Raw genomic sequence first — 111,175 nt, 5'->3', positions numbered from 1 at the left:
CACTGGGGGCGGTGGGGTTCTACCTCTACAGGGTGGCGGTGGATCAATACGCCTCCACCACCGGATTCACGGTTCGGCAGAACGAATCCGGTGCCGCGACGGACATGCTCGGCGGGCTCGCGGCTTTCACCACCGGCGGCGGCGGGCAGGCGGATGCAGACATCCTGTATGAATATATCGTCAGCCAGGAGCTGGTGCAGCGGCTCGACGAGAGGCTCGATCTCGTGAGGCATTATGGGGCGCGCTACCGCGACGACCCGGTCTTTTCGCTCGACCCGAGGGCCACGATCGAGGGGTTGCTCGACTATTGGCAGCAGGTCGTGCGGATCAGTTACAGCCAATCTTCGGGCCTGCTGGAACTGCGCGTTCTGGCATTTGATCCGGAGATGTCCCAAGCCATCGGGCGGGCGATCATCGAGGAAAGCCAGAACCTTGTGAACGCGCTCAACAGCACCGCGCGAGAGGATGCCATGCGGTTCGCCGAGCAGGATCTGCAGGACGCCCTGACACGGCTGCGGACGGCGCGGGAGGCCCTGACGCGTTTTCGAACCCGCACCCAGATCGTCGACCCCGAAAGCGACCTGCAAGGCCGGATGGGGGTGCTCAACACCCTGCAACAGCAACTTGCGGAAGCCTTGGTCGAGAATGACCTTCTGTCCGAGAATACCGGCAACCCGAACGATCCGCGCCTGCGCCAATCCACGCAGCGCATCGACGTGATCCGCGCGCGCATCGCGACGGAGCGGCAGAATTTCACCGAGGCGGACGCGCAGGTGGGGGGAGAGGATTATCCAACCCTGATCGCGGAATACGAGGGGCTCGTCGTCGACCGGGAATTCGCGGAAGAAAGCTATCGCGCGGCGCTCACCGCACTTGATCTGGCCCGCGTCAACGCCACCCGCCAGAGCCGATACCTGGCGGTTTTCATACAACCGACCTACCCGGAAATGGCGGAGTTTCCGAGGCGAGAGGTCATCCTGAGCCTCGCGACGCTGTTCCTCCTGCTCGGATGGGCGATCCTCGCGCTGATCTATTATTCGATCCGCGACCGGCAGTAGGCGGCCCATGATACGGTTCGAGAACCTGACAAAGAGCTTTCGCGTCGCGGGTCAAAGGCGTGTCGTGATCGACAATTTGAACCTGACGCTCCCGACGGGTCGGTCCCTCGCGCTGCTCGGCCGCAATGGCGCCGGGAAGTCGACGCTGATGCAGATCATCGCCGGCAACATGAAGCCTGACCACGGCCGGGTGGTGTCGGACGGCACGATCTCCTGGCCGGTGGGCTTTGCGGGCTCGTTTCACCCGGAGCTGACCGGCGCGCAGAACACCCGCTTCATCGCGCGGGTCTACGGCGTCGACACCCGAGAGCTAACGGATTTCGTGCGCGGCTTCGCGGAATTGGGGGCGCATTTCAACATGCCGGTGCGCACCTATTCGTCGGGCATGCGGTCGCGTCTGACCTTTGGCCTGTCGATGGGGATCGAGTTTGACACCTACCTCGTCGATGAAGTCACCGCCGCCGGTGACGCGGGATTCCGCGAGAAGTCGAAAGCTATGTTCGCGGCCCGGATGGAGCGGTCCGGCGCGATCATGGTGAATCACAACCTCGGTGAACTGCGCGAGTATTGCGATGCCGCGCTGGTGCTGGAGCGGGGCCGAATGCGCTATTTCGATGATCTGGATGAGGCGATCGCCCTGCACAAGGCAAGCATGAGCGCCTGAATTGGGCCACACTGAACCTTAATCGAACCCCTCAAAAGTCTCTCTATTTGCCACTGCCGCGCCATAAAACGGCGCCAGCTTGGCGCGCCTTCCCCGCCATATGAGCACCCCAACCACACGGAAAAGGCGGGTGCGTCATGGCGCAGATGGTCATCAACGGGCAGTTTCAAACGGGCGTCTCCGCGCTGGACATCGGCATCGCCGACCTGATGGTGGTCGAGCAGAACGGCCTGTCCGTGCTCTATGCAAGCTCGGGTCGGAATGGCGGCGTATCGGCCTTTGCCTTGGACGGGGCTGGCTCTGTCAGCCTTCGGGATACGGCGCTTTATGACCCGGCATGGGCGGAGGCGGCGCTGGCCGAGTTGTCGTTGATGGAGGTCAACGGCGCGCTGTGCATCGCGGTGGCGGGCTCGGGCGCGGAGCAATTGCACCTCTACGACGTGAACGCGGACGGCAGCTTGGGGAGCGCGCTGCAGATGTCGGGCGTGAACTCTTCAATGACGCAGTTGCTGGAGGTCACGCAGACCGACCAGCAGACCCTCTACATGGCGGACGCGGGCGGCGGCTCGATCCACGCTTACACCATCGGCGGCAACGGCGCGCTGTCACAAGCGATGCAGGTGAGCGACACCAGCACATCCTACGCCGCCGAGGTGACGGCCATTGGCTCGGCCAATGTCATGGGCAACGACTACGTCATCAGCGTCAGCCAGTCCGAGAGGGGGGTATCCGCCTACAGGCTCGACGGGAACAGCTTGGTCAACACCGGCAACGCCGGGGTGAACGAGGGTCTGGGCGTGATGACGCCAACGGACATGGAGATGGTCGAGACGGGCGGGCGCAGCTTCGTTGTTCTGGCCTCGGCGCCCTCCGACGGGCAGGGGCAATCCGGCGCAATCACCGTGATGGAAGTGGCGCAAGACGGCAGCCTTGTGGCCACGGACCACGTGATCGACACGGCGGATACGCATTTTGGCAATGTGCAGACCCTCGAGGTCGTGGAGACCGGCGGCCGCCACTACGTCATCGCGGGCGGTGGCGATGATGGCGTGACGCTTTTCGTGATGCTGCCGCACGGTCGGTTGCAGCTTCTGGGCACGCTGTCGGGGGATGCGGGGTTGCAGAACATCTCGTCCATCGCCGCCGCCGTCGAGAGCGACAGCCTGCATATCTTCGTGGCCTCCGAGATGCAGGGCGGGGTGACCGAGATCACGCTGGACGTTGCGGATCAGGGGATGATGGTCGCGGTGAGCCATGGTGGCGGCAGCCTCGCGGGCGGCGCGCTCGACGATGTGCTGATCGGCGGCGCGGGGGCGGACAGCCTGACCGGCGGTGCCGGCGATGACGTGCTGGAGGATGGCCTCGGCGTCGATACGCTGCACGGGGGCAATGGTGCGGATATCTTCGTGATGCGGTCTGATTTCACCCACGACGTGATCGAGGATTTTCAGGCCGGTGTGGACCGGATCGACCTCTCAGCCTGGCCGATGCTCTACGATGCGGCGCAGATCGGCTATACGGCGACGGCGCAGGGCGCGGTTCTCGATTGGCGCGGCGAGACGTTGGAGGTGTTCTCGCGCAGTGGTCAGACGCTGAGCTTCACGCAGGTTCACGCCGCGATCCTGAAGACAGCCGACCGGGTGCCGGATTTCTCGCTCTATGGCGGCAACAGCGGTGACGATGCCATCGCAGGCACAGCGATCAACGACGCGGTGGATGCCGGCGACGGGGCGGATACGGTCACCGGCCTGTCCGGCGACGATTACGTCAACGCCGGGCGTGGCAACGATGTGGTCAGCGGTGACGGGGGCCGCGATACGCTGTCGCTCGGGGACGGCAGCGACTACGTCGAGGGCGGTGACGGCGACGATCTGATCTACGGCGGCAGCGGTCGCGACGAGATCTGGGGCGGCAATCAGGCGGACACGATCCACGGCGGCGCGGGCGTCGATACGATCCGGGGGCAGCAGGGCGAAGACCTGATCTACGGCGGCAACGAACGCGACATCATCCTGGGCGATAACAGCGATGACACCCTTTATGGAGAGCACGGCAACGACGTGGTACGCGGCGGCAATGGCGACGATTTGGTCGTGGGGGGCGACGGGAGCGATCGCCTGTTCGGGGCCAACCACGAGGACACGATTTACGGCGGCGCGGGCGATGATCTGGTGCGCGCCGGATACCAGGCGGATTTTGTCGATGGCGGTGCGGGCAATGACTCGCTCGTGGGTGGCGGCGGGTTTGATACGCTTATCGGCGGCGCGGGGAACGACACGATGGAGGGCAACTTCAACGCCGACAGGTTCCATTTCGACGATGGCCACGGCGACGATGTGATCCTCGACTTCGATGCCGGGAATGATGCCGAGAAGCTGGTGTTCACGGAGCTTGCGACGATGAACAGCTATGCTGATGTGCTGACGGCGTCCGTTCAGAAGGGGGCGGATGTTCTGATCGACACCGGGGGAGGAAGCTCGATCCTGTTGCAGGACGTCTCCCTGCTCGACCTCGACGTGCAGGATTTCCTGTTCTAGGCACGGCGCGACAGGATGTCCTTGTAAAGGGCCACCAGCTCTTCACCCTGATCGGCGGCGCTGCGCAGGCGTGCACGGACGCCAGGCGGCGCGGTGTAGCGGGAGGGGTCAGCGTCGATCCGGCACAGCACTTCGGCCAGGGCGCGGTGGTCATCGACCGGAACGATGTGGCCGTTGCGCCCCTCGGTGATCTCGCTGCCGATGGCGCCGCGATCCGAGGCCATGACCCAAAGGCCGAGCGCCAGCGCTTCGCGGGTGACCAACCCGAAGCTTTCGGGCCAGATCGACGGCGCGAGAAGCACATCGAACCGGCCATAGAGCGCGCCGACCTTGTCCTGAGGCTGACGCGGGATGCGCACAACGGGGGTCGTGTTCCAGACCTCGCGGGCTTCCGCGCCGGGCGGAAGCGCGTGGTCCGCGACGATCAGGTCGAGGTTGGCGAAGGGCCGGGAGGTGAGAGCCGCGCGCAGGATATCGTAGCCCTTGTGCCGGGATGCGCCGCCGATCAGGCCAAGCCGCACGCGCCCCTTGGGGGGGCTCTGACGCCGCCGCTCCGGCAGGGTCGAGACGCCATTGGGCATGGCTACGACATTGGTCAAACCGGCCTTCCGATGAAGCTCGGCGAAAGGCTCAGACACCGCGAGGGCGGCGCTTGCGTCCTCTATGCACCGGCGCGCGCTCCGGGCGCGTTGTGGCAGGGTCGGGGCGGTGAAATCATATAGCTCCGGCGCGCCGTCAGGCCCGGTGATGAACTGGTGCGGCGACACCCACCAGCCGTCATGGAGCGTCAGCACATAGGGAATGCCGCGTTTGCGGCAGGCGTCGATGATCCCGACGCCGAGGCGCTGCACGCAGTGTATGTGGACGATATCGGGCGCGATGCGATCCAGCAGTTCGTCGATGCGGGCGTCCATCACGGGATCCCGCATGTTCTGTTCGGACAGGTCTGGGTCGTTGGCAATCGACCAGATACGCGCGCCGGAATGGCTCGTGGTGTGAACCTCGTGGGGCGTGTCTGCGCCGTCCAAGGTGGTGAGGACATCAACTTCGAACGCGTCCGAGTGATGCGTCAGCAGATGGGTCACGTTGTCGGCGACGACCCTCGTGGCGCCCCCGATGGATTGGGGCGGATAGAAAACGTTGACAATCAACAGCTTCGGTTTTTGCGCAGAGCGTGCGGCTTGCATGTTCGCGAGCAATCGTGCGCCCATCGTGGGCAGGGCATAGTCGCGCAACACCTTCGCCCTTGCCGCCTGACCGATGGCGAGGCGCGCGCCGGCATCCTCGATCAGGTGGCGCAGGGCCGCGACAAAGGCATCGCTGTCGGGCGCGGTGATCCCTGTCACGCCGTTGTCGATCACGCTGTCCATAACCGGAGAGGCGCTGACCACCGCCGGGATGCCGAACATCGCGGGTTCCAGCCACTTGATCTCGGACTTGGTGTCCGCCGCGACCGAGCGGGCGAGGACGGAGAGCGCGATGTCAGCCTGCGCCAATTCTTCGGCGTAGGATTCGAAATCCCAGATCGGAGGCAACAGCGTCACCTCATCCGGGGAGAGATGTGTCAGTTCCGGAAAATCGCCCATCAGCCGCACCTCCACACGGTCGCGGTACGCGGCGATGATCTGAGCGAGAGCGGGCTCCAGCACGTCGCGAAACTCAGTCTTGTGCGCCTTGGTGCCGGAGCTTGCGAAAATCACCAGCCGGCCGCTCCTGCGACGGGTGGCACGGGCAATGGCGCATTCGTGGGCCGCGCCGAGTGCGTTGCGATGGGTGAAGGCGGTGCCCGAGATCGTGAGGGGCGCCAGCAAGGCGCGGAGCGGGTCCGTCGAGGCAATGCCGTAGCCGCAGAGCCGCGCGCTGGCGGCGAACAGGGGCACGCCGCAGGCCATGATCCGGTGCGCCCGATCCGTGACCTTGCCCGCATAGGTCGCGAGGGGCAGCGGGAAGTGCGAGGCGTCGAAGATGAGGTCATCAACGTCGAAAAAGGTGGCGAGGCCTTGCTTGGCGGCCTCGATCATGAGGTCGGCGATCTCGGGCAAGGCGGGGGTGCGCTGGAAGATGACCGCGTCGAACTGCGCGAGTTGATGGTGAAGCCGCACGACGTCGGCGCTTTGCAGGAAGGTCGTGACCTGCACCCCTTGAGTGCGCAGCTGCTCGGCCTTCTGGTCGGCCCGGTAGAGTTTGCATTGGTAGAGGTCATCATTTGCGAGGATCGCGACGCGCTCGATCTGCCCGGCACGGGGTACGATTTCCGGCGTGGGCGCGTAGAGCTCAAGCGCGCGGGTGAGGAGATCTTGCACCTCGTCCACGGCGTAGCGCTCGAGATGCCGGTTCAGGTTCCTGAAGAGATCGTCGAAGACCTTGCGCGCGAGGGTGCGTCGGCGCTTGCAGAGCGCGACATTGCCGTGCGCCTCGGTCGGCAAGGCGCTGGCGTGGCAAAGGGCGGCGTCGTGGTCACCCTTCTCGGCGCAGAGCTCGGCAAGGGTCAGACGGTTCTCGCCGCCGTCGAAATCGGCCGGGATGACTAGGCGCAGGGCAATCTCGCGCGGGGTCTGACGGGTGCCCCGGATAAGCGCCGCAAGCGCCAGACGGGCGCGCGGATCATCGGGGCTGTGGTGGAGCACGCGCATCAGCAGCTTCTCGGCACTCGCCAAAGCGCCGCGCCGCCGTTGCAGACGAGCCAGATCGATTGCGAAGCTGCGGTTTGCTGTACGGGTCAGGTCCAACTCGCGGATCGCCCTCATCGGGTCTTCCACGAGGCGGGACACCTCTCCCGCCGAGGCTGCGGTGATCCCGGCGGGCAGGCGCAGCCCATAGCTGGCAAGAGCCTGAGCCCGGGCGTTGGCGTGGATCTTCTTGTGCAACCCGAAACGCGCCCAGTGGCGAGGGCAGGCCGCCTCGCTGATCCCGCGCTCGGCAAGAGAGGAGGCGTAGAAGTCCGCGTCGAAACGGTGATCCGGATGCGCGGGCAGGCCAGAGTCGAGCCCATTGCGGGCGTAGTGATGGATGCAGGAAAGGCGGTCCGGAGGGGGAAGGTCCATTCCCGCGGCTTCGACGGCGGCGAAATACGTCTCGTGATGGAAGATGTTCGCCAAGGCGGGGCCGTGCAGGCCGAGGATCAGCCAGTGATCCTGCTCGCGCAGGGCGAGTTTCAACGGCGACACGCCCCGCGCGATCAATTCGGCGGCAGCTTGAGGCGGGGCGAGATGCTCCGGCAGACGGTGGCCCGTGGCCTGCGCAACGAAACTCCGGTCCCACGCGACGGGCATTCCGTTCCGCCCTTCCGGGATGCCGAATTCGAGGTAGTGGAAAAGCGCCTCTACCGGGTCATAGACCGCGCCGGCCACATCGAGGTTTTGCGCCAGATAAGCGCCGAGGGCGAAGCCTTCCCGAAGCGCAGCGGCGCGGGGATGGCGCAGGAGGAATAGCAGGCCATCCTCGTCACCCTCCTCGGTCTCTGCGCGGGCCTGTCTCAGCCAGTTGCGCCAGTTGTTCCGCTGGGCTTGCGTGGTCAGCAGGCCGCTTTCCCGCCGATCGAAGGGCACCGGGCTGGCTCCCGTCATCTCCCTTTTCGCCGTTACAATTCTGGTCATACCGCGCGTGTCCCTGCCTGCGACGGCGCGGCCGCGCCGGGGACGCTTGCAGCACCGATGCCGCCTCCGTAGAACAATTTGGTAAAGGAGTTCTCAACCCATGGCCGAAACACCCCGCCCCGTCGTTCTGTGCATTCTCGATGGATGGGGCATCGGACAGACCGAAACCGATAACGCGCCCTTGTTGGCGAAGACGCCGGTGATGGACGGGCTGATGGCGCGCTACCCCCATGCGACGCTGTTGACCCACGGGCGGGATGTCGGCCTGCCGGAAGGGCAGATGGGGAATTCCGAGGTCGGCCATACCAACATCGGCGCGGGTCGTGTGGTGAAGATGGACCTGGTGGAGATCAACGATTCCATCGACGCGGGCGAGTTTGCGCAGCGCGAGGCGCTGGTGGCCTTCGCCGAGGTCCTGAAGGACTCAGGCGGCGTCGCACACCTGATGGGCTTGGTGAGCGACGGTGGCGTGCATTCGCAACTGGCGCATCTGGAGGCGGCGGTGGCCGTTCTGACGGACGCGGGCGTCCCTGTCGCCGTGCACGCGATCACCGACGGGCGCGACGTGGCGCCGAAATCTGCCGAGCGTTACCTGCAGGGGCTCGCCCTGCCTGACGGCGCCGCAATCGCGACAGTCAGTGGGCGCTACTTCGCGCTCGACCGTGACAATCGCTGGGACCGGGTGGAGCGCGCCTATGCCGCCATGGTGCGTGGCGAGGGCGACGAGGCACCGGACGCGCTTTCCGTGGTCAGCACGGCTTACGCCGCTGACAAGACCGATGAATTCATCCCTCCGACGGTGATCGGCGATTACGCCGGGATGGCCGATGGCGACGGCATCTTCATGCTGAATTACCGCGCGGACCGGGCGCGGGAAATCCTCGCGGCCCTGGGCGACCCCGCGTTCGACGGCTTCGACGTGAGTGGACGCCCGGACTTCGCCGCGAAACTGGGGATGGTGGATTACTCGAAGGCCCATGACGCCTACATGACGACGGTGTTTCCGAAGCAGGAGATCAAGAATACCCTAGGCGAATGGGTCGCCAAGGCGGGGCTGAAGCAGTTCCGCGTCGCGGAGACCGAGAAATATCCTCACGTGACATTCTTCCTGAACGGCGGCGTCGAGGTGCCGGAGAAGGGTGAGGATCGGCAGATGCCGAAATCGCCCAATGTCGCGACTTATGATTTGCAGCCAGAGATGAGCGCCGGCGAGGTGACGGAGCTGCTCGTCGACGCGATCCGCGCGCAATATGACCTGATTGTCGTGAACTACGCCAACCCCGACATGGTGGGGCATACCGGCGATCTGAAAGCGGCGATGGCGGCCTGCGAAGCGGTAGACACGGGCCTCGGCAAAGCGCTGGAGGCGCTGGACGAAGTGGGTGGGGCAATGATCATCTGTGCCGATCACGGCAACTGCGAAACCATGATCGACCCCGAAACGGGCGGGCCGCATACCGCGCATACGACCAACCCGGTGCCGGTGATCCTTGTCGGTGGTCCTGACGGCGCGCGCCTGCGCGACGGGCGGTTGGCGGATCTGGCTCCTTCGCTGCTGCAGTTGATGGGGCTGGAACAGCCTGCCGAAATGACGGGCGAAAGCCTGATCTCTTGAGGCTGCGCCACCGACATAAGGTGGGGCGGTTCTTGGGCCCTTTGCTCGGCCTCGCCGTGGCGATGGCGGCCCATGGGCAGAGCGATCCGGCGGCGACGGCGCGAGAGGCCTCTGCCATGTTGGAGCGTGCGGCGACTGCGCTGCGCGACGCCGATGGCGCACGGGACCGCGTCGAGGCGCTGACCGAGACGGTGCGCGCCTATGAGCACGGGCTCGACGCCCTGCGCGCAGGTGTCCGCGACGCGGCGCTGCGCGAGCGCACGATCCTGTTGGTGTTCGATGCCGAACGAGAGCGGCTGGCGCAGCTGACAGGCGTGTTGCAGCGGATCGAGGAAGCGCCGGCCCCTGCCACGCTGCTCCATCCCGAGGGGCCCTTGGGCACCGCGCGGCTCGGGATGATCGTGGCCGATGTCACCCCCGCCGTGGCCCGGCAGGCCCGCGCGCTGCGGGAGCAATTGGAGGAACTGGCGGTGTTGCGCGCGTTGCAGGATAGCGCCGTGGGAGAGCTCGAGTCCGCGCTGAACGGCGTGCAATCGGCCCGCTCGGCCCTGAGCCAGGCGATTGCCGACCGGGTCGATCTGCCGGAACGATTCGCGCATGATCCCGACGCGATGGCGCAAATCCTCGCCAGCGTCGACGGGCTTGGCAGCTTTGCGGACATGCTGGCTGAGACGCCGGTGGCCACCGGCGCGCCGGCGCAGGATTTCACCCAGGCGCGCGGCGCCATGCCCCTGCCGGCCCTCGGCACGCTGGTGCGCGGCTTCAACGAGACCGACGCGGCAGGCATCACGCGCCCCGGCACCCTGCTGGCCGTGCCACAGAACGCGCTTTTGACCGCGCCATGGCCTGCGTCGGTCCGCTATGCCGGGCCGCTTCTGGATTACGGAAATGTCATTATCCTCGAGCCCCACGCCGACTATCTTCTTATCTTGGCGGGCGCGGGAGACCTCTTCGTGACGGCGGGTGAATTGGTGCCCGAGGGCGCGCCTCTCGGGCTGATGCCGGACGGAGAAAGCGAAAGTGAAGCGGAATTGATCGTTTCTGACGCGCTTGGCGGTGGCGCCGGGCTGTCGGAAACGCTTTATATGGAACTGAGACAGGGCGGCAGCCCGGTGGACCCCATGGCGTGGTTCGCCGTGCAATAGGCCCCTTCGACGTGGACGTTGGAGGCAGGGTCAGGCCCAACACGGCAAATAGAGGACGACGATCCATGAAGAAACTGATGATGGCCGCAGTCGGTGGCATTGCAGGCGGGGTGCTGATGAGCACCCAGGTCGCGGGCCCCCTGCTGGCGCAGGAAGCAGAGCGCAACAGCACGGTTTACGAGCAGTTGGATCTGTTTGGAGATATCTTCGAGCGCATTCGCCAGAACTACGTGGAAGAGGTCGACGAGGCCGAGCTGATCGAGGCGGCAATCAACGGGATGCTGATCTCGCTCGATCCGCATTCGAGCTACATCTCGGCCAGCGACTTCGAAGACATGCAGGTGCAGACCCGTGGTGAATTCGGCGGGCTTGGCATCGAGGTGACGCAGGAAGACGGCTTCGTTCGGGTCATCACGCCGATGGATGACACCCCGGCGATGGAAGCCGGCGTCGAGGCCGGCGATTTCATCACCGCCGTGGATGGCGAGGCGCTTCTTGGCCTGACTCTGGAAGAAGCAGTGGACATGATGCGCGGGCCGGTCGGCAGCGACATCGTGATCACCGTGGTGCGCGAGGGCGAGGACGAGCCTTTCGATCTGACGATCACCCGTGACCGCATCCAGCTGACCGCCGTGCGTGCGCGGCTTGAAGGAAACACCGCCGTGCTGCGGGTCTCGACCTTCAGCGACCAGACCTTCCCGAACCTGCGTGACGGGTTGATGGAACTGATCGAAGAGGTCGGCGGGCTGGAGAACATGAACGGCGTCGTTCTGGACCTGCGCAACAACCCCGGCGGCCTGCTGAACCAGGCGATCCGGGTCAGCGATGCCTTCCTCGACCAAGGCGAGATCGTCTCGACCCGTGGCCGCGAGCCGCAGGACGGTGAGCGCTACAACGCCACCCCCGGCGACATGATCGAAGGACTGCCGATGGTGGTGCTGATCAACGGCGGCTCCGCCTCGGCGTCCGAGATCGTCGCCGGCGCGCTGCAGGATCACCGGCGCGCGGTGATCGTCGGCACCAACAGCTTCGGCAAGGGCTCGGTCCAGTCGGTGATGCCGCTGGCGGGCGACGGCGCGATGCGCCTGACGACCTCGCTCTACTACACGCCCTCGGGACGCTCGATCCAGGCGCTTGGCGTGGCCCCCGACATCATCGTGGAACAGCGTGATCCGGTGGAAGAGGACGAGGAGGACAACGGTCGTCCGGCACGCACGGAAGCGGGCCTGCGCGGCGCGATCGAGAATTCTTCGCTGACCGAGGATGAATTGAACCAGTTGCAGGAAGAGCGGGACGCAGCAGAGGCCACGGCCGCGCTTCGGAACGAGGATTATCAACTGGCCTATGCCATCGATATCCTGACCGGTCTCGGCGCTTTGGGTCCGAACTGAATTGGCTTCGGACCTTCCCTATCGTCCGTGCGCGGGGGTCGTTCTGACCAACGCGGACGGCCGCATTTTCGCGGGCCAGCGCGCCGGGATGGATACGCCGGCGTGGCAGATGCCGCAGGGTGGGCTCGACGTGGGAGAAGACCCGGTCGAGGCCGCCTACCGCGAGTTGGAAGAGGAAACCGGGGTTGCCCGCGATCACGTGAGCTTCGTGGCGAAGACCTCGGACTGGCTGACCTACGATTTTCCGCCGGAGATGGCGCCGGGACGGTGGAAGGACAAATATCGCGGGCAGGCACAGATGTGGGTGCATCTGCGGCTGGAGGCGCCCGACAGCGTCATCAACCTGAACCACAAGGATGTGGAGTTCAGCGATTGGCGCTGGATGACCAAGCGCGAGATCCTGACGGTGATCGTGCCGTTCAAGAGACCGATCTACAAAGCAATCCTGAAGGAGTTTGCCCTGTGATCCGCCAACTCGCTTTTACGCTCGCTCTTGCCGCCGCCGGTCCGGCCTCGGCCCTGTCGTGCTTGGCCCCGAGTGTCGAGGGCACCTACAGGCAAGCCGCCGAAAGCGCCGAGGATTTCGTCATCGGCGTAGGCTCCCTGTCGCTTGCAGGCCCCAGTGACCCGCCTGAAGGGGCGGTCGCCCAAGGCGGTGATATCAATGCGATGGTTGGCTACACGCAGCCTGCCACCTTCGAGGGCACGTTTTTCACCGGCTCGGATTTCTCCAATTCGCGGACCGTGCCGGTGACTGTCGATGTGACCTGCGTCGCCGCTTGGTGCGGCGCGGCGTCGGACGTGGAATACGGGCTGTTCTTCTTCCGTCTGGACGACGGCGCCTACACCCTGACCGAGAACGCCTGCCCCGGCTTCAGTTTCTCCGATGCCCATCCCGGCATGTTGGAAGAGGTGATTTCCTGCCATCAGGGAAGCTGCAACGGCGCGTGGTAGGCGCGCGTGGAAGGCCGGGAGCGAACCGGCCTTCATGACACGTGTTTTCCTGCTCCCTTTCAGAGCGTCGCGCTCGGGTTAGAACACGCGCATCAAACCTTCTCTCACGAAGCGTTTGGCGAGGACCAATTTGCCGTCGTCATCCAGATCGCCGCCCATGTCGCCAAGGCGGAAATCAGTGTTGGTGACACAGAATTCCATCGCGTCGCGGGCGTGGGCGGGAAGGATGATCTCGGCTCCTTGGGCGACAAGGCAGACCTGCTCGTTGTCGGGGATGTCGTGGATACCGAAGACGATGTGAGGATGCGCGCCGACGCGGCTGTCGAGGGTGAGGTTCCGGGACTTTTCCAACTGCGCCATCTGGCCTTCGACCCGTGGGACACGGGCGGTCAGGAATTCTTCGCGGAACCCGGAGAGCAGCTTGCCTACGTGGGCGTCACCGACCAGCGCCACAAGCTCTGCGAAAGTGTCGTCATAGGCGTCGAGGTCCGCGCCGTAGCTGGCGAAGCCGGGGGGCAGGGCGCGGCGCATGGCAGGTTCGCGGTGGGCCTTGGCGATGACCGCCTCGGCCAGCGCGTCCGCCCAGGTGCGGAACATCAGGCCGGTCGTGATGTGCAAAGAGGTCTCATCGGTGGCGACGGCATCATGGGCCATGCCGCGAGGGATGTAGACGGCGTCGCCGGGCTCCAGCACGAAGCGTTGCACCTCTTCGCCCACATCCATCCCGCGCTCGAAGGCCTGATCGGCGAGGGGCAGCTCCACCGGCGTGCCGTAGATACGCCATTCCTTCGTGCCTGCCACCTGCAGGACCAGCACGTCGTGGCCGTCGTAGTGGGGGTTGAAGCCCTGCTTGCCCGGCGGCGTCATGTAGATGTTGGTCTGCACCCGCGCGGACATGGCGGCTTCCATGGCGCGGCAGTACCGCGCGAGCGCGGGCAGGCGTTCGTGGAGACCGGACAGAATCACCGTGGCGCCATCCGCGTGGAGTTGCGTCACCCGGACCGGATCGATCTGGCCGGTCTCATAGGCGAAGTCGGCGGGCGTGATCTCTCCATCCGCGCGGGTGACGTTGATCTCGGGCACATGCAGGCCCATCGTCGAGATGACGCGATCGATATCGTCGTAGTTGAGGAGATCTGAAAAGTATCCCGGCTGCCCGCGTTTGATCAGCATCGGTTTCTTCTCGAAATACTCGGCGAAGAAGGTCTCGGGGGTTTCGGGCGAAATCGCCCAATCGAAGCTGAAGGTCTCGGTCATCTGGCGCCCATGTGCTGGAAAACTATGTGGAAACAGTCTGAGCACGGAGCGGCGCGGGGATCAATCGTCCTGCGTCCTGTCAGTTCAAATCCATTGACTGGTTGTCGAGGATCGGGCAGATTTTCCGAGCATGTAGCCAGAGCACTTTTAAGGAATTATCCTGATGTCCAGCGACGAGACGAAAAAGAAGACCCTCACTGACGCCGAGATCACGACTGATCACCCCACGAGCCGCCGCACGGTTCTGGGTGTGATGGGCGCCGCCGGCGTCGGCGCGGCCCTGATCCCATCGGGCGCCAAGGCGCAGACGACGGACAGCGACAACGGGTCCTGGACGGACCTTGCAGGTTGTGGCCGGGGCAGCGGTGGATATTCCACCGGGATCACCGATGCCGACAACGGGTCGCTTGGAACGGACGCGGTTGGCGCGGGTCGCGGTGCGCCTTACTGCTGATCTCCGCGCAGGCTGAGGCCTGAGCGTTTCCGTATTTGTGAAAAGATGAAGATGCGGGAGGGTCGAGAGGCCTTTCCGCTTTTTCTATGGGTGATCCATGGCGCGGGCGAGCGCTTGCGTGGCGCGGGCGAAGGCGCTTGCGGCGGCGGGCGCTTGGGTGCGCCAGCGGATGAAACCGTGGATCAGGCCCTCTGCGGCCTCGTACCAGTGCAGCTTGGACTGTTTGCGGAGAGCGGCGGCGAGACGCTCTCCATCACCGAGCAGCGGGTCGAGGGCGGCGGTCAGGATGACGGCGGGCGGCAGGGGCGTGAGGTCGGCGGAGGCGGGAGCCGCGAAGGCATCAGGGGGATGACCGCCGAGGTAGTCACGCCAGCACCGGTGCATCATGGCACGGGTCAGGTAGGGTGCCTCGCCGTGGGTGGTGTAGCTGGCGCTGGCGCATCTGGGGTCGGTCGCGGGGTAGATGAGGAAGAGGCCAACTGCCTCAGGGCATTTCAGCGCGGTGCCGAGGGCCAGGTTGCCGCCCGCACTGTCACCGCCGAGCCAGATGGCGGGCGCCTCTTTCATAGGTGATTGGCCGGATGCGAGATGCGCGAAGGCGGCGACGCATTCGTCAAGCGCTGCGGGGTAGGGATGCTCGGGGGCAAGGGCGTAGTCGATGCTGACGACCCGCATCCCGGTGTCGCGGGCGATATCGGCGCAGACCTCGTCATGGCCGCGCAGGGTGCCGAGGCTCCACCCGCCGCCGTGCATGTAGAGCATCACCTCGGCGCGGGGAGTGGCGGTTTCATAGCTGCGCAGGGGCACGTCGCGACCGTGACACGGCAGGTGCCAGTCATGGGTCTTGATGTCGGTGGCGAGCGACGGCAGGCCTGCTTCCATACGCGCCACGGCGGCGCGGAGATCCTCGATCGGGCGCTGGTGGTCCGGCACGGGGTTCGGATCGGCGGCCATCTGTCGGACCAGGGGCCAGAGGTCCGGGTGCAGACCGGGGTAGGGCGCCGGGTCAGTCATCTACATCATCTTGATGACGTCTTTGTCGATCGCCAGAATGTAGCCGCGTCGGGCGATGTTCTTGACCAGCAGCTCCGAGACCATCTGGTTGCCGAGCGTGTCGCGCAGGCGCTTGATCCGGGTCGCGCCGGCGGCTTCGTCTACGTCGGATTCCAGTTTGCCGGATACCATCGCCTCGATCTGCGCGCCGGTGAGCACGTCATCGTCGAGCCGTGCTTCGGCAAGGACCGAGAGGGTCTCCATCGCGGCGTCTGTCAGCTTGAACTCGAGGTTGTTGATCAGCACGACCCGCTCTTCCCGCGACAGGATCAGGGACGAGACCTGAATGCCCTGACGCTCGATCTCGCCCATGCGGCGGTTCAGGGTGATGATGGTGATGAGGAAGACGAGACAGGCCACCAGAAGCGCGGTGGCGAAGATCATCAGGACGAAAATGACGGCCCGGTAGCTTGCCAGAACCTTGGAGAACGTCGTGCCGGACTGGGCCAGAACCTCCAACATCGCGATCGCGTCGGGATCGCGGACGTCATTGACCTCGAACACCTGCACCACCGCCTCGTTGAAGGCATCGGCGTTGGGGAGGTTCATGAACAGCAAGATGGCGGAGGTCACGAGAACCGCGACGACCGCCAGAATGCCAAGTTTTACGACGCGTGTGGACGCGATTCGTGTGTCAGAAACGGAGGAAATATTGTCCTGCATCCGATCTCCTTGACGCGAGTCCCGCGTCATCGAAGACCGAGCTCACGTTCACCAACGTCCAGCCTTCGGCAGCAATCCGAGTGGCCACGATGCTGGAGGCGTCGGACACGGAGCATGCGCTGTCAGGCACTTGGATCACACCGTAATGCAGTCTCAGCGGGTTATCCATCCTTGCGCGATAGTCTGCGTAACAGGCGGCATGGAGCGGCGCGGCGACCACCGAGAAGGCGAGCGCCGTGAGGAGAGGTTTCAGGAATCGTTTTATCGTGCGGTTCATAATGGAGTGCTCATATGTTTGTGCTGAAAGGGGGCAGCTTCAGGGCCGATATGCCGTGCCGCGCGCCTGTCATTCAATATCGCACCGCGCAGCGCGCATGTTATCGGATAGCCAGCCCGGATTTTCGTGGTTTTGCGGTAGTTTGCGGGGATGGCTGCCTCGAATTTGGTTAAAAGTTGATGCTTTCGCGTAGGGTGTGCGGATGTGCCAGTGTCCGGGCATTCTGCGACCGCCGTGACCGACGTTGCGGATTTTGAAGCGGCGCCCGTCGCGCAACTCTCCGGTCCCTGCCTGACCTCCGAAGCGCGCCCTTACATCGCCGATCCTGCGATAACTACCTGAATTCGGGCACGTTATCCGATAGCAGAAGTGGCTTCATCCAATAGCGCGGCCCCGTCATTGCATGGCCGAGAACGGCAAGAGGAAGGTTGTTCCCACAAGCGCCGAATGAGTGCGCCCCCCGGGACCGGCGGAATACTCCCCGGCCCACCACGACCCAAGACCCAAGCTGATCACGTAAGCAATTGAAGGGAACAACAAGATGCTACGTCACCTCTCACGAACCATGACCGCCGGTCTGCTGGCGGTAACGCTCGCCCTGACAGGGATTGCGGCCTCGACCTCTCCTGCAGCGGCGACCGGTCGCAACAATGGCGCCGATGCCGCGGCTGTCCTTGGGGGCCTGCTGCTTCTTTATGGGCTGAGCCAGGCGGGCCGGAACCACGGCAGCCGGAACTATACCAGCCGCGGCAATCCGCCCGTCATCTATCAGCCGCCCCGGCCGCAGCCGGCTCAGCGCGTCGCGCCGGCGCGGTGCTTTATCCAGGGCCAGGACGGCAATGGCCGGTACCGCGGCTATCGCCAGCGCTGCATGCAGAACCACGCCCGTAACGCGCATCTCCTGCCGCAGAACTGCCTGCGCCGCGTCTGGACGAACAACGGCCATCGCACGATCTATCGCGCGCGGTGCCTGCGCAACAACGGCTGGACCCAAGGCTAAGTCAGAGAGAATATGAGCAGCGAGAGCGAAGGCGGCGCATCCCCGGGGTTGCGCCGCCTTTTTCTTTGTCGCAATGCAGTCATATGGGACCGGATTTCAGCATGGAAATAGGCCTTGGCGGCATCGTGGCGGGCGTCGACGAAGTGGGGCGCGGGCCTTGGGCGGGTCCGGTCACGGCCTGCGCCGTCGTCCTAGACCCCGATTGCATTCCTGAAGGTCTCAACGATTCCAAGAAGTTGACCCAGGCGCGGCGCGATGCGCTGGCGCAGATGCTTCTGGATTGCGCAGAGGTCTCGGTCGGGTGGGCCTCGGTCGAAGAAATCGATGCACTGAACATCCGCCAAGCCACCTTCCTCGCCATGAGCCGCGCGATTTCCGGCCTGAAGACCACGCCGTCCCACGCCTTGATCGATGGCAATGCGACGCCCTCGGGTCTGTCTTGCGCCTCGTCCTGTGTCGTGAAGGGCGACGCGCTGTCGGTCTCGATCGCGGCGGCGTCAATTGTGGCCAAAGTGCGGCGAGACAGCTTGATGAAAGAGCTTGCGGTGATGCATCCGGGTTACGGTTGGGACACAAATATGGGGTATGGCACCGCGAAACACAGCGACGGCCTACATCATCTAGGGGTCACGCCTCATCACCGACGTAGTTTTGCGCCCATCCGCAAGATGTTGTGTGGATAAAATCGTACCGGTTGGATTCGATGCAAATTGACCGGGAATCCCTCTTCGTGGATTCTAGCCTCAATAAGAAATGAGCGCCCAAAAGAGGCGCCTTTGCGAGGCGGAACATGACAATAAAAACAAAAGAGAAGGCAGTGGCGACACTGCCCCTGAACGAGATTCTTGCGGGTGATTGCATCGACGTGATGAACGCCCTTCCGGAGGCATCGGTTGATCTGATCTTTGCCGACCCCCCCTATAATCTGCAGTTGAAGGGCGACCTCCACCGCCCCAACAACTCCAAGGTCGATGCTGTCGATAATGCCTGGGACCAGTTCGACAGCTTCAAGGCCTATGACGCTTTCACCAAGGCCTGGTTGGCCGCGGCCAAACGACTCCTGAAGCCCGGCGGCGCGATCTGGGTGATCGGCAGCTACCACAACATCTTCCGCGTCGGCGCCGAGTTGCAGACCCAGGGCTACTGGATCCTTAACGACGTGGTCTGGCGCAAGTCGAACCCGATGCCGAATTTCCGCGGCAAGCGCTTCACCAATGCGCATGAGACGATGATCTGGGCCTCCAAGGACGAAGGGTCGAAATACACCTTCAACTACGAGGCGTTGAAGGAGCTGAACGAGGGCATCCAGATGCGCTCGGACTGGGTCCTGCCGATCTGCAACGGTGGCGAACGCCTGAAGGACGACAAGGGCGACAAGGCGCATCCGACGCAGAAGCCCGAATCGCTGCTGCACCGGGTTCTGGTGGGCTCCACCAACGCCGGCGACGTGGTCCTCGACCCGTTTTTCGGCACCGGCACCACCGGCGCGGTTGCCAAGGCCCTTGGGCGCGAGTTCATCGGCATCGAGCGTGAGGAGGCCTACCGCAAGGTCGCCGCCAAGCGCATCTCCCGCGTGCGCAAGTTCGACAAGACGGCGATCGCAGTGACCACGCCCAAGCGCGCCGAGCCCCGCGTGCCCTTCGGCCAGCTGGTCGAACGCGGCCTTCTCCGCCCCGGCGAAATGCTGACCAGCCCCCGCGGCCACCTGGCGAAAGTGCGCGCCGACGGCACGTTGATCGCCGATGACGTGAAGGGCTCGATCCACAAGGTCGGCGCCGAGCTTGAGGGCGCGCCCTCGTGCAACGGCTGGACGTATTGGAACTTCAAGCGCGACGGCAAGAACGTCTCGATTGATGTCCTGCGCCAGCAAATTCGGGCGGAAATGTCCGAGTAACCTCCCCTTCAAGGAACACCATACGTGGGGCGCATCATGCGCGCGCCTTGCGTCTGGCACGAAACCTTGCCGCCCGCGCGTGTGACCAGGTGATGGCCGCGCGGGCCAACTCTGCCCGTCGGTCTGGTACCGGCGGGTCTTTTCGCGTTCAGCACCCGCGCGACGCGCGCCCTCCGCGATTTCCCGTTGGCGGAGCCCCGCGCGACCCTATCTAAGGGAACAGGAGGTGACGCCCATGAAACTGTCCGTAATCGGTGCAAGCCGCGGTATTGGCCGCAAGGTGGTCGAAGAATCGCTGGAGCGAGGCCACACGGTCACCGCCATGTCGCGCTCCGCCAGCCAGACCTTCACAGACGCGCCCGAAGCGCTCACCGTTCTCGATGGCGACGCCACGGACCCCGCCGACGTGGCCCGCGCGACCGAAGGGGTCGAGGCCGTCATCCTCACCCTCGGCGTGCCCAAGGACATGCGCGTCCTGAAGCCTACGACCCTCTTCTCAGACGCCACGCGGGTCCTGATCGCAGCGATGGAGGCGGCCGACATCAAGCGCCTGCTCACGGTCACGGGCTTCGGCGCAGGCGATAGCGCCGAGAAACTCTCCACCCCCGAAAGGCTCACCCAGAAAGCACTCCTCGGACGCGCCTACGCGGACAAGGACCTGCAGGAGAAACTCATCCGCGACAGCACCCTGGACTGGACCATCGCCCGCCCCGGCATCCTGTCCGACAACCGCAAATCCAACGCCTACAAGGTGCTGGTCGAGAAGGAGACATGGCGCAACGGTCTCATCAACCGCGCCGATGTGGCGGATTTCCTCGTTACGGCGGCGGAAGAGGGCAGCCACATCCACCAAACCCCGGCCCTGCAAAGATAACGCCGCGCTGGCCTCACGCACCGGCTCCCCTTCATCTTGGCCATACAACTCTCAGGGGGTCCGGGGGATGACATCCCCCGCTGCGCGACCGGCCTCGCCGGGCGCCCCGGTGCCCGTGCTAGCGCGGCGCCGGATGGGTCAGCTTGTTGTAGGGCTGCCACTCGGTGATTTCCGGGTAATACATCGCCCGCCACCGCTTCACCCGCGGGTTCATCACCCGCTTCCACAGCGGAGGCACCATCGCGCAGGCGGTCATCACCGGGTAGCCATAGGGAAACTGCGGTGCATCGGCCTCGGTATAATTCTGCAACAGCGGAAACCGACGGTCCGGCTTGTAGTGATGATCCGAATGCCGCTGCAGGTTGATCAGCAACCAGTTCGAGGCCTTATGCGCCGCGTTCCAGGAGTGCCGCGGGCGCACATGCTCGTATTTTCCACCGCCCAAATGCTTTCGGGTCAGCCCGTAATGCTCGATGTAATTGGTCAGTTCCAACTGCCAGATGGCCGTGAAGGCCTGCCCCAGGAACATCGCCAGCCCGACCCACCCGCCAAGCAAAAACGCAACCAGCAAGAACCCCGCCTGCAACGCCAAATAGCGCCAGAACGGGTTTCCCCCATCCAGTGGCGAGAGCCCTTTTCGCGCCAGCATCGCCACCTCGGCCCGCCAGGACGAGCCGTAGGATTGCCGGAGCACGCGCGGAAAGAACCGGTGGAAACCTTCGTTGTACCGCGCCGTCACCGGATCGCGCCCGGTGCCGACATAGCGGTGATGAACCAGCAGATGCTCGGACCGGAAGTGGGAATACAACACGCTGGCGAGCAGCAGATCCGCCAACCAGCGCTCCAACTTGGAGGATTGGTGCATCAGTTCATGCGCATAATTGATCCCGATCGTGCCGCTCAACACACCCATGCCGAAGGTCAGCCCGGCAATCTCGATGCCGCTCAGATGCTCGGCGCGCACGGCGTAAAAGATCACGCCGAAGAGCGTCGCAAATTGCAGCGGCGGCCAGAGCAGGGTGATCGCCCGGTACCAGAACAGCTGCGCATCCGGCGTGTCGGGATCGGCGTTCTCCAACTCCAGCCCGGTCACCTGGTCCAGAACCGCGAACAGCCACCATGTCGCCAAGGGGATGCCAAGCAACCACCAGCCGCCCAAGGTTGCCAGAACCGCGATCAGCGGGATCAACGCGAGGCTGGCCCAGAACGGAAGCGCCCGTTGGAAGCTCGAGACGGTGTCAGGCGGGATCATGATCTGTCTCACTCAGGTCATAGGCTTTGCGCATCAGCGTAGGCAAAGAGGATGGCTTGAATAGGGCCTCGGGCACAAATTCACCCCGTTCCGGTGCCAAGTCCATGGGGGCCTCTGTCTGCCGTAGCGTCAGACGCAGGTGGAAATGCGTGAACGTATGGCGCACCTCCACTCCCGTATCGCGCCAATCGGCCTCGAAGGGAGGCGCCTCTTCCGGAGCGTCCGACCACTCCGACGTCGGAAAGGCCAGCATGCCGCCCAAGAGCCCCTTCTCGGGCCGCGTTTCCAGCAGCAGGGCGCCATCCGCGCGCCGCGCCACGTAGACATAGCCCAACCGCGTCGGTTTGACCTTCTTCGGCGCCTTCCGGGGGAGGTCTGCCGCGATCCCCTGCGCGCGTGCGAAGCAGGCCGCCATCAGCGGACAAATCCCACAGGCCGGAGACCGGGGCGTGCAGATCGTGGCGCCAAGATCCATCAAGGCCTGCGCGTGATCCCCGGGACGCTCTGCAGGCGTCAGCCGGGTTGCATGGGCCTTCAAGACCGGTTTGCTCCCCGGCAGGGGCGCCTCAACGGCGAAGAGCCGCGCCATCACGCGCTCGATATTGCCATCCATCACCGGCGCCGGCTGGTCGAACGCGATCGAGGCGACAGCGGCAGCCGTGTAAGGCCCGATCCCCGGCAACGTCAGCAACTCGGCCTCCGTATTCGGGAAGCTGCCGCCGTGATCCGCCACCACGACGCGGGCGCATTTCAGTAGGTTGCGGGCGCGCGCGTAATAGCCCAGTCCCGCCCATTCCCCCATCACCTCGGCATCTTCCGCGGCGGCCAGATCGGCCACCGTCGGCCAGCGCGCCGTGAAACGCTCGAAATAGGCCTTCACGGTGACCACGGTGGTTTGTTGCAGCATGATCTCACTCATCCAGATCCGGTAGGGATCGGCCGCTTCTCCCGACCCGGGGGGAACCCGCCATGGCAAAACCCGCGCATGGGCGTCATACCACTCCAACAACGCGCGCCCTATCTGATCTTCACGCACCCGTTATCCAATCTTCGCCGCATGATATTGGTTAGCATCCCGTGAAGGCATAGAGTGCGTGCAACGAAAGGTTCAACCCATGGCCGCCCGCCCGACCAAGACGCCACAGCCCAACCCGCGCCGCAAGCGCGGCTTCGAGCGTGCCGTGACGCTGGTGGGCTCCGAGCTGCGCACCCCGGCCGAAAAGCGGGGCTTTGCCGAGACCAAGCTGCTGACCCACTGGGCAGAAATCGTGGGGCCCGAGATCGCCGAGATGGCCGTGCCGGTGAAGGTCAAATTCGGCCGCGGCTTCGGCGGGACGCTGGTTCTTCTGACAACCGGGGCCAAGGCGCCGATGCTGGAAATGAGCCGCGAGGTCATCATCACGCGCGTCAACGCCTGCTACGGTTATTCCGCGATCAAGGACGTTCAGGTCACCCAGACCGCCCCAACCGGTTTCGCGGAAGGGCAGGTCGCTTTCGTCGCCACCAAGCCGAAAGCCAAACCCGCACCCGACCCGGCGCGCCTTGCACAGGCCACCCGCGGCCTCGATCACATCACCGATCCCGAGCTGCGCGACGCCTTGCGAAAGCTGGCCGGGAACATAGTTACACAGACAAATCGTTAAGGAGAATTAAATGGATCGCAGAGCCATGATCTTGGGCGGCGCCACCGGTGTCCTCGGCGCAGGCGCCTATCTGGTATGGAACGGCCGCGGCGGCCAACGCTTCCAGACGGAAGCCCCGCTGACGCCCTTCTCGGCCGCCAACGCGCAGGAAGTCACGGAGCTTCCCGAGGTGACCGAGATGTCGAAAGGCAATCCCGACAGCCCGGTGACACTGATCGAATACGCCAGCTTCACCTGCCCCCATTGCCGCAGCTTCCACAGCAACGTCTTCCCCGAGCTGAACCGCGACTACATCGAACCCGGCCTGATCAACTTCATCTACCGCGAAGTCTACTTCGACCGCTATGGCCTCTGGGCCGGCATGGTCGCGCGCTGCGGCGGCCCGCTGCGCTACTTCGGCATCGTCGACCTGCTCTACCAGCAGCAGGGCGAGTGGACGCAAGGCTCCCCCGCCGAGATCGCCGAGAACCTGCGCCGCATCGGCCGCACCGCCGGCCTCTCGAACGAGGAACTCGACGCCTGCATGACTGACGCCGCCATGGCCGAGGCGATGATCGCGACCTACGAGGCGAACATGGAAGTGCATGAAATCCCCGGCACGCCGGCCTTCATCCTCAACGATGAGCTGCACGGCAACATGAACTACACCGACATGAGCGCGCTTCTCGATACCGCCATCGAAGCCGCAGGTTGACCCTCCGGATCCGCGCCCCCCGCAACCGGGCGCGGATCACCCCTGTGAGGGCGGTCACACGCCGCACCCCCTCCTTCATCTTTTCAAAAATACGGCTCTTCCGGAGCAACAGCCGCCGTCAGTGCAACGGCAGCTAGAGGCGCGCCATGATCCGATCCAACTCGCGCTCCAAGGGCGTCCAATCCTCCGCCTCCAGCCGGACCGGCACGGTCATCACCTGCTGCCGAAACTCCGGCGCGAGCCGCACGGCGTCCTTCTCGGTCGTCACCACCTGCGCGCCGCGCTGGCCGGCCTCCCGCAGGAGCCGGGTCATCAGAGCATCGCTCAAGGGCTGGTGGTCGGCCAAGGCGTGGGTCGCGAGGAGGTTCGCCCCCATGTCGCGCAGGGTCTGAAAGAATTTCTCCGGATGGCCGATACCCGCGAAGGCAAGAACCGGAAGCCCGTCGAGGGGCAAGCCGGTCGGCAATGGCGCCAGCGCGCCTCTCATGTGCGGCACGGCCAGTCGGTCCCCCCAAGCCTTCTCGAAGCGCGTCTGCGCAGGGGCGGGTCCGATGCTCAAAAGCAGGTCGGCGCGCGAAAGCCCCACGTCCACCGGTTCCCGCAAGGGTCCCGCGGGGATCACCCGGCCATTGCCGAAGCCGCGCCAGGCGTCGACCACCACGACCGACAGGTCATGGGCGAGGCCGGGGTTCTGGAATCCGTCATCGAGGATCAGGCACTGTGCGCCGGCGGCCACGGCAGCTTTCGCCCCGGCAACGCGGTCTTTCGCGACCCATGTCGGCAGGAAGGCGGCCAGCAGGAGCGCTTCGTCGCCCACCTCCCGCGCGCTGTGCCCGCGCTCGTCGACACGGACCGGTCCCTCCAGCGCGCCGCCATAGCCGCGGGTGACGGCATGGACGACGACACCGCGCGCCGCCACCTTCTGAGCCACCGCGATCGCCGTTGGCGTCTTGCCGGTGCCGCCTGCGTTGATGTTGCCGATGCAGATCACCGGCACGCCCACGCTTTCCCGCGCGCCGGAGGCGAGACGCCGCGCCGTGCCAGCCGCGTAGAGCGCCCCAAGTGGGGACAGGATCGAGGACAAGAGCCCCGCCGGTTCGTGCCAGAACCCCGGCGCGCGCATCAGGGGGTCTCCGCCTCTTCCAGCGTATCGATGATCAGCGCCAGCGCCCGGTCGGTCACATCCGCCCCGTCCGAGATCACCTGCCATGCCGCCGCAGCCATGGTTGCCGCCTCGTCAGGATTGAGCAATTCGGCCACCTGGCCCGCCAGCTTCTCAGGCGAAGAGACAAGCCGCGCCGCGCCGCCCTCGCGCAGGCGATCGTAGATGTCGACGAAGTTCGTCACGTAGGGCCCATGCAGGATCGCAGAGCCCAGGGCGGCCGGCTCGAACGGGTTATGGCCGCCGATGGCCACGAGGCTGCCGCCCACGAAGCTGATTGGCGAGAGCCGGTACCAGAGGCCCAGTTCACCCATGGTGTCGGCGAGGAAGACCGGAGCCACATCCGTCGGCTCTTCGCCTGCGCTGCGACGGGCAAAGCGCCAGCCTTCGGCCTGCAGATGCTCGGCGATCTCGTCGGCGCGTTCGGGATGACGCGGCACGAGGATCAAGAGCAGCCGGGGCGAGGATCGCATCGCCATCCGGTGCGCCTGCAGAACCAGCTTCTCCTCCCCCTCATGGGTGGACGCCGCGAGCCAGACCGGACGCCCTGCCAGAACCTTCGCCATCTCGGCGCGGTCATCCTCGTTGCAGGGCAGGGCGGCGGCGCCTTCCTTCAGGGTGCCCATCACCTTCATCCGGTCCACGGGCATCCCCAAGCGGCGCAGGTAGACCATCGTCAGATTGTCCTGCACCAAGGCTGCCTGAAACCGCCCCAGAAGGCTGCGCACCATCCCGCGGGCAAAACGCCACTTGTCGTGGCTGGCCTTCGACATGCGCGCGTTGAGCAGCAGCATCGGGATGTCGCGGGCGTGGGTTTCCACGACCAGCGTGGGCCACAGCTCGCTCTCCGTCCAGATCGCCACGTCGGGCTTCCAGTGATCTAGGAAGGCGGTGACAAAACGCTTGGCATCCAGCGGCGCGAACTGGTGGATGGCGCGCTCGGGCAGCCGGTCGGCCATCACGGCGGCAGAGGTCACGGTCCCCGTGGTCACCAGAACGGTCAGATCCTCACGCTCTTCCAGGGCGCGCCGGATCAGTTCCAGCAAGGCCAGCGACTCGCCGACAGATGCCGCGTGGAACCAGACCAGCGGCCCGTCGGGCCGCGGCAGGCTGGCGATCCCGCGCCGCTCATCCAGCCGCGCGGCATCCTCTTTGCCATCGGCAAGCCGCTCGCGCAGCTTTCGCTCCGCAAAGGTGCGCGCGCCGCGCGCGGACCATGCAAGATAGAGGCCGAGGGTGAGGGATCGCGCCATGAAGGCTCAGCCGCCGAGTTCTTCGGTGGAGGAGCCTTCGGTCGCCTCGTCGCGCAGGCGGTGAATATGAGCGATGAAATAGCGCATGTGGGCGTTGTCCACGGTGCGCTGCGCTTCCGATTTCCACGCGTCGTAGGCCGAGGCGTAATCGGGGAACATGCCGACGATGTGGATATCGTTGGGGTTTTCGAATTCCGTCTTCTGAGGGTCTTTCAGCTCTCCGCCGAAAACAAGGTGCAGGCGTTGGGGCATGGGGATCTCCGACAGGTTGAATATCACTCGCACCCTTACAGCATGTGGCTTGACCGGGGGAACCGGTTTTGTGTGGCACGGCGCGACGCTTGAAAGGGGGTAACGCGCCGCGGCGGGGTCAGGTTTCCCTCCATGGCGCGGAGGCCGTGCGAGGCGCATATTGGTGTCATCGCAACGGAGGTATTTTCCAATGATCATCCATTTTTTCTACCTCGTCACAGCCATGGCGCTTTTCGCCTCTCTCCTCGCTATGACCCCCTCCGTTGTCGCCCGCACCGTCGCTGGAGGTTCCTCCCCTGATCTCCAGCGACGCGACCGGGCCCGCCGGGTTGAACCAGCATATCGCCCGCGCTGAGATCAGCTTCGCCGGCAAGATTGTCGCCCTTCGCAAGGCCCGCTCACGCTCTCTCCCTCCCCGCCGCGTCAGCCGCCTCGCGTCAGCCCCCGCCCGTGTCTCCCCACGGCGGGGGTTTTCGCGTGAGAGGTAAGGAGAGCCTTACTCGCGGAACTTTGCCTGATTTCGTAGGTTGTTAAGGCAAGCACAGAGACATCAGAGAGATTTCGCCACCCCTTTTTCCAGAGACGCCATAGCTGCCATGCCCTTCTCATCCTCCCTTTCAAAACTGGCCCCGCTCTTGATCGTCACCGTGCTTGCGACCCTCCCTCAGGCTGCAATTGCCCATACCGATGCTCCCGCGGATGCCGAGGTTTTCTCGGCCAGCCGGATCATGGCGACGGGGCCATTGAACATTGTGGTGTTCCGGGTCAGCGGCCCCTAGAGAACCGCTCTAGCCGGTGAAGGCCGGCCGCAGGTCCAGCAAGGCGCGATGCACCGCCGCGCTTCCGGTCAAGACACCGTTCACCTGCGCGGCGGGACCATTGAACTGCAGTGCCTGGCCATAGCCGTCAGTCACCACGCCCCCTGCCTCCGATATGATCAACGCCCCTGCCGCGATGTCCCACTCCCACGTGGGCCGGAAGGTCATCATCGCATCGAAACGCCCCTCGCCGACCAGCGACATGCGGTAGGCGAGCGACGGGCGGTAGGCCTTGCGCACGCTCGGGATGTCGGCTTTCCAGTGGTGGGCCAACAGGTTGGCCTTGGTGGTCAGCACCGTGGCCTCGGCCAAATTCACCGTCTCGGTCACCTTGAGGGGCTTCTGGTTGAGCGTGCTGCCCGCCCCAAGCGCCGCCGTGTAGAGCTTGTCCCGCATGGGCACAAAGACCGCCGCTGCGGTGATCTTGCCATTCCGCGCGACGGCCAGCGAGTGAGAGAAGCTCGTGCCACCCTCGATGAACGCGCGGGTGCCGTCGATGGGATCGCAGATGAACACATGCTCTGCGTCGAGCCGGTCAGGGCCGTCCTCTGTCTCCTCCGACAACCAGCCGTAATCAGGCCGCGCGGTCAGCAGCGTCTCGCGCAGCATCACGTCGATCGCCAGATCGGCCTCGGTCACCGGGCCTTCTGCGCCCTTGTCGTAGACGGCAGGGTCCTGACCGAAGTACTGCTTGGCGATCTCGCCCGCCCGCAAGGCGGCGTCGCGCAGCAGCTTGAGGTCGTCTTCAGGCCCCGGCAATCGTCAATCCTTCGACCAAAAGGGAGGGCACCACGCGGCTCAGATGGGGCCGCGCGTCATTGGCTGGCACGAGGCTCAGCAACATGTCGCGCAGGTTGCCCGCGACGGTGCATTCGTTCACCGAATGGCTGATTTCGCCGTTCTCGACCCAGAACCCCGATGCCCCGCGAGAGTAGTCGCCCGTGGTCGCATTGATCGAGGATCCGATCAGCGAGGTGATCAGCAACCCGGTTCCCATTTCCGCCAGAAGCTGCTCATGCGTGTACGAGCCTGCGGTCAGCCGCGCGTTGCCCACGGAGGGGGAGGGCGGCGCGCCGGTGCCGCGGGTGGCCGAAGCGGTGGAGGTCAGCCCCAGTTTGCGGGCCGTGGAAAGGTCCAGCGTCCAGCCGTTCAGGATACCGTCCTCGACGATAAGCCGATCGGCGGTGGGCAGGCCTTCCGCGTCGAAGGGGCGGCTTGCCGAGGTGCGGGGGCGGTGCGGCTCTTCGATGATGGAGAGCCCCTTGGGGAGCACCTGCTCCCCCAAGAGATCGCGGGCCCACGACGCGCCACGGGTAATGGCGGTGCCATTGGTGGCCGCCAGAAGGTGGCCGATCAGCCCCGAAGAGATACGCTCGTCGAAGATCACCGGAAACGCGCCGGTCGGCGGCTTCGAGGCCCCGGCACGCGCGACGGTGCGCTCGCCGGCCAGACGGCCGACGTCTTCCGGCGCCATCAGATCGCGTGCGTGATTGCGCGCGTCACCGAAGTAGTCGCGCTCCATCTTCACGCCCTCGCCGGTGATCGCCACGCAATGCACACCGTGATCGGTGCGCGCGTAACCCCCGGCAAACCCGTTGGTCGCGGCCAGATGCACCTGCCGCCGGGAGAAACCTGCCCCGGCATTCGACACCTGCGCGACGCCATTGACGGCCAAGGCGGCAGCCTCGGCCTCCAGCGCCATCGCCTCGAGCGCGGCGGGGTCCGGGTCAGCGCCGGTGTCGTTCATATCTAGGGCAGCGCCATCGCGCAGGGTGCTGAGCTGTGCGGGGTCGGCAAGGCCCGCATAGGGATCTTCCGGGGCCAGACGGGCCATGGTGACGGCGCGTTCAGCCATCTCCCGCAGGGTCTCGGGCGAGGTATCCGAGGCCGAGACGCAAGCCTGCCGGTTACCGACCAGAACCCTCAGCCCGACCTCGATCCCCTCGGACCGCTCAGCCTGTTCCAGCGCGCCGTTCAGAACGCCAATGCTGACCGAGGTGCCGTCAACGGCCAAGGCGTCTGCCGCATCGGCCCCGGCACGGGTGGCGGCCTCAAGCAAAGCAGCGGCGAGGGGAGCAAGCGCGGTATCGGTCATGGGAGTCCTCAAGGCATGGGTTGCAACCGAGGTAGAGCCGGGGCGGCAGGCTTGCAAGCGCAACGGCCCGAGGAATGATCCCCGGGCCGTGCAAAATTGTCTCGAACAAGAGGCTTATTGCAGCGGAATGCCGTTCGCCGTGATCGAGCCGTCGGCGCCGAATTCCACCGTGGTCTCCAATGTGTCCGGACCTGCACCGGGCCGCGCAAAGACGTTGGCGGCCCCGCGAATGAAGGCACCCTGTTCGTTCGGCACAAGGCCGCCGTCGATCAGCGCGTCCAGAAGGGCGTTGCCCCCGGCAAGCTCCAGATCAGCCGAGCCGACCGGCATCGGGACGATCTGACCCGGCGTGAAGTTGAAATCCGCCGTGCCCGTCAATGCCGCGCCACCGACCGAGAGGTTCATCTCGTTCACGCTCAGCGTGCGCAGCTCACCCGGGGGACCGGTCATCTCGTCCGGGTCGATGTTCGCAAGGTCCATGAACAGTTGCACCTGGCCGGATGCGTCGAACAGGAGGCTCATCGGATCACGCGGCAAGGCGCGGCCGGGATCGACCATGCTCAGCAGCGCGTCACCCACGACAAGCTCCTGCACCCCGACCCGTAGACCCATGTCCTGCGGCGCGTCCGAGGCCATCAGCGGCAGGGACAGGGCCACTTCGCTGGAGCCGACAGAAAACTCGACCGGCACGGGGATGTCGGTCCCCGTGATCATCGCCCGCGCGCCGCTGGCCGCGATGTTGTAGCTCATCTCATCGGGCGCAATCGCGGCTCCGATGCTGCCCCCGTCGTTGCGATAATTGACGGCAAAGCCTTCTTGCGGCGCTTCGAACAGCATCTCGAACGCCATTGACGCGTAGGTCGTATTGCCGGTGAGCTCGAAGCCCTCGGGCAGCGCGTCGTCCGCCTGGTTGAGGTTTGCCAGCGAGAGCAGCGTCCCGGCGCTGGTCGCCTCCATCGGGCCGATCATCAGCCCGGACTTGAAGGAGCCGGGCTCATCCGGCGAGGCAAGCTCTACCCGCAGGGTCAAGCCACCAAGGCTGCCGTCGGAGCTGAACCGCATCGTGGCAGGGTCCGTACCGGTGATGGTGTAGGTGGAATCGAGGTCCGTCAGCACCATGTCGACGTCGATGGTCGGCGGCTCGCTGCCACCGCCCCACAGCCGCCCCTCGGTGATCGACAGCTGATCGGCGGCGTAGGCATAGACCCGCGCGCCCGCCTCGCCGGACACCTCCATGCCGAGGTTCTCGTGCCGCACCAGCATCTCGATGTTCGCCGGCGGCGCGTCATCATCGACCGAGAAGGTAAAGGTCATCGTGTAGAGATCGGAGTAGCTGACGCTGATGGTACCGTCCGCGTTCTCGGTCATCTGGATCTCGTCGATCACGCCGCGGGTCGTGACGGCCTCATCCTCGAAAAGCACGGTGAGGTTGGAGAGCGTCAGGCCGGTGTCGGTTTCGGTCACGTCAGCGGTCACGTTCTGGCCGGTGGCCTCGGCTTGAGCCAGCCACTCGGCCCACAGCTCCGGTGCAGAGGTCTGGGCGACCGCGGGGGACGCCGCGGCAAGCGCCAGCGTGGAAAGGATATAACTAAGTCGTTTCATCGGAGGGGTTTCTCCAGCAAACAGGATGTAAAGCTTGGATGATCAAGGCCGGATCGCAGTGCGTCAAGTAAGGATCCCCTGATATGGCTGGTCGCCGCCGATCGGGGGCGCTACGCTCTGCCCGATTAGTTGTGAAGCAAAAAGGACTTACGCCATGGCACATGCGGTTGCGGGCAAGACAGTGGTCATCACGGGAGCCAGCCGGGGCATCGGCGCCGCCGCCGCGCGCGAGTTCGCGAGCCTGGGCGCCAAGGTCGTGCTCTTGGCGCGATCCCATGACGCCATCGCCAAGCTGGCCGGCGAGATTGGCGAGAATGCCCTCGCCGTGACCTGCGACGTGGCCCGCTATTGGGAGGTCGAGGCTGCCTGCAATGCTGCCGTCGACACCTTCGGCTCGCTCGATGTGCTGATCAACAACGCCGGCGTGATCGAGCCGGTCGCCCGGATCGAGGACAGTGACCCCGAGGCCTGGGGGCAGGTCATCGACATCAACCTCAAGGGCACGTTCAACGGCATGCATGCGGCCCTGACCCACATGGGCAAGGGCGGCACGATCATCGGCATCTCCTCGGGTGCGGCGACCAATCCGCTGGAAGGCTGGTCGCATTATTGTGCCTCGAAAGCGGCCGCCCTGATGCTGACCCGCTCGCTGCACAAGGAAATGGGCGATCGCGGCATCCGCGCGCTTGGTCTCTCGCCGGGTACGGTGGCCACGCAGATGCAGGTCGAGATCAAGGCGACCGGCATGAACCCCGTCGCCGCGCTGGATTGGTCCGATCACATCCCGCCGGAGTGGCCGGCGAAGACCCTCGCCTGGATGTGCACCGAGGCCGCGGACCCCTACCTCGGCGGCGACATCTCCCTGCGGGACGAGAGCATCCGCGCGGCGGTCGGCCTCGCGTGATCGAGGTCCGGGACGAGAACGGCCTGCGGATCGTCACGATCAACCGGCCCGAGAAGGCCAACTCCCTGACCGCGGCGATGTTGGAGGACCTGCTGGAGACCTTTACCGACTGCCAATCGGTGCGCGCCCTGATCCTCACAGGCACGGGCGCCTCTGTCTTCTCCGCCGGCGCCGACCTTGCCGAGGCCCATGCTGGCCTTGCCACATCCGATCTGTGGGAACAGGTCTCCGGCGCGCTATCCGCGCTGCCCTGCCTGACCATCGCCGCCTTGAACGGCACGCTGGCCGGGGGCGCCTTCGGCATGGCGCTGGCCTGTGACATCCGCCTCTGCGTCCCGGCGGCGAAATTCTTCTACCCGGTCGCCAAACTGGGCTTCCTGCCGCAACCTTCCGATCCGCCGCGCCTCGTGAACCTCGTGGGCCCCGCGCGCGCCAAGCTGATCCTTCTGGCCGGGCAGAAGCTCTCCGCTGAGGAAGCACTCTCCTTCGGCCTCGTCGATCGGATCTGCGCGCCGGATGATCTTCTCCTCTCGGCCCGCGCCCTGTGCGCCACGGCCCTTGCAGCCGATCAGGCAAACCTTCATGCCATCAAGACGATGATACCCTAGGCACCCCGCTCCCTCCTTCATCTTGGCCAGTACAACTCCGGGGGGTTGGGGGCTGGCCCCCAAAAGGACCTCAACACCATGCAGGACATCACGGTTGATGCGCTCGTCATCGGGTCGGGCCCCGCAGGGCTCATGGCGGCCGAGACGCTTGTGAAAGAGGGCCGCAAGGTGACCATCGCCGAGGCCAAGCCCTCGGCCGGGCGCAAGTTCCTGATGGCAGGGAAGTCGGGCCTCAACCTGACCAAGGACGAAAAGCTCGAGGCCTTCGCGCGGGCCTATGGCGCGGCCAGCGATTGGCTCTACCCGATGATCGCGCAGTTGGATCCCGTCGAGGTCATGGCCTTCGCCGAGAATCTGGGCCAGCCGATCTTTACCGGCACGACCGGGCGGGTGTTCCCCAAGGCGATGAAAGCCTCCCCCCTCCTGCGCGCCTGGCTGCAAAGGTTGGACGCAGAGATGCGCTTGCGCTGGCGCTGGACCGGGTTCGACGGCGACGCGCTGACCTTCGACACGCCCGAGGGGCCGCAGACGATCACCCCTGCCGTCACCGTTCTGGCCCTTGGCGGGGCAAGCTGGTCGCGGCTTGGCTCCGATGGTGCATGGGCGGAGATCCTCAGCGCCAAGGGCGTGACCCTCGCCCCCTTCAAGCCCGCGAACATGGGCCTCAAGGTTGCATGGTCCGAGCATATGGAGCCGCATCTCGGCGCGCCGCTCAAGAACATCGCGCTGCAGGCAGGCGACACGCGACAGAGGGGCGAGGCCGTGATCTCGCACCGGGGGCTGGAGGGGGGCGGCATCTACGCGGTCTCCTCTGCCGTCCGGGAAGGGGCAGAATTGACCTTCGATTTGCTGCCGGACCGTCCGGTGGAGGGTCTGGCGTCACGTCTCCGGAAGCGCCCGAGAAAGCAGACGTTGACCAAGGCGCTCACGGGGCTGGGCCTCGACGCGCTCAAACGCGCGCTGCTGCAGGAATTTGCCCGGCCGCTGCCGGAAGACCCGATGGCCTTGGCGCAGCTGATCAAGGCGCTCCCGGTCAAGCACGACAGCCCGCGCCCGATGGACGAGGCGATCTCGACCGCCGGAGGCGTGCCGCGCGCGGCCGTGACCAAGGGGCTGATGCTGGAGGCCATTCCCGGCGTTTTCGTCGCCGGGGAGATGCTGGATTGGGAAGCGCCGACGGGCGGATACCTGATCAACGGCTGCCTTGCGACAGGACGTTGGGCGGGCTTGCACGCCGCGAGGTATCACGCGGATCGTTAGAAAGCCTGCAAGGTTCGGTCAGACTCCCGCCTTGAGGGCACGCTTGAACGCAGGACGGTCCCGCATCATCGCGTTGTGCGTCAGAAGCCGCTCGTTCGTGACCTCGAACTTCGCGTTCTGTGCCCAACCGATGCAGTGCGACAGCAGGATATCGGCGATGGTCATCTCCGCCCCCTTCACGAAGGGACCATCCGGCGCCATCCGATCTGCAATGGCGTCCTGATTCCGCGAAAATTCCCACCGCAACGAGGGCTTCACGTCGGGCACGCGATGTTCCTCCGGCAGGACAAAGCTGTGACGCGCCGCCGCCCAGAGAACGGCGTCGAGTTCGTCATTCACGGCGTTGACGAAAGCATCCTGCAAGGCCCGCTCCACGGTGCCCGCGTCTGCGGTCAGCTTGCCGTGCCTGTCTGCGAGATAGGTCATGATCGCCACGGAATCCGGGATCGCCACGCCCTGCGTCAGCAGGACCGGGATCTTGCCCGTCGGGTTCACCGACCGCACCTCCTCGGAGCGCGGCGAGGCGGTCACGACGGAATATGTCAGCTCCAGCTCTTCCATCACCCACAGGACCCGCATCGCGCGCGATTTTGCACTGCCGAATACAAGGTAATCATCCATTCATCGTCTCCCCCGTCCGGGCAACATCGCCAGGCGGATCAACGTCCGCTCCATTACCGCCATCTGCGGTGCCGTGCTCGCAGAGCGCAGGATCAAATCCGTTTCGATCAGCATCGACAGGGCCGTCTCCAATCCGTCGCGACCCCATTTTCCAGCCTGTCGCGCCATGCGGTCGCGGCGCGGCCCGAAGACCGGGGGACGCATGGCCTGCAGCCCTGCCGCGGGGCCGTTCGGATGCGCCGCCGCCATGTGCAGCGCCCGGAAATGACGCAGGGCGGCGATGCAGAGCGACACCGGCGTCGTTCCCTGCTGTTTGAGACGCGTAAGAAGCGGGCCGATGACCCCGGCATCGGCCTCCGCCGTGGCGTGGAGGATGTCGTCCAGCTCCGCTTCGCGGGTCAGGGGGGCCACGGCCTCGATATCGGCGGGGGTGACCGGCGTGGCATCGCCGCTTTTGTAGAGCCCCAACTTCTCGATCATCTGGCGGAAGTCGCCGGGGCCGATGGCGCGGGCCAGCGCCTCGAGATCGGCCGAGGCTTCGCGATCGGCCTCGGTGATGCCCGCCGCCTTCAGCATGTCGTCGATCTCGGCGCGTCCCGGAGGATCGTCGTAGATCGCGGCGGCATAGGCGCGTTTGTTGCCCTCGAACACCTTGCGCAACGCCGATTTCGCCGTGAGCCTGCCGGCGGTGGCAATGATCTGGGCGTCCCCTTCCTGCCATTCCTCGAAAGCGGCGCTGAAGACCTTGGACAAGCCGTCGGTGGCGCCTTCGATCAGCACGGCGCGGCGGCCGGGGAAGAAGCCAACGGCCTTCACCGCATCCAGCAGGCCTGCGTTGTCCGAGCGCAGGTCGGCCCCGGTCATTCGCGTCAGGCGCATCTCTTCCTCGGCGTTTTCGCCCAGAAGTGCTGACAGAAGATCCTGCCGCTTCAGCGCCACCCGCATGGCGTCATCGCCAAAGATCAGGCAACCGGCTGCAGAGGTGTCGGGACGTTTGAAATAGACGTTGGCGTCGCGGGTGGAGAGCTTCATGGCGCGCCGGTCACCACGAGGGCGCGCCCGCGATCAGCCGGGTCACAAGCTGGTCGGCCAAGGCCACCGCAAGGCGGTCTTCCGCATCCCGTCTGGCCGATTCGGTAGCAACGGGCGAAGCGGTGGTCGCGTAGGCGGTAAATGTCGCGACCTCGCCCGTCTGAAGGCTGCGCCCGGTGGCCGCGTCGCGCAGGGTGAACGCCAAGGTGCCAACGAGGTTGATGCGGTTGATGACTTCGTCCGCGTCGATGGCGAGATCACGGCTCGACCGGGTGATCTCGTAATCCAGCAGGTAGCGCGAGCCGGTCCCGATCCGATCTTCCAGCCGTGCGACCAGTTCGAATTCCAGACGTGTGTCCGGCTCGGCCACCCTGATCTGGTTGCGAATAATCTCACCCGAGCCGCCGGGCCCGTAGACCGGCTGGAAATTGCACGCCGCCAAGGGCAGCGTGGCAAGGGTGAGCATCAGGCTTCGGCGATCAAACAACGACATTCACGATCCGTCCGGGGACAACGATCAGCTTTTTCGGCGCGGCCCCATCCAGCGCCCTGACCACAGCGTCGTCTGCGAGCGCGATCTTTTCAACCTCTTCCTTGCTGGCATCCTTGGCGACCGTGATCTCGGACTTGCGCTTGCCGTTGATCTGGATCGGCAGAGTGATCGAGGATTCCACCAGCATCGCCTCGTCCGCTTCGGGCCAGGCAGCATCGGCGATCAGGCCTTCGCCCCCTTGGTGTGCCCAGATATCTTCGGCCAGATGCGGGGTCATCGGCGCCATGAGTTGCGCCAGAACCATCACCGCCTCGCGCTGTGCCTTATGGCTCGCCTTGGATTTGGAAAGTGTGTTCGTGAAGGCATAGAGCTTCGCGATTGCCGCGTTGAAGCCGAAGCTTTCAACCCCGTTGGAGACGTCGCGAATGGTCTTGTGCATCTCGCGGAGGAGGTCGTCATCCCCCTCACCACCAGCGCGGTCCATCTCGGCAATGCGATCGCAGAGCGACCAGACGCGGCCCAGGTGCTTGTAGGCAGCCTCGGCGCCCGAGGCCGTCCATTCCACGTCGCGCTCGGGGGGCGAATCGGAGAGCACGAACCAGCGCGCAGTATCGGCGCCGTATTGCTTGATGATCTCCACCGGGTCGACGACGTTGTTCTTCGACTTCGACATCTTGGCGGACGGGATGACGTCGACCTGCGTGCCATCCTCGAGAAAGGCCCCGCCGTCGCGCAGCTCCACCGTTTCCGGATAGTGATAGACGGGGCGGCCTTCGGGACTGGTCGTCTTGTAGATCGCATGGGTCACCATGCCCTGAGTGAACAAGGCATTGAACGGCTCGATCGCCTTGCGCGGCAGGTGGCCGGTGATGTGCATCGCGCGGGCGAAGAAACGGGAATAGAGCAGGTGCAGGATCGCATGCTCGATGCCGCCGATATATTGGTCGACGTTCATCCAGTATTCCGCCTCGGCCTTCGAGGTCGGCGTTTCCGCGCGCGGGGCGGTGAAGCGGGCGAAATACCACGATGAATCGACGAAGGTATCCATCGTGTCGGTTTCACGCTTGGCGGGCTTGCCGCAGGCGGGGCAGGGCGTGTCGCGCCAGGTGGGGTGGCGGTCCAGCGGGTTGCCCGGCACGTCGAAGGAGACGTCGTAGGGCAATTCGACCGGCAGGTTCTCTTTCTTCTCGGGTACCACGCCACAGGCGTCGCAGTGAACCACAGGGATCGGGCAGCCCCAGTAGCGCTGCCGTGACAGGCCCCAATCCCGCAGGCGGAACTTGGTGACGCCTTGGCCCACGGCCTTGTCCTCGCAGAAGGCGATGGCGGCATCGATGGCCTCGTTGCCGGTTTGCACTTCCTCGCCGGCGAAGCCCGCGATGTAGCGCACCGGGTCAGTCTTGGGCGGCACGTAGGCCGCGCCGCCGTCCTCGGGGCGGGTGTGACCCTCGTCATCGACGGGCACGAAGGTGGAGACGACCGGCAGCTCGTACTTGCGGGCGAACTCGAGGTCGCGCTCATCATGGGCGGGGCAGCCAAAGATCGCGCCGGTGCCGTAGTCCATAAGGATGAAGTTGGCGATATAGACGGGCAGCTCGGCCGCCGTGTCGAAGGGATGACGCACCTTCAGGCCGGTGTCGAAGCCGCGCTTCTCGGCGGTCTCGACCTCGGCGGCGGTGGTGCCGCCCTTGCGGCATTCCTCGTTGAAAGCGCGGACCTCGGCGTTATCCGCCTCCAGCTGCTTGGCGATCGGGTGATCGGGCGAGATGCCGACGAAGCTCGCCCCCAGAAGCGTGTCGGGGCGCGTCGTGTAGACCTCCACCCGGTCGTGGCCGCCAACCGGCTCCACCAACCCGAAGGCAAACTGCAGGCCGCGCGACTTGCCGATCCAGTTGGCCTGCATCAGCTTCACCTTGGCTGGCCAGTCGTCCAGCCCGTCCAGCGCGCTCAGCAGCTCGTCGGAATAATCAGAGATCTTGAAGAACCACTGGGTGAGCTCCTTGCGCTCCACCTCGGCGCCCGAGCGCCAGCCCTTGCCGTCCTCCACCTGCTCGTTGGCGAGCACGGTCATGTCGACCGGGTCCCAGTTCACCACGGCGTTCTTGCGCTCGATCAGCCCGGCGTCGAGAAAGTCGAGGAACAGCGCCTGCTGCTGGCCATAATATTCCGGGTCGCAGGTGGCGAACATCCGGGTCCAGTCGATCCCGAAGCCAAGCGGCTTCATCTGTTCGACCATCGTGTCGATGTTCTCGTAGGTCCAGTCCGAGGGGTGGCCGCCGTTGGCCATGGCGGCGTTCTCGGCGGGCATGCCGAAGGCGTCGAAGCCCATCGGATGCAGCACGTTGTGGCCCGTCGCTTTCTTGTAGCGCGCGATCACGTCGCCCATCGTGTAGTTGCGCACGTGGCCGATGTGGATGCGCCCCGAGGGATAGGGGAACATCTCGAGCACGTAATACTTCGGGCGATCCCTCTCCATCGTCGCGAGGAAGGTCCCGGCGTCATTCCAGGCCTTCTGCCACTTCGGCTCGATCTTGGAGGGGTCGTAACGGGACATCTTGGTATTCCTTGCGGGTCTTTTGACATGAAAACGCCGGGCCTCCCGGTTGGAGGAGCCCGGCGTGTTGTTAAGCCGACGCTTGCGTCCCGTCTAGAGATTGCCGTCGGCAACCCGAAGTTGACGCGCGCGGGTGAGAATCGCGTCTTCCACCTGTCGCGCGGTCTCGCGGCTGACGGCGCTGCCGCCGCGACCTTGGAGGGCGACACGCAGGGAACGCGCCTCCAGCGCTGGATCGCTGACGTAGACGGTGGCGCGGTAGGCCTGACGGCCGCCGGGCGGGGTGGCGTAATCGAAAACGAGGATACCGGTGAAAGGATCGGCAGCTTCCAGCGGCATGAAGTCGAGGATCTCCAGCGAGGCACGCCAGAGATAGCGGTTCACTTCCACGGTAACGGAAGGATCATCGCTGTTGCCGAAGAGATCCCAGATCGTCTCGCGGTCCGAATCCACCAGCAGGCCCTCCTGCCGGAGCTGCGCATCCGCCACCTCTCGGTTGTTGCCCAAGCCGTTACAAGCCGTGAGCGCCCCGATGATCAAGGCTGTGCCCAGATAGTTTGCAAGTCGTTTCAACATCTTCACTGGTCCCGCCCTATTACAGGGGCAACTTTTATAGAAGCGCACCTCACGCGGCAAGGGGGCGCCTCGGATCGGCGGGGACTTCAATGGCTCGTTTCGACGGTGGAAAGGGACACTACTATATACACCAAGAAAATCCACCGAATTTCGCGAGTCGAATTTCGGCCCGCGCGAATCGAAGGAGATACGCTTGGCTGGCGCGGCTTCCGTGCGCCACAAGCACGGCCGCGATAAGGGCAACATTGCCCCGGATCACCCACTTAACCCCTGTTACCCTTTGATTTAATAGGCTTCAGGTGGTTTTGCCGCCATAAGGGACTGTGACATGTCTGCACCACGCTGTCTCGAACCTGCCGGACGCCCCTGAGCCGTTATTGCAATCAAAGGGGTGAAAGGCGAAACACCATGCATACTCAATTCGGGCGTTCCGCTTTGGGGTTAAGTTTTTCAAGTGAACACAAGGGAAAAACCATGAAAAAGGTTCTCTTCGCATCCACGGCGCTTGTTGCGACCGCTGGTGTTGCCGCAGCAGACGTTGCTCTGTCCGGCTCCGCAGAAATGGGCGTCTTCGGCGGCGACATGTACAACACCACCACAGACATGTTCGAAAGCATGGAAACTCAGTTCCACACCGACATCGACGTGACCTTCACGCTTTCCGGTGAATCCGACGGCGGCATCACCTTCGGTGCAGCAGTTGACCTCGACGAAAACGCTGCTTTCACGCCCGAAAATAACGGTGGCATCGCCATCTTTATTTCCGGTGACTTCGGCACCCTGACCATGGGCGACACGGACGGTGCACTGGACTGGGCACTGACTGAAGCCGCAGTTGGCAATGCCGGCTCCATCCAGGACAACGAAACCGGCCACGTCGGCTACGTTGGTTCCTACCTCGACGGTGCCTATGACGGCCAGATCCTGCGCTACGACTATTCCTTCGGCGACTTCGCATTCGCAGCGTCCGTTGAGATGGATGACGACGGCGACCGTGACAACGGTTACGCAATCGGCGCCATGTACAACGGCTCCTTCGCTGGCGGTTCCTACGGCGTTGGTATCGGCTATCAGGTCGCGACTCCGCGTGACGATTGGATGCTCGGCAACATCAACGGCACGATGTTCTCTGACCTCACCGGTGGTGCTGCGGACGGCTTCGGTGACGCAATCGATGACGTAACTGCTCTGGGCGTCAGCGCAAACGTCGCACTGGACTCTGGTTTCTCCTTCGGCGTCACCTACACCCAGTACGAAGCTGAAGGCGACAGCGCTCCTCTTGGCGTTGTTGGCACCAGCTTTGACACCACCCACGTCGGTGTTGGCGCAGGCTACACCTTTGATGCGATCACGGTTTCTGCCAACTACGGCATGATCGAAATCGACAACCTGGGTGAGTTCACCGGCTACGGTGTGGCAGCAGCCTACGACCTCGGTGGCGGTCTCTCCGCTCACCTCGGCTACGGCTCCTCCGACTACGACTACGACGGTGTCGCCGGTTCGGCCGATGCCACGGTCAACACCTGGTCCTTCGGCCTGGCAATGTCCTTCTAATCCAACCGGATTAGTTTGATTTGGGAAGAGCGGGCCTTGTGCCCGCTCTTTTCTTTTGGTGGTACTGCATCATGGCTTTGTCAGAGATCACCACCCGCCTCACCGCCGCCGCGCAGGCCCATGGCCGCGATGCGAGCGGCATCACCTTGATCGCCGTCTCCAAGGTTCAGCCCGCTGAGCGGGTCGAGGCGGTTTTGACCGAAGGTCACCGCGTCTTTGGGGAGAACCGGGTGCAGGAGGCGCAGGGCAGGTGGCCCGCGTTTCAAGAGCAATTCGGCGGGATCGACCTGCATCTGATCGGGCCGCTGCAAAGCAACAAGGTGCGGCAGGCGGTGGAGATGTTCAGCGCCATTCACACCGTGGACCGCCCCAAGCTGGCAAAGAAGCTCGCCGATCTGGCGCAGGAACGCGGCACATGTCCGGACTTGTTCATTCAGGTGAACACCGGGGAAGAACCTCAGAAGGCCGGCTGCCTCCCGTCCGAGGCGGACGGCTTCATCTCCGACGCGCTGGCGATGGACCTTCCGATAAAGGGCCTGATGTGCATTCCGCCGATTGAAGAAGAACCCACGTTGCATTTCGCTTTGCTGGCCAAGATCGCCAGGCGGAACGGGCTCGAAGGGCTGTCGATGGGCATGTCATCGGATTTCGAGAAAGCGATCGCCCAGGGGGCGACGCATATCCGCGTGGGCTCCGCCATCTTCGGAGAGCGTGTGCCGGGCTAAAGGCGACGCTTCTGCGTCACGCGGCAAGCCCGTCGGGGACGATGAGCCGAGTTCCGAGGCTGATCCGAGGCAGCATCCACCGTAGATGTTCGCGGCTGACCGCAACGCAGCCCTCGGTCGTCCGCCCCGGCCCGCGCCATTGATGCATGAAAATGGCCGAGCCCTTGCCCGCCTGTGCATCCGGCCAGTTCCAATCCGTGACGAGCACGATGTCATACAGGCTGTCGCCCCGCGCCAGACGCTCGGCGGAGCCGTCAAACGGCCGGCGGGTCTGAAGATTGTAGCCCGGACGGGTGTCGTCATCGGACCAGAGATCGTTGGGGCCAATCGGCTCCGCCCACTCGCAGGGTCTTGGCCCCCGGTCGGCCCGGTAGAGGCAGCCGACGATGCGGTGCGTGCCCACGGGGGTGCCGCCGTCGCCTTCGCGCTTGTCGCGGACGACGCCGCCGCGCCCTACGCTATAAGGAATACGCGCGCCCCAGAAGCGGAGCCCGGAGGGGGTGAGAACGATATCTTCGGGCGTCATCAAGTGGTCAGGTTCCCTCGGCGATTCGCAGATCGGTTTCGGCGGCCGCCTCGCGGATCAGGCGCGCGTCTGTATAGCCTTGCGATTCGTAGAACCGCCGCGCGGTATCGAGATCGTCGAATTCCACCACGATGGCGATCCCCTGAAGGTCGCCCTCGCGCAGCTCGGGCTTCGGGTCGCGCACCAGAACGCGCCCGCCGTACTCGGCAATTACCTTCGATGAAGCTTCGGAAAATCGTTTCATTCCCTCCATGTCATGGGCGCGGATGTTGGCGATAATGTAACCCTTGGGCATCGGATATCCTCCAAGTTCTGGAAACGGTTCGGATGAGGCTACAGACTATAGCATATGTCCCGATTTCTCGCGCTTCACGTCCAGATAGGCGGCGTTGTGGAGGTTCGGATCGATGATCAGCGGCACACGCTCGGTCACTGCAATGCCCTCGGCATCCATCATCTCGACCTTGCGGGGGTTGTTCGTCATGAGCCGGACCGACGCGAACCCCATGCGGCGCAGAAGGTCGGCGCCGATGCGGAAATCGCGCTCGTCATCCTCGAACCCGAGACGGTGGTTGGCCTCGACCGTGTCGAAGCCCTGATCCTGCAGCGCATAGGCGCGCATCTTGTTGGCAAGACCGATGCCGCGACCCTCCTGGTTCAGATACAGCAGAACGCCTTCACCGGCGGCGCCCATCTCGGACAGCGCGCCGTGAAGCTGCGGGCCGCAATCGCATTTCAACGAGCCCAGTACGTCGCCGGTGAAACAGGCCGAGTGGAGCCGCGCGAGGACAGGCTTGGATCGGTCCGGACGGCCAACCTCGATCGCATAATGCTCGATCTCGGCATTATTGGGCCGGAAGATGTGCAACCGCCCCGCCCCGGCAAGCGCCATGGGCAGACGCGCGGCGGCAACGGGTGCAAGTGGCGTTGCGCTGGCGAGGTCATCCAGCGTCGCGGCCATGGGAAGGACGGTCAGCCCGTCGGGCCATTGCGTGACCTGAACGCCGACAACAGCGGGTAAAAGCTGCGCCGATTTCGCCAGCATAAGCGCGGCGCGGTGGAACGCGGCGGTGCCTTCTCGTTCTTCCCTGAATGGCCCTCGCAACGGCGCATTGAGGTCGCAGGCAGGATCCGCCAATTCTTTAAGCCAGAGCGCCCCGGCATCTGACGGCATCACGATCCGCGCGATATCGCCGTCGTAGACACGCACCTTCAGCGTCTCGGCGCGCCAGCCGGTAATCGCGGCAACCGCAGGCCCGAGCGCTCGCATCGCCGTCAGCCGCGCGTCACTGGCGGTTTCGCAGGCCATCACAATCAGCGCGGCGTTTCCCTCCTGCAGCACCACGGGCAAACCGACGCGCAAATCGCTGCGGGCGCGGGCGACGAGATCAGAGGTGGAGGGCAAGAGGCTCATGGCAAACACATAGCCCGTCGCGGCGGGGAAATGAAACTATGTCGGGTCTGAAACATTTCCTCACAGGGGCACACACGCACGTGAGGCATGGTTACACCCGTAGACAAAAGCCCCTGTCGGGCGCCATGTCGGAGCAACGAAACAAGACGGCGGGAGGCCGGACAATGGCAAACCTGAAGAAAATTCTACTGGTCGACGATGAAGATGACCTGCGCGAGGCGCTGTCTGAACAGCTTGTCATGACCGAAGATTTCGATGTCTTCGAGGCTGCGAATGGCGCTCAGGCGATGGAGCGGGCGAAGGAGGGGATCTACGACCTCGTGATCCTTGACGTGGGCCTGCCGGATACCGACGGACGCGAGCTGTGCCGGCTCATGCGCAAACAGGGCGTCAAATGCCCGGTGCTGATGCTGACGGGGCATGACAGTGACGCGGATACGATCCTTGGCCTCGATGCGGGCGCCAATGATTACGTCACCAAGCCGTTCCGCTTCCCGGTTCTCCTCGCACGCATCCGCGCACAACTGCGTCAGCATGAGCAGAGCGAGGACGCCGTTTTCCAACTGGGGCCGTATACGTTCAAGCCGGCGATGAAGATGCTGATCACTGAGGACGAGCGGAAGATCCGGCTGACCGAGAAAGAGACCAACATCCTCAAGTTCCTCTACCGCTCGCAGGACGGCGTCGTTGCCCGCGACGTGTTGCTTCACGAGGTCTGGGGCTACAACGCGGGTGTCACCACCCACACGCTGGAGACGCATATCTACCGCTTGCGGCAGAAAATCGAGCCTGACCCCTCGAACGCGCGTCTTCTGGTCACGGAGTCCGGCGGATATCGGCTGGTGGCGTGACGCTCGGGAACCTTCAGCTGATCTGTTGCGTTCCCAAAGTGCCATGCCCCGGTACCGGGCAGTCCCATTTACGGGAACGGTACCAAGCCTCCCTGTTGACTGGCCCGGACCTCGTGTCCGGGCTTTTTTCTTGCCCGTTTGGCTAGGTGTCGATGTCACTCCTGCGCCGCGGGCGGCAGGCGCAGTCGCAGCGCACCGTAGAGAAACAGGGCCCCGAACATCGCGGCGCCCACGAGGAACACGAGCCGAAGCGCCTCTTCCCGCCCGATGGCGGGCTCGGCCAGCGCCATGATCCAGCCTCCTGCCAGCGCCCCGAGGGGCATCATTCCCCACCCGAAGAAACGGTAGATCGCGTTGACCCGCCCGAGAAGCTCATCAGGGATCATGCGTTGCCGGTAAGAGACGGTCACCACGTTCCACAGGACGGCCACCAGCGTCTCCACGAACAGGAGGAGGCCCGCGAACCAGACGTTCGATGTGAAATAGAGGCCGAGGAAGGGTAGCGGCATCAGCGCGAGCGCCACCCAAAGGCTGCGGGCCGAGCCGAGGTATTTGGCGATGCGGGGGCAGAGGAGCCCGCCAAGGACACCGCCCGCCGCCCCGGCTGTCAGCAACAACCCGTAGCCGAAGGCGCCAAGTCCAAGGATTTCCTGGCTGTAGAGCACGAGGACCGTGAACCCCGCCATATGAGCTGCATTGAGCCCGCCGAGGATGATCGCGAGTTGCAGGATCACCCGGTGCTGCCTGATCCATGTCCAGCCCGCGTGCATCTCCTTCCAGAAACCTGTCCGAGCCGAGGGCGCGCCGCGAGCGGGAAAGCCGATTTTCCAGACGGCCCAAGCCGCGACCGCAAAGATGGCGGCATCGAACAGGAAAGGGGCAGGAACCGCGAGGGCGATGAGCAAGCCTGCAAGGGGCGGGCCGACGAATTGCCCCATGATCTGCTCGGCGGACCATATCTGGCCATTGGCCTCCTCCAACCGGTCCTTGTGAACGAGGCTCGGCAGTGCTGTCTGGGCGGCGTTGTCTCGGAAGACCTCGGCGGTTCCCATGAGAAAGGCCAGCGCGGCGAGGGTTGCGATCATCCAGACAGCCGTAGGGCCACTCGGCGCGCTCGGCCCCGCAAGAATGAGGGCCACAACCGCCAGGGCCAGCAGCATCCGGGCGATATCGGCCCGGACCATCATCTGCTGGCGGTCGGCGCGGTCCGTCCAGACACCGACGGGCAACGACCAGAGAAACCACGGCAACCGCGTCGCGAACGCAACCACGGCGAGGGCCCGCGGGTCCGTAGTGATCAGTGTGGCCAACCACGGAAACGCAAGCGCCCCGATGCCATCCGACAGGTTGGAAAAGCCCGCGCCGGTCATCAACAGCCGGAAATTGCGGTTCTCGCGGATCAGGGCAGGCATGTAGGTCTCCTTCCCTCCCACCTTGCGCCCTGACTTGCGGCATACGCAATGCGAGCCATGCAGGTTATTTCGCGACTGCCGGTGGGGTGATTGGGGTGGTGGTTCGGCGAGGGAGATGGCTTTCCGCAAAAACAAAGCAACTGCTGACCGCATCGCCCCAACTTTCGTGAGTTGAACTAACTGGATGCAGCCTTTGGACTGCAATGTTACAGTTCTGTGACACAGCCCGGATGGTCCCTCATATCATGATAACTCTTGACGACACCCAACTGCTCGGCCGCAATCAGACCCGGGACGTCTTTCAACATCCCGATTACCCGGACCGTGTTCTGAAGATTGAAAAGCGCGCTCTCCCAGGACGTCTGCGCTGGTATGAGAGACCGCCGACGATCGAGCCGTCGTTGACGAGAGAGTTCAAGGGCTATGCCGACATGATGATACGTCTCGGTCGTCACGAGCCCTTCGTGGCGCGCATCCTTGGGTTGGAGAACACCTCTTTGGGCACCGCCATCATGGCGGAACATGCGTCCTACGGTGCCAGCCGCGCGGAAGTCCTCGGCGATGCGATCAAGAAGCGAGAAACATCGGTGTTCACGCGCGACGAGCTCGCGACGGCGAGAATGCACTACGTAAATCTCACTGACATGCTATGCGACCACCGAATTTTCACGCATGGGTTACGCAAAGAGAACCTGATGCTCGTTGAAAAAGACGGCGAATTGCAGCTTCGCATGTTCGATTTCAAGACAATCGTGTACCGACAGTTGATCTCGCCCCATTACGTACCGGGGGCCCGTCTGTACGAACAGCGCCGGAAGATTGCAGAAGTCTTGGCCTCCTTCGACAGCGTCTTGAACCAGTCCTGAAACTCGCACCTAACGCCGGAAACTAACATGCCCTTCACCCTCGCCACCTGGAACATCAACTCGGTCCGTCTGCGTCAGACCCTTGTCTCGCAGCTGATGACGGAGGAAGCGCCCGATGTTCTATGCCTGCAGGAGTGCAAGAGCCCGGTCGACAAGATGCCCTCGGACGTATTCGCGGCGCTTGGCTATACACATGTCGTTGCGCGCGGGCAGAAGGGCTACAACGGCGTGGCGATCTATTCGAAGATCCCGATGACGGAGGTCGGTTCCCATGAATTCGCCGGCCTCGACCACGCCCGTCACGTCGCTGGCCAATTGGAGAACGGCGTGACGATCCACAATTTCTACGTGCCCGCCGGGGGCGATGAGCCGAACCGGGAGAAGAATATCAAGTTCGGGCAGAAGCTGGATTACCTCACCGACATGCGAGATTGGGCGCACGCGGACAATCCGCAGAAGTCCATTCTTGTAGGAGATCTCAATATCGCCCCGCGTGAGGACGACGTCTGGGATCACAAGAAACTTCTGAAGGTTGTCTCCCACACGCCGATCGAGGTCGAACACATGGCGGAAGCGCAGGATGCGGGAAAATGGGTGGATGTCACCCGCGCCGACATCCCCGATGGCAAGCTCTACAGCTGGTGGTCCTACCGCTCTCCCGATTGGGACAATGCCGACAAGGGGCGCAGGCTCGACCACATCTGGGCGACGCCCGATATCTCCAACGCCGCCCACTCCTCCCGCATCGCGCGCCACGCGCGTGGGTGGGAAAAACCCTCGGACCACGCACCGGTTTTTGCGACATTCGACCTGTGACCCTTGGCGTGCCGCGTCCGACACCGCATATAGGGCCCAACACTAGTTAATTATGGAGCCCCCAGATGCTCGAATTCGGCACTACACCGGACGCCACTCCTTCCGATCTGATCAAGGACGTCACCGACGCAACCTTCATGGCTGACGTGGTCGAGGCCAGTCAGGCGACGCCCGTGATCGTCGACTTCTGGGCGCCATGGTGCGGGCCCTGCAAGACCCTTGGACCACAGCTGGAGGCCGCCGTTCTTGCCGCCAAGGGCAAGGTCCGCATGGTGAAGGTCAACGTGGACGAGAACCAGCAGATCGCCGCGCAGCTTCGGGTGCAGTCGATCCCGACCGTCTATGCGTTCCACGAGGGCCAGCCCGTCGACGGTTTTCAGGGTGCAGTGCCGGAAAGCCAGATCAAGGAGTTCGTCAACAAGCTTGCTGCCATGTCGAACGAGGATGGCGGTCTGGGCGAGGCTCTGGAAGCAGCGGAAGAGATGCTGGCCGCCGGAGACCATGACGACGCGGCGCAGACATTCGCGGCGATCCTGGGGGAAGAGGCCGAGAATGCCGCCGCCATGGGTGGCCTCGCGCGTGCGCATCTTGCGATGGGGCAGACCGACGAGGCCGAGCAATTGCTCTCGACCGCGCCCGATGCGATTTTCAACGCCCCTGAGCTCGAGGCCGTTCGCGCCCAGATCGAACTGGCACGGCAGGCCGAGAAGGCGGGTCCTTTGGCCGAGTTGCAGGCCGCCGTGGAGGCAAACCCCGACGATCATGCCGCCCGGTTCGAATTGGCCCAAGCGCTTCATGCCCATGGTGAGGTCGAGCAGGCGGTCGACCATCTTCTCGACCTGTTCCGCCGTGACCGCAATTGGAACGACGAGGCCGCGAAGACGCAACTTTTCACCATCTTCGACGCGCTGCCGCCGCAGGATCCCATCGCACTCAACGGACGTCGCAGACTCTCGTCAATGATATTTGCCTGAGGGGAGGATCAGCCTAGTTCCATGCGTATGATGACACACGCAGATCTACCGGGCACGATCCCGATTTTCCCCCTACCGGGCGCCTTGCTGCTTCCACGCTCGCGTCTGCCGCTGCATATATTCGAGCCTCGCTATCTGCAGATGATCGAGGACACGATGAAGACGCCGCATCGTCTGATCGGCATGGTACAACCCTTCGAAGCGCCGGGCTCTGGCGAGGAGAAGTTGCACCATATCGGGTGCGCCGGGCGGATGACGCAATTCTCGGAGACCGAGGATGGGCGCTACATGATCACCTTGGGTGGCGTGTCGCGGTTCCGCGTCAGCCAGGAGGTCACAGGCTTCGCCCCCTACCGGCGGTGCGACGTCTCCTGGGGCGGGTTCGAGGCGGACCTGGGCGCATCGGAAGTGGACAAGGAATTCGACCGAGACCCGTTTCTTGCCCTTCTCAACCGCTATTTCGAGGCGCAGGACCTGTCGACCGATTGGGACAGCCTGAAGGAGGCGGATGACGAGTTGCTGATCAACTCGCTCTCCATGCTGTGCCCGTTCGATCCCGAGGAAAAGCAGGCGCTGTTGGAAGCACCCTCGCTTGCCACGCGGCGCGAGACGCTTGTGACCTTGCTGGAGTTCTCGCTCGCGTCGGGGCTGGATGAGGAGCGGATGCAATGAGTGATAATCCCAAGCCCCGCGCCCCGATCGACCGCCGGATGCTGGAGGCGCTGGTCTGCCCGATGACACAGGCGCCGTTGAGCTATGACGCGGAACGGCAGGAGCTGGTCTCAAAGGCCGCGCATCTGGCCTATCCGATCCGGGGCGGCATCCCGATCATGTTGGAAGAAGAAGCCCGCAAGCTCGACTGATCTACGCGGCAACGCTACTCGGTGACGCTGTTGGGCGTCGCAGTCGTGTTGCGGTGCATCAGCCCGCCGATCAGGATCAGGATCAACCCGACGACCAATCCGAAAACCAGCCCTGCCGAGGCGAAGACCGAGGAAAGAACCAATGCGCTGGTCTCTTCCTCGGTCATGCTCGTGCCGGATTGCAGCGAGGCCATGGCACCGTTGCTGATCTGCTCGCCAAAGCCCGCCAGCGCCGCGACCGGGACGATGATGAACACCGCGCCGAGGCCAAGGAACCCGCGCGCGAAGGCGTGGCGCGCGGAGCGGGCAAACCAGATGAACGCGCAGGTCAGTGCCGCGCCGATGGTGGCGGTCGCCAGCGATCCGAAGGCGTTGTTCAATCCGATGGAGAAGAGGAAGGCGAAGAAAAAAGCCAATGTGCCAAAGATGATCATGGAAAAGAGTTTTGGTCCGGTCATGGGGCGGCTCCCTGAAAATGTTTGTCTCAGGATACCGTCCTCGTCATGATTTCCAAGAGCCGGGCAATCTGGAGCCTGCTAGAGCGGCCGACCTTTCATCAAACGCGGCAGGTCGCCGGTCAGGCCAGCCGCCTCGCGGATGAACTTGCGGCGTAGGTCAGGCACCGCGCCGATCGCGCCCATGCCGATGTCGCGAAGGGCCCGCACCGCAGGATTGTCGTTCGAGAACAGCCGGTTGACCACATCCGTGGCGGCGGCAAGGCCGGCGGTGTCGAAGCGGCGCCACTGTTGGTAGCGGTCCAGAACGTCCCGACGGGCGAAGTCCTCGCCGCGTCTCTTGGCGTCTGCGAGCGTCTCGGCCAACGCGCTCACGTCCCGTAGGCCAATGTTCAATCCCTGTCCGGCAATCGGGTGAACACCGTGGGCCGCATCGCCCACGAGTGCGAGCCGTTCATCCACAAAGGATTGCGCGAGTGACAACGACAGGCGGTAGCTGAAGCGTTTGCCGGTCAGGGAGATGTCGCCAAGGAAGTCTCCGAACGCGGGCCTGAGCGCCTCCAGAAAGGCCGCGTCGTCCGCTTCGGCCAGCGTCGTGGCGCGCGGCTCGGTCTCGGACCAGACGATGGATGAGCGGTTGCCGGGAAGCGGAAGGATCGCAAGCGGGCCGCCGGGCATGAAGAATTGATGGGCAATGCCGTTGTGGGGCAGGGTGTGGTCTACCGCGCAAACCAGCGCGGTCTGGTCATAATCCCACCCGGTGCGCTTGATCCCCGCCCGGCGCGCGACGCCGGAACTCTTGCCATCGGCGCCGACAAGGACGCGACCCCGCAAGGTCTCGCCACCCTCCAGGGTGACACGTGCGTCCAAGGTGGTTTCCTGCGCGATCACCCGCGCTCCGGCGCGGTGGGTGATCAGCGGTTCTGCCTCCATCGCGTCCAGCAAGGCCCGCCGCAGGTAGCGGTCTTCCAACATGTGGCCCATCGGACCTTCTTCGATCTCGGCGTGGTCGAAATGCAGGAAAAACGGTGCGGCCCCTTCGCCTGCGCGACCGTCCGAGGCCTTGATCTCCAACATCGGCTGCGCGTGGTTTTCAACGGTCTCCCAGATCTTGAGCGCGTCCAGCATCCGTACGGAGGCCAGCGCCAAGGCATAGGCGCGTCCGTCAAAGCCGTCATCTTGCCGCGCGGGGAGAGGCAGGGCGTCCAGAACAAGGCTCGAGATACCCGCCTGCGCGAGGGCAAGGGCAAGGCAGGGGCCGTTTAACCCCCCGCCGACAATGAGAATATCTGCGTCCGGCTTTTCCATACCCGGAAGTATGGCGCGCGTTGGGGGATTGTCCATGGGACGCGGCGTCGTTAGCGTCCGCGGGCGATCAAAAGGACGGCAAAAAGGGGCGCGGTAATGGATTGGCAGACAAAGAGTGCAAGCGACATCGGACGCGGTATCGGGGCAGGCGATGTTGACCCGGTCGCCCTGACCGAAGCCTATCTGGAAGCCGCCGAGACCAGCCCCTACGGCAACCGCATCTACGCCCGCATGACCCGTGACCGCGCCATGGCCGAGGCGATCGCTGCCCATGACCGCGCCAAGCAGGGCATCCGCCGGGGGCTGCTGGACGGTGTGCCGATCAGCTGGAAGGACCTTTTCGATACGGCGGGCGTCGCGACCGAGGCGGGCTCGCTTCTGTTGGAGGGCCGGGTGCCGGAGCGCGATGCCGTGGTGCTGCAGAACGCCACCCGTGCGGGCCTCGTCTGCCTTGGCAAGACCCATATGACGGAGCTCGCCTTCTCGGGCCTCGGGGTGAACCCGAACACGGCGACGCCACCCAACGCCCACGACCCCGAGCTTGCGCCCGGCGGCTCCTCCTCCGGGGCGGCCACCTCGGTCACTTACGGCATGGCCGCCGCGGGCATCGGCTCGGACACGGGCGGATCGATCCGCTTACCGGCGGCGTGGAACGATCTGGTGGGGTTCAAGCCGACCCATAATGCCCTGTCGCTGGAAGGCGTGGTGCCCCTGGCCGAGAGTTTCGACACCGCGGGCCCGCTTTGCCGCACCGTGGAAGACTGCGCCGAGCTTTTTGCCGTGATGGGCCATACCCACGCGCCCGACCTTGCCGAGGCGTCGCTGAAAGGGACGCGCTTCGCCATCCTCAACCCCTATTCCCACGACGTCCGCGACGCCCCCGGCGCGGCGTTCCAGTCTGCGGTGGAGCGGCTCAACAACGCCGGCGCCCTGATCGAAACCATCGAGGTGCCCGAGGTTGTCGAGGCGATGGAGACCACGCTCTCGCTCTATACTGCCGAGGCTTACGGCACATGGGGCAAGGTGATCGAGGCCAATCCCGACCGCATGTTCCACCGCATTCGCGACCGTTTCCGTCAGGGCAAGGACGTGCTCGCCCCCGATTTCGTGGCGCTCTGGCAGCGGTTGCGCGTGCTCCGGAAGGCCTATTACGCCGCGACGTCCGGCTATGACGCCGTGCTGATCCCCACGGCGGCCAACATGCCGCCCAACGTGGCCAAGCTGGACAGCGACGACGATTATTTCGTGACCGAGAACCTTTTGACCCTGCGCAACACGCGCGTCGGCAATCTCATGGGCGTTTGCGCCGTCACCCTGCCCACCGGCATCCCGAGCACCGGTGTGACGCTGATGTGCCCGCGGGGCGACGATGCCCGCGTGCTGCGCCTTGCCGCGGCGGCGGAAGAGGCATTGTCCTAACCGCCACACCCCTCTGGAAACACGGCTGTTTTTCTGGACCAGCGCCGCCCCGTTCGCTATCATCATGGCTAACGGGGCGGTAATGACTCCGATAAACGAGGCAGTAATGGTGTTTCCTGAGCGGTTTTCGAACCTCCCAGAGTATGCGTTTCCGCGTCTGCGGACGTTGTTGGACGGCGTGGAGCCGGGCGGCGACCCTATTCTCATGACCATCGGCGAGCCGCGTCATGCGTTTCCGGAATGGATCGCGGATATTCTGAACGCCAACCTTCAGAGCTTTGCCAAATATCCCGAGAATGACGGCACCCTTGCGCTGCGCCGGGCGCAGGCCGATTGGCTCGGCCAGCGCTACGGTGTCGATGTCGACCCCGCGACCGAGGTTCAGGCGCTGAACGGCACGCGCGAGGGGCTCTACAACGCCTGCATGGCGCTCTGCCCCGAACGGAAGAACGGCCAGCAGCCGGTGGTGTTGACGCCAAACCCCTTCTATCAGGTCTACGCGGTCGCTGCCCTCTCGGTCGGCGCCGAGCCGATCTACCTTCCCGCCACTGCCGAGACCGGGGATCTGCCCGATTTCCACGCGGTCGATCCCGAAATTCTCGACCGGACTGCGATTGCCTACATTTGCTCGCCCGCCAACCCGCAGGGTGCGGTGGCCTCGGCGGATTATTGGAAGGCTCTCATCACGCTCGCCGAAACCCATGACTTCAAGATACTCGCGGATGAATGCTATTCCGAGATTTACCGTGACACGCCGCCTACGGGCGCGCTCGAAGTGGCGCAGCGCATGGGCGCGGACCCTGAGCGGGTGGTGATCTTTCATTCGCTCTCCAAGCGCTCCAACCTGCCCGGCCTGCGCTCGGGCTTTTGTGCCGGCGGTCCGCAGAATATCGCGCGGCTCAAGCAGCTTCGCGCCTATGCGGGCGCGCCTCTGCCGATGCCGCTGCAGGCGGTGGCCGAAGCCGTTTGGCGCGACGAGGAACACGTGGCGCACAACCGCGCGCTCTATCAGGAGAAATACGCCATTGCCGACGAGATCTTCGGGGATGTGCAGGGCTACGCAGGGCCGGAAGCCGGATTTTTTCTGTGGTTGCCGGTGCAGGATGCGGAACAGGCCACGGTGAAGCTGTGGCAAGAGACGGGTGTCAAGGTACTGCCCGGTTCCTACCTCGCGCGCGACGTGGACGGTGTGACGCCGGGCCACGACAAGATACGCGTCGCGATGGTTGCTGAAAAAGAAGAAATGCGCCGCGGACTGATGCTGATCCGCGAGACGCTGTATGATTGAGGAGGCACGATAATGGCCTATCAGACCCGCCAGCGAGAGCCGCTTTTGGACGGACACATGCAGGAAGTCCTCGCCCGCCGGAGCCGAGAGATGTGTGGCATGGCGCTTGTGGGGGTCGGCGTCGCCTTGGCCGCCCTTCTGGGGAGTTACGTGCCGGAAGACCCCAACTGGATGGCCGCCACCGACGCCGCGCCCGAGAACCTTCTGGGGCGGGCAGGGGCCTCGGTTGCGGCGGTTCTGATGATGATCATGGGCTTTGCGGCTTGGGTATTGCCCGCGGCTGCCTTTGCATGGGGCGTGCGGTTCATTCTGCATCGCGGGCAGGAGCGCGCCTTGGGGCGCATCCTGTTCCTCCCCATCGCAATTGCCTTGGCGGCGATCTATGCCGCCAGTCATGTGCCGCCCACGGGTTGGACCCATTCCTTCGGCGCGGGCGGGCTTTTCGGCGATACGATCCTCGGCGCGGTGCTCAGCGCTCTGCCCATGGCGCCACAGGTAGGCATCAAGATTGCGGCGCTGCTGGCGTTCGTTCTGACGGCGGGCATGTTGCTTTACGTGTTCGGCGTGACACAGCGCGAGCTTGGGCTGACGTTGCGGTTCCTTCTGGTCGGCATGATCGCCACCGGCGGCGCCGTCATGAGAACGATGCGCGGCGTCGGACGTAGTGTCGGCCGCGGCGCGGGCGCGACTGCCGTCGCCCTGCACGACCGTCGCGTGGCCTGGCGCGAAGCGCAGGCCGAACAGACTGCGCCGCTGGCGATTGATCCGGCGTTCTCCACCAGCGGTCAGCCTCGCGTACAACGGGCCGACCTTTCGGAAGATCCGGCGCAATTCGCGACCGATCCGGCCTATGCGCAGGCCGAAGAGGCCCCTGCGCAACAGGGGTTGTTCTCTCGCATGCCCGGCCTGCGCCGGGATCCCGAACCCTCGCTGCATGGGCCTCTGCCTGATGCAGACCCGATGCTGATCGAAGACCTCGAGGATGCGCCTGTCAGCCATGACCGTGTGCGGTCGCGGATTTCGGACGCCATCCGGGCACGACGCAGCCCCCCGGAGGAGCCGACGCAGACCGGCAACCGGATCGCGGATATCGCCGCGCGCGCCCGCGTCACGCCCGGTACGCCCTCGCGCGTCCCCGGGTTGAACCGGATCGAGCCGCCCCTGACAGCCAGCCCCGCCCCGGAGCCCGCGCCCGAGGCACCGATGGCGGAAGCCGAACCCGTCGAGCTGAACCGGCCCGAGCCGCAGCCCGCACCCGCACCGGTCGCCGCACCGCAAGTCCAGCCCGGCATTCAACGCCGCGTGATCCCCGAGGCCGCGGCCGAGCGCAAGGTCGTGCAACAGCCCACCCGCAAGGCCCCCGCGCAATCGCGTCAGGCGCAGGCGGACAGCCAGCCTTCGCTGCCGCTTTCCGAGCCGGAGCCCTACGAGTTCCCGCCCCTGACCCTGCTGACGAACCCGACGACGATCGAGCGCCACCACCTCTCCGACGAGGCGCTGGAGGCCAACGCCCGGATGCTGGAGAACGTGCTCGACGATTACGGCGTGAAGGGTGAGATCACCAGCGTGCGCCCCGGCCCCGTGGTCACCATGTACGAACTGGAGCCCGCGCCGGGCCTCAAGGCCAGCCGCGTGATCGGCCTTGCCGACGATATCGCCCGGTCGATGTCGGCCCTTTCGGCGCGTGTCTCCACCGTGCCTGGCCGCACCGTGATCGGCATCGAACTGCCGAACCAGAACCGCGAGATGGTGGTCCTGCGCGAGATGCTGAGCCACCGCGATTTCGGCGACGGCTCCCACAAGCTGCCGCTGGCGCTCGGCAAGGACATCGGCGGCGAGCCGGTGATCGCCAACCTCGCCAAGATGCCTCACCTGCTGATCGCGGGTACGACCGGCTCGGGTAAATCCGTGGCCATCAACACCATGATCCTCTCGCTTCTCTACAAGCTGAAGCCGGAAGATTGCCGGATGATCATGATCGACCCGAAGATGCTGGAACTTAGCGTCTATGACGGCATTCCGCACCTGCTCAGCCCCGTTGTGACGGACCCGAAGAAGGCCGTTGTGGCCCTAAAGTGGACCGTCGGCGAGATGGAAGAGCGCTACCGCAAGATGTCCAAGATGGGCGTGCGCAACATCGACGGCTACAACTCCCGCGTGAAGGACGCTCTCGACAAGGGCGAGATGTTCTCGCGTACCTTCCAGACCGGCTTCGATGACGAGACCGGCGATCCGGTCTTCGAGACCGAGGAATACATGCCCGAGAAGATGCCCTACATCGTGGTCGTCGTCGACGAGATGGCCGACCTGATGATGGTCGCGGGCAAGGAGATCGAGGCCTGCATCCAGCGCCTCGCGCAGATGGCGCGGGCCTCCGGCATCCACCTGATCATGGCGACGCAGCGCCCCTCGGTCGACGTCATCACCGGCACGATCAAGGCCAACTTCCCGACGCGGATTTCCTTCCACGTCACCTCCAAGGTCGACAGCCGCACGATCCTGGGCGAGATGGGCGCCGAGCAGCTTCTCGGCATGGGCGACATGCTCTACATGGCGGGCGGTGCGAAGATCACCCGCGTCCACGGGCCGTTCTGTTCCGACGAGGAGGTCGAGGAGATCGTCCGCCACCTCAAGAGCTTCGGGCCGCCGGACTATGCCTCCTCGGTGCTGGACGGACCGGACGACGACAAGGAAAGCGACATCGACGCGGTGCTCGGCCTCTCGACCGGCGGAAACACCGGCGGCGAGGATGCGCTCTACGATCAGGCCGTGGCCATCGTGGTGAAGGATCGCAAGTGTTCGACCTCCTACATCCAGCGGAAATTGGGCATCGGCTACAACAAGGCCGCGCGTCTGGTGGAGCAGATGGAGGAGAACAGCCTCGTGTCCTCCGCCAACCACGTGGGCAAGCGAGAGATCCTCGTGCCGGAGCAGGACTAGCGCCTGCGCTGCCTGACTTGGGCCGGCAATAGCGAAACGGATGCGCCATGGTTATCGGCGTATCCTACGCGGCAAAGCTGTTCTCGCGCGGGATTGATATCGAGTGATGGAACGCGGTTATCGCATAGCGCGTTACCCATACCTATATTCAGGGCAAGCCACTCGAATCGGAGCCTTATTCCATGTCCATGACTCGCCGTACCCTTCTGGGGGCCACCGCCGCGTTCACGCTTGCCGGCACAACCGCCGCTTTCGCCAACGCCATCCCGCTCGCCGATCTCTCCGCCTATCTCAACGCGATGCAGACCGCGCAGAGCCCGTTCACGCAGATCAATTCCGACGGATCCGTTTCAACCGGAACCGTCTACATCCACCGCCCCGGCCGGGTGCGTTTCGACTATGACGGAGACGATCTCCTCGTCATGGCCGGCGGGAGCCAGGTCGCAATTTTCGACGGTCGCGCGTCGGGCGGGCCCGAGCAATACCCTCTGGCCGAGACGCCCTTGCGCATCATCCTGCAACGCAACGTGAACCTCGGCCGCTCCGGCATGGTCAGCGAGCATTCCTTCGACGGCACCTCCACGCGCGTCGTGGCGCGCGATCCGGATCGACCGAACATCGGCTCGATCACGCTGGTGTTCACGCCGAACCCCATCGAGCTGCGTCAGTGGATCATTACCGATGAGGCAGGCGATCAGACCACGGTGGTGCTTGGCGCCCTGCAACAGGGCGCGAGCATCCCGGCACGCTACTTCTCCATCCCGCAGGAGATCAGCTCGCGTCGTGGCGGCTGATCGCAGATACGGTCGCTAGCAGCGCTCGAGCTGCTGGCGATACCGCTCGGCGCGGCTTTCCACGCGTCGGGCAACTTCCAGAAGCCATGGCTTCGAATTGTAGCTCGCACGCGCATAGCCCGTGTGTCCCTCGTGATAGGCGAGGTACTGGCGTCGGGTGTCGTTCAGCGGGATGTTGTTCCGCTCCAGCGTGAGGTTCATGTACCAGCCCATGAAGTCGGTGGCATCGCCGATGTCCGTCCGGTCGGCGCGGCGGTTCCCCGTGGCATCGCGGTACTCATCCCACGTCCCGTCGAGCGCTTGAGAGTAGCCAATGGCGGAGCTTTGGCGCCCCATCGGGATCACTCCGAGCGAGTAGCGGAAGGGCGGGCGGATATCGCCGTCGAAACGGCTCTCCTGATGGATGATCGCCATCAGGACATGCACCGGCACGTTCCAGTTGCGCTCGGCCCGGCGCATCGCGCGCATGTAGTGGGGGCGCTCGTCGGCAAGCGCGCAGGCGTCGTCGAGGTTGCGCGGAGATTCGAATTCCCGCGACCCACACGACGCGAGAGTGGCCGTAAGGCCAATCAGTAGAGTTCGTCTGTACATTGGCTGCTCTGCCTTTGAATTGCGCACTTTGCGGCGCGTTTTCAGGGAGTATAGCGGAAAATCGAGGGCAGGAAAACGGGTGGTTTACGCTAGGACGGCAGAAGGCACGAAAGCGTGATCGGCAGGGCCACGATGGCCAGCAGGGTCGAGGTTACCACAAGGCTCGCGGCGGCATCGGGATCAGTGCGGTAACGCTCGGCCATGAGGTAGGACGTGACACCCACGGGCGTCGCCATCTGCAGGATCAGCACGGCGAGCGGGATGCCCGTCAGGCCCAAGGCGTTGCCGACGACGACCCCAAGGGCCACGCCGATCGTCAGCTTGAGCGCCGAGAGGCCGAAGGCCCGCGTCACATGGGCGGGTTTCAGCCGAGCCACAGCCGCGCCAAGCGTCAGCAACATCAGCGGTATGCCCATCTGCCCAATGAGGGTGAGCGCGTTCATCGCAACCGCTGGCGGCTCCCACCCCGCGACCAGCGCAAGCACCCCAAGCACCGATGCCCACAGGATCGGCTCCTTCAGGACCCGCGCCGGGTTCTGGACCCCCGCGACCATCCAGAGGCCCGCGGTAAACATCACGATCGCCATGATCGCAAAGACCACGATCGCCAGCCCCAACCCGGTATCCCCAAAGGCGAAGAGCGCCAGGGGAAGGCCTAGATTGCCTGTATTTCCAAAGGTTAACGGCGCCCAGTAAGCCCGCAGATCGAGGTGGAAAAGCCGCACCACTCCGTATCCCGCCGCTGCCGCCAGCAGGTAGCAGAGGACGCTCGCCAGGGAGAGGGCAGCGAGCGCGCCCGGATCTATGTCCGCGTTCACCAAAGCGGTGAAGATCAAGCAGGGCACCGCGAGGGTCATCGCCAGTCGCGTCACGAAGGCGGTCGGGTAATCGAAACCGCGGCGCACCCAGACGAATCCGGCTGCTCCCAGGATAAAAACCGGAGCGGTAATCTCCAAAACTGTCAGGGCGAGGTTCACAAACTGTTTCCTGCGCGAATCGGCCGCCGGGATGGACAAACCCACGCACGGTTCGGTAATGACTCATGATAAGTTCTGGGGGCAATGCATGCTTGAGACGCAAGCCAAATACAACATCGGTCAGGTCGTCCGGCACCGTAAACACCCGTTTCGCGGGGTTGTTTTCGATATCGATGCAGAATTCTCCAATTCCGAGGAATGGTACGAGGCGATCCCTGAAGAAGCGCGCCCGCTGAAGGACCAGCCGTTCTATCACCTCCTCGCGGAGAACGATCAAACCTACTACGTTGCCTATGTCTCCGAGCAGAACCTCGTGCCTGATGACACCGGAGAGCCGGTCACGCATCCCGACCTTCCTGAACTGTTCGGCGAGTTCGACAATGGCCACTACCCGCTGGAATACCAGCTGAACTAGGCCCGGCCTTTTCGCGCCAAAGCGAGGGCCACCAAATCACCACATTCCCTGCCGCCAGCGCGCATCTCGCGCGCTAATGCAGCACGCACCGCTCCCACCTTCATCTTGGCCAATACAACTCCCCCCGGAGGGATCCCCAAGCCAGCCCAACGCGCCGCAAGCAGACAAGGCACGCTCCGGCTAGAGCCTCAGACCCTAGCCGAGCGTGCGCAAATGCTGTGTCAGCGCATCGATATTGCCGCCGCGCGCTTCCAGCATCGCGCCGATTTCCGTGCGCTCCGAAATCATCAGGTTCACGCCCTCGATGATCAGGTTGAAGAACAACGGCCGTCCCGAGCCATCGGACACCAGCCAGCGCAACTCGAAGGGGGCCTCGTTGCGCATGTTCACGGTCGTGATCACCTCGAAGAACGAGCGCACGGGGCGGGCCGAATTCACGGTGATCGAGCCGCCGATGAATTCGCGGAAGCGACGGCCGTATTTGGCCGAGAAGTAATCCTGAAACGCCTCGGTAAACGCCCGCATCTGGGCGTTCGAGGCCGTGCGCGCCACCGGGCCGAGGACCGAGCGGGCGATGGTCGGCACGTCGGCATAGGTGCTCAGGATACGCTCCATGTCGCGCAGGATGCTGGCCTCTGATCCGCCAGAGGCGATCACCCGGTTCACGTCCGCCACGGCGGCCTCCACCAGCGCCTGCGCCTGACTGGCGTTCAGCGCGTGAGCGGGGCGCGGCAGGAAGGGCAGAGCAGCCCCTGCGGCAGCGGTTGAAAGAAAGGCGCGGCGGCCCAGACGAAGGCGGAGGTTTGCGAGTTTATTGGGCATAGGGATCAAAATACGGGTCCGAATAAGGGTCATAATTGGGGTCCGCGGCAACCGCAGCCGCGGCGGCGGCAGGGTCGGCATCGGCGTAGGGGTCTTCGTAATCGGCCTCAGCGCCGGAAAGCTCGAACCGGCGCTGCTGCAGGTAGAGAGAGCGGAGCTGCGCATAGCTGTCAGCGCTCTCGTAGAGCACCGAGTCGATCGTGCCATCGAACTCGTAACGGGAGTTCAGGCCCGAGGCGACGCTCGTCACCGTCAGGTAGCGGCTTTCGGGCGTGTCGACGTAGTGGCGCAGGGGGTTGAGGGCAAAGTCCACGACCATGCCGACGGTATCGCGGGTGGTCGACGGGCCAAGGATCGGATGCACCACGTAATCCCCTTCACCCACGCCATAAACGTGGAGGGTTTCTCCGAAATCCGTGGTCTCCTCGTGCACGCCAAGGGCCGAGGCCACGTCGAACAGGCCCGCGACGCCGAGCGTGGAGTTCAGCGCAAACCGCAACGTGTTCTGCGCCGCATCCCCCAGACGGAACTGCAGGACGTTGTTCAGCACGTAACCGGGCTGGTTCAGATTCGACGCGAAATTCGACACCCCGACCCGCACGGGCTCAGGAATGCCGCCGCCATAAGCGTCTGAGGCAGGTCCCAGAAGGGCGCGATCCAACGCGAGGTTCGTCTCATGGGCCGCACGGTTGCGGGCCTCATCGGCGTCGGCAATCTGGTCACCCGGCGGCAGGGTCGCCGGCCCACAGGCCGCGATCGTCAGCACCAGTGCCACGGCGCAGCCACGCCCGATGAATTGCGAAAACAAGTAGCGCACGTCGATCCCCCAGAACCAGTGCATCTGCCACGGCGTCGGCCTACACACTTTCTAAAGGGTATAGGGTAAAAATGCAGGGCACCACACCCTTGTTTCATCGGCACGGAGGGTCGGCCTGTCAAGGCGGGCCAGCGGCTGAACAGGGTCAACAAGAGGTGACCATGCAATGCCCCCGATCGCGAAAGACGAGTTGGCAGAGTTTCGCCGACGCAACAGTTGGATCTTGGGGGCGGTCGCTCTTTTCAGCCTCTTCGTGAACCTCCTGATGCTGACCGGTCCGCTCTTCATGCTGCTGGTCTACGAACGGGTGCTCGGGTCCGGCAGTGAAGAGACCTTGTTGGCGCTTTCGATATTGGTGGCGTTCCTGTTCCTGATGATGGGTGTACTCGACTACGCCCGCGCCCGCGTGGCCGCGCGCTTCGGTGCCCGGCTGCAGACCGCGTTTGACGCCCGCGTCTTCCGGGCCGCGATGGCCCGGGCGCAGCGCACCGGTGAGGCTCAGACAGCCCTGTCGGATCTGTCCGCGGTGCAGCGGCTGATGTCCTCTCCGGTCTTCATGGCACTCTTCGACCTGCCCTTCACGCCGATGTTCATCATCGCGATCTTCATGTTTCACCCGTGGCTCGGCTGGCTCGCCCTCGGTGCCACGCTGTTCCTCGTCGCCGTGACGGTACTGAACCGGATCACGACGGCGCGGCCCCTGGCCGAGGCTGCGGAGACCAGCCGCGCGGCGGACCGCATGGTGGGCGCGATGCAATCATCCGCAGAGGTCATCCGCGCCCTTGGAATGCGCAGCGCGGCGCTCGACCGTTGGCACGGTCAAAGGGCGCGCGCGCTTGACGTGGGCATGGGCGTCGCCGATCGGGCCGGCAGCTTCGCGACCCTCTCCAAGACCCTGCGCCTGTTCCTGCAATCGGCGATCCTGGGTCTCGCGGCGCTTCTGGTCCTCCGAGGAGAACTCCGGGCAGGGGCGATGATCGCGGGCTCGATCCTGATGGGCCGCGCGCTCGCTCCCATCGATCTGGCCATCAGCCAATGGCCGGTGATCCAAGAGGCCGCGCGCGGCTGGACGCGTTTGCGAACCCTTCTGATGTCCGAACGGGAAGCACCGGCGCGATTGTCCTTGCCGAGGCCCAAGGCCGTCCTGGAAGTCGCAGGCCTGACCGTTGCTCCCCCCGGAGCGTCCAAACCAGCGCTGCGCGCGATCTCGTTCCGCCTCCAACCCGGAGAGGCCATCGGCATCATCGGTCCATCGGGGTCCGGCAAGACGACGCTGGCGCGCGCGCTCACCGGGGTTTGGCCCATCGCGGGGGGCTCCATCCGGTTGGACCGCGCGACGCTGAACCAATACGATCCCGACGTTCTGGGCAGGCTGATCGGCTATCTGCCGCAGAGCGTCAGTCTGTTTGACGGCACCGTTGCGGATAACATCGCCCGCCTCGACGCCAAGCCGGACGCGCAGGCGGTTACCTCTGCAGCGGCCGCGGCGGCGGCGGATACGATGATCCGGGCGTTGCCGCAGGGCTATGATACCGAGCTTTCCGGCAACGGCCCGAGCCTATCCGGCGGGCAGGTGCAGCGGATCGGGCTCGCCCGCGCGCTTTATGGTGATCCGGTGCTTCTGGTGCTGGATGAGCCGAACTCGGCGCTCGATCACGAGGGTTCCGAGGCGCTGAACCGCGCGGTGAGAGAGATGAAGGCCGCGGGCAATGCCGTGTTGATCATGGCCCACCGTCCGAACGCCATCCAGCAATGTGACAAGCTTCTGGTCCTGAGCGGCGGTGTCGTACAAGCCTTTGGCCCCCGTGACGAGGTTCTGGCGAAGGTGCTGCAAAACAGCGCCGAGGTGCAAAGGGTGACGCTGGCGCAAGCTGTGGGGGACCTGACATGAGCCGCAGCCCGCGCCCCGCATGGTCTCTGCGCGGCCCGATGGTGATCGGGGTCGTTGCGCTGATTATCCTGGTGGTTGGATTCGGTGGCTGGTCGGTGTCTACGACGCTCGCAGGGGCGGTCGTGGCCTCTGGTCAGATCGAGGTGGACCGCAACCGGCAGGCAATCCAGCACCCCGAGGGCGGCGTCGTGGCCGAGCTTTTGGTGGATGAGGGAGACCGGGTGGCGGAGGGGCAGGTGCTCGTCCGGCTCGACGCATCCGAGGCGATGACAGAACACCTCGTCGCCCGTGCCCGCCTCGCCGAGACGGGCGCCCGTCGCGCCCGGCTGGAGGCAGAGAGGGACGGTGCAAGTACCCTCGCGTTCTCCGAGGCGCTTCAAGCCATCGCGGACCGCGATCCTGACGTGGCAGAGGTGCTGGCCGGGCAGCAGAACCTGTTCCGCGCCCGCGCCGACACGTTGGCCCGCGAACAAGAGCAATTGCGCGGTCGGATCACCCAGATCGGCGCGCAAATCGATGCGCTGCATGCACAGGAAGCCGCGCTTGAGGCGCAGATTTCTCTGGCCGGGGAAGAGCTGATCCGGCGCCGGAGCCTTCTGGAACGCGGCTCCGGCACGGTCGAGCCTGTCGTGCGTCTGCAACGGGAACTCGCGCAATTGCGCGGGCAACTGGGGCAGGCCGTTGCCGGGCGTGCGGAAGCCGCCGAGCGGGTGATCGAGACGGAACTCGCGATCCTGCAACTCACCACCGCGCATCGCGAACAAGCCATCGAGCAACTGCGGGAAATCCGGGTAAGCGAACAGGAACTCGTCGAGCGGACGGCAAGCCTCGAGCGGCGCATCTCCCTGCTCGAATTGCGCGCGCCCGTCGCCGGAACCATTCACGGCCTCACGATCTTCGGCGCCCGCGCCGTCCTGCGCCCTGCTGATCCCTTCGCCTACATCGTGCCGGAGGGACGGCCCCTGATCATCTCGGCCCGGGTGCCCGCCATCGATGTGGATCAGGTCTTCGAGGGACAATCGGTGTCGCTGCGCTTTCCGGCCTTCGATCAACGCGCGATGCCAGAGGTCGCGGGGCAGGTCACGCGGGTCTCGGCGGACGCCTTCGTGGATGAGGTCAGCAGCAGCAGCTTTTACCGAACGGAGATCACCATGACCGACGAACAGGCCCGACGCCTCGGCGGCCGGGTCCTGATCCCCGGCATGCCGGTGGAGGCTTATATTCGGACCGAGGATCGTACACCCCTGGCCTACCTGCTGGAGCCTTTCACCACCTATTTCTCCCGCGCGATGCGGGAGAGCTAAACGGCCTTTCCTTGCCGCGCGCACCGACTTAGGGTCGCGGCGAAATCACAACTTTGGGGAGGCTCGGACATGAGCGGAAACTTTGAAGCACGGCTCGCAGATCTTGGTGTGACCTTGGGCGACGCGACGGCCCCGGCCGCCAACTACGTACCCTTCGTGCAGGTCGGCGACACGCTCTACGTGTCCGGTCAGATCTCGATGGAAAACGGTGAGATGATCACCGGCAAGATCGGCGCGGAGTTGAGCGTGGAAGAAGGCGCCGCAGCCGCCCGCGTGTGCGCGATCAATCTTCTCGGTCAGGTGAAGGCCGCCTGTGGTGGCGATCTGGACCGGCTGGAGCGTGTCGTGAAACTGACCGGCTTCGTGAACTCCACGCCGGATTTCGGCGATCAGCCCAAGGTCATCAACGGCTGCTCCGATTTCCTCGTCGAGGCTCTGGGCGATGCCGGCCGTCACGCGCGCTCGGCCGTCAGCGCCGGGGCGCTTCCGTTCAACGTCGCCGTCGAGATTGAAGGCATCTTCAAGATCAAGCCATGAACCCCCCGCTTCCGCCCGTATTTCTGCGCCGGCCGCTGACCCATCGCGGTCTCCACGATCGCGCCCGGGGTGTGATCGAGAACAGCGCCGGCGCGGTTCGGGCGGCCGTGGCACAGGGCTACGGGATCGAGATCGACGTGCAACTCGCGTCAGACGGCGCGGCGATGGTATTCCATGACGACAAACTGGACCGTCTGACCCCGGAAAGCGGCCCGATCCGCGGGTGGGCGTCGCGCGATCTGGTGAACGTCACGTTGACCGGATCGTCGGAAACCGTGCCCACGCTGCCCGAGGTGCTCGAAATCGTCGACGGACAGGTGCCGCTGTTGATCGAGCTGAAGGATCAGTCCGATGGCAACGGCGTCGCTCCCGATGAATTGGAGCGCGCGGTGGCTGCGGCCTTGAAGGACTATGACGGTCCGGTCGCGGTCATGTCCTTCAACCCCTACATGGTCGCCAACTTGGCCAAGCGAGCGCCGAGCGTTCCGCGCGGCATCGTGACCGATGGCTACAACGAGACGGAGTGGCCTGACCTCGCCCCCGACACCCTGCGGGCCTTGCGTGAGATCGGCGCCTTCCACGACGTTGGCGCGAGCTTCATCAGCCACAACCGGGCCGATCTGGCCGCGCCGCGGGTGGCGGAGTTAAAGGCCAGTGGCGTGCCGATTCTCTGCTGGACGGTCCGCTCGCCTGAGCAAGAGGCCGAAGCCCGTCGCGTGGCCGACAACATCACGTTCGAGGGGTACATTCCCGACGAGGGATCGTGAGGGCGCGCCCGCGTGCGCGGGCCGAGGATTGACCCTCGCCGGCAAGGCCCCATCTGTGAGCTGACAGGAAACGGAGCGCACGCGTGGACGGTGATACCCAGATCAGCATCGAGGTTCTGACCTCTCTGTCGCAGATCGCGCCGGAGGATTGGGACGCCTGCGCCAGCCCCGAGCCGGGCCGTCCGCGCGACCCCTTCACCACCTACCGGTTCCTTGATGCATTGGAGCAATCGGGCAGCGTCGGGCCGGGCACCGGGTGGCAGCCGCGCTATCTCGTGGCGCGGATCGACGACCTCGTGATCGCCTGCGCGCCGATGTATGCCAAGGGCCACAGCCAGGGCGAGTATATCTTCGATCACAACTGGGCCCACGCCTACGAGAACGCGGGCGGCGCCTATTATCCGAAGCTGCAGATCGCGGCCCCCTTCACCCCTGCCACCGGGCGGCGGTTCCTGACCCGGCCGGGGCACGAGGCCACAGGCCTCTCGGCGCTGGTGCAGGGGGCGGTGCAGATCGCGGCGGAGAACGAGCTCTCCTCGCTGCACGTCACTTTCTGCACCGAGGATGAGGCCATCGCCGGGGAGCGGATCGGCCTGATGCGCCGCGCCTCGCAGCAGTTTCATTGGGTGAACGACGGCTACGCCAGTTTCGACGATTTCCTCGCCAACCTGTCGAGCCGCAAGCGCAAGAACATCCGCAAGGAACGCGCCCGCGCGCAGGATTTCGGCGGCGAGATCGTGAGCCTCACCGGCGACCAGATCGAGCCCGCCCATTGGGACGCCTTCTGGCACTTCTATCAGGATACCGGCGCGCGGAAGTGGGGCACGCCCTATCTCACCCGCGATTTCTTCGACCGCGTCCACGAGACCATGGCCGACGACGTGCTACTCTGCCTCGCGATCCGCGACGGTCGGCCAGTGGCGGGCGCGCTGAACTTCATCGGCGCCGACACGCTCTACGGGCGCTACTGGGGCTGCGTAGAAGACCACCCCTGCCTGCACTTCGAACTGTGCTACTATCAGGCCATCGACTACGCGATCGCCAACAGCCTCTCGCGGGTCGAAGCCGGGGCCCAGGGCGCGCACAAGCTGGCGCGGGGCTACCTGCCGGTGGAGACCCACTCGCTCCACTGGGTGCGGGACGCGGGCTTTGCCGAGGCAATCACCCGCTACCTCGAGGCGGAGAAGGAAGCGGTGGACGAAGAAATCGAGGTGCTGACAGGCTACGGCCCGTTCAAGCGCGCCCATGTGGAGGAGCAGGAGTGATGGCAGAGAAACTGACCGGCGCGGCCCGCGATGAGGCGCTAACCGATCTGCGCGAGGCCGGATGGGCCGAGGTCGAAGGGCGCGATGCGATCCAGAAGACCTTCCAGTTCAAGAACTTCACCCGCGCGTTCGGCTGGATGACGCAGGTGGCCATCGTGGCCGAGAAGATGAACCACCACCCCGAATGGTCCAACGTCTACAAGACCGTGGAGGTCACTCTGGCGACCCATGACGTCGACGGGCTCTCCCCGCTGGACGTGGAACTCGCCCGGAAAATGGACCGCCTCGCCGGGTAGCGAGGCGGCCCGGAAGCTCAGATCTGCTCGAGCAGCGCCTCGCCGGAGGAGACATCGCAGGTGCCCGGCGAGTCCTCGGCGTCGATGGATTTCACCACGCCGTCCTCGGCATAGAGCGCGTAGCGGCGCGAGCGGTCGTAGAAGCCGGCGCCCTCGGCGGTCCAGTTCATGCCGATCGCCTTGGTGAACTCGGCCGCCGCGTCGCCGAGCATCGTGATGCCGGCCTCTTTCGCGCCGGTGGAGTCGCTCCAGGCGTCCATGACGAAGGGGTCGTTGACCGACACGCAGATGACCTCGTCCACGCCCTTGGACTTGAAGCCCTCCATGTTGCGGATGAAGCTCGGCACATGGGCGGTGGAGCAGGTGCCGGTGTAAGCGCCGGGCAGGCCGAAGATCGCCACCTTGCGACCTTTTGTCAGGCTGTCCATCTGGACCTGCTCGGGGCCGTCGTTGCCCATCCGCAGAACCGTCGCGTTCGGCAATGTGTCGCCCTTGGAAATCGTCATAGTCGCTTCTCCCGTGCTTGAAGGTTTGTCTCCCTCGCATATAGGGTCTGCCGAGTTGAGGGCCAACGAGGAAGCGCGACATGGAGAATATTATCGTCATCGGGGCAGGACAGGCGGGGGCGTCCTGCGTCGCCAAGCTGCGGGCCGAGGGCTTTGAGGGCAAGATCACCCTGATCGGGGACGAGCCGGTGCCACCCTACCAGCGCCCGCCGCTTTCCAAGGCCTACCTGCTTGGCGAGATGGCGCTGGAGCGGCTCTATCTGCGGCCCGAGGCATGGTACGGCGAGAACGGGATCGAGCTGCGCCTGGGCAGCACCGTCGATGCGATCGATGCGGCGGCGAAAACCGTCACCCTTGGCGACGACGTGCTGCCCTATGACGCACTGGTGCTCGCCACCGGCTCGACCCCGCGCCGGCTTCCCGCGAACATCGGTGGCGACCTCGGCGGAGTGCACGTGGTGCGGACCCTTGCTGATGTCGATGCGATGGAGCCCGCCGTGGCGGAGGGGCTTCGCGCCCTGATCGTCGGCGGCGGCTACATCGGGCTGGAGGCCGCGGCCGTCGCCCGCAAACGCGGCATGGATGTCACGCTGGTGGAGGCCACGCCGCGCATCCTCGGCCGCGTCGCCGCGCCCGAGACGGCGGATTATTTCCGCGAGTTGCATCGCGCGCAGGGTGTGCGGGTGCTGGAAGGCGTCGGGCTGGATTGCCTCAACGGAGTTGACGGCCACGTCGTCGGCGCGATCCTGACCAACGGGGAAGAGCACCCCTATGACCTCGTGATCGCCGGCATCGGTATCATCCCCAACGATGGCCCGGCGAAGATGGCCGGTGTCGAGATGGACAACGGCATCGCCACCGACTCGAAGGGTCGCACCTCCGACCCGAATATCTATGCGGCTGGCGATTGTGCCTCGCTGCCGTTCCGCGGCCAGCGCATCCGGTTGGAGAGCGTGCAGAACGCCATCGACCAGGCAGAGGCCGTGGCGAAGAATATCCTCGGGCGCGACGAGGATTACGTCCCGCAGCCGTGGTTCTGGTCCGACCAATACGACGTGAAGCTGCAGATCGCCGGCCTGAACACGGGCTACGACAAGGTGATCGTGCGCGATGGCGGGGCGATGCGGTCCCACTGGTATTACGCCGGTGATACGCTCCTCGCCGTGGACGCGATGAACGACCCGCGCGGCTACATGATCGGCAAGCGCCTGATCGAGGCCGGGAAATCCCCCGACCCGGCCGTGATCGCCGATCCCGAGAGTGACCTGAAGCCTCTGCTCAAGGCATGAGGGTCGGGCGATGAGGATCGTCGGCGGCCGCCTGCGCGGCAAGAAGCTGGCGGAGGTCGGGGCAGGGGACGCGGCGGCGCACCTGCGCCCCACCTCCGACCGGGTGCGGGAGAGCCTGTTCAACCTGCTGACCAACGGCCGCAACGGCGACCTCGTGCGTGATGCCAAGGTGCTGGACCTCTTCGCAGGCACCGGCGCGCTTGGGCTCGAGGCGCTCAGCCGGGGAGCATCCCAGGCCACCTTCGTGGACAGCGGCGCTGCATCACGCGTGCTTTTGCGCGAGAACATCGCGCTGTGCTCGGCGCAGGCAATCACCAAGGTCTTCCGTACCGACGTGGCCGACCTCGGTCCGCCCCGCACGCCGGTCGATCTCGTCTTCCTCGACCCTCCCTATGGCAAGGGTCTGGGCGAGGCCGCGCTGGAGACCATCATGGCGCAAGGCTGGCTTGCCCCTGGCGCCACCGTCGTCTGGGAGGAAAGCCGCCCCCCGATCGTTCCCGCGCCCTTCCAGCTGCTGGACCAGCGCAGCTATGGTGGCACAACGATCACGATCCTGAGGTTCCCATGATCCCGGATCTCGTCATCTTCGACTGCGACGGGGTGCTGGTGGATTCCGAGCCGATCTCGAACCAGACCATCGCCGATGCCTTGTCCGAGATGGGCGTGAGCTGCACGCTGGAGGAAACCATGGCGGCCTTCGTCGGCAAGAGCATGGCGCAGGTGGCTGAAGGGGTGCGCGCCATGGGGGCAGAGCTGCCGGGTAGTGACGCCGACTGGATCGACAGCATCTACGCCCAGACCTACGCCCGCCTGCGCGCCGGAGTGGACCCCATTCCCGGCGTCACCGCGGTGCTCGACGCGCTGGACGCGGCGGGCGTGCCCTATTGCGTGGCCTCCAACGGCTCGGACGAGAAGATGGACATCACCCTCGGCGCCACCGGCATGGCCGAGAGGTTCCGGGGCAAGCGCTTCTCGGCACAGACCCTCGGCGTCTCGAAGCCCGACCCCGATCTTTTCTTCATCGCCGCGCAATACATGAGCACCGTGCCGGGCCGTGCCGTCGTGATCGAGGACAGCGCCTCGGGCGCCCTGGGTGCGCAACGGGCCGGGATGCGCTGTTTCGGATACGCCCCCACAGACGGCGCGGCGCTGGAGGCGGTTGGAGCCGAGATCTTCCGCTCCATGGATCAGCTACCAGCCCTGCTCGGCCTGCCGCATTAATCCACAACATCTTGCTACGCCGGGTCTTGTTTACCGAATCTCAATATGGGACGTTCAGCCTATAACGAGCACTTGAATAAAATTCGACAGGCTGCACCCCCGATGTTGGTCGAACATCCCGACACATCTGCCCTTCTGAAGGCCACCTTCGGATTCGATGACTTCCGCCCCGGTCAGGCGGAAATCGTGGAGGCTGTGGCCTCGGGCAAGGACGTGCTCGCGATCATGCCGACGGGCGGCGGCAAATCCCTGTGTTTCCAGCTTCCCGCGCTGATGCGCGAAGGGGTGACGGTGGTGATCTCGCCGCTCATCGCCTTGATGCGCGACCAGGTGCGCGGCCTGCGCGAGGCGGGCGTCGCCGCCGGCGCGCTGACTTCCGGCAACACGCCCGAAGAAACCGACGCCGTTTGGGAAGGGCTCGAGGACGGCTCGTTAAAGCTGCTCTACATCGCGCCGGAACGCCTTGCCTCCTCGGGAACCGAGCGGATGCTGGCGCGGGCCAATGTGTCACTCGTTGCGGTGGACGAGGCCCATTGCGTCAGCCAGTGGGGACACGACTTCCGCCCCGATTACCTGCGCCTCGGTGCCCTGAAGCGCGCGCTGAACGTGCCGCTCGCCGCATTCACCGCCACCGCCGACGCCGAAACCCGCGCCGAAATTTGCGAGCGTCTGTTCGATACCGAGCCGGACGTCTTCCTGCACGGCTTCGATCGCCCGAATCTGAGCCTCGCTTTCGAGGTGAAGAACCAACCCCGCCAGCAAATCCTCTCCTTCGCCGCCGCGCGCAAGGGGCAGCCGGGCATCGTCTATTGCGGTACCCGCGCCAAGACCGAGACGCTGGCAAAGGCGCTCCGCGACGAGGGCCACAGCGCCTGCCATTATCACGGCGGGATGGAGGCCGAGGATCGTCGCGTGGTCGAGACCCGCTTCAATCAAGAGGACGGGCTGATCGTCTGCGCCACGGTGGCCTTCGGCATGGGCGTCGACAAGCCGGACATCCGTTGGGTCGCCCACGCCGACCTGCCCAAGTCGATCGAAGGCTATTACCAGGAGATCGGCCGCGCCGGCCGCGATGGCGCTCCCGCCGATACGCTCACCCTCTACGGCCCCGACGACATCCGCTTCCGCCGCCAGCAGGTGGATGAGGGCCTCGCGCCCCCGGAACGCAAATCCGCCGACCACGCCCGTCTGAACGCGCTTCTGGGGCTCGCCGAGGCGCAGGGTTGCCGCCGCAAGGTGTTGCTCTCCTATTTCGGCGACGACGCCGAGGATTGCGGCAACTGCGATCTCTGCGCGAAGCCGCCCGAATTGTTCGACGCTTCCGTCGCCGTGCAGAAGGCGCTCTCGGTCATGTTACGTACGGGCGAATATTTCGGCGCGGGCCATCTGATCGACGTGCTGCTCGGCGCGCAGAACGAAAAGATCCGCCAGCGCGGTCATGACCGTCTGTCGACCTACGGTATCGGGACGGAATTCGACAAACGCGGCTGGCAGGCGGTGTTCCGGCAGATGATGGGCCGCGATCTGGTGCGCCCCGACCCGGAGCGCCACGGTGCCTTTCGCATGACCGAAGCCGCCCGCCCGATCCTGCGCGGCGAGGAAAGCATCACCCTGCGTCGCGACACCATCGCCAAGGCCCCCCGCCGCCCCGCCGTGAAGATGCTGGTGAGCGAGGAGGACGCGCCGCTGATGTCCGCGCTCAAGGCCAAGCGCCGTGCCCTCGCGGAGGATGCCCGCGTGCCCGCCTACGTCATCTTCACCGACAAGACGCTGATCGAGATGGCCGAGAAACGGCCTGCCACGCTCGACGAGATGGCCCGCATCTCTGGCGTCGGCGCCACCAAGCTGGAGCGCTACGGCACCGCTTTCCTGCAAGTGATCACCGGCGATGCACCCGAGCCTGTCCACCCCGCCCGCCGCGCCCTCGCGGGCCGCGACGCGGGCGATGTCTTCGACCGGCTGATGGAGGTGCAGCAGGACCTGATGCGCGGCGACGACGGCACCGGCAAGTACCTCTCTGTCACCCATTCGACCCTGCGCAAGATTGCCGAACGCAAGCCTGCCTCCGTCCATGACCTCTCGCGCATAGCGGGCATGGGAGAGAAGCAGATCGACCGGTTCGGTGATGCGTTCCTCGATGTCCTACGCGAGGCTGGATGAGCCCGCGCCCTCCGCCCGCGGCTGGATAAACTGCGCCCGACACATATATCAGGCACATCGTCTGACCCTCACTGCACCGCTGAAGAAGGCCCGCCCATGCTTACCGTGATCTCCCCCGCCAAACGCCTCGATTGCACCGAGCGCGACGTCGCCACGACGACACCGGAATTCATGGACGACGCGGTAACCCTCGCGCGCGCCGCCAAGCGCCTAAGCCAGGCCGAGCTGCGCAAGCTGATGGACATCAGCGCCGAACTCGCGAAGCTCAACGCCGAACGTTTCAAGGCCTTCGAGACCGACGCCGAGCCGACCCGCCCCGCCGCCCTTGCCTTCGCCGGCGACACCTACGCCGGGTTGGAGGCCACAAGCCTCGACGCCGACACGTTGGCATATGCCCAGGATCACCTGCGCATCCTCTCGGGGCTCTATGGGCTGCTGCGCCCGCTGGACGCGATCAAACCCTATCGCTTGGAAATGGGCAGCCGGCTGAAGACCCGCAAAGGCCCGTCGCTCTACGCCTATTGGGGATCGCGCCTGTCCGAGGCGCTCAACACCCAGGCCGAAGCGGTGCGCACCGACACGCTGATCAACTGCGCTTCGGTCGAGTATTTCTCCGCCGTGGACGAGAAGGCCCTGAACCTTCAGGTCATCACGCCGCAATTCTACGAGGAAAAACCCGGCGGCCCCAAGATCGTCAGCTTCTTCGCCAAAAAGGCCCGGGGTGCCATGGCGCGCTTCATTCAGGAACGCCGCCTCACGGATCCCGCGCAGATCCTCGACTTCGACACTGGCGGCTACACTCATGCCCCCGAGCTCGGCACTGATACGAAACCCGCCTTCCTCCGCACGGAGGCCGCTCAGAAAGCGGCCTGATACGTCGCCCGCGCGGCCTCCAGCTGCTTCATCTTGGCCTTACAACTCTCAGGGGGTCCGGGGGATGAAATCCCCCGTGCGGCTCCGGTAGCCGCTCAATCGTGGCTCTTGCCCGCCTCGAGCGCTGCCTTCTGCGCGTCGCTTGCCTCGGTCTGATACTTCGCCTTCCACTCGCCGTAAGGCATCCCGTAGACAACCTCCCGCGCGGCTTCCTTGTCGATCTCGACGCCGCGTGCTTCGGCCTCTTCCTGGTACCAGCGGCTCAGGCAATTGCGGCAGAAACCGGCGAGATTCATCATGTCGATGTTCTGGGCGTCCTTGCGACTGTCCAGATGCGCCAGAAGGCGGCGGAACGTGGCGGCTTCCAGTTCCGTTTTGGTGGGCTCACTCATGTCTAAACTCCATTGCTTTGGGTCACAGATCGGTATTGGCGACGGTGGCTTCAAGCAGCTTGGCCAGTCGCAGGCCCCAAGCCGCCTGGTCGTCCTCTCGCTCGATCAGGTCGTTGCGCACTTCCAGCAGGACGTGGCAACGCCCCGGCTGCACGCCGTGCCGATCCAGCGCGTCACCGGGCAACTTGCCGGTATAGGGTTGGTTGTCGCCAACGCAGAGGTCGTCCTCGTCGCGCAGCCGCGCCAATAGCGGCAGGGCAAGCCGTGTGTCATCGGCGTAGAGTACCGAAACGTGCCAGGGCCGGGGTGGCCGTCCGCGCAATTGCGGGGTGAAGCTGTGCACCGAGATGATGATCGGCGCCTCCCGTGCGGCAAGCACTTCGGCCACGGCATCGTGATAGGGCCGGTGATAGAGCGCCAACCGCCGTTCCAGTTCCGCCTCTGATGCGCCGCGATTGGCCGGGATGATGGAGCCGTCGTAGATCTGCATCAGCACCGTCGGATCATGCTCACCCCGGTTCGGGTCAATCACCAGACGCGAAAAGCGCGAGGCTACGACCGGCGCGTTCAGCGCCTCTCCCATGGCCTTCGACACACCCAAGGCACCGACGTCATAGGCGATATGGCGCGCCATATCCTCTTCCGGCAGGCCCAGGTCGCCGCCCGCCACGGCGTCGGGCACCCGGTTGCTGGCGTGGTCACAGGTCACCACCCACCGGCTGTCGCGTTCCGCGCCGAAGACCTCAACTGCATCCGTCATCTGACCGTCACCCAAACTTGCGAGACCCCACGGGTAAATCGGACTGCGGCCAAACGCCAGCGCTCTGCCCGGTTGTTCGAACGCGCTTTTTGGGTCAATACGGGGCAACGGCGCAAATGATAGCGCAAACATCGCCATGAAAGCGGTGCCCCAAGCACAAAAAAGGACGAAAGAGCCAATGAAACGCGACCGTAACGTCAAGATCGTAGCCACCCTTGGCCCTGCGTCCGATGATTATGAGATGATCCGGGCGCTGCACGAGGCGGGCGCCGATGTGTTTCGCCTGAACATGTCCCACGGGGATCACGCCGAGATCGCGATCCGTCACGGCATCATCCGCCAGATCGAAGCCGACATCGGCCAGCCGATCGCCATTCTCGCCGACCTTCAGGGGCCGAAATTGCGCGTCGGCGTGTTCGACAACGACGAAGGCTACGATCTCGAAGTCGGCGAGACGTTCCGCATGGACCTCGACGACACGCCCGGCGATGCGACCCGTGTGCAGCTGCCCCATACCGAGATCTTCGCCGCACTGGAGCCGGGCGCGCATCTGCTCATCAACGATGGCAAGATCCGCGTGAAGGTCATCGAATGCGGCAAGGATTTCGCGAACTGCGAGGTGATCGCGGGCGGGCGCATCTCGAACCGCAAGGGGGTGAACGTCCCCGACGTGGTGCTGCCGCTTGCCGCGCTCTCCGAGAAAGACCGCAAGGACTTGGAGTTCGTTTGCGAGTTGGGCGTTGATTGGCTGGCGCTCTCTTTCGTGCAGCGCAAGGATGATGTTGAGGAGGCGCGCAAACTGGCCAAGGGCCGGGCCGCGATCCTGTCGAAAATCGAGAAGCCCTCTGCGGTCAAGAATTTCGCCGAGATCCTCGAAGCCTCCGACGGCATCATGGTCGCCCGCGGTGATCTCGGGGTCGAGCTTCCGGTCCAGAACGTGCCGCCGATCCAGAAGCGGCTTGTCCGTCAGTGCCGTCACGCCGCCAAGCCGGTCATCGTTGCGACGCAGATGCTCGAGAGCATGATCGAAAGCCCGATGCCGACGCGCGCCGAGGTCTCTGACGTCGCGGCCGCGATCTACGAGGGCGCCGATGCCGTCATGCTCAGCGCGGAATCCGCGGCCGGCGACTTCCCGATCGAGGCCGTGACGACCATGAACAACGTGGCTGTCGAGGTCGAAAGCGACCCCACCTACCGCGAGGTCGTCGAGGCCAGCCGTGGGGGAGAGAAGGAAACCGTCGCCGATGCCATCGTATCCGCGGCGCGTGAAATCGCCGAGACGACGAACATCAAGCTGATCTGCTGCTTCTCCGAATCCGGTTCCACCGCGTCCCTGACGGCGCGCGAGCGTCCCAATGTGCCCATCCTCGCCCTGACCTCCCGCCAGGCGACCGCGCGGCGGATGTGCCTGACCTGGGGTTGTCATTGCGTCAAGGTCGGCACCGTGGGCCGCTTCAAGGAGGCCGTGATCAACGCCGTGCGCGCGGCCACGGCAGAGGGGATGGCCGAGGAATCGGATCAGATCGTCGTCACCGCGGGCGTGCCCTTCGGCCAGTCCGGCTCCACCAACATCCTGCGAATCGCCCCCTGCGACGAGCGGCTGATCTTCGCGTCCGAACTGGAATGACGATTCCGGTCAGCGCAGATATCCTTCTGGTGATCGCCACGATGGTCGGGATCTTGTCGTTCTCGTCCATCGTCGCGGCCTGGACGATGAAGCGCTGGCCGATCGTGGCCCTCATCTCCTTCGCCATCGCCTTGGGCCTTGTTTATTACGTCCATGACAGCGAACCGGGCGGGCTGGAGCCATTGGACATCCCCGATGCCTTCATTTCGGTCGCGGCGCGGATCCTGAACTGACGGCGGGACGTGCCAAATAGGGCGCCGATGGCGCGGGGCGTGGCTTTTATCTTGCGCAAATCCTCGCTTCGTCCTAAACGACCGCTTCCTACGGTGCGTCCGGCCAGAAACGGCATGCCGACGCGCGCCTGAACCACTCGACAATATAGGAGTTGGAAATGCCGAAGATGAAGACGAAGTCGAGCGCCAAGAAGCGCTTCAAGGTGACTGGCACCGGCAAGGTGATGGCTGCACAGGCAGGCAAACAGCACGGGATGATCAAGCGGTCGAACAAGTTCCTCCGCAATGCGCGCGGGATGCAGGAATTGTCCGCACCCGACCAGAAGATCGTCAAATCCTACATGCCCTACGACCGCTAAGGAGCCGCTGATATGTCCCGTACCAAAGGTGGAACCGTCACTCACCGTCGCCACAAGAAAGTCATCGACGCAGCCAAGGGTTACTATGGCGCGCGTTCGACGAACTTCCGCACCGCGACTCAGGCCGTCGACAAGGCGAACCAATACGCAACGCGCGACCGGAAGGCCCGCAAGCGCCAGTTCCGCGCCCTGTGGATCCAGCGGATCAACGCAGCCGTGCGTGCCCATGACGAGGCGCTGACATACTCGCGCTTCATCAACGGTCTGGCGAAAGCCGGGATCGAGGTGGACCGTAAGGTTCTGGCCGATCTGGCCGTGCACGAGCCCGACGCGTTCAGCGCGATTGTCGATCAGGCGAAGGCGGCGCTGTAAGCCTCCCATATCGTTTCAAGAATAATGAGCCCCGTGGTGCCGACCGGCACCGCGGGGTTTTTTTCTTGTCTGCCGCGACGGGCGGGTAGGGGTTAGTGATACTGCGGCAAGACCGCGAACTCGACCCGGCGGCTCAGGGCATCTGCACGCTCAGTCGGTGCGCCGGGAGACAATCTGCGAGAGCCGAAGCCGATGGGATCGAAACGGCTGGTGTCCAGCCCGGCAGCGCCAAGGGCGGCGATCACCGACTCCGCGCGTTCCCAGGACAGGGTGAGATTGTGTGTCTCGTCGCCCGTCGCGTCCGAATGCCCGCGCACCATGATGCGAATGCCGTCACATGACGTGGCGTGTTGCGCGAAAGCCCGCGCGGCTTCCAGATCGCCCGGGGCCGCGGCGGTGGAGCCTGCCGGGAAGCGGATCGCCAACCGCTCCGCCACGTCCTGCAGGGCCTCTCGACAGGTTTCGGTCGCGGCCTCCATGGCGTCCGCGTCGCGGGAGCCATGCGCGGCGGTGTCTTCCAGCGAGAGGGAGGTGAGGATCACCTCGCCCACGGCCAGGGGCGCTTCCGCACGCTCGTGCTGGAGTTCGCCCGGTAGAGCCTCCGCGTCGATGGAGGCTGCTGAATGACCGTCACGGTCATCCCGGATCTCAACATCAGGCGTCAGGCCGAGGCGGGGGGTGAACTCGACGATGGGCAGCGGGGCCGAAGGCTGGCGCGTCACCAACAGGCCGCCGACCACGGCCGACAGGGTGAGGACGACCGCTGTCAACATCAGCAGGGGTGGCGTGATCAGCTTGCGCGGCTCGGTGCTGTTCTGCTCCGCCTCGTTCGTTCCGCTCTGGTCGTCTTCTCGGGTCGCCATCAGCCAAACTCCGTTCGTACAGACGAAGCGCCGCGCGGGGCGGGTCGTCCGGGTGCGCTGTGGATACACGGGCGAAGGATCTCGGGTGCTGCCCTGCACCGGTCCACCCCATGGGTGAGGCAAGCGTCGGGGAACTACCCGGAACGCCTGTAGGTCAACTTTCCCACGTGTACCTGCTCAAATCTGCCGATGCTTTGGTGCCCGGCTTGCCGAGAAGGCTGAGGCCAAGCCGCGATTCAGTCAACGATTTGCAGCTTTCGAGGCTGATCCTAGATTGAAGCCGTTGCATGAAAGCCTCCTTCCTCCGGGTGCGTCGGCGGGCCTAGCATTGCCAATAAAGGTTAATATTGAGTTACTTGGCCTGTTGAGACGGGCAATGGACCGTCCAACCCGGCAGGCAACGGCAATTGTGGCGAGAATGCGGCGGCACGCGGGGGCCAGCTTGCATTCCGCCCTTCTCCCGCATAGGGATTTCCCCGGAATTAAGAGGCGGGAGCGCGCGAAAATGGACGGCTTGAACGAACTGCGAAGCAGCTGGATTGGCCGCATCGGGGACGCCTCGGACGAGGCGACGCTTGAGGAGCTTCGCGTCGCGGCGCTGGGCAAGAAGGGTGAGATCTCGCTGAAGATGCGCGAGCTGGGCAAGATGACGCCCGAGGAGCGGCAGGTCGCCGGCCCCGCGCTCAACGCTCTGAAGGACGAGGTCAACGCCGCCATCACCGCGAAGAAGGCAGGCCTTGCCGACGCCGCGCTGGACGAGCGCCTGAAGGCCGAATGGCTAGATGTGACGCTTCCCGCGCGGCCGCAGCGTGTCGGCACGATCCACCCCGTCAGCCAGGTCATGGAGGAGGTCACCGCGATCTTCGCCGACATGGGCTTCTCGGTCGCGGAAGGCCCTCAGATCGAGACGGATTTCTACAACTTCGACGCGCTCAACATCCCGGGCCACCACCCCGCGCGGGCCGAGATGGACACGTTCTACACGCACCGCGCCGAGGGCGATGACCGCCCGCCCCACGTGCTGCGGACCCATACCTCGCCGGTGCAGATCCGCCACATGGAGAAGCACGGCGCCCCCTGCCGGATCATCGCGCCGGGCCGCGTCTACCGCGCCGATTACGACCAGACCCACACGCCGATGTTCCATCAGGTCGAGGGGCTGGTTCTGGGCCGTGACATCTCCATGGCGAACCTGAAATGGGTGCTGGAAGAGTTCTACTCCGCCTTCTTCGGCACCAAGGTGAAAACCCGCTTCCGCGCCTCGCATTTCCCCTTCGTCGAGCCGGGCGCCGAGGTCGACATCCAGTGCAGCTTCGAGGGCGGCACGGTGAAGGTCGGCGAGGGCGACGATTGGCTGGAGATCCTCGGCAGCGGCATGGTGCATCCCAAGGTGCTGGAGGCCGGTGGCATCGACCCGGCGGAGTTCCAGGGCTTTGCGTTTGGGATGGGCATCGACCGCATTGCGATGCTGAAATACGGAATCCCCGACCTGCGCGACTTCTTCAACAGCGATCTGCGGTGGTTGAAGCACTACGGCTTCGGCGCGCTGGAAGTGCCGACGATCCATGCGGGGGTTTGAGCGGTGTTCGGTTGGTTTTGGAAGAGGCAGAGGTTTGAACATGTAAAGCTTGTGCAGCAAAATTTGCTGGCGATGGAGTACTTGGGGAAGGAATTTAAAACTGCCGTGAGGACGACGGTTGCACCGGACCTAGCATCGTCTATCGAGGGTTTGCGGGCTAGCTATCGTGTAGCAAAGGACCACTTGCAGTTCCTTGAATCAAACGATCTCCTAGCGCCGGACCACTTCGACGACCAATATCAGGCGCAGAAACAGCTTCGGCGAATGTATGACGGTTGGATGCATGGGAAGAAGGCGTTCGCACAGCAGTTTGGATCGGCGTCCGAAAAGCTAGAGAGCTTTGATCGGAAATTTACTCCCAACGAGGGATGGCGGGTGTTCGTAGAGCACTTCAATAAAAATTAGGGCAAGGCTTGCTCGCTTCCGCACCTGATGGCGGAACGGTTCTCGCTCAACGTGAAAGACAATGACATGAAATTCACCCTCTCCTGGCTGAAAGATCACCTCGACACCGAGGCGACGGTCACTGAAATCACCGATGCCCTGACGGACCTCGGGCTCGAGGTCGAAGGCGTGGAGGATCGCGCGGCGGCGCTGGCGAATTTCACCATCGCCCATGTCAAATCCGCCGAGAAGCACCCCGAGGCCGACCGCCTGCGCGTCTGCCAGGTCGAGACCGAGGACGGCGTGCAGCAGATCATCTGTGGCGCCCCCAACGCGCGCGAGGGCATCCACGTCGTGCTCGCCAAGCCCGGCGACTATATCCCCGGCCTCGACATCACCATCGGCGTCGGCAAGATCCGCGGGATCGAGAGCTTCGGGATGATGGCCTCGGAGCGCGAGTTGATGCTCTCGGACGAGCATGACGGGATCATCGAGCTAGAGGATGCGACCGTCGGCCAGAAGTTCGTCGACTGGCTCGCCAAGCATGATCCGGCCAAGGTCGACCCGGTAATCGAGATCGCGATCACCCCGAACCGTCAGGACGCGCTCGGCATCCGCGGCATCGCGCGGGACCTCGCGGCGCGCGGCGTGGGGGTGCTGAAGCCTCACGAGCCAAGCGAGATCAAGGGCAGCTTCAAGAGCCCGATCAACGTCACTATCGACGCCGATACGCTGGCCTCCGCGCCGCATTTCACCGGGCGGCTGATCCGGGGCGTCAAGAACGGCCCGAGCCCCGCGTGGTTGCAGGACCGCCTGCGCGCCATCGGGTTACGACCGATCTCGGCGCTGGTGGATATCACCAACTATTTCACCTTCGACCAGAACCGGCCGCTCCACGTCTTCGACGCCGACAAGGTTTCGGGCAACCTGCGGGTGCACAAGGCCGCAGGCGGCGAGGAAATCGAGGCGCTGGACGAGAAGACCTACAAGCTCCCCGAGGGGCACATGGTCATCAGCGACGACAAGGGACCCGAAAGCATCGCCGGCATCATGGGCGGCGCCGAGACCGGCTGCACCGAGGAGACGGTGAACGTCTTCCTCGAGAGCGCCTGGTGGGACCCGGTGGCCATCGCCTACGCAGGCCGCGCGCTGAAAATCAACTCCGACGCGCGCTACCGTTTCGAGCGTGGGGTCGATCCGGACTACACGCTACCCGGCCTGCATGCGGCGACGCAAATGGTGCTGGAGCTTTGCGGCGGCGAGGCTTCAGAGGTCGTGGAAGCCGGCGCCGCGCTCGACACCGCGCGGAGCTATACGCTGCGGCCCGACCGGGTGAAGTCGCTTGTCGGCATGGACGTGGCCGCCGATGAACAGGCGCGCATCCTGACGGCGCTGGGCTTCGAGGTCAGTGGCGAGGACGTGCTGGAAGTGGCCGTCCCAAGCTGGCGTCGCGACGTGCATGGCGAAGCTGATCTTGTAGAAGAAGTCGCGCGCGTGACGTCTCTTTCACAGTTGGAGCCGCAGCCTCTGCCGCGGGAGCCGGGTGTTCCGGCCCCGGTGCTGACCCCGATGCAGAAGCGTGAACGTGCCGCGCGCCGGACGATTGCGGCACTCGGCTACAACGAATGCGTGACCTACTCCTTCATCGACAAGGCCAGCGCCGAGCTGTTCGGCGGCGGCTCCGATGACGTGATGCTGGAGAACCCGATCTCCTCCGAGATGTCGCACATGCGCCCCGCTGTGCTGCCCGGTCTGTTGCAGGCCGCGGCCCGCAACCAGGCGCGCGGCCGGATGGACCTCGCGCTCTTCGAGGTGGGTGCCGCGTTTGAAGGCGGTGAGCCCGGTGAACAGCATCTGGTCGCAACCGGTCTTCTGGTCGGCCACACCGGCCCGCGTGACCCTCATGGCGCGCGGCGTGCGGTCGATGTGTTTGACGTGAAGGCCGATGCCGAGGCGGTGCTCTCGGCCATCGGTGCGCCCGCGAAAGCGCAGATCCTGCGCGGGGCGGGGGATCAATGGCATCCGGGGCGTCACGGGATGATCTGCCTTGGCCCGAAGAAAGTGCTGGGCGTGTTCGGCGAGATCCACCCCAAGGTGCTGGCCGCGATGGATGTGAAGGGACCGGCGATGGCGTTCACGATCTTCCCCGAGGCGGTGCCGCTTCCTCGCAGCACGAGCGCCACGCGTGGGGCCGTGACCATGTCGGACCTGCAGGCGGTGGAGCGGGACTTCGCCTTCGTGGTGCCCGCGGACGTGGCCGCGCTGGACGTGGTAAACGCGGCGGCGGGCGCGGACAAGGCGCTGATCTCGGATGTGGCTGTCTTCGACGAGTTCATTGGCGGATCGCTGGGCGAGGGCAACAAGTCCATCGCCATCGCGGTGCGGATGCAGCCGAAAGACAAGACGCTGACCGAAGAGGACATCGAATTGGTGGCCGGCAAGGTTGTCGCCAAGGTCTCCAAGGCGACGGGTGGCGTGCTGCGCGGCTGATCGCGATGGAGCCGGGAGCGGGTGGCCGTGGCTGCGGTTGAATGAGTTGTATTGGCCAAGATGAAGGAGCGAAGGATGGCACTCAATGTCTATCTGTCGGGAGAAATCCACACCGATTGGCGCGAGCAGATCGTGACCGGCGCGGAGGGGCTGGATGTGACGTTCTCCGGCCCCGTGACGGATCATGCGGCGAGCGATGATTGCGGCGTGGCGATCCTCGGCGAAGAGCCGAACAAGTATTGGCATGACCACAAGGGCGCGAAGGTGAATGCCATTCGCACGCGCCTCGGGATCGAGAAGGCCGACGTTGTCGTTGTGCGGTTCGGAGAGAAGTACAAGCAGTGGAACGCGGCGTTTGACGCGGGCTACGCCAGTGCGCTTGGCAAATCGCTGATCGTGCTGTCGATGCCGGAGCATCAGCATGCGTTGAAAGAGGTCCATGCCGCGGCGCTTGCCACGGCGGAGGAGCCTGAGCAGGTGGTTCAGATCCTGCGCTATGTTCTGAACGGGTCCTTGCCGGGCTGAACCCGAGGATTGTTGTTGGCTGGAAGATAAAGGCGCGTCGGAGGACCGGCGCGCCTTTTCTGTCTCTCGGGGCGCGTCAGACTTCGCGGGGTGGCGTGACGCGTCCGACCTTCACCGCGTCGCGGGTGTTGAAGCGATCGAGGTAGGCGGGAAGGTGGGTGAGGTCGTGCCAGCCGACCGCCTCCTGCGTGCCGTAGAAATCCAGCGCGGCGAGCCAAGGGGCGATGGCGATGTCGGCGATGGAGTATTCTTCCCCGACCATCCAGACACGGTCCGAGAGGTGTTTCTCCAGCACTGCGAGCAGGCGCTTTGCCTCTACCACGAAGCGCTCCTTCGGGCGCGGGTCTTCGATTTCGGAACCCGCATATTTCGAGAAGTAGCCCAATTGGCCGAGCATCGGGCCGAGGCCTCCCATCTGGAACATCACCCACTTGATGATCTCGTATTTCTGCGCGGCGGTCGTGCCGAGCAGCTTGCCTGATTTCTCGGCGAGGTAGATCAGGATCGCGCCGGATTCCCACAGTTCCAGCGGCGCGCCGTCGGGGCCGTTGGGATCGATGATCGCGGGGATCTTGTTGTTGGGGTTCAGCGCCAGAAACTCGGGGCTTTTCACATCCGCGGCGGAGAGCGTGACGCGGTGCACCTCGTAGGGCAGGCCCATTTCTTCCAGCGCGATGGAGACCTTCACGCCATTGGGTGTCGGAAACGAGTAGAGCTGGATCACATCCGGATTGGTGGCGGGCCAGCGGGAATTAATCGGGTGATCTGTGAGAGAGGTCATCGTGTGGTCCTTGCCAATATGCGTCTGCCTCGAGATATGTCCCCTTGCCTGAGGCTACCAGCCCGGCGAATGTGGCTTTGCGAGAGGGGGCTTGTGCATAAGCGCGCAGGACAACGAAATCCTCCGCTGCGGATCAAACGAGATTGGGACACCCAAATGATTAACGAATTCAAGGATTTCATTGCCAAGGGCAATGTGATGGACATGGCCGTTGGTATCATCATCGGCGCGGCATTCACGGCAATCGTGCAGTCGCTGGTGGGCGACATCATCAACCCGATCATCGCTCTCTTCACCGGGGGCATTGATTTCTCGGGCTGGTTCTACGTTCTGGGCGACGGTGAGTTTGCCTCCATCGAGGCCGCGACGGAAGCGGGCGTGCCGGTCTTCGCCGTGGGTCAGTTCATCATGGCGGTCGTCAACTTCCTGATCATCGCCTTCGTCGTCTTCATGCTCGTGAAGATGGTGAACCGGGTGAAGGCGGCGGCGGAGAAGCCGGACGAAGTGGCGCCGGAAGTCGACAGCGGCCCGAGCCAGCTGGACGTTCTGCTGGAGATCCGCGACAGCCTGAAGGCGCGCGGTTGAGCGACCGGATCGTCAATGGGAAAGGCCGGGGCGGCACTGCGCGCCCCGGCCCTTTTTTGTGCCGGATCAGGCGGCGTGGGTGCCGCGGATCGGGTAGTCCTTTTCGCGGATGAAGCTAAGCCCCTTGGCCACGCGCGCGAGCTCCGGTCGGGCGAAGGGCGCATTGGAGATATCCACGATCTGCAACTCTCCGTCAGCGTTGACCACAAACAGCCCGGGTTCGGCAAAGGGCCGATCGGTTTCCTGCGGGCTGCGCGGGTCTGACACGTAGAGCCCGAGCGACGCGGCGCGATCGAGGCTCAGGTCGTAGCCCACGGGCGCTTCCAGACCGATTTCACCGATAAAGCTCTCGGCCTTCTCCTCGGGATCGGTCGAGATCGCGATGACCTCTACGTTGTTGTCGTGAAAGGCGGAAAGCTGGCTTTGCAGATCGCCCAGGTAGGTCTTGCAGATCGGGCAGTGTTTGCCGCGATAGACCACGATCATCTGCCAATCGTAGGGCGCGCTCGGGGCGCCAACGGTGAGGGTGCCACCGCCGAGTTTCGGCAGATCGAACGTTTCAAACTTGCTGGCTGCTTCTAGCGTCTTGTGCATGCTGCGTCTCCTTTTAGAGCGGTTCAGCAGGTCAACGGACGCGAGGGCAAAAAGTTCGCCCTGACGTCGCGTGCCTAACACGCGGATCCTGCGGGATGGAACTGCTGCGCGGGCTATGGATGCGGAGAACATGCCCGCGCGCCAATGCGGCACGCGGGCAGCAAGAGGCAGTCAGCCCTTGATCGCGAGGGACGGCGAAAGCACGTCGATGCCAAGCGCCTTGCCCACGGGGTAGTTTGTCAGCTGGCCTTCGTGGGTGTTGAGGCCCTCCAGAAGATGCGGATCATCGGCGCAGGCCTGTTTCCACCCCTTGTCAGCCAGCGCCAGCATGAAGGGCATGGTGGCGTTGCCGAGGGCCAGCGTCGAGGTCCGGGCCACGGCGCCGGGCATGTTGGCAACGCAGTAATGCACGACGCCGTCGACCTCGTAGATCGGATCCTGATGGGTGGTGGCCTTGGAGGTCTCGAAGCAGCCGCCCTGGTCGATAGCCACGTCGACGATCACCGCGCCGGGCTTCATGGTCGAGAGTTGAGCCTTCGTCACCAGTTTCGGCGCGGCGGCACCGGCGATCAGGACCGCCCCGATCACCATATCGGCGCGGGTGATGAGATCGGCCGTCGCATCGGCGCTGGCGTAGCGGGTCTTGAAGACGCCGCGATAGACGTCATCGAGGTAGCGCAGGCGCGGGATCGACCGGTCGAGAATGGTGACATCCGCGCCCATTCCTGCCGCCACGCGGGCGGCTTGCGTGCCGACGACACCGCCGCCGATCACCAGAACCTCGGCCGGGCCGACGCCGGGCACACCGCCCATCAGCACGCCGCGTCCGCCATTGGCTTTCTGCAGCGCCCAGGAGCCGACCTGCGGCGCCAGTCGGCCAGCGACCTCGGACATCGGGGCCAGCAGGGGCAAGCCGCCGTTGCGGTCGGTCACCGTCTCATAGGCGATGGCGGTGACGCCGCTTTTCAGAAGATCCGCCGTCTGCTCGGGGTCGGGAGCCAGATGGAGGTAGGTGAAGAGGATCTGACCCTTGCGCAGCATCGCGCGTTCGACTGCCTGGGGTTCCTTCACCTTCACGATCATCTCGGCGTTGGCAAAGACCTCCTCGGCGCTCTGGGCGATCTGCGCGCCGGCGGTGGTGTAATCCTCATCCGTGAAACCCGCGCCGAGGCCCGCGCCCGCCTGCATGGTGACTGTGTGGCCGTGGCTGACAGCTTCCCGTGCGGCAGCAGGGGTGATCCCGACGCGGAATTCCTGCGGTTTGATTTCTGTGGGGCATCCAATGTGCATCTGTTGTTCCTCCCAAAACAAACGTGTGGGACGGGCTTACGCCTGTGCAGGTGAAAAAGCTTTGAAACCTGCCCCGGATGTGAGCGATAACACGCGAGATATTTGCGCAGGGAGCGGTAATGGCACGAGAAATCACCACGGAAGTCGAGTTGGACGATATGGATGTGTCGATTTTGCGCGCCTTGCAGCGTCACGGTCGGATGACCCACGCGGAATTGTCAGAGAAGGTTAACCTGTCGCCCTCGGCCTGTCACCGGCGGGTGCAGCGGCTGGAGGCATCGGGCGTGATCCGGGATTACGTGGCGCTGGTGAACCCGCGGGCCGTGGGGCGGGTGACCACAGTTTTCGTGGAGATCAAGCTGCAGGGCCAGTCGGACGAGACCTTCGACGCGTTCGAGAAGGCGGTGGTCCGGTTGGACGATGTGCTGGAGTGCCATCTGATGGCCGGGACGGCGGATTACCTGCTGAAGGTCGTCGCGCGGGATTCCGAGGATTTCGCACGCATTCACCGCCAGCATTTGGCCCGGCTGCCGGGCGTGGCACAGATGCAATCGAGCTTCGCGCTGAAAACGGTGTTCAAGACCACGGCCTTGCCGCTGTAGAACGACCCGCGCGACGGTCAGGTCAGCGCTTGCACCAGAAGGAACGTGGCCATGCCCGCGACGACGGCCCAGATCGGGCTCTTGCGCCAATAGCCGACGGCCATGGCGGCGACGGCTCCGGCCAGATGCGGCGGGCTGAGGCTGGTATCGGGTGCATCGGGCCAGACAACCAGCGGCGTAACCAACGCGGGCAGGATCGCCACGGGGGTGTAGCGCAGGTGGCGCAACAGCCACTCGGGCAGCTCACGGTTGCCGATCAGCCCGAGGAACGAGAGCCGGATCGCAAAGGTTGCCACGCCGAGGGCGGCGATGATGAACCAGATTTCTGCGCTGCTCCAATTTGCCAGACCGTTGTTCATCGTGCCCCTATCCGACGTTCGACCTCGGCACCGACGATCATCGCACCGATGCCGGCGGGCATGAGGCCGAGGTTGTAAGGCAACCCGGAGAAGGCCAGCGCCAACAAGATGGAGGCCGCGGCCGCCGCGATGTGGGCCGGGGTGCGCAGCGCGGGAGCTACGAGGGCAATGAAGGTGACCGGCACGGCAAACTGAAGACCCCAGTCCGTGGGGATGGATTGCCCCAGAAGCGCTCCGATCAGGGTCGTGGTGTACCACACCGGAACGATGGGCACGCAGGTCCCGAAGAAGTAGCTGGCCTTCTGCGGCAGGCTCATCTCGGGCTCGGCCTCGTATTTCAGGACCGAGACGGCATAGGTCTGATCGACGTTCATGTAGCCCACGAGGATGCGCTGCCAGAACGGCGCCGGCCCGAGGTGCGGCGCGAGCGAGGCGGAATACATCGCCATGCGCAGGTTCACCGCGATGGCAGAGAGGATCACGATCACGGTCGGCGCGTCGTCGAGCATCAGTTGCAGCGCCGCGAATTGCGCCGCGCCCGCGATGACGACAACCGAAAAGCCCATGACTTGCAGCAGATCGAGACCGGCCTCGGTGGCGACCACGCCGAACAGCATACCGAAAGGACCGGCGACGAACATGAACGGGCCGCAGTCACGCATGCCGCGCCAGAAGGCGCTGCGCTGCTGGCGCGCGGGGATCGTGGTGGTATCGGCTGCCATGGTGCGTCAGTATCTTTGTTGGATGGCCTATCGGTAGACCTGCGGAGGGGTGAGTGCAAACAATTGGCAAGGATATCCCGGCCGTGATTCTGGCGGGAGGCGCGGGGCGGCGGATCGGTGGCGGAAAGCCCGATGTGCTGCTGGCGGGAAAGCCTCTGTGGCAGCACGTGGCGGATCGGATCGCGCCGCAGGTGGCGGCGCTCGCGATAAACGGCCCGATGCTGTTGGAGGGGTATCCGCAGGTCGAGGACACGCGCCCCGGCCTCGGGCCGCTCAGTGGCGTTCTCTCCGCAATGCTGTGGGCGCGGGAGGAAGGCGCGACGCGGGTCCTGACCGTGGCCGTCGATACGCCGTTTCTGCCGCCGGACCTCGTGGCGCGCTTGCAGAGCGCCTCGGCTCCCATTGTCATGGCACGCACGACCGATGGGACCCATGGCACCACCGCCCTGTGGGACGTGACGCTCGCCGACGATCTGGAAGGCTATCTGGAGGGAGGCGGCCGCAAGGTCACGGCATGGGCGGAGACCCACGCCATCGCCTATGCCGATTTCCCCGAGACGGCGCCGCCTCCCTTTTTCAACATCAACACGCCCGAGGATCTGGCCCGCGCCGAGGCCTGGGTGTGAGGCCATTCGACACCGTCATGATGGTCGATTGGTCCGCCCGCTCGACCCCGTCTCCGGCGCGGCCCACAAAGGACGCGATCTTCATCGGGATCGCCCAGGGCGCGGATCTGACGGTCCATTACAAACGCACGCGTCACGCGGCGATGGCATTCCTGACGGAGAGGATCGATGCGCTACGTGCGGCGGGGCGGCGTGTGCTTGTCGGCTTCGATTTTCCCTTCGGCTATCCGCGTGGCTTCGCACGTGCCGTGACCGGCCGGGATGATCCCTTCGCGGTCTGGGAATGGCTGGCCGCGGCGATCACGGATGACGAGAAGAACGGCAACAACCGATGGGAGGTGGCGCTGCGGCTGAACGCGATGTTCCCCGGCGTCGGGCCGTTCTGGGGTTGCCCTGCGACCGTCGCGTCAACTGATTTGCCCGCCAAGGGACGGCTTCGAGAAGGGCATGGCATGAAGGAGCGGCGCGCGGTTGAGCGTCTATTGCCGCGCGCGCAGCCGTGCTGGAAGCTGTTCACCACCGGATCGGTCGGGTCACAGGTTCTGATGGGGCTGCCGCATCTGCAACGATTGCGCGAGAGGTATGGGGCCGATCTCTCTGTCAGCCCCTTCGAGGCGGGCGAGACTCCGATCGTGCTCGCCGAGATCTATCCGGGTCTGCTGGATGCCGCGATCAAGGCACAGGTTCGCAAGGGCGAGATCCTAGACGCCGTTCAGGTGCGTCTTGTGGCCAAGGCATTCGCCGGGGTTGCTGCCGATGACCTCGCCGCGATGTTGCAGGAAGGCGATGCGGAGGAGGGCTGGATCCTCGGGCTCGGCCATGAGGCGGCGTTGCTGGACGCCATGGTCCGATGAGCGCGCGGCTGGCCGGCAAGGGGGTGGCACTCGCCGCCTTCGGGGCGTTGGTCCTGACGCCCGACGCGATGCTGATGCGGCTGTCCGGGATGGAGGGCGTGCAGATGCTGGCATGGCGCTCCACCCTCATGGGGAGCGTGCTAATCGCGGCTTGGGCGGTCAGCCGCGCGGGAGAGTGGCAGAGTGATCTGGCGGCGCTGTGGACCTTGGGCGGCCTAGCGATTGCGCTGTGTCAGGGGATCAACGGCATGCTGTTCACCTTCGGCATTGCCGGGTCGCCAGCCACGCCGGTGCTGCTGGGGGTGGCGACGGTGCCGGTGATTTCGGCGCTGCTGGCATGGCTGTTGATGGGCGAGGCCACCGGGCGGGCCACATGGCTCACCATCGCGGTGGTATTGGCGGGGATCGCGCTGGCGGTCCTCGGCAAGGCGGAGGCCGGTGCACCTTGGGACGCGGCGGCGCTGCGCGGCGCGCTCTACGGGCTCGGCGTGGCCGTCTGTCTGGCGATATCCTTCGTGCTGATCCGTAAGCACGCAACTGTACCAATCTTGCCTTCGGTCGGACTTGGCGCGCTGGGAGCGGGGGCCCTTGGCATCGTCCTGACCGGACCGTCGCAGATGGTGGGAGAGGCGAGCCTCTGGCCGATCTTCGTGACCGGGGCGGTGGTTTTGCCGGTGAGTTTCTACTGCCTGTCGCTGGCGTCGCGCCATACGGCGGCGGCGAATGTGAGCCTGCTCTTGCTCCTGGAGACCGTGTTGGGGCCGCTCTGGGTCTGGCTCGGGATCGGAGAGGCCCCCACGCCCATGATGTTGGGCGGAGGGGTGATCGTCGTGGCCGCACTGGCCGTCTACCTGATGCGCGCGCGGGTTACTGAAGGTCGCCGAAAGCGTTCTGCATCCGCGCCACCGCTTCCTTGACCACGCTGCGCGGCGTGGCGATGTTGAAACGCAGGAAGCTGTCGCCGCCCTTACCGAAGGTGGGGCCGTAGTTGACGGCAATCTTCGCCTCCTTGGTGACCCGTTCGGTGAATTCCTCGCGGGTCATGCCGGTACCCTCGAAATCGACCCAGGCGAGGTAAGTCGCCTCCAGCGGCATCGAGCGCAGGCCAGGGATGGCGTTGATCCCCTCGTCGAAGACGCGCGCGTTCTCGGCGATATAGTCACGCAACTCGTCGACCCACTTGGCACCTTCATGGGAATAGGCGGCGGTGACCATGTGCAGCCCGAAGGAATTGGGCGACATGCCGAGCGCGGCCATGCGGGTGGCGAAGCGCGCGCGCAGGGTGTCGTCGGCGATGATCACGTTGCCCACGTGGCTGCCGGCAATGTTGAAGGTCTTGGTGGCGGCGGTCATCATCACCAGCCGATCTTCGATGCCGTCGATATGGGCCATCGGAATGTGCTGCTGACCGGGCATGGTCAGATCATGGTGAATCTCGTCGGAGACAAGGATCAGGTCGTGGCGCTTGGCGAAGGCCGCCACGCCCTCCAGCTCCTCGCGGGTCCAGACCCGGCCACCGGGGTTGTGCGGGGAGCAGAGGATGAGCATCTTCTCGTGACCCTTCATCTGCGCGTCGAAAGCCTCGAAATCGAGGGTCAGGCGGCCGTCGACAATGGGCATCTCCAGCTCGCAAAGATCCCGCTCGGAGGCGTTAATCACCTTGGCGAAGGCGTGGTAGACGGGCGTGAAGAGGACGACGCCGTCGCCTTTCTCGGTGAAGGCGTCGAGGCACATGGCGGTGCCATTCACGAGACCATGGGTCGAGAAGATATGGGCCGGATCGACGGTCCAGCCATGGCGCTCCTGCATCCACCAGCAGATCGCGTCGCGGTATTTGCTGTCGTCGCCAAAGTAGCCGTAGACGCCGTGCTCGTGCATTTGCTTCACGGCATCCTGCACGCATTGGGGCGGGCGGAAGTCCATGTCGGCGACCCACATCGAGATGCCATCCTCCGCGGAGACGCCGTAGAGGGTCTCCATCATGTCCCATTTCACGCTATGGGTGCCGCGGCGGTCGATGATCTCGTCGAATGACGCGTTCTGGGTCTCGTCGAATGACATGTGGGCGTGCCTCCTTGAAATGTTTGTTCAGACCCTACTGTCTGGGGGAGGGGCTGCAAGGGGATAGCCGCGAAGTACGGGGCGTGAGGCGGGCGGAGGGAGCCTCCGGCGGGGATATTTGACGAACGGGGAAAGCAGGGGTCTTTCAAGGCTGACGTGTTTCGCATACATGGACGGCCATGAAACTTCCGATCCTGATCCATCCCGATCCCCGCCTGAAGAAGGTCGCCACACCGGTGGACGACCTGTCAGATTCGTTGCGGACGCTGGCCGACAACATGCTGACCACGATGTACGAGGCGCCTGGCATCGGACTGGCCGCGCCGCAGGTGGGCATCGGCAAGCGGCTGATCGTGCTCGACTGCGAAAAGGGCGACGATGCCGCGCCGCGTCCGCTGGCGATGTTCAACCCGGTCGTGGTGGCCTCGTCGGATGAGACGAGCACCTATGACGAGGGCTGTCTGTCGATCCCCGATGTCTACGCCGACGTGACCCGGCCCGAAGCGGTGACCGTGCGATGGATGGACCTGAACGGGGCCGAGCAGGAAGAGACCTTCGACGGGCTCTGGGCGACCTGCGTGCAGCACGAGATCGACCATCTCGAGGGCAAGTTGTTCATCGATTACCTGAGCGGGCTGAAGCGGCAGCTCATCACCCGCAAGATGGTGAAGCTGAAGCGCGACCGCGCGCGTGAGGGCGCGTGAGCGTCAGGCCGGTGTTGCTGTGGCCGGACCCGCGTCTGTCGCAGGTCTGCGCGCCGGTGGACGGGCCGGTCGCCGGTCTGGTCGATGACCTCTTCGACACGATGTATGCTGCCAAGGGACGCGGGCTGGCCGCGCCGCAGATCGGTGTTTTGGCGCGGGTTTTCGTGGTGGATGTCACCTGGAAAGAAGCTGCGCCGACGCCTTTGGCTTTCATCAACCCGGAGATCGTCAGCAGCAGTGCCGAGACCTCTGTCATGGAGGAGCAATGCCTCTCCATCCCCGACCTGCCGATGGCGGTGTCGCGCCCCGAGACGGTGACGCTCCGCTGGGACACGGCAGAGGGGACACGCCGGGAAGAGACGTTCTCGGGCGCGTTGGCGCGGTGCATCCAGCATGAGCAGGATCATCTGGACGGGCGGGTGATCTTCGACCATCAAAGCCCGGAGCGCCGCGCCGAACTGGAGGCTGCCTATGCCGGTTAGGCCGTTCGTTCCCTATCCCGACAAGCGCCTGCGCAGCGCCGCCGCGCCCGTGGGAACGGTCACCGAGGCTCATCGCGAGATCTGGCAGGACATGATCGAGACGATGGATGCGATGCCGGGTGTGGGCCTCGCCGCGCCGCAGATTGGCGTGATGCTGAGGCTGGCCGTTGTCGATGCGAGCGAGGAGCGGGGGCAGGCGATCCGCATGGCGGACCCGGAGATCGTCAGCGCTTCGGAAGAGGTGAGCACCTATCCCGAGGGCTCCCCCAACCTGCCCGGCGTCAACGCCAAGATCAGCCGGCCGGCTCGGGTTACGGTGGCCTTCACGGACCATCTCGGGATGCGGGTGCGGCAGGAGTTCGAGGGGCTCTGGGCGACCTCGGTTCAGCACCAGATCGATCACCTGAACGGCAAGATGTATATCGACCACCTGAGCCGCGTGAAGCGCGAGATGCTGGTGAAAAAGTCGCGGAGGAGCGTGTGATGCGGATCGTCTTCATGGGCACGCCGGACTTTTCGGTCCCGGTTCTGGACGCCTTGGTGGCGGCCGGCCACGAGATCGCCGCCGTCTATTCGCAGCCCCCGCGCCCGGCCGGACGCGGCAAGAAGGACCGCCCGAGCCCGGTGCAGGCACGCGCCGAGGCATTGGGTCTGCCGATACGGCATCCGGTGTCGTTGAAGGGAGCGGAGGCGCAGGCGGAGTTCGCGGCGCTGGAGGCGGATGTCGCCGTCGTGGTGGCCTACGGGTTGATCCTGCCGCAGGCGGTGCTCGACGCGCCGAAACGCGAGTGCCTCAATATCCATGCTTCTCTGCTGCCACGCTGGCGCGGGGCTGCGCCGATCCACCGGGCGATCATGGCTGGCGATGCGAAGACCGGCGTTTGCATCATGCAGATGGAGGCGGGGCTGGATACCGGTCCGGTGCTGCTATGTCGGGAGACGGCGATCGGATCGGAAGAAACGACCGGCGCGCTGCATGATCGGCTGTCGGCCATGGGGGCTGCGGCGATCGTGGAGGCCTTGGCGCAATTGGACAGCCTGACGCCCGAGCCGCAGCCGGAGGCGGGCGTCACCTATGCCGCGAAGATCGATAAAGCCGAGGCGAGGGTGGATTGGTCGGCTCCTTCGCCCCATATCAACAAGCAGATCCTCGGTCTGTCGCCCTTTCCGGGCGCCTGGACGATGGTGGCAGGCAAGCGGTTGAAACTGCTGCAGAGCCGAGAGGCTGAGGCGCAGGGCGCGCCGGGCGAGGTGCTGGAAGGCCTCACCGTGGCCTGCGGGCAGGGTGCGGTGGAAATCACCCGCGTGCAGCCCGAGGGCAAGGGCGCGATGGACGTGAAGGACTGGCTTTTGGGTGCGCGTATCGCGCCGGGCACGGTTTTGGAGTAGACCGGGCCCAGTGGCCTGACAATCGGAGGACCTCATGGTTCTGTTTTCATTCTTCGGATCCTTGATGATCGCGGGCGTCGTGGCCTTCCTGATGGAAAAGTGGGACTGGACCCACAATGGCATTCTGCCCTCGGTTTTCATCGCATGGGGCGCGGTTCTGGTGCTGTTTTTCGTGCGCTCGCTCTTCGGATTGTCCTTAGGCTCGCCGGGTTTGGACGCGGTGATCGGCTCGGTCGCGGCGCTGATCCTGATCCCGACGGAATATGCGGCCAAGCGGCGGAACAAGGACACGCGGGACCGGCCTTGGCGCAATCGCTGAGGGTTGAGCAACAGTCCTTGCCGTAGGTTGACCCCGTTACTGATGCCTCTCGCCGCAGCGCAGCACTTGCGCTCGGGCGCGCACTAATCTACCTCTCACGTTAAGCATTGCGCAATTTCCTTTCGTGAGGGTCCCATGAGCTTCCGCATCCAGCCAACTCCTATTGCCCGTCCGAACCGCTGTCAGCTGTTCGGCCCAGGCTCGAATCCCAAACTCTTCACGAAGATGGCGGCTTCCGATGCCGATGTGATCAACCTCGATCTGGAGGACAGCGTCGCGCCCGACGACAAGGACGCGGCGCGGGCGAACATCATTGCGGCGATCCGCGACGTGGATTGGGGCAACAAGACGCTGAGCGTGCGGATCAACGGGCTCGACACGCCCTATTGGTATCGCGATGTGGTGGACCTGCTGGAGGCGGATACCTCGCGGCTCGATATCATCATGATCCCCAAGGTGGGCTGCGCGGCGGATATCTACGCGGTCGATGCGTTGGTCACCGCGCTCGAGACGGCCAAGGGGCGGGAGAAGCCGATCGGCTTCGAGGTGATCATCGAGAGCGCTGCGGGTATCGCCCATGTGGAGGAGATCGCTGCCGCCTCGCCTCGGATGCAGGCGATGAGCCTTGGGGCGGCGGATTTCGCGGCGTCGATGGGGATGCAGACGACAGGGATCGGCGGCACGCAAGAGGCCTATTACATGCTGCATGAGGGGGCGAAATATTGGTCCGATCCGTGGCATTGGGCACAGACGGCCATCGTGGCCGCCTGCCGGACCCACGGCGTTCTGCCGGTGGATGGACCGTTCGGAGACTTCTCGGATGACGAGGGCTACCGGGCGCAGGCGCGGCGCTCGGCGACACTGGGCATGGTCGGCAAATGGGCCATCCATCCCAAGCAGATCGCAGTGGCAAATGAGGTCTTCACGCCTTCCGAGGCGGCCGTGGCAGAGGCCGAAGAGATCCTCGCTGCGATGGAGAAGGCCAAGGCCGAAGGCGCGGGGGCAACGGTCTACAAGGGGCGGCTGGTCGATATCGCCTCGATCAAGCAGGCCGAGGTTGTCGTCAAACAGGCTAAAATGATCGCGGCTTCCTGAGGCGCGTTAACACCTCATTAAAGTGCACCTGTATACAGATATGCCGCGAGGTAAATCTGTGGGGCAGCCATGAGCTATTCAATCATTTTCGACGTCATCATCGCACTGGGCCTGACGGCACTCCTGGCGGAAGCCTACGGGCTGGTGCGCCGCAAATGTGCCGGGCGCTTCTTCGCGCCGAGCCTTTTGGGCGTGCTGTTCGGCTTGATGGCCCTGGTGCAGATGAACATCCCGATCGAACCGATCGAGGGCGTGATCATCGATTTCCGCAACATCCCGATCGCGCTGGCCGGCGCATTTCTGGGGTGGCGTGGCTTGCTCCCCTGTCTTGCCTTGGCGATGGGGACGCGGATCGGCCTTGGCGGTGTCGGGCTCGAATCAGGGCTTTGGGCGATGATAATCGCCGGCGTCGCGGGGCTGGCCTGGGCGCGGAAGGCCGTTCATATCGATGCGCGCGGCTTCGGCAGCTTTCTGGCCCTGGGGCTTGCGATGTCCTGTCACCTTTTCGCGGCGCTGCTGCTGCCACGCGAAATCGCGATCTGGTTCATCACCACGGCGGCGGCGCCCTTGTTGGTCATCAACATGGTGGCGGTGCCCCTGTTGGCCGCCCTGTTGGAGCGCGAGAACCGTCACATCCGCAAGGAGAACCGCCTGTCGGCTTCTGCGACCCATGATCCGGTCTCGGGCCTTCTCCTCGGGCCCGCTTTCATGCGGGAGGTGACGAATGCTTACACGGCGCGCGCCTTCGGGACCTTCGCGGGGTTCCTCACGATCACGCCGGAGCGCAGCATCCTGCGCAGCGCCATCGACCTCTTCACCGAGCCTGCGCAATCGCCTTTGGACCGACAGGCCTTGGCCGGATACCTTGAACACGCAAACCTCGCGGGCCTCTGCGCTGACGGTCGCATCCTCGTGCCGCTCAGCGCCGAGGAGGTGCATCACTTCAGCCGGGTCAAGGCCAACCTGAACCTCGCCCTGCGCAACGCGCCTTCCGCGGCGAGCGGCACGGTGGTCTCGGTCTCCCTGCGGGAGATTTCCGATCCGGTGGAATTCATGCGCTACACGGAAACGGCCCATGTCTCGGCGGTGGTGGATTGGGGTAGCGAGATCCGCGCCCGCAAGGCCCGCGACCAAGGCGACGAAAGCAAGACCACGGCGCCGCGCGCCGATATCTTCGATCACAAGAAACACGCCCTGCTGTTCGCCAAGGCTGATTTCCTGATCGAGCGGAAGCGGAACTTCGCGCCGTGAGGCAAGGTCGCGCGGCCATGTCGCGAGTTGCATCTGCGCGCGGGCATCGTCATATAACTTGCGTCGACCCTTAACGGAGCAGGACGCACAATGAACTACCTCGACTTCGAGAAGCCCCTTGCCGAAATTGAAGGCAAAGCCGAAGAGCTGCGCGCGATGGCGCGGCGCGAAGAGGGTATGGACGTTGAAGAACAGGCGGCCGCTCTGGACAAAAAGGCCGCGGACATGCTGCGCGATCTCTACAAGGATCTGACGCCATGGCGCAAATGTCAGGTCGCTCGCCATGCGGAACGGCCCCACTGCAAGGATTACATCGAGGCGCTGTTCACCGAATACACGCCGCTGGCCGGCGACCGGAACTTTGCCGATGACGAGGCCGTCATGGGCGGCCTTGCCCGCTTCAATGATACGCCGGTGGTGGTGATCGGCCACGAGAAGGGCTCGGACACCAAGACCCGGATCGAGCGCAACTTCGGCATGGCCCGGCCCGAGGGTTACCGCAAGGCCGTCCGCCTGCTGGATCTGGCGGATCGCTTCAACCTGCCCGTCATCACACTCGTCGATACGCCCGGCGCCTATCCCGGCAAAGGGGCCGAGGAACGCGGCCAGTCCGAGGCGATTGCACGCTCCACGGAGAAATGCCTGCAGATCGGCGTGCCGCTGGTCTCGGTCATCATCGGCGAAGGCGGCTCGGGCGGGGCGGTGGCTTTTGCCACGGCAGACCGGCTCGCCATGCTGGAGCATTCCGTCTACTCGGTCATCAGCCCCGAAGGCTGCGCCTCGATCCTGTGGAAAGACGCCGAGAAAATGCGCGAAGCCGCCGAAGCCTTGCGTTTGACGGCACAGGATCTGCACAAGCTTGGCGTCTGCGATGTCGTCATCTCCGAGCCCCTCGGCGGTGCACAGCGTGACAAGCAGGCCGCGATCAAGAACGTCGGCGAGGCGATTGCCAAGATGCTGGATGGGATCGACAGCAAGGATCGCAAGGCGCTGGTCAACGCGCGGCGCCAGAAATTCCTCGACATCGGCTCCAAGGGTCTCGCGGCCTGATCTAGCGGCGCGCGAAGACCACGGCGGCAAAGAGCATCACCGCGCTGGCGATGAGGGCGCAGCCGGTCAGCACCATGACGCTGACCGCATCCGAGCATTGGGCGGCTCCCGGACAGCCACGGGACGTGAAATCGGTCCAGGCTGCGTAGATCACGAAGGCCGCGATCAGTCCCATGCAGAAGCCGAGCAGGAGCAGGAGGTAAGCGAGGAGCTTCACCACATCCGCTCCGGCGCTTTCACGGGATATTCGGCGTCGTAGGTCTTGCCGTCGAACTCGGGATCAACCTCGGAGATGAAATCGCCCGCTTTGGGCAGCCCCGCCGCATCGTCGCGCGACCAGAGACCCGAGCGCATGATCGCCTTGGCGCATTGGAAGTAGATCTCCTCGGCCGTGATCACGATAACCGTTTTGGGATGGTTACCGCGCTGCTCGAAGGTTTCGGTGACCGACGGGTCGGCGGTCAGCACGGCGGTGCCGTTGATCCGCACGACATTGCCGCTGCCCGGCACCATGAACATCAAGGAGACGCGCCCGTCACGGACGATATTGCGCAGGCTGTCGATGCGGTTGTTGCCGCGCCAGTCGGGCATCATCAGGGTTCGGTCATCGACGATCCGTACCACCGGACCATCATCGCCGCGCGGGCTGGCATCGGTGCCTTCCGGCCCGACGGTGGACAGGACCACGAAGCGCGCGGCATCGATCCACTTCCGATAGCTCGGGGTCAGCCTTGGCACGACCTTGGAAAGCGAGGCGGGCACCGCCGCGCCGTAGAGCGCGGCAAGCGCGTCGGTGTCGGTGATGGTTTTCATGGTTCCACGCGGATGAACCCCGCCTCCTCGAGCAATGCGTCGCTGTTGGTCTCGATCTCGGCCTCCAGTCGCGCAAGGAATGGCTTCGGCTGCAAGCCCGGTTCGATCGGCGGCAGGAACTCGACAACCGCGACGCCCTGTTTGCGGGTGATGCCGGTCTTGGGCCAGAACACCCCGATATTGGTTGCGACTGGCACGCAAGGCTGGCCCATCTGCGCGTAGAGCGCTCCGGTGCCGGCCTTGTAGGGTGCCGAGACGCCGGGGGCGATGCGGGTGCCTTGCGGATAGATGATCAGCTGGCCGCCCTGCTGCTTGCCGCTGCGCACATCGTCGAGCATCTTGCGGATCGCCGCGCCGCGCTTGCCGCGGTTGACCGGCACGCAGCCGATGCGCAGGGCGTATTGGCCGAGGATTGGCGCGAACATCAACTCGCGCTTCATGATGAACTTGCCGTGTGGGACGGCATGGTAAATCGCCATCACGTCGAGAAAGCTCTGATGTTTCGCAGCGATCATGACCTCGCCGGTGGGGATCTCGCCGCGCAGCTCGACACTCAGGCCGACCATCCACTTCAACGTCCAGAACACCCAGGCGCAATAGGCGTGGCAGGCGGCTTCGGCACCACGGCGGCTGACGAGCGCCCAGGGAAAATAGATCACCGCGATGACCGGCATGATGGCGTACATCTGCACGATGTGCAGGAAGGAGCGGATCGTCTGCATTACTGAAGCCCTCTGAGGGTGCGGAAGGCCGCGAAACGGGTCGCGAAGAATGCCGTCGTGGCTGCGAGAACCGGGATCAGCAGCGGCCAGAGCCAGCCCGTGCCGGAGAAGCTGAGGCCGGTGAGGATTGCCGCCGTTTCCCGCGCCGAGGGCAGGATCAGGACCGCGAGGATGCCCGCGAGCGTGCCTGCGGCGGCCCCGGTCAGCGCACGGAGGGTGAAGCGCCGCACGAAAGCGCGGGCGATGTAGCTGTCACGTGCCCCCACAAGGCGGAGGACGCGGATCACCTGCTCATTTGCGGCGAGCGCGGCCTGCGCGGCGAGGGTGACCATGGCGGCGGTGGCGCCGAGGATCAGAACCAGCGCCAGCCCGCCCAGAAGCCGCAGGCGACTGGCCGCATCGGCAAGAGGCCTGCGCCAACGGTCATGGTCGTCGAGCACCGCGCCGGGAGCCTCTGCCGCCAGACGTTGGCGCAGGCCGTCGGCGTCGTAGCCGTCGGGCGTCTCAACCACCTCGATCAGGCGCGGGATCGGGAGATCATCAAGCGGCAGGTCGGGGCCGAACCACGGCGAGAGGAGGGCTTGCTGTTCCTCCTCCGTCAATGCCCGTGCGCTGTCGACGCCGGGGGTTTGCTCCAGCACGGTCAGCACGGCCCATGTCTGCGCCTCCAACTCGGCGGCCGGGGCGGAAATGCGGATGGTGGAGGACTGCGCCAGCGCGTCCGACCAGCGATCGGCCAGACGCCCGGCCGCCATGGAGAGCGCCATGGCAAAGACCGCAAGGAAGGCCATCGCCGCCGAGGTCGCCACCGTGAGCCGGGCCGACTGCCCGCTGCGCGGCACGACGCGGTCGGCCTGGGTGTCGCGGCTGACGAGCGCGGTGATATCGGCGCGCAGGCTCATAGATCCGCCCCCGCCGAGATGATGTGACCGTTCTGGATGCGCAAGACGCGCGCCTGCACCCGTTGCTTCGCGGCGCGGATCAGGGCGAGGTCGTGGGTCGCGATCACCACCGTCTTGCCAAGCTTGTTCAGCTCGACCAGCAGGTTCAGCAGACGCAGGGACATGTCCCAATCGACGTTGCCGGTTGGCTCGTCGGCGATGATCAGGTCCGGGTCCATGATGATCGCGCGGGCCAATGCGGCGCGCTGCCTCTCGCCGCCGGAAAGCTCCGGGGGCGTGGCGTTGGCGCGGGCCGAGAGGCCAACCCACCCGATCAGCTCGGTCAGATTGCTCTCCTGTACAAGATTGCTCTTGCCGGTGACCGTGAGGGGCAGGGCGAGGTTCTCGGTCAATGGCAGATGGTCGAGGAACTTGCAGTCCTGATGCACCACCCCGATGCGCTGGCGCAGGTCGGCGATCCCGTCGCGGGACAACTCGGTCGCGGCGTGGCCGAAAAGGTTGATGTGCCCCCCGGTGGGCAAGAGCTCGGCATAGCACAGCTTGAGGAACGTCGTCTTGCCCGCGCCCGAGGGGCCGGTCAGGAAATGGAACGAGCCGGGCGCGAGGTTCAGCGTCAGGCCCGAGAGGAGCGGTTCTGCCCCATAGCCATAGGCGGCGTCCTGCATCTCGATCATTGGATTCCGCACCTTGCCGTTGCTCGGTTCCTGTCTCGCACTCTTGGCGCGGCACTGCAATCGCGCGCGATGCCCGGTCCCTGCGACTGAGTCGTTGTTGCAACGGCTTGACGCAGTGCATTTTTTACAGGGATTGGAAAGGCTTTCACAGATTGCTACGCTTCAGGCGACGCACGTAATCTGTCTTTTGTCAGGTTGCTCCAAGGCACGCACTCTTGCGCCCAAGATCAGAGACGACTCACCATGCGGCTAACCTGCCCGAATTGCAGCGCACGATATGAAGTTGACGAATCCATGGTGCCGCCTGCCGGGCGTGACGTACAATGTTCCAATTGCTCGACGACATGGTTCCAGCCCGGCCCGCGGGTGTCAGAGCCCGCCGCAGCCCCACCGCCGCCGCCCGCGCCTGAAGCATCGCCCGCGCCGAGCTTGTCGGAAGTCGCCGTGGAAGGCCCGAGCGGAGCCCCCGGCGATGCAGCGCAATCAGACGAGCCGCGGCCCGCGCGGCGTCAGATCGACCCGAATGTCACCGACATTCTGCGCGAGGAGGCCGAACGCGAGGCGCGCTTGCGCCGGGCGGAAGCCGCACCTGCGCCCGCCCCGCAGCAAGAGGAAATGCCCCTGACGGCTGCGACGCCCCCGACCCCGAGCCGGGAGCAACGTCTGGCCGAGCTTGAAGGCGCCGAGGACGCGTTTGATACCGAAAGCATCAGCGCCGCCGTGGCCAGCGCCGCCGCCGCTTCGCGCCGGGAGGAATTTCCCGACATCGAGGAGATCAACTCCACGCTTCGGGCGACCGGCGACCGTCATGAGGAAGAGGCAAGCGCCACCGATGTCGACACGATCGACAACAGCAACCGCCGGCGCGGCTCTGTCCGTCGCGGGTTCTTTCTGGTGATCATCCTCGCCGCGATCGGCGTGGGCATCTACGCCTACGCGCCCGAGATCAAGGAAGCCGTGCCGCAGGCGGCCGATGTGCTCGACCAATACGTCGAAGTGGTGAACGACGCGCGCCTCTGGCTTGATGAGACAGCGCGCGCTCTGGCGGGATGGCTCGAGACCTGACGGAGCGGCGGCGCTAACCCACCGCGCCGCAAGGCATTGCTTCAGAACTGATCCAGCAGCCGTCGCAGGTAATCACGTTCCAATTCAGGGCGGGTCTGTTCCGCGGCACGGTCGCGCAGCAGGTCCAGCAGTTCCCGCGCCCGCTGGCGAGCGTCTTCGGTGTCACCCAGACCCTCTTCGTCGGAGCCGAAAGCGCCGTTGTTGCCGGCCTGACGGCCGAGGGGATCCTGCAGCGGACGCGCCTCTGCCCGATTGCCCTCTGCCTGACCCTGACCGGGCTCGGCACCCTGTTCCTGAGCCAATGCCTCGCCCAATTGGGTCATGCCTTCCCGCAGGGCTTCCATCGCCTCCGATTGCAGGTCCAGCGCGTCGGCAATGTCGCCCCGCTCCAAGGCGTCGGCGGCCTCGTCCATCGCGCGGCCCGCCCCGTCGAGCTGTTCCAGCGCCTCGTCGCCCGCTTCCGTGCCAGTGCCCGGCAGCCGTCCAGCCTGCTCCTGCAACTGCCGCAGCAACTCCTGCTGTCGTTCTGCAAGCGTGCCCGGCGGCGTCTGGCCATTCTCTCCGCCCTGGCCGCCTGCTCCGGGGTCCTGACCCCGCTCGCCCGGCTGATTGCCTTGCGGCGCGTTGCCGTCCTGTTCGCTGCGCTGGCCGGGGCGGTTGGGGTTCAGCTGCTCCTGAAGATCCTGGAACGCATCGTCTGAAAGCTCCTGCTGCCCGCGCAGGGTGTCCTGCAGGCCTTCCATGGCTTCTTGTCCGGGCGTCTGCGGGCCGTCACCGGTGCCGTCGCCTTGGGTGATTTCCATGTTCTCGAGCATCTCTTGCAGGGCTTGGAGCATCTCCATTGCCTCGGCCATACGGCCCTCCTGCATCAGTTCCTCGATCCGGCGCAGCATCTCGTCGAGGTCGGCCGAGGACATCTCCTGCTGTTCACCCTGATCGGGCTGGTCGGTATCGTCGCCGAACTCGGTATTGTCGGCCAGCTCCTGCATGTAATCGTCCATCGCCTCGCGCATTTGCTGCATCAGCTCGGCGATCTCCTCGTCCGAGGCGCCTTGGCGCATGGCCTCGGCAAGGCGTTCCTGCGCGCGGCGGAGACGTTCGAGCGCGCTGTCGAGATCACCGAACTCCAGCTCCAGCGCGGCATTCCAGAGGATTTCGGCAACGTCTTCCTGAGTTTCGATGGAGATCATGTCCACCGCGGCCTCAAGCCGTTGGATGGCGGCGCGCAGGCTGCGGTAAACGGATTCGTCGAGGTCGTCTTCGGGGCGATGGGTCATGGCCCGCAGCAGGCGCGCGGCGCGGGTGGCGTTGTCGCGGTTCCACAGGATGTCGCGGCGCATTTCCACCAGCGCGTTCGCGAGCGGGTCGAAGAAGCGCTGACCGGGCAGGCGGGCGACGTCATAGGTCATGCTCGCTTGCTGGCCCGCGTCGTCCACCACGGAAAGGGTCAGGGTCACGGGGAGGTTGGCGAAGGGATGCTCGGAGAGGTCCTCGAGCACGACTTCGGAGAATTCGTCACGATTGCCGCGGAAGGGCATCGGCAGATCGAGGACGACGGGTTCGCGCGGCTCCGGGTCAATGGTGAGGCCATAGCGGCGGTCGGCGGCATCGGCATCGAGCCGGATCGTCGCGGTGCCGGAGCGGATGCCGTAATCATCGCTGGCGGAGAAGCGGAACTGCATGGCGCTCGGCGGCTCACCCTCGACCTCGCCTTCCAGCGCGACGGTGGGGGGCTGGTCGGGGCGCACGGCCACCTGCCACTCGCGCCCGCCGGGGCCGTCGACGGCGAGCGTGCCGGCACGCTCCATCGTGACGGTCTGCGCATAGGCGTTCTCGTCAAACTCGGGCATCGGTCCAACGTCGGTGCGCAGCGTGATGTCACCGGGGGAGCCGTAGGCGCGCAGGGTGATCTCGGAGCCGAGGGGGGCCTCGAAACGCTCGGCGGTGATGTCGTTGAGGTAGAGCGACGGCAGGCCGGTGTAGAGCGGCGGCTCCACCCACCCTTCCCACGAAGGGCCGGCAGAGGCGGTGGCAGCACCGGGTCCGAGCGAAACTTCGCCCACGTCCGCCACCCGCGACAGGCCGCCGAAGAGCAGCGCCATGGCGAGAGCCACCGCCCCGACGTAGCGCAGGGCATAGGGATCATGGCGCGAGATGCGCAGATCGGGCTGCGGCGCGCGGGCGCGTGACGCGCGATTGGCCATGCGGGCGACATGGGTGGCCCAGACCGATTGACTGGCAGGATCAGAGCCGCCAACGGCGGGCGTATCGAGCAGCGTGGTGATCGGGCGACCGGGCATGGTCGCGTCCAGCCGCTCCAGCGCCTCCGTATGGGTGGGCATCCGGAAGCGGCGGATGCCGAGGGCGACAAGCCCGAGCGTTATCAGGGCGATCGCCGCGAGGATGCCAAGCAAGACCGTGCCGCTCACAAGGCTTCCCGCGCCGAAAGACAGGGCGGCGAAGACCACGAACAGCAGCGTCCAGACCGGCCAGAAGGCGCGCAAACCGCGCTCGGCCACCATGCCGGCGCGGGTCAGGCGCAGCGGCCAGATCAGCCGCTTGATCGCGTCGCTCTTCGGGGTTTGCTCGGTCATTCTGCCTTTCCCGCACGGCGGCGGCGGGGCGTCATGCCCACGGGGGAAGTGTATCGCGGTTTATCATGTCGTCAAACGATGGACGGGCGCGGATGACGGCGAATTGATCGTCCTTGACCATGACCTCGGGAATCAGCGCACGCGTATTGTATTCGCTGCTCATCACCGCGCCGTAGGCCCCGGCCGAGCGGAAGGCGATCAGGTCGGCTTCCGCAACCGGGGGCAGGTTGCGCTGCTTGGCAAAGGTGTCGCCGGATTCGCAGACCGGTCCGACGATATCATAGGGTGTCTGCTCGGCGCCGGGCGCGGCTTCGACGACTGGCACGATGTCGTGGTAGGCGCCGTACATCGCCGGGCGGATCAGGTCGTTCATCGCGGCATCGAGGATCAGGAAGTCCCGGTCCTCGCCGTTCTTCACGTAGATCGTCGAGGCCACCAGCAGGCCCGCGTTGCCGGAAATCAGGCGGCCCGGCTCGATCTCGATCTCGCAGCCGAGGTGGCCCACGGTGCGCTTGATGACCGCGCCGTATTCGATCGGCAGCGGCGGGGCCGTATTGGAGCGTTCGTAGGGGATGCCGAGCCCGCCGCCGAGGTCGAGACGGCGGATGGTATGGCCATCGGCCCGGAGTTGCTCGGTCAGTTCGGCCACCTTCGTGTAGGCGGTCTCGAAAGGGTCGAGGTCGGTCAGCTGCGAGCCGATGTGCACGTCGATCCCGATCACCTCCAGCCCCGGCAGGGAGGCGGCCAGCGCGTAAACTTCGCGCGCGCGGGCGATGGGGATGCCGAACTTGTCCTCCTTGCGGCCGGTGGCGATCTTGGCGTGGGTCTTGGCGTCCACGTCGGGGTTCACCCGCACGGTGATCGGCGCCACGGTTCCAAGCTCCATCGCAACGCGGGAGAGGCGGGCCATCTCGGGCTCGGATTCCACGTTGAACTGGCGGATGCCGCCCTCCAGCGCCAGGCGCATCTCTTCCTCGGTCTTGCCGACGCCGGAGAAGACGATCCGCTCGCCCGGTACGCCCGCCGCCTTCGCGCGCCGGTACTCGCCGCCCGAGACCACGTCCATCCCCGCCCCGAGAGAGGCCATGTGAGACAGAACCGCCTGATTGGAATTGCTTTTCACGGCGAAGCAGATGAGGTGGTCGAGACCGTCGAGCGCTTCCTGGAACAGCTGGAAATGCCGCGTGAGCGTCGCGGTGGAATAGACGTAGAAAGGCGTGCCGACCGCTGCCGCGATCTCGGTAATCGGCACATCCTCCGCATGGAGGATGCCGTCTTGGTAGAGAAAATGATCCATGGGCCGCGTCCCTTCGTCTTGCACGCGGCGGCGTAGCACCTATCCAACGGGGTTCAAAGTCTTTCAGAGGAACGATCATGGTGAAAACGGCGATAATCGAGGCCCACGGCGGACCGGAGCAACTCAAGATCGTGGATCGCGAGGTGGGTGAGCCCGGCGCCGGAGAGATTCGCATCCGTCACCATGCCTGCGGGCTGAACTTCATCGATTGTTATCAACGCTCGGGCCTCTACCCGATGGAGATGCCCGCAGCCCTCGGCATGGAGGCAGCCGGCATCGTCGAGGCGGTGGGCGAGGGGGTCACGCATCTGAAGCCGGGCGACCGCGCGGCCTATGCCTGTACGCCGCCCGGAGCCTATACCGAGGCGCGGGTCATGCCGGCTGCTCAGGTTTGCCCCCTGCCTGACGATATCGGGTTCGAGGAAGGCGCGGCGATGATGCTCAAGGGGCTGACGACGCACTACCTCTTCCGCCGCACGACCCCTATTGCGAAGGGCGACACGGTCCTGTTCCACGCGGCGGCGGGCGGGGTCGGCTTGATCGCTTGTCAATGGGCGCGGAGCGAGGGCATCCGCCTGATCGGTACGGCGGGCAGCGACGAGAAATGCGCCCTCGCCGAGGAGAACGGAGCCGAGGTCTGCATCAACTACCGGACCGAAGACTGGGTCGCGCGGGTGAAGGATCTGACTGGCGGCGTCGACGTGGTGATGGACTCGGTGGGCGCCGATACCTTCGAGGGCTCGCTCGATTGCCTCAAGCCGCTCGGTTTCATGATCTCTTTCGGCAATGCCTCGGGCCCGGTACCGCCCTTCGAGCTGGCAAAGCTGGCGCAGAAGGGATCGCTGAAGATCACCCGGCCCACCCTCTTTGCCCATATCGCGGCGCACGAGACCTGCCAGCAGATGGCTGCCGAGCTGTTCGAGAAGGTCACCTCGGGCGTGGTGAAGATCCGCATCGATCAACGTTTCGCGCTGGACGAGGTCGCGGACGCGCATCGGGCGCTGGAGGCGCGCAAGACGACGGGGCAGACGGTGCTGACGCTGTAGTTCCGCTTGAGCCTGCGGCGCTTGGCCAGTCGCGTCAAATCGTCAGGCCAATGCTTCGCGCCACTGCGTCAGAATTGACCGGCCAAGGGGGACGCGCTACCCCTTCTGGAACGCCATTCAAGGGCCATCACAAACGCCCGAAACAGCCTATGGGGATGACACATGTCCGAGATCGAACGCGAAAGCATGGAATATGACGTGGTCATCGTGGGGGCTGGTCCTGCAGGGCTTTCCGCCGCGATCCGGCTGAAGCAGCTTGATGCGGATCTGAACGTCGTGGTGCTCGAAAAGGGCTCGGAAGTGGGCGCGCATATCCTCTCGGGCGCGGTGCTGGACCCCTGCGGGCTGGACGCGCTGATCCCCGACTGGAAGGAGAAGGGCGCACCGCTGAACGTGCCGGTGAAGGACGACAATTTCTACATGCTGGGCGAGGCGGGCAAGATCCGCGTCCCCAACTTCCCGATGCCGCCCCTGATGAACAACCACGGCAACTACATCGTCTCGATGGGCAACGTCTGCCGCTGGATGGCGGAGCAGGCCGAGGCGCTCGGCGTCGAGATTTTCCCGGGCATGGCCTGCTCGGAGCTGGTTTACGGCGAGAACGGCGAAGTGCGCGGCGTCGTGGCCGGTGTCTTCGGGCTGGAGCCGGATGGCTCCATTGGTGAGAACACCGAGCCGGGAATGGAACTTCTGGGCAAATACGTCTTCCTCGGCGAAGGCGTGCGGGGCAGCCTGAGCCAGGAGGTCATCAAGACCTTCGATCTCGCCAAGGATTGCGAGCCGCAGAAGTACGGGCTCGGCATGAAGGAGATCTGGGAGATCGACCCCGACAAGCACCGCGAGGGCAGCGTGACCCACACGATGGGCTGGCCGCTTGGCAAGAACGCGGGCGGCGGTAGCTTCATCTATCACCTTGAGAACAATCAGGTTTATGTGGGCTTCGTGGTCCATCTGGGCTACAAGAACCCGCATGTGTTCCCCTACATGGAGTTCCAGCGCTTCAAGCATCACCCGATGGTCGCCGAGCTTCTGAAGGGCGGAAAGCGCATCGCTTACGGCGCGCGCGCAATCACCGAGGGCGGTTACCAGTCGCTGTGCAAGATGGTGGCGCCGGGCGTGGCGCTGCTCGGTTGCTCCGTCGGCATGGTCAACGTGCCGCGCATCAAGGGCAACCACAACGCGATGCTCTCGGGCAAGGCTGCGGCAGAAGCGGCTTATGCCGCCATTGGAGCGGGCCGCGCCTCTGACGAGTTGAACGACTACGAAGACGAAGTCCGGACCGGCGCGATCGGGAAAGACCTCAAGAAGGTCCGCAACGTGAAGCCGATGTGGTCGAAGTACGGGCTTGGCGCCTCGCTGGCCTTCGGCGGGCTCGACATGTGGACCAACACCCTTGGATTCAGCCTGTTTGGCACCATGAAGCACGGCAAGACCGATGCGGCAGCGACCGAAAAGGCCACGGAGCATCCGAAAATCGACTACCCGCGCCCCGATGGCAAACTGTCCTTCGACCGGCTGACCAATGTGGCCTTCTCCTTCACCAACCACGAGGAAAGCCAGCCGTCGCACCTGAAACTGCGCGACAGCACGGTGCCGATCGCGGTGAACCTGCCGCTCTACGACGAGCCGGCGCAGCGTTATTGTCCGGCGGGTGTCTATGAAGTGGTGAACGAGGCCGGTCAGGACCCGCGCTTCGTGATCAACTTCCAGAACTGCGTCCACTGCAAGACCTGTGATATCAAGGACCCGACCCAGAACATCAACTGGACGGTGCCCCAGGGCGGCGACGGGCCGAACTACCCGAACATGTGAGGGGCGCGTGATTGCCCTTCCCCCGGACGCGGCCTAGTCTCTGGCCAAACCGCTCCGGTCCGGGGCAGAGGAGAGCAAGAATGACGCCCAAACGATCCCTGTTCGCGCTGGCCCTTGTGGCCCTCACGACGCCCTTCGCAGCGCAGGCCGACAGCCTGCCCGGAGCGTATCTGGCAGGGCGCGCGGCGGCGATCAGCGGCGATCACGCGGCGGCGGCGGAGTACTTCAACCGCGCACTCGCCATGGACCCCGGCAACGCCTTTCTGGTCTCCAACGCGGTCTTCGCCAACGCCTCCCTCGGTCGATGGGAAGCCGCGGCGGCGGTGGCTGCGGGGTTGAACGCGGATGACGAGGGGCAGGAGCTTGTCGACCTGGTCGAATTCGTGCGCCGCGTGACCGAGGGCGAGCTGCAAGCAGCCATCGACATGATCGAGGCGGGCGACGGGCCCGGACCGCTTGCCGATGAACTGGCGCGGGCGTGGCTCAGCTTCGGCCAGGGCGACATGACGGCAGCCGTGGACACTTTCGAAGCGCTCGCTTCTGAACGCGGCATGGAAGAACTGGCAGCCCTGCATCTGGCTCTGGCCCGCGCGGCGGCGGGCGACTTCGAGGCCGCGCACGAGATCCTGTCCGGTGACACCGGCGTCGACATCACCAACACCGAGCGCGTGGTCCGCGCCCGCGCCGTGATCATGCTGCAACTCGGTATGCGGGCAGAAGCGCTCGACCTGTTGGACGGCTACACCCAGGCCGTGCCGGACCCCGGCTTGCTGGCGTTGCAGGCCCGCGTCGGCTCGGGCGAGGATGTGACCTACGATTTCGTTCGCACGGCAGAAGAAGGCGTGGCCGAGGTGTTTTTCACGGTCGCGCAGCTTTTGTCAGGCGACCGTAACACCACGCTGCCACTGCTGATGGCGCAGGCCGCGCGCGGCATCGACGCGGATCATTCCGACGCGGTGGTGCTGGCGGGCGAGTTGATGTCGGCTTCCGAGCAATATCTGCTGGCCGCCGAAACCTTCGCCTCCGTCCCGGAGGACGACCCCAATTATATCGAAGCCCAGATGGGCCGCGCGCAGGCACTGGAAGAGACCGGCGCGCAGGACGAAGCCATCGCCATTCTCAGGGCCTTGGTGGAGGCGCGACCGGACCTTGCTTCGGTGCAGGCGGCCTACGGCGATATCCTGCGCCGGGCCGAGCGTTTTGACGCGGCGATTGCGGCCTATTCCGCCGTGCTGGACCTCGTGGACGCGGACCTGCCGCGCTATTGGTTCATCCATTATGCCCGCGCGATCTGCTACCATCAGTTGGACGACTGGCCCCCCGCCGAAGCCGATTTTCGTCGCGCGTTGGAGCTGAACCCGGAACAGCCCAACGTGATGAACTACCTCGGTTATTCGCTTGTTGAGCAGCGGCGCAACTTCGACGAAGCGCTCGGCCTGATCCAGCGCGCCGTCGCCGCTCGGCCCGAAAGCGGCTACATCGTCGACAGCCTCGGGTGGGTCTACTACCGCCTTGGCCGGTTCGAGGAAGCCGTGGCACCGATGGAACGCGCCGTGGAGCTTGAGCCGAACGATCCTATCGTCAACGACCATCTGGGGGACGTCTACTGGATGGCCGACCGTTTCCGCGAGGCGGAATTCCAATGGCAGCGCGCCCTCTCCTTCGATCCGGAACCGGAAGATGCCGAACGCATCCGCCGCAAGCTGGAGGTCGGGCTCGATGTCGTGCTGGAGGAGGAAGGCGGCGTCGGCGCGCTCGAGGAAGAGTGATCGCAGACCTGATGACGCCTTTCCGATGAAGCTCTTCGCGCCCGCCAAGGTGAACCTCGCCCTCCATGTGACGGGTAAGCGGGACGATGGGTATCACCTGCTCGATTCGCTGGTTGTCTTCGCGGGCGTGGGCGATTGGCTCTCCTTCTCGGCCTCTGATGAGCTCAGCCTTCGCGTCGAGGGGCCGCGCGCCGGTGGGGTGCCGGAGGATGCGGGCAACCTCGTGTGGCAGGCGGCGAAATGGCTCGACCCAAAGCGCGGCGCGGCGATCACATTGGAGAAGAACCTGCCCCATGCGGGTGGGATCGGCGGCGGCTCTGCCGACGCGGCCTGCGCACTGCGCGGTTTGTCGGACCTCTGGGGGGTCGAGGTGCCGGCGGGGGCAGAGGCCCTCGGAGCGGATGTGCCCGTCTGCCTCCATGCACATCCTGCGAGGATGCGCGGCATCGGCGAGGTGCTGGAACCCGTACCGCCGCTGCCGGAATTGTGGGTCGTTCTGGTGAATGCAGGGGAAGAGGTGCCGACAGGGGCCGTCTTCCAAGCGCTCGAGACAACCGATAATGCAGCTCTCTCGGCGCCTCGATGGGACGGGGCGGAGGAATTCATCCAATGGCTGAGCGCGACACGCAACGACCTGCAAAGCGCGGCCATGGCGGTGTCTCCGGTCATTGGTGAGGTGTTGGAACGGATCGGCCGGACGGAAGGGTGCAGGCTCGCGCGGATGAGCGGATCGGGCGGCACATGTTTCGGTTTGTTCGAGACGGAGGCCGCGGCGCGCGCCTGCGCGGCGGCCATGCCTTCGGACTGGTGGGCCGAGCCCGCGCTGATACTGGGCGCGGCGGCAGACGCGCCCTAGTTCAGGCGCGCGACCACGTAGTCCGCCAGATCAGACAGCATGTCGCGCAGGGGATCACCCGGCAGCACGTCGAGCGCGGCCTTGGCCTTC

Annotated in this window: 114 protein-coding genes (2 of these 114 cut by a window edge); 68 read left to right on the top strand and 46 right to left on the bottom strand. The window is 64.9% G+C overall.

Going from position 1 to position 111,175, the window contains the following annotated elements:
* From KYE46_RS00885 to KYE46_RS00875, 3 genes are all read left to right on the top strand, one after another.
* Positions 1-1,058, top strand: partial view of a KpsE/RkpR family capsule polysaccharide export protein gene (locus KYE46_RS00885; RefSeq protein WP_247716880.1) — the 3' portion only. It extends 142 nt beyond the left edge of the window; 1,058 of the gene's 1,200 nt are visible here — the last part of the coding sequence; the start codon falls outside the window, past its left edge; it ends in the stop codon at positions 1,056-1,058.
* A 7-nt stretch (positions 1,059-1,065) separates the two neighbouring features.
* Positions 1,066-1,722 (top strand): ABC transporter ATP-binding protein, encoded by a 657-nt coding sequence (locus tag KYE46_RS00880; protein WP_219002787.1) that lies wholly within the window; start codon positions 1,066-1,068, stop codon positions 1,720-1,722.
* A 137-nt stretch (positions 1,723-1,859) separates the two neighbouring features.
* The gene (locus KYE46_RS00875; protein WP_219002785.1) at positions 1,860-4,259 is read left to right on the top strand and encodes a calcium-binding protein; all 2,400 of its coding nucleotides are present in this window, start codon (positions 1,860-1,862) and stop codon (positions 4,257-4,259) included.
* Here the strand turns inward: KYE46_RS00875 and KYE46_RS00870 are convergent.
* Positions 4,256-7,825 (bottom strand): glycosyltransferase, encoded by a 3,570-nt coding sequence (locus KYE46_RS00870; protein ID WP_219002783.1) that lies wholly within the window; start codon positions 7,823-7,825, stop codon positions 4,256-4,258. The genes KYE46_RS00875 and KYE46_RS00870 overlap by 4 nt on opposite strands.
* A gap of 130 nt (positions 7,826-7,955) precedes the next feature.
* Here KYE46_RS00870 and gpmI point away from each other — a divergent pair, with 130 nt between their 5' ends.
* The 5 genes from gpmI to KYE46_RS00845 all read left to right on the top strand — a co-directional run bounded on the left by gpmI (position 7,956) and on the right by KYE46_RS00845 (position 12,960).
* Positions 7,956-9,470, top strand: coding sequence for a 2,3-bisphosphoglycerate-independent phosphoglycerate mutase (gene gpmI, locus KYE46_RS00865; RefSeq protein WP_219002781.1), 1,515 nt, complete (start codon positions 7,956-7,958; stop codon positions 9,468-9,470).
* A gap of 20 nt (positions 9,471-9,490) precedes the next feature.
* Complete coding sequence (locus KYE46_RS00860) at positions 9,491-10,615, top strand: murein hydrolase activator EnvC family protein (protein WP_428845069.1); 1,125 nt, start codon at positions 9,491-9,493, stop codon at positions 10,613-10,615.
* 65 nt (positions 10,616-10,680) lie between these two features.
* Positions 10,681-12,006 (top strand): S41 family peptidase, encoded by a 1,326-nt coding sequence (locus KYE46_RS00855; RefSeq protein WP_219002780.1) that lies wholly within the window; start codon positions 10,681-10,683, stop codon positions 12,004-12,006.
* A gap of 1 nt (position 12,007) precedes the next feature.
* Positions 12,008-12,472 carry an RNA pyrophosphohydrolase gene (locus KYE46_RS00850; protein WP_219002779.1) on the top strand — a complete coding sequence of 155 codons (465 nt, stop codon included), beginning with the start codon at positions 12,008-12,010 and terminating at the stop codon, positions 12,470-12,472.
* Positions 12,469-12,960 (top strand): hypothetical protein, encoded by a 492-nt coding sequence (locus tag KYE46_RS00845; protein ID WP_219002778.1) that lies wholly within the window; start codon positions 12,469-12,471, stop codon positions 12,958-12,960. The genes KYE46_RS00850 and KYE46_RS00845 overlap by 4 nt, the downstream gene beginning before the upstream one ends.
* Positions 12,961-13,038: 78 nt before the next feature.
* On the opposite strand, the gene KYE46_RS00840 is transcribed toward KYE46_RS00845, so the two are convergent.
* Positions 13,039-14,217, bottom strand: coding sequence for a cupin domain-containing protein (locus tag KYE46_RS00840; RefSeq protein WP_219002777.1), 1,179 nt, complete (start codon positions 14,215-14,217; stop codon positions 13,039-13,041).
* 163 nt (positions 14,218-14,380) lie between these two features.
* On the opposite strand from KYE46_RS00840, the gene KYE46_RS00835 reads away from it, so the two are divergent.
* Positions 14,381-14,671 carry a hypothetical protein gene (locus KYE46_RS00835; protein ID WP_219002775.1) on the top strand — a complete coding sequence of 97 codons (291 nt, stop codon included), beginning with the start codon at positions 14,381-14,383 and terminating at the stop codon, positions 14,669-14,671.
* Positions 14,672-14,755: 84 nt separating this feature from the next.
* Here the strand turns inward: KYE46_RS00835 and KYE46_RS00830 are convergent, their stop codons facing one another.
* From KYE46_RS00830 to KYE46_RS00820, 3 genes are read right to left on the bottom strand one after another with little or no spacing between them, the layout of a single operon-like run.
* The gene (locus tag KYE46_RS00830; protein ID WP_219002773.1) at positions 14,756-15,685 is read right to left on the bottom strand and encodes an alpha/beta hydrolase; all 930 of its coding nucleotides are present in this window, start codon (positions 15,683-15,685) and stop codon (positions 14,756-14,758) included.
* Complete coding sequence (locus tag KYE46_RS00825; protein WP_219002771.1) at positions 15,686-16,387, bottom strand: winged helix-turn-helix domain-containing protein; 702 nt, start codon at positions 16,385-16,387, stop codon at positions 15,686-15,688. It abuts the gene before it with no gap.
* Positions 16,359-16,664, bottom strand: a complete 306-nt coding sequence (locus KYE46_RS00820; RefSeq protein ID WP_219002769.1) for a hypothetical protein — start codon at positions 16,662-16,664, stop codon at positions 16,359-16,361. Before KYE46_RS00820 ends, KYE46_RS00825 begins: the two co-directional genes overlap by 29 nt.
* 565 nt (positions 16,665-17,229) lie before the next feature.
* Here KYE46_RS00820 and KYE46_RS00815 point away from each other — a divergent pair.
* The 4 genes from KYE46_RS00815 (at position 17,230) to KYE46_RS00800 (ending at position 20,432) form a co-directional block, all read left to right on the top strand.
* The gene (locus KYE46_RS00815; protein WP_219002768.1) at positions 17,230-17,664 is read left to right on the top strand and encodes a hypothetical protein; all 435 of its coding nucleotides are present in this window, start codon (positions 17,230-17,232) and stop codon (positions 17,662-17,664) included.
* An 83-nt stretch (positions 17,665-17,747) separates the two neighbouring features.
* Positions 17,748-18,347: a ribonuclease HII gene (rnhB, locus tag KYE46_RS00810; protein WP_219002766.1), complete on the top strand. Its 600-nt coding sequence runs from the start codon at positions 17,748-17,750 to the stop codon at positions 18,345-18,347.
* Positions 18,348-18,454: 107 nt separating this feature from the next.
* Positions 18,455-19,558: a site-specific DNA-methyltransferase gene (locus tag KYE46_RS00805; protein WP_219002764.1), complete on the top strand. Its 1,104-nt coding sequence runs from the start codon at positions 18,455-18,457 to the stop codon at positions 19,556-19,558.
* Between the two features lie 235 nt (positions 19,559-19,793).
* Complete coding sequence (locus KYE46_RS00800) at positions 19,794-20,432, top strand: NAD(P)-dependent oxidoreductase (protein ID WP_219002762.1); 639 nt, start codon at positions 19,794-19,796, stop codon at positions 20,430-20,432.
* Between the two features lie 118 nt (positions 20,433-20,550).
* On the opposite strand, the gene KYE46_RS00795 is transcribed toward KYE46_RS00800, so the two are convergent.
* Together KYE46_RS00795 and mutY are read right to left on the bottom strand one after the other, a co-directional pair.
* Complete coding sequence (locus KYE46_RS00795) at positions 20,551-21,684, bottom strand: alkane 1-monooxygenase (protein ID WP_219002760.1); 1,134 nt, start codon at positions 21,682-21,684, stop codon at positions 20,551-20,553.
* Positions 21,671-22,720 (bottom strand): A/G-specific adenine glycosylase, encoded by a 1,050-nt coding sequence (gene mutY / locus KYE46_RS00790; RefSeq protein WP_428845068.1) that lies wholly within the window; start codon positions 22,718-22,720, stop codon positions 21,671-21,673. Before mutY ends, KYE46_RS00795 begins: the two co-directional genes overlap by 14 nt.
* A 79-nt stretch (positions 22,721-22,799) precedes the next feature.
* Between mutY and KYE46_RS00785 the strand changes: the two genes are divergently transcribed.
* Together KYE46_RS00785 and KYE46_RS00780 are read left to right on the top strand one after the other, a co-directional pair.
* Entirely contained in the window at positions 22,800-23,327 is a 528-nt protein-coding gene (locus tag KYE46_RS00785; protein ID WP_219002757.1) for a DUF721 domain-containing protein, read from the top strand.
* Positions 23,328-23,337: 10 nt separating this feature from the next.
* On the top strand, positions 23,338-24,021 hold the full coding sequence (locus KYE46_RS00780; RefSeq protein WP_219002756.1) for a DsbA family protein: 684 nt from the start codon (positions 23,338-23,340) through the stop codon (positions 24,019-24,021).
* Positions 24,022-24,154: 133 nt separating this feature from the next.
* Here the strand turns inward: KYE46_RS00780 and lpxK are convergent, their stop codons facing one another.
* From lpxK to KYE46_RS00765, 3 genes are read right to left on the bottom strand one after another with little or no spacing between them, the layout of a single operon-like run.
* Positions 24,155-25,144, bottom strand: coding sequence for a tetraacyldisaccharide 4'-kinase (gene lpxK / locus KYE46_RS00775; RefSeq protein WP_219002755.1), 990 nt, complete (start codon positions 25,142-25,144; stop codon positions 24,155-24,157).
* Positions 25,144-26,436, bottom strand: a complete 1,293-nt coding sequence (locus KYE46_RS00770; RefSeq protein ID WP_219002753.1) for a 3-deoxy-D-manno-octulosonic acid transferase — start codon at positions 26,434-26,436, stop codon at positions 25,144-25,146. The genes lpxK and KYE46_RS00770 overlap by 1 nt, the downstream gene beginning before the upstream one ends.
* A gap of 6 nt (positions 26,437-26,442) precedes the next feature.
* The gene (locus KYE46_RS00765) at positions 26,443-26,688 is read right to left on the bottom strand and encodes a DUF4170 domain-containing protein (protein ID WP_219002751.1); all 246 of its coding nucleotides are present in this window, start codon (positions 26,686-26,688) and stop codon (positions 26,443-26,445) included.
* A gap of 596 nt (positions 26,689-27,284) precedes the next feature.
* Here KYE46_RS00765 and KYE46_RS00760 point away from each other — a divergent pair.
* Positions 27,285-27,467 carry a hypothetical protein gene (locus KYE46_RS00760; protein ID WP_219002750.1) on the top strand — a complete coding sequence of 61 codons (183 nt, stop codon included), beginning with the start codon at positions 27,285-27,287 and terminating at the stop codon, positions 27,465-27,467.
* Positions 27,468-27,476: 9 nt separating this feature from the next.
* Here KYE46_RS00760 and KYE46_RS00755 read toward each other — a convergent pair whose 3' ends face one another.
* The 3 genes from KYE46_RS00755 to KYE46_RS00745 form a co-directional block, all read right to left on the bottom strand.
* Positions 27,477-28,265 carry an inositol monophosphatase family protein gene (locus KYE46_RS00755; protein ID WP_219002749.1) on the bottom strand — a complete coding sequence of 263 codons (789 nt, stop codon included), beginning with the start codon at positions 28,263-28,265 and terminating at the stop codon, positions 27,477-27,479.
* On the bottom strand, positions 28,252-29,601 hold the full coding sequence (locus tag KYE46_RS00750) for a TldD/PmbA family protein (protein ID WP_219002748.1): 1,350 nt from the start codon (positions 29,599-29,601) through the stop codon (positions 28,252-28,254). Before KYE46_RS00750 ends, KYE46_RS00755 begins: the two co-directional genes overlap by 14 nt.
* Positions 29,602-29,715: 114 nt before the next feature.
* Positions 29,716-31,203 (bottom strand): DUF2125 domain-containing protein, encoded by a 1,488-nt coding sequence (locus KYE46_RS00745; protein ID WP_219002747.1) that lies wholly within the window; start codon positions 31,201-31,203, stop codon positions 29,716-29,718.
* A gap of 154 nt (positions 31,204-31,357) precedes the next feature.
* Here KYE46_RS00745 and KYE46_RS00740 point away from each other — a divergent pair, with 154 nt between their 5' ends.
* The 3 genes from KYE46_RS00740 (at position 31,358) to KYE46_RS00730 (ending at position 33,975) form a co-directional block, all read left to right on the top strand.
* Positions 31,358-32,107 carry an SDR family oxidoreductase gene (locus KYE46_RS00740; protein ID WP_219002746.1) on the top strand — a complete coding sequence of 250 codons (750 nt, stop codon included), beginning with the start codon at positions 31,358-31,360 and terminating at the stop codon, positions 32,105-32,107.
* Positions 32,104-32,715, top strand: a complete 612-nt coding sequence (locus KYE46_RS00735; RefSeq protein WP_219002745.1) for an enoyl-CoA hydratase/isomerase family protein — start codon at positions 32,104-32,106, stop codon at positions 32,713-32,715. The genes KYE46_RS00740 and KYE46_RS00735 overlap by 4 nt, the downstream gene beginning before the upstream one ends.
* A gap of 78 nt (positions 32,716-32,793) precedes the next feature.
* Complete coding sequence (locus KYE46_RS00730; RefSeq protein WP_219002744.1) at positions 32,794-33,975, top strand: TIGR03862 family flavoprotein; 1,182 nt, start codon at positions 32,794-32,796, stop codon at positions 33,973-33,975.
* An 18-nt stretch (positions 33,976-33,993) separates the two neighbouring features.
* Here the strand turns inward: KYE46_RS00730 and KYE46_RS00725 are convergent, their stop codons facing one another.
* From KYE46_RS00725 to KYE46_RS00705, 5 genes are all read right to left on the bottom strand, one after another.
* Positions 33,994-34,596: a glutathione S-transferase family protein gene (locus KYE46_RS00725; RefSeq protein ID WP_219002743.1), complete on the bottom strand. Its 603-nt coding sequence runs from the start codon at positions 34,594-34,596 to the stop codon at positions 33,994-33,996.
* Positions 34,597-35,628: a DNA polymerase III subunit delta gene (gene holA / locus KYE46_RS00720; RefSeq protein WP_219002741.1), complete on the bottom strand. Its 1,032-nt coding sequence runs from the start codon at positions 35,626-35,628 to the stop codon at positions 34,597-34,599. It lies immediately after the preceding gene.
* Positions 35,629-35,638: 10 nt separating this feature from the next.
* Entirely contained in the window at positions 35,639-36,121 is a 483-nt protein-coding gene (lptE, locus tag KYE46_RS00715) for an LPS assembly lipoprotein LptE (protein WP_219002739.1), read from the bottom strand.
* Positions 36,108-38,675 (bottom strand): leucine--tRNA ligase, encoded by a 2,568-nt coding sequence (gene leuS / locus KYE46_RS00710; protein ID WP_219002738.1) that lies wholly within the window; start codon positions 38,673-38,675, stop codon positions 36,108-36,110. The genes lptE and leuS overlap by 14 nt, the downstream gene beginning before the upstream one ends.
* Positions 38,676-38,768: 93 nt before the next feature.
* Positions 38,769-39,251, bottom strand: coding sequence for a DUF3576 domain-containing protein (locus KYE46_RS00705; protein WP_219002737.1), 483 nt, complete (start codon positions 39,249-39,251; stop codon positions 38,769-38,771).
* A 474-nt stretch (positions 39,252-39,725) separates the two neighbouring features.
* Between KYE46_RS00705 and KYE46_RS00700 the strand changes: the two genes are divergently transcribed.
* Together KYE46_RS00700 and KYE46_RS00695 are read left to right on the top strand one after the other, a co-directional pair.
* The gene (locus KYE46_RS00700; protein WP_219002736.1) at positions 39,726-40,805 is read left to right on the top strand and encodes a porin; all 1,080 of its coding nucleotides are present in this window, start codon (positions 39,726-39,728) and stop codon (positions 40,803-40,805) included.
* A gap of 71 nt (positions 40,806-40,876) precedes the next feature.
* The gene (locus KYE46_RS00695) at positions 40,877-41,530 is read left to right on the top strand and encodes a YggS family pyridoxal phosphate-dependent enzyme (RefSeq protein WP_219002735.1); all 654 of its coding nucleotides are present in this window, start codon (positions 40,877-40,879) and stop codon (positions 41,528-41,530) included.
* Between the two features lie 16 nt (positions 41,531-41,546).
* Here the strand turns inward: KYE46_RS00695 and KYE46_RS00690 are convergent, their stop codons facing one another.
* The 3 genes from KYE46_RS00690 to ribA are packed head-to-tail and all read right to left on the bottom strand — an operon-like array spanning position 41,547 to position 43,470.
* A complete protein-coding gene (locus tag KYE46_RS00690; RefSeq protein WP_219002734.1) occupies positions 41,547-42,056 on the bottom strand; it encodes a L,D-transpeptidase family protein in 510 nt (169 codons plus the stop codon).
* Between the two features lie 7 nt (positions 42,057-42,063).
* Positions 42,064-42,351 carry a DUF1330 domain-containing protein gene (locus tag KYE46_RS00685; protein WP_219002733.1) on the bottom strand — a complete coding sequence of 96 codons (288 nt, stop codon included), beginning with the start codon at positions 42,349-42,351 and terminating at the stop codon, positions 42,064-42,066.
* Between the two features lie 45 nt (positions 42,352-42,396).
* Positions 42,397-43,470 (bottom strand): GTP cyclohydrolase II, encoded by a 1,074-nt coding sequence (ribA, locus tag KYE46_RS00680; protein WP_219002732.1) that lies wholly within the window; start codon positions 43,468-43,470, stop codon positions 42,397-42,399.
* A 164-nt stretch (positions 43,471-43,634) separates the two neighbouring features.
* Between ribA and KYE46_RS00675 the strand changes: the two genes are divergently transcribed.
* Positions 43,635-44,321, top strand: a complete 687-nt coding sequence (locus KYE46_RS00675) for a response regulator transcription factor (protein ID WP_219002731.1) — start codon at positions 43,635-43,637, stop codon at positions 44,319-44,321.
* Positions 44,322-44,476: 155 nt separating this feature from the next.
* On the opposite strand, the gene KYE46_RS00670 is transcribed toward KYE46_RS00675, so the two are convergent.
* Positions 44,477-45,733 (bottom strand): MFS transporter, encoded by a 1,257-nt coding sequence (locus KYE46_RS00670; protein ID WP_219002729.1) that lies wholly within the window; start codon positions 45,731-45,733, stop codon positions 44,477-44,479.
* Between the two features lie 245 nt (positions 45,734-45,978).
* Between KYE46_RS00670 and KYE46_RS00665 the strand changes: the two genes are divergently transcribed.
* The 5 genes from KYE46_RS00665 to KYE46_RS00645 all read left to right on the top strand — a co-directional run bounded on the left by KYE46_RS00665 (position 45,979) and on the right by KYE46_RS00645 (position 49,252).
* A complete protein-coding gene (locus KYE46_RS00665; protein ID WP_219002727.1) occupies positions 45,979-46,599 on the top strand; it encodes a YrbL family protein in 621 nt (206 codons plus the stop codon).
* Between the two features lie 27 nt (positions 46,600-46,626).
* On the top strand, positions 46,627-47,415 hold the full coding sequence (locus KYE46_RS00660) for an exodeoxyribonuclease III (protein ID WP_219002725.1): 789 nt from the start codon (positions 46,627-46,629) through the stop codon (positions 47,413-47,415).
* 65 nt (positions 47,416-47,480) lie between these two features.
* A complete protein-coding gene (gene trxA, locus KYE46_RS00655) occupies positions 47,481-48,389 on the top strand; it encodes a thioredoxin (RefSeq protein ID WP_219002723.1) in 909 nt (302 codons plus the stop codon).
* 27 nt (positions 48,390-48,416) lie between these two features.
* A complete protein-coding gene (locus tag KYE46_RS00650) occupies positions 48,417-49,061 on the top strand; it encodes an LON peptidase substrate-binding domain-containing protein (protein WP_219004961.1) in 645 nt (214 codons plus the stop codon).
* Complete coding sequence (locus KYE46_RS00645; protein ID WP_219002721.1) at positions 49,058-49,252, top strand: Trm112 family protein; 195 nt, start codon at positions 49,058-49,060, stop codon at positions 49,250-49,252. The genes KYE46_RS00650 and KYE46_RS00645 overlap by 4 nt, the downstream gene beginning before the upstream one ends.
* A 14-nt stretch (positions 49,253-49,266) precedes the next feature.
* Here KYE46_RS00645 and KYE46_RS00640 read toward each other — a convergent pair whose 3' ends face one another.
* A complete protein-coding gene (locus KYE46_RS00640) occupies positions 49,267-49,710 on the bottom strand; it encodes a hypothetical protein (protein ID WP_219002718.1) in 444 nt (147 codons plus the stop codon).
* Between the two features lie 78 nt (positions 49,711-49,788).
* Positions 49,789-51,051, bottom strand: coding sequence for a UbiH/UbiF/VisC/COQ6 family ubiquinone biosynthesis hydroxylase (locus tag KYE46_RS00635; RefSeq protein ID WP_219002716.1), 1,263 nt, complete (start codon positions 51,049-51,051; stop codon positions 49,789-49,791).
* A gap of 60 nt (positions 51,052-51,111) precedes the next feature.
* On the opposite strand from KYE46_RS00635, the gene KYE46_RS00630 reads away from it, so the two are divergent.
* The 4 genes from KYE46_RS00630 (at position 51,112) to KYE46_RS00615 (ending at position 57,456) form a co-directional block, all read left to right on the top strand.
* Entirely contained in the window at positions 51,112-52,434 is a 1,323-nt protein-coding gene (locus KYE46_RS00630) for an amidase (protein WP_219002715.1), read from the top strand.
* Between the two features lie 106 nt (positions 52,435-52,540).
* On the top strand, positions 52,541-53,722 hold the full coding sequence (locus tag KYE46_RS00625) for an aminotransferase class I/II-fold pyridoxal phosphate-dependent enzyme (RefSeq protein ID WP_219002712.1): 1,182 nt from the start codon (positions 52,541-52,543) through the stop codon (positions 53,720-53,722).
* Between the two features lie 12 nt (positions 53,723-53,734).
* On the top strand, positions 53,735-56,662 hold the full coding sequence (locus KYE46_RS00620) for a DNA translocase FtsK (protein ID WP_219002710.1): 2,928 nt from the start codon (positions 53,735-53,737) through the stop codon (positions 56,660-56,662).
* Between the two features lie 182 nt (positions 56,663-56,844).
* Positions 56,845-57,456: a LolA family protein gene (locus tag KYE46_RS00615; protein ID WP_219002708.1), complete on the top strand. Its 612-nt coding sequence runs from the start codon at positions 56,845-56,847 to the stop codon at positions 57,454-57,456.
* Between the two features lie 15 nt (positions 57,457-57,471).
* Here KYE46_RS00615 and KYE46_RS00610 read toward each other — a convergent pair whose 3' ends face one another.
* Both KYE46_RS00610 and KYE46_RS00605 read right to left on the bottom strand, forming a co-directional pair.
* Positions 57,472-58,047, bottom strand: coding sequence for a transglycosylase SLT domain-containing protein (locus tag KYE46_RS00610; RefSeq protein ID WP_219002706.1), 576 nt, complete (start codon positions 58,045-58,047; stop codon positions 57,472-57,474).
* An 89-nt stretch (positions 58,048-58,136) separates the two neighbouring features.
* Entirely contained in the window at positions 58,137-59,024 is an 888-nt protein-coding gene (locus tag KYE46_RS00605; protein ID WP_219002704.1) for an AEC family transporter, read from the bottom strand.
* Between the two features lie 88 nt (positions 59,025-59,112).
* Here KYE46_RS00605 and hspQ point away from each other — a divergent pair, with 88 nt between their 5' ends.
* Positions 59,113-59,439 (top strand): heat shock protein HspQ, encoded by a 327-nt coding sequence (hspQ, locus tag KYE46_RS00600; RefSeq protein ID WP_219002702.1) that lies wholly within the window; start codon positions 59,113-59,115, stop codon positions 59,437-59,439.
* A 195-nt stretch (positions 59,440-59,634) separates the two neighbouring features.
* Here the strand turns inward: hspQ and KYE46_RS00595 are convergent, their stop codons facing one another.
* The gene (locus KYE46_RS00595; protein WP_219002700.1) at positions 59,635-60,261 is read right to left on the bottom strand and encodes an MlaC/ttg2D family ABC transporter substrate-binding protein; all 627 of its coding nucleotides are present in this window, start codon (positions 60,259-60,261) and stop codon (positions 59,635-59,637) included.
* Positions 60,251-61,102, bottom strand: coding sequence for an MlaA family lipoprotein (locus KYE46_RS00590; protein ID WP_219002698.1), 852 nt, complete (start codon positions 61,100-61,102; stop codon positions 60,251-60,253). Before KYE46_RS00590 ends, KYE46_RS00595 begins: the two co-directional genes overlap by 11 nt.
* A 142-nt stretch (positions 61,103-61,244) precedes the next feature.
* Between KYE46_RS00590 and KYE46_RS00585 the strand changes: the two genes are divergently transcribed.
* The 6 genes from KYE46_RS00585 to KYE46_RS00560 all read left to right on the top strand — a co-directional run bounded on the left by KYE46_RS00585 (position 61,245) and on the right by KYE46_RS00560 (position 67,138).
* Complete coding sequence (locus tag KYE46_RS00585; RefSeq protein ID WP_219002695.1) at positions 61,245-62,969, top strand: type I secretion system permease/ATPase; 1,725 nt, start codon at positions 61,245-61,247, stop codon at positions 62,967-62,969.
* Complete coding sequence (locus tag KYE46_RS00580; protein ID WP_219002694.1) at positions 62,966-64,273, top strand: HlyD family type I secretion periplasmic adaptor subunit; 1,308 nt, start codon at positions 62,966-62,968, stop codon at positions 64,271-64,273. Before KYE46_RS00585 ends, KYE46_RS00580 begins: the two co-directional genes overlap by 4 nt.
* A 69-nt stretch (positions 64,274-64,342) precedes the next feature.
* Positions 64,343-64,810: a RidA family protein gene (locus KYE46_RS00575; RefSeq protein WP_219002692.1), complete on the top strand. Its 468-nt coding sequence runs from the start codon at positions 64,343-64,345 to the stop codon at positions 64,808-64,810.
* The gene (locus tag KYE46_RS00570) at positions 64,807-65,577 is read left to right on the top strand and encodes a glycerophosphodiester phosphodiesterase family protein (RefSeq protein WP_219002690.1); all 771 of its coding nucleotides are present in this window, start codon (positions 64,807-64,809) and stop codon (positions 65,575-65,577) included. The genes KYE46_RS00575 and KYE46_RS00570 overlap by 4 nt, the downstream gene beginning before the upstream one ends.
* Before the next feature lie 83 nt (positions 65,578-65,660).
* Positions 65,661-66,842 (top strand): GNAT family N-acetyltransferase, encoded by a 1,182-nt coding sequence (locus KYE46_RS00565; protein ID WP_219002688.1) that lies wholly within the window; start codon positions 65,661-65,663, stop codon positions 66,840-66,842.
* Complete coding sequence (locus KYE46_RS00560; protein ID WP_219002686.1) at positions 66,842-67,138, top strand: 4a-hydroxytetrahydrobiopterin dehydratase; 297 nt, start codon at positions 66,842-66,844, stop codon at positions 67,136-67,138. The genes KYE46_RS00565 and KYE46_RS00560 overlap by 1 nt, the downstream gene beginning before the upstream one ends.
* Positions 67,139-67,155: 17 nt before the next feature.
* Here KYE46_RS00560 and KYE46_RS00555 read toward each other — a convergent pair whose 3' ends face one another.
* Positions 67,156-67,644, bottom strand: a complete 489-nt coding sequence (locus KYE46_RS00555; protein WP_219002684.1) for a peroxiredoxin — start codon at positions 67,642-67,644, stop codon at positions 67,156-67,158.
* A gap of 80 nt (positions 67,645-67,724) precedes the next feature.
* On the opposite strand from KYE46_RS00555, the gene KYE46_RS00550 reads away from it, so the two are divergent.
* From KYE46_RS00550 to yaaA, 5 genes are all read left to right on the top strand, one after another.
* Positions 67,725-68,933: an NAD(P)/FAD-dependent oxidoreductase gene (locus KYE46_RS00550; protein ID WP_219002683.1), complete on the top strand. Its 1,209-nt coding sequence runs from the start codon at positions 67,725-67,727 to the stop codon at positions 68,931-68,933.
* Positions 68,934-68,943: 10 nt separating this feature from the next.
* Positions 68,944-69,501 (top strand): 16S rRNA (guanine(966)-N(2))-methyltransferase RsmD, encoded by a 558-nt coding sequence (gene rsmD / locus KYE46_RS00545; protein ID WP_219002682.1) that lies wholly within the window; start codon positions 68,944-68,946, stop codon positions 69,499-69,501.
* Positions 69,498-70,154: an HAD family hydrolase gene (locus KYE46_RS00540; protein WP_219002681.1), complete on the top strand. Its 657-nt coding sequence runs from the start codon at positions 69,498-69,500 to the stop codon at positions 70,152-70,154. Before rsmD ends, KYE46_RS00540 begins: the two co-directional genes overlap by 4 nt.
* A gap of 102 nt (positions 70,155-70,256) precedes the next feature.
* Positions 70,257-72,314: a DNA helicase RecQ gene (gene recQ / locus KYE46_RS00535; protein WP_219002680.1), complete on the top strand. Its 2,058-nt coding sequence runs from the start codon at positions 70,257-70,259 to the stop codon at positions 72,312-72,314.
* Positions 72,315-72,410: 96 nt separating this feature from the next.
* The gene (yaaA, locus tag KYE46_RS00530; RefSeq protein WP_219002679.1) at positions 72,411-73,187 is read left to right on the top strand and encodes a peroxide stress protein YaaA; all 777 of its coding nucleotides are present in this window, start codon (positions 72,411-72,413) and stop codon (positions 73,185-73,187) included.
* A gap of 95 nt (positions 73,188-73,282) precedes the next feature.
* On the opposite strand, the gene KYE46_RS00525 is transcribed toward yaaA, so the two are convergent.
* Together KYE46_RS00525 and KYE46_RS00520 are read right to left on the bottom strand one after the other, a co-directional pair.
* On the bottom strand, positions 73,283-73,579 hold the full coding sequence (locus tag KYE46_RS00525; RefSeq protein ID WP_219002678.1) for a DUF1244 domain-containing protein: 297 nt from the start codon (positions 73,577-73,579) through the stop codon (positions 73,283-73,285).
* 22 nt (positions 73,580-73,601) lie between these two features.
* Complete coding sequence (locus KYE46_RS00520; RefSeq protein WP_219002677.1) at positions 73,602-74,339, bottom strand: N-formylglutamate amidohydrolase; 738 nt, start codon at positions 74,337-74,339, stop codon at positions 73,602-73,604.
* Between the two features lie 178 nt (positions 74,340-74,517).
* On the opposite strand from KYE46_RS00520, the gene pyk reads away from it, so the two are divergent.
* The 4 genes from pyk (at position 74,518) to rplT (ending at position 76,930) form a co-directional block, all read left to right on the top strand.
* The gene (gene pyk / locus KYE46_RS00515; protein WP_219002676.1) at positions 74,518-75,966 is read left to right on the top strand and encodes a pyruvate kinase; all 1,449 of its coding nucleotides are present in this window, start codon (positions 74,518-74,520) and stop codon (positions 75,964-75,966) included.
* The gene (locus tag KYE46_RS00510; protein WP_219002675.1) at positions 75,963-76,199 is read left to right on the top strand and encodes a hypothetical protein; all 237 of its coding nucleotides are present in this window, start codon (positions 75,963-75,965) and stop codon (positions 76,197-76,199) included. Before pyk ends, KYE46_RS00510 begins: the two co-directional genes overlap by 4 nt.
* Before the next feature lie 158 nt (positions 76,200-76,357).
* Positions 76,358-76,558, top strand: coding sequence for a 50S ribosomal protein L35 (rpmI, locus tag KYE46_RS00505; RefSeq protein WP_219002672.1), 201 nt, complete (start codon positions 76,358-76,360; stop codon positions 76,556-76,558).
* 12 nt (positions 76,559-76,570) lie between these two features.
* Positions 76,571-76,930 (top strand): 50S ribosomal protein L20, encoded by a 360-nt coding sequence (gene rplT / locus KYE46_RS00500; RefSeq protein WP_219002670.1) that lies wholly within the window; start codon positions 76,571-76,573, stop codon positions 76,928-76,930.
* A 92-nt stretch (positions 76,931-77,022) separates the two neighbouring features.
* Here the strand turns inward: rplT and KYE46_RS00495 are convergent, their stop codons facing one another.
* Positions 77,023-77,793 carry an OmpA family protein gene (locus tag KYE46_RS00495; RefSeq protein ID WP_219002668.1) on the bottom strand — a complete coding sequence of 257 codons (771 nt, stop codon included), beginning with the start codon at positions 77,791-77,793 and terminating at the stop codon, positions 77,023-77,025.
* A gap of 505 nt (positions 77,794-78,298) precedes the next feature.
* Between KYE46_RS00495 and pheS the strand changes: the two genes are divergently transcribed.
* The 3 genes from pheS to KYE46_RS00480 all read left to right on the top strand — a co-directional run bounded on the left by pheS (position 78,299) and on the right by KYE46_RS00480 (position 82,771).
* Positions 78,299-79,372: a phenylalanine--tRNA ligase subunit alpha gene (gene pheS, locus KYE46_RS00490; RefSeq protein WP_428845067.1), complete on the top strand. Its 1,074-nt coding sequence runs from the start codon at positions 78,299-78,301 to the stop codon at positions 79,370-79,372.
* Between the two features lie 432 nt (positions 79,373-79,804).
* Positions 79,805-82,246 (top strand): phenylalanine--tRNA ligase subunit beta, encoded by a 2,442-nt coding sequence (gene pheT / locus KYE46_RS00485; RefSeq protein ID WP_346345215.1) that lies wholly within the window; start codon positions 79,805-79,807, stop codon positions 82,244-82,246.
* A 75-nt stretch (positions 82,247-82,321) separates the two neighbouring features.
* Positions 82,322-82,771: a YtoQ family protein gene (locus KYE46_RS00480; RefSeq protein WP_219002666.1), complete on the top strand. Its 450-nt coding sequence runs from the start codon at positions 82,322-82,324 to the stop codon at positions 82,769-82,771.
* Positions 82,772-82,847: 76 nt separating this feature from the next.
* On the opposite strand, the gene KYE46_RS00475 is transcribed toward KYE46_RS00480, so the two are convergent.
* Positions 82,848-83,552 carry a glutathione S-transferase family protein gene (locus tag KYE46_RS00475; protein ID WP_219002664.1) on the bottom strand — a complete coding sequence of 235 codons (705 nt, stop codon included), beginning with the start codon at positions 83,550-83,552 and terminating at the stop codon, positions 82,848-82,850.
* 156 nt (positions 83,553-83,708) lie between these two features.
* Here KYE46_RS00475 and mscL point away from each other — a divergent pair, with 156 nt between their 5' ends.
* Positions 83,709-84,137 carry a large conductance mechanosensitive channel protein MscL gene (gene mscL, locus KYE46_RS00470; protein WP_219002662.1) on the top strand — a complete coding sequence of 143 codons (429 nt, stop codon included), beginning with the start codon at positions 83,709-83,711 and terminating at the stop codon, positions 84,135-84,137.
* A 66-nt stretch (positions 84,138-84,203) separates the two neighbouring features.
* On the opposite strand, the gene KYE46_RS00465 is transcribed toward mscL, so the two are convergent.
* Both KYE46_RS00465 and ald read right to left on the bottom strand, forming a co-directional pair.
* Positions 84,204-84,731 carry a redoxin domain-containing protein gene (locus KYE46_RS00465; protein WP_219002660.1) on the bottom strand — a complete coding sequence of 176 codons (528 nt, stop codon included), beginning with the start codon at positions 84,729-84,731 and terminating at the stop codon, positions 84,204-84,206.
* 171 nt (positions 84,732-84,902) lie between these two features.
* Positions 84,903-86,021 (bottom strand): alanine dehydrogenase, encoded by a 1,119-nt coding sequence (ald, locus tag KYE46_RS00460; RefSeq protein WP_219002658.1) that lies wholly within the window; start codon positions 86,019-86,021, stop codon positions 84,903-84,905.
* A gap of 119 nt (positions 86,022-86,140) precedes the next feature.
* Between ald and KYE46_RS00455 the strand changes: the two genes are divergently transcribed.
* Positions 86,141-86,623, top strand: a complete 483-nt coding sequence (locus KYE46_RS00455) for an Lrp/AsnC family transcriptional regulator (protein ID WP_219002657.1) — start codon at positions 86,141-86,143, stop codon at positions 86,621-86,623.
* Between the two features lie 17 nt (positions 86,624-86,640).
* Here the strand turns inward: KYE46_RS00455 and KYE46_RS00450 are convergent, their stop codons facing one another.
* Entirely contained in the window at positions 86,641-86,982 is a 342-nt protein-coding gene (locus tag KYE46_RS00450) for an AzlD domain-containing protein (RefSeq protein WP_219002656.1), read from the bottom strand.
* Positions 86,979-87,704 (bottom strand): AzlC family ABC transporter permease, encoded by a 726-nt coding sequence (locus KYE46_RS00445; protein ID WP_219002655.1) that lies wholly within the window; start codon positions 87,702-87,704, stop codon positions 86,979-86,981. Before KYE46_RS00445 ends, KYE46_RS00450 begins: the two co-directional genes overlap by 4 nt.
* Positions 87,705-87,757: 53 nt before the next feature.
* Between KYE46_RS00445 and mobA the strand changes: the two genes are divergently transcribed.
* From mobA to KYE46_RS00430, 3 genes are read left to right on the top strand one after another with little or no spacing between them, the layout of a single operon-like run.
* Positions 87,758-88,330, top strand: a complete 573-nt coding sequence (gene mobA / locus KYE46_RS00440) for a molybdenum cofactor guanylyltransferase MobA (RefSeq protein WP_247716878.1) — start codon at positions 87,758-87,760, stop codon at positions 88,328-88,330.
* The gene (locus KYE46_RS00435) at positions 88,327-89,184 is read left to right on the top strand and encodes a molybdopterin guanine dinucleotide synthesis (RefSeq protein ID WP_219002654.1); all 858 of its coding nucleotides are present in this window, start codon (positions 88,327-88,329) and stop codon (positions 89,182-89,184) included. Before mobA ends, KYE46_RS00435 begins: the two co-directional genes overlap by 4 nt.
* Positions 89,181-90,101 carry a DMT family transporter gene (locus tag KYE46_RS00430; RefSeq protein ID WP_219002653.1) on the top strand — a complete coding sequence of 307 codons (921 nt, stop codon included), beginning with the start codon at positions 89,181-89,183 and terminating at the stop codon, positions 90,099-90,101. The genes KYE46_RS00435 and KYE46_RS00430 overlap by 4 nt, the downstream gene beginning before the upstream one ends.
* On the opposite strand, the gene KYE46_RS00425 is transcribed toward KYE46_RS00430, so the two are convergent.
* On the bottom strand, positions 90,052-91,245 hold the full coding sequence (locus tag KYE46_RS00425; protein ID WP_219002652.1) for a MalY/PatB family protein: 1,194 nt from the start codon (positions 91,243-91,245) through the stop codon (positions 90,052-90,054). The two genes, KYE46_RS00430 and KYE46_RS00425, sit on opposite strands and share 50 nt — an antisense overlap.
* Positions 91,246-91,424: 179 nt before the next feature.
* Here KYE46_RS00425 and def (KYE46_RS00420) point away from each other — a divergent pair, with 179 nt between their 5' ends.
* The 8 genes from def (KYE46_RS00420) to KYE46_RS00385 all read left to right on the top strand — a co-directional run bounded on the left by def (KYE46_RS00420) (position 91,425) and on the right by KYE46_RS00385 (position 97,535).
* On the top strand, positions 91,425-91,949 hold the full coding sequence (gene def, locus KYE46_RS00420) for a peptide deformylase (RefSeq protein WP_219002651.1): 525 nt from the start codon (positions 91,425-91,427) through the stop codon (positions 91,947-91,949).
* The gene (gene def / locus KYE46_RS00415; protein ID WP_219002650.1) at positions 91,946-92,431 is read left to right on the top strand and encodes a peptide deformylase; all 486 of its coding nucleotides are present in this window, start codon (positions 91,946-91,948) and stop codon (positions 92,429-92,431) included. Before def (KYE46_RS00420) ends, def (KYE46_RS00415) begins: the two co-directional genes overlap by 4 nt.
* Positions 92,421-92,915 (top strand): peptide deformylase, encoded by a 495-nt coding sequence (gene def, locus KYE46_RS00410; RefSeq protein WP_219002649.1) that lies wholly within the window; start codon positions 92,421-92,423, stop codon positions 92,913-92,915. The genes def (KYE46_RS00415) and def (KYE46_RS00410) overlap by 11 nt, the downstream gene beginning before the upstream one ends.
* Positions 92,915-93,820, top strand: coding sequence for a methionyl-tRNA formyltransferase (fmt, locus tag KYE46_RS00405; protein WP_219002647.1), 906 nt, complete (start codon positions 92,915-92,917; stop codon positions 93,818-93,820). The genes def (KYE46_RS00410) and fmt overlap by 1 nt, the downstream gene beginning before the upstream one ends.
* A 34-nt stretch (positions 93,821-93,854) precedes the next feature.
* Entirely contained in the window at positions 93,855-94,139 is a 285-nt protein-coding gene (locus KYE46_RS00400) for a hypothetical protein (RefSeq protein ID WP_219002645.1), read from the top strand.
* Positions 94,140-94,274: 135 nt separating this feature from the next.
* Positions 94,275-95,234: an L-malyl-CoA/beta-methylmalyl-CoA lyase gene (locus KYE46_RS00395; RefSeq protein ID WP_219002642.1), complete on the top strand. Its 960-nt coding sequence runs from the start codon at positions 94,275-94,277 to the stop codon at positions 95,232-95,234.
* A gap of 69 nt (positions 95,235-95,303) precedes the next feature.
* The gene (locus KYE46_RS00390; RefSeq protein WP_219002641.1) at positions 95,304-96,485 is read left to right on the top strand and encodes a LytS/YhcK type 5TM receptor domain-containing protein; all 1,182 of its coding nucleotides are present in this window, start codon (positions 95,304-95,306) and stop codon (positions 96,483-96,485) included.
* A gap of 90 nt (positions 96,486-96,575) precedes the next feature.
* Positions 96,576-97,535, top strand: a complete 960-nt coding sequence (locus KYE46_RS00385) for an acetyl-CoA carboxylase carboxyltransferase subunit alpha (protein ID WP_219002640.1) — start codon at positions 96,576-96,578, stop codon at positions 97,533-97,535.
* 1 nt (position 97,536) lies between these two features.
* Here KYE46_RS00385 and KYE46_RS00380 read toward each other — a convergent pair whose 3' ends face one another.
* The 5 genes from KYE46_RS00380 to KYE46_RS00360 are packed head-to-tail and all read right to left on the bottom strand — an operon-like array spanning position 97,537 to position 100,646.
* Entirely contained in the window at positions 97,537-97,752 is a 216-nt protein-coding gene (locus KYE46_RS00380) for a hypothetical protein (RefSeq protein WP_219002639.1), read from the bottom strand.
* Entirely contained in the window at positions 97,749-98,348 is a 600-nt protein-coding gene (locus KYE46_RS00375) for a pyridoxamine 5'-phosphate oxidase family protein (RefSeq protein ID WP_219002638.1), read from the bottom strand. The genes KYE46_RS00380 and KYE46_RS00375 overlap by 4 nt, the downstream gene beginning before the upstream one ends.
* The gene (locus KYE46_RS00370) at positions 98,345-99,070 is read right to left on the bottom strand and encodes a lysophospholipid acyltransferase family protein (protein ID WP_219002637.1); all 726 of its coding nucleotides are present in this window, start codon (positions 99,068-99,070) and stop codon (positions 98,345-98,347) included. Before KYE46_RS00370 ends, KYE46_RS00375 begins: the two co-directional genes overlap by 4 nt.
* A complete protein-coding gene (locus KYE46_RS00365; protein ID WP_219002636.1) occupies positions 99,070-99,972 on the bottom strand; it encodes a cell division protein FtsX in 903 nt (300 codons plus the stop codon). The genes KYE46_RS00370 and KYE46_RS00365 overlap by 1 nt, the downstream gene beginning before the upstream one ends.
* Positions 99,969-100,646, bottom strand: a complete 678-nt coding sequence (locus KYE46_RS00360) for a cell division ATP-binding protein FtsE (protein ID WP_219002635.1) — start codon at positions 100,644-100,646, stop codon at positions 99,969-99,971. The genes KYE46_RS00365 and KYE46_RS00360 overlap by 4 nt, the downstream gene beginning before the upstream one ends.
* Positions 100,647-100,889: 243 nt before the next feature.
* Between KYE46_RS00360 and KYE46_RS00355 the strand changes: the two genes are divergently transcribed.
* Entirely contained in the window at positions 100,890-101,711 is an 822-nt protein-coding gene (locus KYE46_RS00355) for a zinc-ribbon domain-containing protein (protein WP_219002633.1), read from the top strand.
* Between the two features lie 41 nt (positions 101,712-101,752).
* Here KYE46_RS00355 and KYE46_RS00350 read toward each other — a convergent pair whose 3' ends face one another.
* Both KYE46_RS00350 and lysA read right to left on the bottom strand, forming a co-directional pair.
* Positions 101,753-104,305: a DUF4175 domain-containing protein gene (locus KYE46_RS00350; RefSeq protein ID WP_219002630.1), complete on the bottom strand. Its 2,553-nt coding sequence runs from the start codon at positions 104,303-104,305 to the stop codon at positions 101,753-101,755.
* A 31-nt stretch (positions 104,306-104,336) separates the two neighbouring features.
* Positions 104,337-105,602, bottom strand: coding sequence for a diaminopimelate decarboxylase (gene lysA, locus KYE46_RS00345; RefSeq protein WP_219002628.1), 1,266 nt, complete (start codon positions 105,600-105,602; stop codon positions 104,337-104,339).
* Positions 105,603-105,679: 77 nt separating this feature from the next.
* On the opposite strand from lysA, the gene KYE46_RS00340 reads away from it, so the two are divergent.
* The 4 genes from KYE46_RS00340 (at position 105,680) to KYE46_RS00325 (ending at position 111,085) form a co-directional block, all read left to right on the top strand.
* Positions 105,680-106,648: a quinone oxidoreductase family protein gene (locus tag KYE46_RS00340; protein WP_219002626.1), complete on the top strand. Its 969-nt coding sequence runs from the start codon at positions 105,680-105,682 to the stop codon at positions 106,646-106,648.
* Between the two features lie 162 nt (positions 106,649-106,810).
* Entirely contained in the window at positions 106,811-108,460 is a 1,650-nt protein-coding gene (locus tag KYE46_RS00335; RefSeq protein WP_219002624.1) for an electron transfer flavoprotein-ubiquinone oxidoreductase, read from the top strand.
* A gap of 80 nt (positions 108,461-108,540) precedes the next feature.
* Positions 108,541-110,229 carry a tetratricopeptide repeat protein gene (locus KYE46_RS00330; RefSeq protein ID WP_219002621.1) on the top strand — a complete coding sequence of 563 codons (1,689 nt, stop codon included), beginning with the start codon at positions 108,541-108,543 and terminating at the stop codon, positions 110,227-110,229.
* Positions 110,230-110,254: 25 nt separating this feature from the next.
* The gene (locus KYE46_RS00325; protein WP_219002619.1) at positions 110,255-111,085 is read left to right on the top strand and encodes a 4-(cytidine 5'-diphospho)-2-C-methyl-D-erythritol kinase; all 831 of its coding nucleotides are present in this window, start codon (positions 110,255-110,257) and stop codon (positions 111,083-111,085) included.
* Here KYE46_RS00325 and KYE46_RS00320 read toward each other — a convergent pair.
* Positions 111,082-111,175 carry the end of a polyprenyl synthetase family protein gene (locus KYE46_RS00320; protein WP_219002617.1) on the bottom strand. 917 nt of this gene lie beyond the right edge of the window, so only the last 94 of its 1,011 coding nucleotides appear in the window; the start codon falls outside the window, past its right edge; the stop codon is at positions 111,082-111,084. The two genes, KYE46_RS00325 and KYE46_RS00320, sit on opposite strands and share 4 nt — an antisense overlap.

Origin of the sequence: Gymnodinialimonas ceratoperidinii, from assembly GCF_019297855.1 — a bacterium.
Lineage (GTDB): Bacteria > Pseudomonadota > Alphaproteobacteria > Rhodobacterales > Rhodobacteraceae > Gymnodinialimonas > Gymnodinialimonas ceratoperidinii.
This window is presented reverse-complemented; position numbering and strand designations above follow the sequence as displayed.

Coding starts and splice junctions, on each gene's coding strand:
- KYE46_RS00875 (WP_219002785.1), top strand. CDS start 1,860: ATGGCGCAGATGGTCATCAACGGGCAGTTTCAAACGGGCGTCTCCGCG.
- yaaA (WP_219002679.1), top strand. CDS start 72,411: ATGCTTACCGTGATCTCCCCCGCCAAACGCCTCGATTGCACCGAGCGC.
- KYE46_RS00340 (WP_219002626.1), top strand. CDS start 105,680: ATGGTGAAAACGGCGATAATCGAGGCCCACGGCGGACCGGAGCAACTC.
- KYE46_RS00450 (WP_219002656.1), bottom strand. CDS start 86,982: ATGAACAACGGTCTGGCAAATTGGAGCAGCGCAGAAATCTGGTTCATC.
- trxA (WP_219002723.1), top strand. CDS start 47,481: ATGCTCGAATTCGGCACTACACCGGACGCCACTCCTTCCGATCTGATC.
- KYE46_RS00385 (WP_219002640.1), top strand. CDS start 96,576: ATGAACTACCTCGACTTCGAGAAGCCCCTTGCCGAAATTGAAGGCAAA.
- KYE46_RS00815 (WP_219002768.1), top strand. CDS start 17,230: ATGACCGCCGGTCTGCTGGCGGTAACGCTCGCCCTGACAGGGATTGCG.
- KYE46_RS00765 (WP_219002751.1), bottom strand. CDS start 26,688: ATGCCCCAACGCCTGCACCTTGTTTTCGGCGGAGAGCTGAAAGACCCT.
- KYE46_RS00475 (WP_219002664.1), bottom strand. CDS start 83,552: ATGACCTCTCTCACAGATCACCCGATTAATTCCCGCTGGCCCGCCACC.
- KYE46_RS00360 (WP_219002635.1), bottom strand. CDS start 100,646: ATGATCGAGATGCAGGACGCCGCCTATGGCTATGGGGCAGAACCGCTC.
- KYE46_RS00695 (WP_219002735.1), top strand. CDS start 40,877: ATGGCTTTGTCAGAGATCACCACCCGCCTCACCGCCGCCGCGCAGGCC.
- KYE46_RS00555 (WP_219002684.1), bottom strand. CDS start 67,644: ATGACGATTTCCAAGGGCGACACATTGCCGAACGCGACGGTTCTGCGG.
- KYE46_RS00830 (WP_219002773.1), bottom strand. CDS start 15,685: ATGACTGACCCGGCGCCCTACCCCGGTCTGCACCCGGACCTCTGGCCC.
- KYE46_RS00620 (WP_219002710.1), top strand. CDS start 53,735: ATGGCCTATCAGACCCGCCAGCGAGAGCCGCTTTTGGACGGACACATG.
- hspQ (WP_219002702.1), top strand. CDS start 59,113: ATGCTTGAGACGCAAGCCAAATACAACATCGGTCAGGTCGTCCGGCAC.
- KYE46_RS00805 (WP_219002764.1), top strand. CDS start 18,455: ATGACAATAAAAACAAAAGAGAAGGCAGTGGCGACACTGCCCCTGAAC.
- def (WP_219002649.1), top strand. CDS start 92,421: ATGCCGGTTAGGCCGTTCGTTCCCTATCCCGACAAGCGCCTGCGCAGC.
- KYE46_RS00580 (WP_219002694.1), top strand. CDS start 62,966: ATGAGCCGCAGCCCGCGCCCCGCATGGTCTCTGCGCGGCCCGATGGTG.
- KYE46_RS00585 (WP_219002695.1), top strand. CDS start 61,245: ATGCCCCCGATCGCGAAAGACGAGTTGGCAGAGTTTCGCCGACGCAAC.
- KYE46_RS00800 (WP_219002762.1), top strand. CDS start 19,794: ATGAAACTGTCCGTAATCGGTGCAAGCCGCGGTATTGGCCGCAAGGTG.
- KYE46_RS00675 (WP_219002731.1), top strand. CDS start 43,635: ATGGCAAACCTGAAGAAAATTCTACTGGTCGACGATGAAGATGACCTG.
- KYE46_RS00625 (WP_219002712.1), top strand. CDS start 52,541: ATGGTGTTTCCTGAGCGGTTTTCGAACCTCCCAGAGTATGCGTTTCCG.
- KYE46_RS00690 (WP_219002734.1), bottom strand. CDS start 42,056: ATGACGCCCGAAGATATCGTTCTCACCCCCTCCGGGCTCCGCTTCTGG.
- KYE46_RS00570 (WP_219002690.1), top strand. CDS start 64,807: ATGAACCCCCCGCTTCCGCCCGTATTTCTGCGCCGGCCGCTGACCCAT.
- KYE46_RS00645 (WP_219002721.1), top strand. CDS start 49,058: ATGAGTGATAATCCCAAGCCCCGCGCCCCGATCGACCGCCGGATGCTG.
- KYE46_RS00465 (WP_219002660.1), bottom strand. CDS start 84,731: ATGCACAAGACGCTAGAAGCAGCCAGCAAGTTTGAAACGTTCGATCTG.
- rnhB (WP_219002766.1), top strand. CDS start 17,748: ATGGGACCGGATTTCAGCATGGAAATAGGCCTTGGCGGCATCGTGGCG.
- recQ (WP_219002680.1), top strand. CDS start 70,257: ATGTTGGTCGAACATCCCGACACATCTGCCCTTCTGAAGGCCACCTTC.
- KYE46_RS00400 (WP_219002645.1), top strand. CDS start 93,855: ATGGTTCTGTTTTCATTCTTCGGATCCTTGATGATCGCGGGCGTCGTG.
- KYE46_RS00495 (WP_219002668.1), bottom strand. CDS start 77,793: ATGGCGACCCGAGAAGACGACCAGAGCGGAACGAACGAGGCGGAGCAG.
- rsmD (WP_219002682.1), top strand. CDS start 68,944: ATGAGGATCGTCGGCGGCCGCCTGCGCGGCAAGAAGCTGGCGGAGGTC.
- KYE46_RS00520 (WP_219002677.1), bottom strand. CDS start 74,339: ATGACGGATGCAGTTGAGGTCTTCGGCGCGGAACGCGACAGCCGGTGG.
- lysA (WP_219002628.1), bottom strand. CDS start 105,602: ATGGATCATTTTCTCTACCAAGACGGCATCCTCCATGCGGAGGATGTG.
- KYE46_RS00375 (WP_219002638.1), bottom strand. CDS start 98,348: ATGAAAACCATCACCGACACCGACGCGCTTGCCGCGCTCTACGGCGCG.
- KYE46_RS00480 (WP_219002666.1), top strand. CDS start 82,322: ATGGCACTCAATGTCTATCTGTCGGGAGAAATCCACACCGATTGGCGC.
- KYE46_RS00700 (WP_219002736.1), top strand. CDS start 39,726: ATGAAAAAGGTTCTCTTCGCATCCACGGCGCTTGTTGCGACCGCTGGT.
- lpxK (WP_219002755.1), bottom strand. CDS start 25,144: ATGCGCGCGCCGGGGTTCTGGCACGAACCGGCGGGGCTCTTGTCCTCG.
- KYE46_RS00665 (WP_219002727.1), top strand. CDS start 45,979: ATGATAACTCTTGACGACACCCAACTGCTCGGCCGCAATCAGACCCGG.
- leuS (WP_219002738.1), bottom strand. CDS start 38,675: ATGTCCCGTTACGACCCCTCCAAGATCGAGCCGAAGTGGCAGAAGGCC.
- KYE46_RS00335 (WP_219002624.1), top strand. CDS start 106,811: ATGTCCGAGATCGAACGCGAAAGCATGGAATATGACGTGGTCATCGTG.
- KYE46_RS00615 (WP_219002708.1), top strand. CDS start 56,845: ATGTCCATGACTCGCCGTACCCTTCTGGGGGCCACCGCCGCGTTCACG.
- KYE46_RS00370 (WP_219002637.1), bottom strand. CDS start 99,070: ATGCAGACGATCCGCTCCTTCCTGCACATCGTGCAGATGTACGCCATC.
- KYE46_RS00725 (WP_219002743.1), bottom strand. CDS start 34,596: ATGGATGATTACCTTGTATTCGGCAGTGCAAAATCGCGCGCGATGCGG.
- KYE46_RS00750 (WP_219002748.1), bottom strand. CDS start 29,601: ATGACCGATACCGCGCTTGCTCCCCTCGCCGCTGCTTTGCTTGAGGCC.
- KYE46_RS00835 (WP_219002775.1), top strand. CDS start 14,381: ATGTCCAGCGACGAGACGAAAAAGAAGACCCTCACTGACGCCGAGATC.
- KYE46_RS00610 (WP_219002706.1), bottom strand. CDS start 58,047: ATGTACAGACGAACTCTACTGATTGGCCTTACGGCCACTCTCGCGTCG.
- ald (WP_219002658.1), bottom strand. CDS start 86,021: ATGCACATTGGATGCCCCACAGAAATCAAACCGCAGGAATTCCGCGTC.
- KYE46_RS00355 (WP_219002633.1), top strand. CDS start 100,890: ATGCGGCTAACCTGCCCGAATTGCAGCGCACGATATGAAGTTGACGAA.
- KYE46_RS00635 (WP_219002716.1), bottom strand. CDS start 51,051: ATGGACAATCCCCCAACGCGCGCCATACTTCCGGGTATGGAAAAGCCG.
- KYE46_RS00820 (WP_219002769.1), bottom strand. CDS start 16,664: ATGAACCGCACGATAAAACGATTCCTGAAACCTCTCCTCACGGCGCTC.
- KYE46_RS00595 (WP_219002700.1), bottom strand. CDS start 60,261: ATGCCCAATAAACTCGCAAACCTCCGCCTTCGTCTGGGCCGCCGCGCC.
- KYE46_RS00880 (WP_219002787.1), top strand. CDS start 1,066: ATGATACGGTTCGAGAACCTGACAAAGAGCTTTCGCGTCGCGGGTCAA.
- KYE46_RS00430 (WP_219002653.1), top strand. CDS start 89,181: ATGAGCGCGCGGCTGGCCGGCAAGGGGGTGGCACTCGCCGCCTTCGGG.
- KYE46_RS00745 (WP_219002747.1), bottom strand. CDS start 31,203: ATGAAACGACTTAGTTATATCCTTTCCACGCTGGCGCTTGCCGCGGCG.
- pheT (WP_346345215.1), top strand. CDS start 79,805: ATGGCGGAACGGTTCTCGCTCAACGTGAAAGACAATGACATGAAATTC.
- KYE46_RS00660 (WP_219002725.1), top strand. CDS start 46,627: ATGCCCTTCACCCTCGCCACCTGGAACATCAACTCGGTCCGTCTGCGT.
- mscL (WP_219002662.1), top strand. CDS start 83,709: ATGATTAACGAATTCAAGGATTTCATTGCCAAGGGCAATGTGATGGAC.
- KYE46_RS00425 (WP_219002652.1), bottom strand. CDS start 91,245: ATGTCATTCGACGAGACCCAGAACGCGTCATTCGACGAGATCATCGAC.
- KYE46_RS00840 (WP_219002777.1), bottom strand. CDS start 14,217: ATGACCGAGACCTTCAGCTTCGATTGGGCGATTTCGCCCGAAACCCCC.
- KYE46_RS00550 (WP_219002683.1), top strand. CDS start 67,725: ATGGAGAATATTATCGTCATCGGGGCAGGACAGGCGGGGGCGTCCTGC.
- KYE46_RS00770 (WP_219002753.1), bottom strand. CDS start 26,436: ATGGCGCGATCCCTCACCCTCGGCCTCTATCTTGCATGGTCCGCGCGC.
- def (WP_219002651.1), top strand. CDS start 91,425: ATGAAACTTCCGATCCTGATCCATCCCGATCCCCGCCTGAAGAAGGTC.
- KYE46_RS00525 (WP_219002678.1), bottom strand. CDS start 73,579: ATGAGTGAGCCCACCAAAACGGAACTGGAAGCCGCCACGTTCCGCCGC.
- KYE46_RS00325 (WP_219002619.1), top strand. CDS start 110,255: ATGAAGCTCTTCGCGCCCGCCAAGGTGAACCTCGCCCTCCATGTGACG.
- pyk (WP_219002676.1), top strand. CDS start 74,518: ATGAAACGCGACCGTAACGTCAAGATCGTAGCCACCCTTGGCCCTGCG.
- KYE46_RS00670 (WP_219002729.1), bottom strand. CDS start 45,733: ATGCCTGCCCTGATCCGCGAGAACCGCAATTTCCGGCTGTTGATGACC.
- pheS (WP_428845067.1), top strand. CDS start 78,299: ATGGACGGCTTGAACGAACTGCGAAGCAGCTGGATTGGCCGCATCGGG.
- lptE (WP_219002739.1), bottom strand. CDS start 36,121: ATGTCGTTGTTTGATCGCCGAAGCCTGATGCTCACCCTTGCCACGCTG.
- KYE46_RS00685 (WP_219002733.1), bottom strand. CDS start 42,351: ATGCCCAAGGGTTACATTATCGCCAACATCCGCGCCCATGACATGGAG.
- rplT (WP_219002670.1), top strand. CDS start 76,571: ATGTCCCGTACCAAAGGTGGAACCGTCACTCACCGTCGCCACAAGAAA.
- KYE46_RS00455 (WP_219002657.1), top strand. CDS start 86,141: ATGGCACGAGAAATCACCACGGAAGTCGAGTTGGACGATATGGATGTG.
- KYE46_RS00390 (WP_219002641.1), top strand. CDS start 95,304: ATGAGCTATTCAATCATTTTCGACGTCATCATCGCACTGGGCCTGACG.
- KYE46_RS00365 (WP_219002636.1), bottom strand. CDS start 99,972: ATGAGCCTGCGCGCCGATATCACCGCGCTCGTCAGCCGCGACACCCAG.
- KYE46_RS00590 (WP_219002698.1), bottom strand. CDS start 61,102: ATGCACTGGTTCTGGGGGATCGACGTGCGCTACTTGTTTTCGCAATTC.
- KYE46_RS00575 (WP_219002692.1), top strand. CDS start 64,343: ATGAGCGGAAACTTTGAAGCACGGCTCGCAGATCTTGGTGTGACCTTG.
- KYE46_RS00540 (WP_219002681.1), top strand. CDS start 69,498: ATGATCCCGGATCTCGTCATCTTCGACTGCGACGGGGTGCTGGTGGAT.
- KYE46_RS00870 (WP_219002783.1), bottom strand. CDS start 7,825: ATGACGGGAGCCAGCCCGGTGCCCTTCGATCGGCGGGAAAGCGGCCTG.
- KYE46_RS00740 (WP_219002746.1), top strand. CDS start 31,358: ATGGCACATGCGGTTGCGGGCAAGACAGTGGTCATCACGGGAGCCAGC.
- KYE46_RS00760 (WP_219002750.1), top strand. CDS start 27,285: ATGCCCTTCTCATCCTCCCTTTCAAAACTGGCCCCGCTCTTGATCGTC.
- KYE46_RS00795 (WP_219002760.1), bottom strand. CDS start 21,684: ATGATCCCGCCTGACACCGTCTCGAGCTTCCAACGGGCGCTTCCGTTC.
- KYE46_RS00330 (WP_219002621.1), top strand. CDS start 108,541: ATGACGCCCAAACGATCCCTGTTCGCGCTGGCCCTTGTGGCCCTCACG.
- holA (WP_219002741.1), bottom strand. CDS start 35,628: ATGAAGCTCTCCACCCGCGACGCCAACGTCTATTTCAAACGTCCCGAC.
- KYE46_RS00630 (WP_219002715.1), top strand. CDS start 51,112: ATGGATTGGCAGACAAAGAGTGCAAGCGACATCGGACGCGGTATCGGG.
- KYE46_RS00825 (WP_219002771.1), bottom strand. CDS start 16,387: ATGCAGGACAATATTTCCTCCGTTTCTGACACACGAATCGCGTCCACA.
- KYE46_RS00510 (WP_219002675.1), top strand. CDS start 75,963: ATGACGATTCCGGTCAGCGCAGATATCCTTCTGGTGATCGCCACGATG.
- rpmI (WP_219002672.1), top strand. CDS start 76,358: ATGCCGAAGATGAAGACGAAGTCGAGCGCCAAGAAGCGCTTCAAGGTG.
- KYE46_RS00350 (WP_219002630.1), bottom strand. CDS start 104,305: ATGACCGAGCAAACCCCGAAGAGCGACGCGATCAAGCGGCTGATCTGG.
- KYE46_RS00730 (WP_219002744.1), top strand. CDS start 32,794: ATGCAGGACATCACGGTTGATGCGCTCGTCATCGGGTCGGGCCCCGCA.
- gpmI (WP_219002781.1), top strand. CDS start 7,956: ATGGCCGAAACACCCCGCCCCGTCGTTCTGTGCATTCTCGATGGATGG.
- KYE46_RS00705 (WP_219002737.1), bottom strand. CDS start 39,251: ATGTTGAAACGACTTGCAAACTATCTGGGCACAGCCTTGATCATCGGG.
- KYE46_RS00780 (WP_219002756.1), top strand. CDS start 23,338: ATGGATCGCAGAGCCATGATCTTGGGCGGCGCCACCGGTGTCCTCGGC.
- KYE46_RS00785 (WP_219002757.1), top strand. CDS start 22,800: ATGGCCGCCCGCCCGACCAAGACGCCACAGCCCAACCCGCGCCGCAAG.
- KYE46_RS00395 (WP_219002642.1), top strand. CDS start 94,275: ATGAGCTTCCGCATCCAGCCAACTCCTATTGCCCGTCCGAACCGCTGT.
- KYE46_RS00855 (WP_219002780.1), top strand. CDS start 10,681: ATGAAGAAACTGATGATGGCCGCAGTCGGTGGCATTGCAGGCGGGGTG.
- fmt (WP_219002647.1), top strand. CDS start 92,915: ATGCGGATCGTCTTCATGGGCACGCCGGACTTTTCGGTCCCGGTTCTG.
- KYE46_RS00445 (WP_219002655.1), bottom strand. CDS start 87,704: ATGGCAGCCGATACCACCACGATCCCCGCGCGCCAGCAGCGCAGCGCC.
- KYE46_RS00650 (WP_219004961.1), top strand. CDS start 48,417: ATGATGACACACGCAGATCTACCGGGCACGATCCCGATTTTCCCCCTA.
- ribA (WP_219002732.1), bottom strand. CDS start 43,470: ATGAGCCTCTTGCCCTCCACCTCTGATCTCGTCGCCCGCGCCCGCAGC.
- KYE46_RS00640 (WP_219002718.1), bottom strand. CDS start 49,710: ATGACCGGACCAAAACTCTTTTCCATGATCATCTTTGGCACATTGGCT.
- KYE46_RS00560 (WP_219002686.1), top strand. CDS start 66,842: ATGGCAGAGAAACTGACCGGCGCGGCCCGCGATGAGGCGCTAACCGAT.